This is a genomic window from Cupriavidus sp. H18C1, assembly GCF_049311595.1.
Lineage (GTDB): Bacteria > Pseudomonadota > Gammaproteobacteria > Burkholderiales > Burkholderiaceae > Cupriavidus > Cupriavidus cauae.
The window spans coordinates 173,015-286,659 of the sequence record NZ_CP186009.1; the positions used below are offsets into that span (position 1 = coordinate 173,015).

The 113,645-nt window shown below is 67.7% G+C and carries 90 protein-coding genes and 22 pseudogenes (2 of these 112 running past the window's edge); 41 read left to right on the forward strand and 71 right to left on the reverse strand.

Features of this window, described 5'->3' with window-relative positions; all coding sequences use genetic code 11:
• The 11 genes and pseudogenes from OJJOAM_RS16590 to OJJOAM_RS16640 all read right to left on the reverse strand — a co-directional run.
• Positions 1-516: the 5' portion of a VOC family protein gene (locus OJJOAM_RS16590; RefSeq protein WP_422650438.1), read on the reverse strand. Its footprint begins 459 nt before the window's first position; only the first 516 of its 975 coding nucleotides appear in the window; the start codon lies at positions 514-516; its stop codon lies off the left edge, out of view.
• Between the two features lie 29 nt (positions 517-545).
• A pseudogene (locus tag OJJOAM_RS16595) lies at positions 546-2,022 on the reverse strand (aldehyde dehydrogenase).
• A 22-nt stretch (positions 2,023-2,044) separates the two neighbouring features.
• Positions 2,045-2,851 carry an aspartate dehydrogenase gene (locus OJJOAM_RS16600; RefSeq protein ID WP_422650439.1) on the reverse strand — a complete coding sequence of 269 codons (807 nt, stop codon included), beginning with the start codon at positions 2,849-2,851 and terminating at the stop codon, positions 2,045-2,047.
• Between the two features lie 12 nt (positions 2,852-2,863).
• Positions 2,864-4,613, reverse strand: a pseudogene (locus tag OJJOAM_RS16605) (thiamine pyrophosphate-binding protein).
• Positions 4,606-5,410, reverse strand: a pseudogene (locus tag OJJOAM_RS16610) (SDR family oxidoreductase). Before OJJOAM_RS16610 ends, OJJOAM_RS16605 begins: the two co-directional pseudogenes overlap by 8 nt.
• Positions 5,411-5,451: 41 nt before the next feature.
• Positions 5,452-6,273 carry an IclR family transcriptional regulator gene (locus OJJOAM_RS16615; RefSeq protein ID WP_422650440.1) on the reverse strand — a complete coding sequence of 274 codons (822 nt, stop codon included), beginning with the start codon at positions 6,271-6,273 and terminating at the stop codon, positions 5,452-5,454.
• A 73-nt stretch (positions 6,274-6,346) separates the two neighbouring features.
• The gene (locus tag OJJOAM_RS16620; protein WP_150082231.1) at positions 6,347-6,883 is read right to left on the reverse strand and encodes a cupin domain-containing protein; all 537 of its coding nucleotides are present in this window, start codon (positions 6,881-6,883) and stop codon (positions 6,347-6,349) included.
• An 87-nt stretch (positions 6,884-6,970) separates the two neighbouring features.
• Entirely contained in the window at positions 6,971-7,753 is a 783-nt protein-coding gene (locus OJJOAM_RS16625; RefSeq protein WP_422650441.1) for an SDR family oxidoreductase, read from the reverse strand.
• Positions 7,746-8,813, reverse strand: coding sequence for a Rieske 2Fe-2S domain-containing protein (locus tag OJJOAM_RS16630; RefSeq protein ID WP_422650442.1), 1,068 nt, complete (start codon positions 8,811-8,813; stop codon positions 7,746-7,748). The genes OJJOAM_RS16625 and OJJOAM_RS16630 overlap by 8 nt, the downstream gene beginning before the upstream one ends.
• A gap of 50 nt (positions 8,814-8,863) precedes the next feature.
• Entirely contained in the window at positions 8,864-9,169 is a 306-nt protein-coding gene (locus tag OJJOAM_RS16635) for a recombinase-like helix-turn-helix domain-containing protein (RefSeq protein ID WP_422650443.1), read from the reverse strand.
• 195 nt (positions 9,170-9,364) lie between these two features.
• Positions 9,365-10,249, reverse strand: coding sequence for an alpha/beta fold hydrolase (locus OJJOAM_RS16640; RefSeq protein ID WP_422650444.1), 885 nt, complete (start codon positions 10,247-10,249; stop codon positions 9,365-9,367).
• Between the two features lie 287 nt (positions 10,250-10,536).
• Here OJJOAM_RS16640 and OJJOAM_RS16645 point away from each other — a divergent pair.
• Together OJJOAM_RS16645 and OJJOAM_RS16650 are read left to right on the forward strand one after the other, a co-directional pair.
• Positions 10,537-11,630, forward strand: a pseudogene (locus tag OJJOAM_RS16645) (porin).
• Positions 11,631-11,671: 41 nt separating this feature from the next.
• Positions 11,672-12,659 (forward strand): annotated as a pseudogene (locus tag OJJOAM_RS16650) (Bug family tripartite tricarboxylate transporter substrate binding protein).
• A gap of 87 nt (positions 12,660-12,746) precedes the next feature.
• Here OJJOAM_RS16650 and OJJOAM_RS16655 read toward each other — a convergent pair.
• Complete coding sequence (locus OJJOAM_RS16655; protein WP_422650445.1) at positions 12,747-13,262, reverse strand: DUF4351 domain-containing protein; 516 nt, start codon at positions 13,260-13,262, stop codon at positions 12,747-12,749.
• A 258-nt stretch (positions 13,263-13,520) separates the two neighbouring features.
• Here OJJOAM_RS16655 and OJJOAM_RS16660 point away from each other — a divergent pair, with 258 nt between their 5' ends.
• Positions 13,521-14,249, forward strand: a complete 729-nt coding sequence (locus OJJOAM_RS16660; protein ID WP_149319552.1) for an SDR family oxidoreductase — start codon at positions 13,521-13,523, stop codon at positions 14,247-14,249.
• Between the two features lie 121 nt (positions 14,250-14,370).
• Here the strand turns inward: OJJOAM_RS16660 and OJJOAM_RS16665 are convergent, their stop codons facing one another.
• The 3 genes from OJJOAM_RS16665 to OJJOAM_RS16675 form a co-directional block, all read right to left on the reverse strand.
• Positions 14,371-15,354 carry an NAD(P)H-dependent flavin oxidoreductase gene (locus OJJOAM_RS16665; protein WP_422650446.1) on the reverse strand — a complete coding sequence of 328 codons (984 nt, stop codon included), beginning with the start codon at positions 15,352-15,354 and terminating at the stop codon, positions 14,371-14,373.
• A gap of 41 nt (positions 15,355-15,395) precedes the next feature.
• Positions 15,396-16,013: a 2-hydroxychromene-2-carboxylate isomerase gene (locus OJJOAM_RS16670; protein ID WP_422650447.1), complete on the reverse strand. Its 618-nt coding sequence runs from the start codon at positions 16,011-16,013 to the stop codon at positions 15,396-15,398.
• 144 nt (positions 16,014-16,157) lie between these two features.
• Entirely contained in the window at positions 16,158-16,607 is a 450-nt protein-coding gene (locus tag OJJOAM_RS16675; protein ID WP_422650448.1) for an Lrp/AsnC family transcriptional regulator, read from the reverse strand.
• A 132-nt stretch (positions 16,608-16,739) separates the two neighbouring features.
• Between OJJOAM_RS16675 and OJJOAM_RS16680 the strand changes: the two genes are divergently transcribed.
• Positions 16,740-17,639, forward strand: coding sequence for a DMT family transporter (locus OJJOAM_RS16680; protein WP_422650449.1), 900 nt, complete (start codon positions 16,740-16,742; stop codon positions 17,637-17,639).
• 381 nt (positions 17,640-18,020) lie between these two features.
• Entirely contained in the window at positions 18,021-19,259 is a 1,239-nt protein-coding gene (gene nhaA / locus OJJOAM_RS16685; RefSeq protein WP_422650450.1) for a Na+/H+ antiporter NhaA, read from the forward strand.
• Between the two features lie 5 nt (positions 19,260-19,264).
• Here the strand turns inward: nhaA and OJJOAM_RS16690 are convergent, their stop codons facing one another.
• The 3 genes and pseudogenes from OJJOAM_RS16690 to OJJOAM_RS16700 form a co-directional block, all read right to left on the reverse strand.
• Positions 19,265-19,789 carry a carboxymuconolactone decarboxylase family protein gene (locus OJJOAM_RS16690; protein ID WP_422651073.1) on the reverse strand — a complete coding sequence of 175 codons (525 nt, stop codon included), beginning with the start codon at positions 19,787-19,789 and terminating at the stop codon, positions 19,265-19,267.
• 120 nt (positions 19,790-19,909) lie between these two features.
• Positions 19,910-20,167, reverse strand: a complete 258-nt coding sequence (locus tag OJJOAM_RS16695) for a tripartite tricarboxylate transporter substrate-binding protein (protein WP_422650451.1) — start codon at positions 20,165-20,167, stop codon at positions 19,910-19,912.
• Between the two features lie 85 nt (positions 20,168-20,252).
• Positions 20,253-20,726, reverse strand: a pseudogene (locus tag OJJOAM_RS16700) (Bug family tripartite tricarboxylate transporter substrate binding protein); the annotation flags it as partial.
• Here OJJOAM_RS16700 and OJJOAM_RS16705 point away from each other — a divergent pair.
• Positions 20,674-20,826: a hypothetical protein gene (locus tag OJJOAM_RS16705; RefSeq protein WP_422650452.1), complete on the forward strand. Its 153-nt coding sequence runs from the start codon at positions 20,674-20,676 to the stop codon at positions 20,824-20,826. The pseudogene OJJOAM_RS16700 and the gene OJJOAM_RS16705 sit on opposite strands and share 53 nt — an antisense overlap.
• Before the next feature lie 161 nt (positions 20,827-20,987).
• On the opposite strand, the pseudogene OJJOAM_RS16710 reads toward OJJOAM_RS16705, so the two are convergent.
• Positions 20,988-21,783: pseudogene (locus OJJOAM_RS16710) on the reverse strand (SDR family NAD(P)-dependent oxidoreductase).
• 117 nt (positions 21,784-21,900) lie between these two features.
• On the opposite strand from OJJOAM_RS16710, the gene OJJOAM_RS16715 reads away from it, so the two are divergent.
• Positions 21,901-22,833: a LysR family transcriptional regulator gene (locus tag OJJOAM_RS16715; protein WP_226109287.1), complete on the forward strand. Its 933-nt coding sequence runs from the start codon at positions 21,901-21,903 to the stop codon at positions 22,831-22,833.
• Positions 22,834-22,860: 27 nt separating this feature from the next.
• Here OJJOAM_RS16715 and OJJOAM_RS16720 read toward each other — a convergent pair whose 3' ends face one another.
• From OJJOAM_RS16720 to OJJOAM_RS16745, 6 genes and pseudogenes are all read right to left on the reverse strand, one after another.
• Complete coding sequence (locus OJJOAM_RS16720) at positions 22,861-23,892, reverse strand: asparaginase (protein WP_422651074.1); 1,032 nt, start codon at positions 23,890-23,892, stop codon at positions 22,861-22,863.
• A gap of 212 nt (positions 23,893-24,104) precedes the next feature.
• Positions 24,105-24,680, reverse strand: coding sequence for a thioredoxin family protein (locus OJJOAM_RS16725; RefSeq protein WP_422650453.1), 576 nt, complete (start codon positions 24,678-24,680; stop codon positions 24,105-24,107).
• Between the two features lie 105 nt (positions 24,681-24,785).
• Positions 24,786-25,202, reverse strand: coding sequence for an organic hydroperoxide resistance protein (locus OJJOAM_RS16730; protein WP_422650454.1), 417 nt, complete (start codon positions 25,200-25,202; stop codon positions 24,786-24,788).
• A 70-nt stretch (positions 25,203-25,272) separates the two neighbouring features.
• Positions 25,273-25,632, reverse strand: a pseudogene (locus tag OJJOAM_RS16735) (hydroxyquinol 1,2-dioxygenase); the annotation flags it as partial.
• Between the two features lie 289 nt (positions 25,633-25,921).
• Complete coding sequence (locus tag OJJOAM_RS16740) at positions 25,922-27,223, reverse strand: ATP-binding protein (RefSeq protein WP_422650455.1); 1,302 nt, start codon at positions 27,221-27,223, stop codon at positions 25,922-25,924.
• Positions 27,220-27,963 (reverse strand): response regulator, encoded by a 744-nt coding sequence (locus OJJOAM_RS16745; RefSeq protein WP_422650456.1) that lies wholly within the window; start codon positions 27,961-27,963, stop codon positions 27,220-27,222. The genes OJJOAM_RS16740 and OJJOAM_RS16745 overlap by 4 nt, the downstream gene beginning before the upstream one ends.
• A 223-nt stretch (positions 27,964-28,186) precedes the next feature.
• On the opposite strand from OJJOAM_RS16745, the pseudogene OJJOAM_RS16750 reads away from it, so the two are divergent.
• Positions 28,187-28,897 (forward strand): annotated as a pseudogene (locus OJJOAM_RS16750) (cytochrome c biogenesis CcdA family protein); the annotation flags it as partial.
• Positions 28,898-28,946: 49 nt separating this feature from the next.
• Here OJJOAM_RS16750 and OJJOAM_RS16755 read toward each other — a convergent pair.
• From OJJOAM_RS16755 to OJJOAM_RS16800, 10 genes and pseudogenes are all read right to left on the reverse strand, one after another.
• Positions 28,947-29,660, reverse strand: a complete 714-nt coding sequence (locus OJJOAM_RS16755) for a DUF3299 domain-containing protein (RefSeq protein WP_422650457.1) — start codon at positions 29,658-29,660, stop codon at positions 28,947-28,949.
• Positions 29,661-29,663: 3 nt separating this feature from the next.
• Positions 29,664-30,971 carry an ABC transporter permease gene (locus OJJOAM_RS16760; RefSeq protein ID WP_422650458.1) on the reverse strand — a complete coding sequence of 436 codons (1,308 nt, stop codon included), beginning with the start codon at positions 30,969-30,971 and terminating at the stop codon, positions 29,664-29,666.
• 90 nt (positions 30,972-31,061) lie between these two features.
• Positions 31,062-31,820, reverse strand: coding sequence for an ABC transporter ATP-binding protein (locus OJJOAM_RS16765; protein WP_422650459.1), 759 nt, complete (start codon positions 31,818-31,820; stop codon positions 31,062-31,064).
• Between the two features lie 5 nt (positions 31,821-31,825).
• Positions 31,826-32,422 carry a DUF2796 domain-containing protein gene (locus OJJOAM_RS16770; RefSeq protein ID WP_422650460.1) on the reverse strand — a complete coding sequence of 199 codons (597 nt, stop codon included), beginning with the start codon at positions 32,420-32,422 and terminating at the stop codon, positions 31,826-31,828.
• Positions 32,423-32,582: 160 nt separating this feature from the next.
• Entirely contained in the window at positions 32,583-33,674 is a 1,092-nt protein-coding gene (locus OJJOAM_RS16775; RefSeq protein ID WP_422650461.1) for an alpha-hydroxy acid oxidase, read from the reverse strand.
• A pseudogene (locus OJJOAM_RS16780) lies at positions 33,671-34,358 on the reverse strand (Fe2+-dependent dioxygenase). Before OJJOAM_RS16780 ends, OJJOAM_RS16775 begins: the two are co-directional and overlap by 4 nt.
• Positions 34,359-34,580: 222 nt before the next feature.
• Positions 34,581-36,785: a TonB-dependent receptor gene (locus tag OJJOAM_RS16785; RefSeq protein ID WP_422650462.1), complete on the reverse strand. Its 2,205-nt coding sequence runs from the start codon at positions 36,783-36,785 to the stop codon at positions 34,581-34,583.
• 411 nt (positions 36,786-37,196) lie between these two features.
• Complete coding sequence (locus tag OJJOAM_RS16790; RefSeq protein ID WP_422651075.1) at positions 37,197-37,538, reverse strand: sensor histidine kinase; 342 nt, start codon at positions 37,536-37,538, stop codon at positions 37,197-37,199.
• Between the two features lie 172 nt (positions 37,539-37,710).
• Positions 37,711-38,571: pseudogene (locus OJJOAM_RS16795) on the reverse strand (HAMP domain-containing protein); the annotation flags it as partial.
• A complete protein-coding gene (locus OJJOAM_RS16800; RefSeq protein ID WP_422650463.1) occupies positions 38,568-39,305 on the reverse strand; it encodes a response regulator in 738 nt (245 codons plus the stop codon). The gene OJJOAM_RS16800 and the pseudogene OJJOAM_RS16795, both read right to left, overlap by 4 nt.
• A 291-nt stretch (positions 39,306-39,596) precedes the next feature.
• Here OJJOAM_RS16800 and OJJOAM_RS16805 point away from each other — a divergent pair, with 291 nt between their 5' ends.
• From OJJOAM_RS16805 to OJJOAM_RS16820, 4 genes are all read left to right on the forward strand, one after another.
• Complete coding sequence (locus tag OJJOAM_RS16805; protein ID WP_422650464.1) at positions 39,597-40,193, forward strand: GbsR/MarR family transcriptional regulator; 597 nt, start codon at positions 39,597-39,599, stop codon at positions 40,191-40,193.
• Positions 40,194-40,199: 6 nt separating this feature from the next.
• A complete protein-coding gene (locus OJJOAM_RS16810; protein WP_422650465.1) occupies positions 40,200-41,579 on the forward strand; it encodes a cytochrome ubiquinol oxidase subunit I in 1,380 nt (459 codons plus the stop codon).
• Positions 41,576-42,598: a cytochrome d ubiquinol oxidase subunit II gene (locus OJJOAM_RS16815; protein ID WP_422650466.1), complete on the forward strand. Its 1,023-nt coding sequence runs from the start codon at positions 41,576-41,578 to the stop codon at positions 42,596-42,598. The genes OJJOAM_RS16810 and OJJOAM_RS16815 overlap by 4 nt, the downstream gene beginning before the upstream one ends.
• A 150-nt stretch (positions 42,599-42,748) precedes the next feature.
• On the forward strand, positions 42,749-43,696 hold the full coding sequence (locus OJJOAM_RS16820) for an oxygenase MpaB family protein (RefSeq protein WP_422650467.1): 948 nt from the start codon (positions 42,749-42,751) through the stop codon (positions 43,694-43,696).
• Positions 43,697-43,818: 122 nt separating this feature from the next.
• Here the strand turns inward: OJJOAM_RS16820 and OJJOAM_RS16825 are convergent, their stop codons facing one another.
• The 14 genes and pseudogenes from OJJOAM_RS16825 to OJJOAM_RS16890 form a co-directional block, all read right to left on the reverse strand.
• Positions 43,819-45,042 (reverse strand): PepSY-associated TM helix domain-containing protein, encoded by a 1,224-nt coding sequence (locus OJJOAM_RS16825; RefSeq protein WP_422650468.1) that lies wholly within the window; start codon positions 45,040-45,042, stop codon positions 43,819-43,821.
• 157 nt (positions 45,043-45,199) lie between these two features.
• Positions 45,200-46,843: an aldehyde dehydrogenase gene (locus OJJOAM_RS16830; protein ID WP_422650469.1), complete on the reverse strand. Its 1,644-nt coding sequence runs from the start codon at positions 46,841-46,843 to the stop codon at positions 45,200-45,202.
• Positions 46,750-47,622: pseudogene (locus tag OJJOAM_RS16835) on the reverse strand (DMT family transporter); the annotation flags it as partial. The pseudogene OJJOAM_RS16835 and the gene OJJOAM_RS16830, both read right to left, overlap by 94 nt.
• The gene (locus OJJOAM_RS16840; protein WP_265634775.1) at positions 47,619-48,863 is read right to left on the reverse strand and encodes a Zn-dependent hydrolase; all 1,245 of its coding nucleotides are present in this window, start codon (positions 48,861-48,863) and stop codon (positions 47,619-47,621) included. The gene OJJOAM_RS16840 and the pseudogene OJJOAM_RS16835, both read right to left, overlap by 4 nt.
• A gap of 108 nt (positions 48,864-48,971) precedes the next feature.
• Positions 48,972-49,958 (reverse strand): annotated as a pseudogene (locus OJJOAM_RS16845) (histone deacetylase family protein); the annotation flags it as partial.
• Between the two features lie 60 nt (positions 49,959-50,018).
• Positions 50,019-51,761, reverse strand: coding sequence for a thiamine pyrophosphate-binding protein (locus OJJOAM_RS16850; protein ID WP_422650470.1), 1,743 nt, complete (start codon positions 51,759-51,761; stop codon positions 50,019-50,021).
• Positions 51,758-52,096 carry a cupin domain-containing protein gene (locus OJJOAM_RS16855; protein WP_422650471.1) on the reverse strand — a complete coding sequence of 113 codons (339 nt, stop codon included), beginning with the start codon at positions 52,094-52,096 and terminating at the stop codon, positions 51,758-51,760. The genes OJJOAM_RS16850 and OJJOAM_RS16855 overlap by 4 nt, the downstream gene beginning before the upstream one ends.
• A gap of 95 nt (positions 52,097-52,191) precedes the next feature.
• Positions 52,192-53,650 (reverse strand): annotated as a pseudogene (gabD, locus tag OJJOAM_RS16860) (NADP-dependent succinate-semialdehyde dehydrogenase).
• A 50-nt stretch (positions 53,651-53,700) separates the two neighbouring features.
• Positions 53,701-54,977: pseudogene (locus tag OJJOAM_RS16865) on the reverse strand (4-aminobutyrate--2-oxoglutarate transaminase).
• 59 nt (positions 54,978-55,036) lie between these two features.
• Positions 55,037-56,723: pseudogene (locus OJJOAM_RS16870) on the reverse strand (ABC transporter ATP-binding protein).
• A 26-nt stretch (positions 56,724-56,749) separates the two neighbouring features.
• Positions 56,750-57,589, reverse strand: a complete 840-nt coding sequence (locus OJJOAM_RS16875; protein ID WP_226109320.1) for an ABC transporter permease — start codon at positions 57,587-57,589, stop codon at positions 56,750-56,752.
• The gene (locus tag OJJOAM_RS16880; protein ID WP_226109322.1) at positions 57,586-58,590 is read right to left on the reverse strand and encodes an ABC transporter permease; all 1,005 of its coding nucleotides are present in this window, start codon (positions 58,588-58,590) and stop codon (positions 57,586-57,588) included. Before OJJOAM_RS16880 ends, OJJOAM_RS16875 begins: the two co-directional genes overlap by 4 nt.
• 126 nt (positions 58,591-58,716) lie before the next feature.
• Positions 58,717-60,321, reverse strand: coding sequence for an ABC transporter substrate-binding protein (locus tag OJJOAM_RS16885; RefSeq protein ID WP_265634782.1), 1,605 nt, complete (start codon positions 60,319-60,321; stop codon positions 58,717-58,719).
• A gap of 61 nt (positions 60,322-60,382) precedes the next feature.
• Positions 60,383-61,703: pseudogene (locus OJJOAM_RS16890) on the reverse strand (ArgE/DapE family deacylase).
• 135 nt (positions 61,704-61,838) lie between these two features.
• Here OJJOAM_RS16890 and OJJOAM_RS16895 point away from each other — a divergent pair.
• Together OJJOAM_RS16895 and OJJOAM_RS16900 are read left to right on the forward strand one after the other, a co-directional pair.
• Positions 61,839-63,435, forward strand: a pseudogene (locus tag OJJOAM_RS16895) (PLP-dependent aminotransferase family protein).
• A 185-nt stretch (positions 63,436-63,620) separates the two neighbouring features.
• Positions 63,621-65,079 (forward strand): annotated as a pseudogene (locus OJJOAM_RS16900) (FAD-binding oxidoreductase).
• 127 nt (positions 65,080-65,206) lie between these two features.
• Here OJJOAM_RS16900 and OJJOAM_RS16905 read toward each other — a convergent pair.
• From OJJOAM_RS16905 to OJJOAM_RS16915, 3 genes are all read right to left on the reverse strand, one after another.
• On the reverse strand, positions 65,207-66,691 hold the full coding sequence (locus OJJOAM_RS16905; protein ID WP_422650472.1) for an MDR family MFS transporter: 1,485 nt from the start codon (positions 66,689-66,691) through the stop codon (positions 65,207-65,209).
• A 231-nt stretch (positions 66,692-66,922) separates the two neighbouring features.
• The gene (locus OJJOAM_RS16910) at positions 66,923-67,207 is read right to left on the reverse strand and encodes a helix-turn-helix transcriptional regulator (RefSeq protein ID WP_422650473.1); all 285 of its coding nucleotides are present in this window, start codon (positions 67,205-67,207) and stop codon (positions 66,923-66,925) included.
• 62 nt (positions 67,208-67,269) lie between these two features.
• A complete protein-coding gene (locus OJJOAM_RS16915; protein WP_422650474.1) occupies positions 67,270-69,261 on the reverse strand; it encodes a methyl-accepting chemotaxis protein in 1,992 nt (663 codons plus the stop codon).
• A gap of 838 nt (positions 69,262-70,099) precedes the next feature.
• Here OJJOAM_RS16915 and OJJOAM_RS16920 point away from each other — a divergent pair.
• From OJJOAM_RS16920 to OJJOAM_RS16970, 11 genes are all read left to right on the forward strand, one after another.
• A complete protein-coding gene (locus tag OJJOAM_RS16920; protein WP_422650475.1) occupies positions 70,100-70,609 on the forward strand; it encodes an RNA chaperone Hfq in 510 nt (169 codons plus the stop codon).
• Between the two features lie 10 nt (positions 70,610-70,619).
• The gene (locus OJJOAM_RS16925) at positions 70,620-71,813 is read left to right on the forward strand and encodes a FliC/FljB family flagellin (protein ID WP_422650476.1); all 1,194 of its coding nucleotides are present in this window, start codon (positions 70,620-70,622) and stop codon (positions 71,811-71,813) included.
• Positions 71,814-71,943: 130 nt separating this feature from the next.
• Positions 71,944-72,324: a flagellar protein FlaG gene (locus OJJOAM_RS16930; RefSeq protein ID WP_422650477.1), complete on the forward strand. Its 381-nt coding sequence runs from the start codon at positions 71,944-71,946 to the stop codon at positions 72,322-72,324.
• Between the two features lie 45 nt (positions 72,325-72,369).
• On the forward strand, positions 72,370-73,818 hold the full coding sequence (gene fliD, locus OJJOAM_RS16935; RefSeq protein WP_422650478.1) for a flagellar filament capping protein FliD: 1,449 nt from the start codon (positions 72,370-72,372) through the stop codon (positions 73,816-73,818).
• Between the two features lie 21 nt (positions 73,819-73,839).
• Entirely contained in the window at positions 73,840-74,298 is a 459-nt protein-coding gene (gene fliS / locus OJJOAM_RS16940) for a flagellar export chaperone FliS (protein ID WP_422650479.1), read from the forward strand.
• A gap of 2 nt (positions 74,299-74,300) precedes the next feature.
• Complete coding sequence (locus OJJOAM_RS16945) at positions 74,301-74,633, forward strand: flagellar protein FliT (protein ID WP_422650480.1); 333 nt, start codon at positions 74,301-74,303, stop codon at positions 74,631-74,633.
• A 70-nt stretch (positions 74,634-74,703) separates the two neighbouring features.
• Positions 74,704-76,095 carry a flagellar hook-length control protein FliK gene (locus tag OJJOAM_RS16950; protein ID WP_422650481.1) on the forward strand — a complete coding sequence of 464 codons (1,392 nt, stop codon included), beginning with the start codon at positions 74,704-74,706 and terminating at the stop codon, positions 76,093-76,095.
• Complete coding sequence (locus tag OJJOAM_RS16955) at positions 76,092-76,379, forward strand: EscU/YscU/HrcU family type III secretion system export apparatus switch protein (RefSeq protein WP_149319505.1); 288 nt, start codon at positions 76,092-76,094, stop codon at positions 76,377-76,379. Before OJJOAM_RS16950 ends, OJJOAM_RS16955 begins: the two co-directional genes overlap by 4 nt.
• 203 nt (positions 76,380-76,582) lie before the next feature.
• Positions 76,583-77,050: a hypothetical protein gene (locus OJJOAM_RS16960; RefSeq protein ID WP_422650482.1), complete on the forward strand. Its 468-nt coding sequence runs from the start codon at positions 76,583-76,585 to the stop codon at positions 77,048-77,050.
• An 8-nt stretch (positions 77,051-77,058) separates the two neighbouring features.
• A complete protein-coding gene (locus OJJOAM_RS16965; protein WP_422651076.1) occupies positions 77,059-77,655 on the forward strand; it encodes a Fic family protein in 597 nt (198 codons plus the stop codon).
• Positions 77,652-77,780 carry a hypothetical protein gene (locus tag OJJOAM_RS16970; protein WP_422650483.1) on the forward strand — a complete coding sequence of 43 codons (129 nt, stop codon included), beginning with the start codon at positions 77,652-77,654 and terminating at the stop codon, positions 77,778-77,780. Before OJJOAM_RS16965 ends, OJJOAM_RS16970 begins: the two co-directional genes overlap by 4 nt.
• Before the next feature lie 45 nt (positions 77,781-77,825).
• On the opposite strand, the gene fliE is transcribed toward OJJOAM_RS16970, so the two are convergent.
• Positions 77,826-78,146, reverse strand: coding sequence for a flagellar hook-basal body complex protein FliE (gene fliE / locus OJJOAM_RS16975; protein ID WP_006577184.1), 321 nt, complete (start codon positions 78,144-78,146; stop codon positions 77,826-77,828).
• A 460-nt stretch (positions 78,147-78,606) separates the two neighbouring features.
• Between fliE and fliF the strand changes: the two genes are divergently transcribed.
• From fliF to OJJOAM_RS17020, 9 genes are all read left to right on the forward strand, one after another.
• Positions 78,607-80,322: a flagellar basal-body MS-ring/collar protein FliF gene (gene fliF, locus OJJOAM_RS16980; RefSeq protein WP_422650484.1), complete on the forward strand. Its 1,716-nt coding sequence runs from the start codon at positions 78,607-78,609 to the stop codon at positions 80,320-80,322.
• Positions 80,312-81,304, forward strand: coding sequence for a flagellar motor switch protein FliG (fliG, locus tag OJJOAM_RS16985; RefSeq protein ID WP_023264265.1), 993 nt, complete (start codon positions 80,312-80,314; stop codon positions 81,302-81,304). The genes fliF and fliG overlap by 11 nt, the downstream gene beginning before the upstream one ends.
• Positions 81,297-81,479 carry a hypothetical protein gene (locus OJJOAM_RS16990; RefSeq protein ID WP_422650485.1) on the forward strand — a complete coding sequence of 61 codons (183 nt, stop codon included), beginning with the start codon at positions 81,297-81,299 and terminating at the stop codon, positions 81,477-81,479. Before fliG ends, OJJOAM_RS16990 begins: the two co-directional genes overlap by 8 nt.
• Positions 81,480-81,481: 2 nt before the next feature.
• Positions 81,482-82,246: a flagellar assembly protein FliH gene (gene fliH, locus OJJOAM_RS16995; RefSeq protein WP_422651077.1), complete on the forward strand. Its 765-nt coding sequence runs from the start codon at positions 81,482-81,484 to the stop codon at positions 82,244-82,246.
• A gap of 32 nt (positions 82,247-82,278) precedes the next feature.
• Positions 82,279-83,706 carry a flagellar protein export ATPase FliI gene (gene fliI, locus OJJOAM_RS17000; protein WP_422650486.1) on the forward strand — a complete coding sequence of 476 codons (1,428 nt, stop codon included), beginning with the start codon at positions 82,279-82,281 and terminating at the stop codon, positions 83,704-83,706.
• On the forward strand, positions 83,699-84,157 hold the full coding sequence (fliJ, locus tag OJJOAM_RS17005) for a flagellar export protein FliJ (RefSeq protein ID WP_149319499.1): 459 nt from the start codon (positions 83,699-83,701) through the stop codon (positions 84,155-84,157). Before fliI ends, fliJ begins: the two co-directional genes overlap by 8 nt.
• A gap of 14 nt (positions 84,158-84,171) precedes the next feature.
• Positions 84,172-85,629: a flagellar hook-length control protein FliK gene (locus tag OJJOAM_RS17010; protein WP_422650487.1), complete on the forward strand. Its 1,458-nt coding sequence runs from the start codon at positions 84,172-84,174 to the stop codon at positions 85,627-85,629.
• Between the two features lie 132 nt (positions 85,630-85,761).
• Positions 85,762-86,427: a DNA oxidative demethylase AlkB gene (alkB, locus tag OJJOAM_RS17015; RefSeq protein WP_422650488.1), complete on the forward strand. Its 666-nt coding sequence runs from the start codon at positions 85,762-85,764 to the stop codon at positions 86,425-86,427.
• Positions 86,428-86,732: 305 nt separating this feature from the next.
• Positions 86,733-88,577 (forward strand): PhoX family protein, encoded by a 1,845-nt coding sequence (locus OJJOAM_RS17020; protein ID WP_422650489.1) that lies wholly within the window; start codon positions 86,733-86,735, stop codon positions 88,575-88,577.
• Positions 88,578-88,764: 187 nt separating this feature from the next.
• Here OJJOAM_RS17020 and OJJOAM_RS17025 read toward each other — a convergent pair whose 3' ends face one another.
• The 3 genes from OJJOAM_RS17025 to OJJOAM_RS17035 form a co-directional block, all read right to left on the reverse strand.
• The gene (locus tag OJJOAM_RS17025; RefSeq protein ID WP_422650490.1) at positions 88,765-90,954 is read right to left on the reverse strand and encodes an FUSC family protein; all 2,190 of its coding nucleotides are present in this window, start codon (positions 90,952-90,954) and stop codon (positions 88,765-88,767) included.
• A 480-nt stretch (positions 90,955-91,434) separates the two neighbouring features.
• A complete protein-coding gene (locus OJJOAM_RS17030) occupies positions 91,435-92,139 on the reverse strand; it encodes an aspartate/glutamate racemase family protein (protein WP_422650491.1) in 705 nt (234 codons plus the stop codon).
• An 85-nt stretch (positions 92,140-92,224) separates the two neighbouring features.
• Complete coding sequence (locus OJJOAM_RS17035) at positions 92,225-93,097, reverse strand: LysR family transcriptional regulator (protein ID WP_422650492.1); 873 nt, start codon at positions 93,095-93,097, stop codon at positions 92,225-92,227.
• Between the two features lie 136 nt (positions 93,098-93,233).
• On the opposite strand from OJJOAM_RS17035, the gene argH reads away from it, so the two are divergent.
• Positions 93,234-94,817 (forward strand): argininosuccinate lyase, encoded by a 1,584-nt coding sequence (argH, locus tag OJJOAM_RS17040; RefSeq protein WP_422650493.1) that lies wholly within the window; start codon positions 93,234-93,236, stop codon positions 94,815-94,817.
• Between the two features lie 96 nt (positions 94,818-94,913).
• Here the strand turns inward: argH and OJJOAM_RS17045 are convergent, their stop codons facing one another.
• The 4 genes from OJJOAM_RS17045 to OJJOAM_RS17060 form a co-directional block, all read right to left on the reverse strand.
• A complete protein-coding gene (locus tag OJJOAM_RS17045; protein WP_422650494.1) occupies positions 94,914-95,108 on the reverse strand; it encodes a DUF1059 domain-containing protein in 195 nt (64 codons plus the stop codon).
• Between the two features lie 122 nt (positions 95,109-95,230).
• Complete coding sequence (gene leuD / locus OJJOAM_RS17050; protein ID WP_422650495.1) at positions 95,231-95,881, reverse strand: 3-isopropylmalate dehydratase small subunit; 651 nt, start codon at positions 95,879-95,881, stop codon at positions 95,231-95,233.
• On the reverse strand, positions 95,874-97,292 hold the full coding sequence (leuC, locus tag OJJOAM_RS17055) for a 3-isopropylmalate dehydratase large subunit (protein ID WP_422650496.1): 1,419 nt from the start codon (positions 97,290-97,292) through the stop codon (positions 95,874-95,876). The genes leuD and leuC overlap by 8 nt, the downstream gene beginning before the upstream one ends.
• 72 nt (positions 97,293-97,364) lie before the next feature.
• Positions 97,365-98,339, reverse strand: coding sequence for a tripartite tricarboxylate transporter substrate binding protein (locus OJJOAM_RS17060; protein WP_422650497.1), 975 nt, complete (start codon positions 98,337-98,339; stop codon positions 97,365-97,367).
• A gap of 215 nt (positions 98,340-98,554) precedes the next feature.
• Between OJJOAM_RS17060 and OJJOAM_RS17065 the strand changes: the two genes are divergently transcribed.
• Positions 98,555-99,481: a LysR substrate-binding domain-containing protein gene (locus OJJOAM_RS17065; protein WP_422650498.1), complete on the forward strand. Its 927-nt coding sequence runs from the start codon at positions 98,555-98,557 to the stop codon at positions 99,479-99,481.
• A gap of 63 nt (positions 99,482-99,544) precedes the next feature.
• Here OJJOAM_RS17065 and OJJOAM_RS17070 read toward each other — a convergent pair whose 3' ends face one another.
• The 4 genes and pseudogenes from OJJOAM_RS17070 to OJJOAM_RS17085 all read right to left on the reverse strand — a co-directional run bounded on the left by OJJOAM_RS17070 (position 99,545) and on the right by OJJOAM_RS17085 (position 103,488).
• Complete coding sequence (locus tag OJJOAM_RS17070) at positions 99,545-100,450, reverse strand: MFS transporter (RefSeq protein ID WP_422650499.1); 906 nt, start codon at positions 100,448-100,450, stop codon at positions 99,545-99,547.
• A gap of 70 nt (positions 100,451-100,520) precedes the next feature.
• A pseudogene (locus OJJOAM_RS17075) lies at positions 100,521-101,003 on the reverse strand (MFS transporter); the annotation flags it as partial.
• Positions 101,003-101,866 (reverse strand): ParB-like protein, encoded by an 864-nt coding sequence (locus OJJOAM_RS17080; RefSeq protein WP_422650500.1) that lies wholly within the window; start codon positions 101,864-101,866, stop codon positions 101,003-101,005. The gene OJJOAM_RS17080 and the pseudogene OJJOAM_RS17075, both read right to left, overlap by 1 nt.
• A 230-nt stretch (positions 101,867-102,096) precedes the next feature.
• Positions 102,097-103,488 carry a Fic family protein gene (locus OJJOAM_RS17085; RefSeq protein WP_422650501.1) on the reverse strand — a complete coding sequence of 464 codons (1,392 nt, stop codon included), beginning with the start codon at positions 103,486-103,488 and terminating at the stop codon, positions 102,097-102,099.
• A 153-nt stretch (positions 103,489-103,641) separates the two neighbouring features.
• On the opposite strand from OJJOAM_RS17085, the pseudogene OJJOAM_RS17090 reads away from it, so the two are divergent.
• Positions 103,642-104,302, forward strand: a pseudogene (locus OJJOAM_RS17090) (uracil-DNA glycosylase family protein).
• Here the strand turns inward: OJJOAM_RS17090 and OJJOAM_RS17095 are convergent.
• Entirely contained in the window at positions 104,299-104,496 is a 198-nt protein-coding gene (locus OJJOAM_RS17095) for a hypothetical protein (protein WP_422650502.1), read from the reverse strand. The pseudogene OJJOAM_RS17090 and the gene OJJOAM_RS17095 sit on opposite strands and share 4 nt — an antisense overlap.
• Positions 104,497-104,677: 181 nt before the next feature.
• Here OJJOAM_RS17095 and OJJOAM_RS17100 point away from each other — a divergent pair, with 181 nt between their 5' ends.
• Positions 104,678-105,190, forward strand: coding sequence for a YtxH domain-containing protein (locus tag OJJOAM_RS17100; protein WP_422650503.1), 513 nt, complete (start codon positions 104,678-104,680; stop codon positions 105,188-105,190).
• A 212-nt stretch (positions 105,191-105,402) separates the two neighbouring features.
• Here the strand turns inward: OJJOAM_RS17100 and OJJOAM_RS17105 are convergent, their stop codons facing one another.
• Positions 105,403-106,374, reverse strand: coding sequence for a Bug family tripartite tricarboxylate transporter substrate binding protein (locus OJJOAM_RS17105; protein WP_422650504.1), 972 nt, complete (start codon positions 106,372-106,374; stop codon positions 105,403-105,405).
• 474 nt (positions 106,375-106,848) lie between these two features.
• Here OJJOAM_RS17105 and OJJOAM_RS17110 point away from each other — a divergent pair, with 474 nt between their 5' ends.
• Positions 106,849-108,702: a CocE/NonD family hydrolase gene (locus OJJOAM_RS17110; RefSeq protein WP_422650505.1), complete on the forward strand. Its 1,854-nt coding sequence runs from the start codon at positions 106,849-106,851 to the stop codon at positions 108,700-108,702.
• A 145-nt stretch (positions 108,703-108,847) separates the two neighbouring features.
• The gene (locus OJJOAM_RS17115; protein ID WP_422650506.1) at positions 108,848-109,792 is read left to right on the forward strand and encodes a LysR substrate-binding domain-containing protein; all 945 of its coding nucleotides are present in this window, start codon (positions 108,848-108,850) and stop codon (positions 109,790-109,792) included.
• Positions 109,793-109,796: 4 nt separating this feature from the next.
• On the opposite strand, the gene OJJOAM_RS17120 is transcribed toward OJJOAM_RS17115, so the two are convergent.
• The 3 genes from OJJOAM_RS17120 to OJJOAM_RS17130 are packed head-to-tail and all read right to left on the reverse strand — an operon-like array spanning position 109,797 to position 111,611.
• On the reverse strand, positions 109,797-110,723 hold the full coding sequence (locus tag OJJOAM_RS17120) for an NADP-dependent oxidoreductase (protein ID WP_422650507.1): 927 nt from the start codon (positions 110,721-110,723) through the stop codon (positions 109,797-109,799).
• Positions 110,723-111,151, reverse strand: coding sequence for a nuclear transport factor 2 family protein (locus OJJOAM_RS17125; RefSeq protein ID WP_422650508.1), 429 nt, complete (start codon positions 111,149-111,151; stop codon positions 110,723-110,725). The genes OJJOAM_RS17120 and OJJOAM_RS17125 overlap by 1 nt, the downstream gene beginning before the upstream one ends.
• A gap of 31 nt (positions 111,152-111,182) precedes the next feature.
• The gene (locus OJJOAM_RS17130) at positions 111,183-111,611 is read right to left on the reverse strand and encodes a DoxX family protein (protein ID WP_422650509.1); all 429 of its coding nucleotides are present in this window, start codon (positions 111,609-111,611) and stop codon (positions 111,183-111,185) included.
• A 141-nt stretch (positions 111,612-111,752) separates the two neighbouring features.
• Here OJJOAM_RS17130 and OJJOAM_RS17135 point away from each other — a divergent pair.
• Positions 111,753-112,659: pseudogene (locus tag OJJOAM_RS17135) on the forward strand (LysR family transcriptional regulator).
• Positions 112,660-112,760: 101 nt separating this feature from the next.
• On the opposite strand, the gene OJJOAM_RS17140 reads toward OJJOAM_RS17135, so the two are convergent.
• Positions 112,761-113,342, reverse strand: coding sequence for an alpha/beta hydrolase (locus OJJOAM_RS17140; RefSeq protein ID WP_422650510.1), 582 nt, complete (start codon positions 113,340-113,342; stop codon positions 112,761-112,763).
• 241 nt (positions 113,343-113,583) lie between these two features.
• Positions 113,584-113,645, reverse strand: partial view of a phosphotransferase-like protein gene (locus tag OJJOAM_RS17145; protein ID WP_422650511.1) — the end only. It continues 487 nt past the right edge of the window; only the last 62 of its 549 coding nucleotides appear in the window; its start codon lies beyond the right edge, outside the window; its stop codon occupies positions 113,584-113,586.

The following is a 113,645-nucleotide window of genomic DNA, read 5'->3' on the forward strand; positions in this document are numbered from 1 at the left end:
GCGCTCGGTGGCGGCGACGTCCTTGACGAAGAACACCACGTGTCCGACCTCGATCGGCGTGGCGCGCTCGTAGATCGGCCCGCGCTGGTTCACGCGCGGCTTCGCGCTCCAGGTATTCATCGCCGCGCATTCGACCTCGATGTCGCGCTTGCGGGTGAGCTGAAAGCGCACCGCCAGGCCGTTGGGATCGGTGCAGCCGATGCGCGCCTCGTCACCGCTGCCCTGGCGGACGAAGCCCGCTTCGCCGGCGATCGCCTCGGCGATGCGGTCCAGCGCGGCGGGCGTGTCGACGCCCCAGACCACTTCGCGCAGCGTCGGGCCGGCCTCGATCGCCGGCGGCAGCGCGGGATCGTCGATGCGGCGCACCAGCACGCGGCAGCCGTTCAGCGTCTCGAAGTCCAGCCCCTGCGCGTCGTCGCGCTTCAGGATCAAACCCCAATCGTTGAAGAAGCCGCGGCAGGCGTCGAAATCGTCGGCGCCGTAGACGATCTCGTCGATGCCCAGTACTTGATTCATGTCGGTCTCCAGCGGCCGCCGGCTCAATGTCAGTTGGCCCACGGCAGCGGTTGTTGATGCAGGCCCCAGTACACGCTCTTCTGCTCCATGTACTGCAGGATTCCCAGTCGTCCCTTCTCGCGCCCCAGGCCGCTGTCGCGCCAGCCGCCGAACGGCGTCGAGATCGAGAACTGCTTGTAGGTGTTGATCCAGACGTTGCCCGCCTGCACCGCGCGCGCCACGCGCCAGGCGCGCTTGTAGTCGCGCGTCCAGACGCCGGCCGCCAGCGCGTAGACGCTGTCGTTGGCCTGTGCGATCAGGTCGTCCTCGTCGTCGAACGGCATCGCCACCAGCACCGGCCCGAAGATCTCTTCCTGGCAGATGCGGGCGCGGTTATCCAGCCCCTCGATGATGGTCGGCGTATAGAAGTAGCCGTTCTCCAGGCCGGCCACGCTCGGCCGCATGCCGCCGGTGCGCAGCTGCCCGCCCTCCTCCACGCCCATCGCGACGAACGACTCGATCGAATCGCGATGGCGAGCGGTGATCAGCGGCCCCATCTGGGTGCGCTCGTCGGCCGGGTCGCCGACGCGCAGGCGCGCGGCGCCGGCGGCCAGGCGATCCATGAACGGCTCGTACAGCGAGCGCGCGACGAACAGCCGCGAGCCGGCGATGCACGATTCGCCCGACGAGCTGAAGATGCCGTACAGCACGCCGTTGACCGCATGGTCGAGATCGGCGTCGTCGAACACCATGGTCGGCGACTTGCCGCCCAGTTCCAGCGACACCGGCATCATCTTGTCGGCGGCGATATGCGCGATGTGCTTGCCGGTGGCGGTGCCGCCGGTGAACGACACGCGCCGCACCAGCGGATGCTGCGTGATCGCATCGCCGATCACCGAGCCCTTGCCCGGCAGCACGCTGACCAGGCCCTTGGGCACGCCCGCTTCCTCGCAGATCGCGGCCAGCTCCAGCGCCATCAGCGGCGTGACCTCGGCCGGCTTGACCACCACCGCATTGCCGGCGGCCAGCGCGGGCGCCAGCTTCTGCGCCTCGCTGGCGATCGGCGAGTTCCACGGCGTGATCGCCGCGACCACGCCCATCGGCTCGTGCACGCTCATGGTCAGGGAAGTCGCCGCGCGGCGGTGTCAGCGTTTCCTCCAGCGTCTCGCAGGCGGCAGCAAAGAACTGGAAGGTGCCGGCGGCGCTGGCCACCAGCGCGCGCGTCTCGCTGATCGGCTTGCCGTTGTCCAGCCGCTGGCGTTGGGCCAGCGGCTCGGCGCGGGCACGGATCAGCTCGGCGACGCGATACAGCACCGCGGCGCGCTCGTGCGGCTTGCGCTGGGCCCAGCCGCTGGTCTCGAAGGCGCGCTGCGCGCCCTGCACCGCTTCCTCGACGTCGGCAAGGCTCGCCGCGTGAAGCTCGGCGACCACCTCGCCGGTGGCGGGATAGCGCGTGGCGTAGCGGTCGCCGCCGCCGAGGCGCCATTGGCCGGCGATGCAGATGGGGAGAAGGTCTTGCGTCTTCATGTTTGCGTCTTGCTTCGGCTGTTCAGATCGATACCGCATGCGCGCGGTTGCCCAGCGCGCGCACCACGCTGAACACCGTCAGCGCCGAGGTCTTGGGATTGGCGGCAAGCGGCTTGCCGCGCATGGTCAGCTCGAAGCCGCCGAAGGCGCCGCGCGCTTCCACGTGATGGACGTTTTCTTCGACGCCCGGGTCCGCCAGCAGCTTGACCGCGGTGCGGTCCAGGCCCAGGCCGGCCAGCGACAGCGTCGCCGCGACGTTGGCGTTCTTCGGATAGAGCCGCGCGGCATCGCGCGCGCTGCCCTCGAAGATCACCGTCGGACCGTCCAGCGCATCGAGATCGACGCGCTGCTCGGCCGGCGTGTCCTTCCACGCGCGCGGCGGCTTGCGGCCGGTGTAAACCACTTCATCGAGGCCGCCGACCCGCGCGGCCGCCAGCGCGTCGATCGCACCGATCGCGCCGGACAGCAGCTGCACCTGGGTGCCGCCGCGCCGCGCCGCCGCTTCCAGCCGCTCGGCCAGACCCGGCTCGGACAACGCGCCGACCGACACCACCATGCACGGGATGCCGCGCTCCAGCGCCGGCACGATGTGTTCCTCCAGCGCGCGATGGCCGGCGCATTCGACCAGCAGGTCGGGACGGCCGTCGGCCTCGCTCAAATGCGTGGCGACGCGGGCATGGGGCGCCAGCTCGGACACCGCGCTGCGCGCCTCGTCCATCGTGCCTTCCGGCACGATCACCAGATCGAACACCACGTCGGGATCGGACTTCAGCAACTCCAGCACGCCGCGCCCGATCGCGCCGCAGCCCACCATCGACACATGCAGCATCGCGGTTCTCCTTCAGGCCGTCAGCGTCGCGCGTTCGGCGGCACGCTGGGCCGGTTCCTCCGCCGACTCGGCGGCATTGACCGGCGGGCCGGCGAACGCGGTCTTGAAGCTGCCGATCGACAGCATGTCGATCTCCAGCAGGAACGGACCCGGCTCGACCGTGGCCTGATCGAGCGCGGCACCGATCTCGTCGAGGCGGCTGACGCGGCGATGGCGCAGCGCCAGCGCCTTCGACAGCGCGGCGTAGTCCGGCGTATGCAGGTCGACGTAGTGGCGCCGGCCGCCGTACTGCGCGTCCTGGATGTTCTTGATGACGCCGTAGCCCTTGTCGTTCATCAGCACGATCACCAGGTCCGCGCGCTCCTGCACCGCGGTGGCCAGCTCGCCCAGGTTCAGGATGAAGCCGCCGTCGCCGGCCAGGCAGAAGGTCTTCTTGCCCGAGCCGGTGGCCGCCGCGCCGACCGCGGCGCCGATGCCCATCGCCAGGCCCTGGCCGATGCCGCCGCCCAGCGCATGCACGCCGGCGCGCGAATCGAAGATGCGCAGCTGGCGATTGCCCCAAGTGCTGTTCGACACGGTGACGTCGCGCACCCAGTTGAAGTGGCGGCCGACCGCGCCCTGCAGCGCCTCGACCAGCGCCGAGTACGGGCCGAGGCCGTCGACCAGACCCTTGACGGCGATCTCGTGCGCGCGGCGCAGGTCGCCGGCGAAGGCCGGGTCGATCTGCATGCGGGCTTCCAGACGATCGGCCAGGCCGTCGAGCACCAGCGCGGCGTCTCCGCTGACGAAGTAGTCGCTCTGATAGCAGCGGCCCTCGGCGGCCGGATCGGCGTCGACGCGGAACAGCGGACGCGGCAGCTTCAGTTCGTACTTCAGCGTCTCGTTGCCGCGCAGCCGCGAGCCGACCACGACCATCGCATCGCAGGTCTGGTAGAACTGCTCGACCGGCTTGTGCAGATTGAAGGCGCCCAGCGATCGGGGGATCGTCCTCCGGCACGATGCCGCGGCCCTGCGTGCTGGTGACCACGCCGAAGCCCAGGTCCAGCAGCCGCTTGACCTGCGCGCCGGCATGGCGCGCGCCGCCGCCCAGCCACAGCAGCGGCCGGCGTGCATGGATCAGGCGTTCGGCCAGCGCGTCCAGCGCGTGCGCCGAGGGCACGTGGGTCGGCACCGGCAGCGGGCGCAGGTCGGTCGGCAGCGGAATCAGCGCGGCCTGGATGTCGATCGGGATCTCGACGCTGACGGGGCCCGTCGGCGCGGTCAGCGCGGTCTGCACCGCCAGCTTGATGGTGCTGATCGCGGTATCGGCGCTGCGCACGCGGAAGGCGGCCTTGGACACGGCCTTCAGCATCGTCAGCTGGTCCGGCGCCTCGTGGATGTAGGCCAGGCTCTGGTCCAGATACGGCGTCTCGATCTGGCCGGTGATATGCAGCAGCGGCGTGCCCGCGGTCAGCGCCTCGACCATCGCGCCGGCCGCATTGCCCGCCGCGGTGCCGGTGCTGGTCAGGCAAACGCCCAGGCCGCCGGTGGTGCGCGCGCAGGCATCGGCCATATTGGCGCCGCCGGCCTCGCCGCGCGCCGGCACGAAGCGGATCTTGCCGCGTTCGCCGATCGCGTCGAGGATCGGCATGTTGTGGATCGAGATCACGCCAAACGCCGCCTTGACGCCGCACTGCTCCAGGAAGGCCGCGATGGCCCAGCCGACGGTGACCTGCTGCTCGCGCGCGGCTTGTTGATCTTGTTGGGGTTGTTCGTTACGCATGACGGGAGAGTCCTCCGGAAACATCGATGTGGCTGCCCGTGGTGTACGAAGACAACGGCGAGGCAAGGAACAGGATGGCGCGCGCGGCCTCCTGCGGCAGGCCGAGACGGCCGAGTTGGATATGCTTTTGCTGCGCCAGGCGCGCGGTCCACGCGGCCCAGTCCAGATGGCGGTCGGCGTCGGGACGCGCCTCGAAACGGCGGCGCCATTGGCCCGATTCGACCAGGCCCAGCAGGATGCCGTTGACGCGGATGCCCTTCGGCGCGAACTCGGTGGCGAGCGAGCGCACCAGGTTGTGCACGCCGGCGCGGGCGGCCGAGGTGGCGACCATATGCGGCTCGGGCTGGACCGCCAGCAGGGGAGTTGACGCAGACGATCGACGCGCTGGGCGAGCGTTCGAGCTGCGGCAGGAAGGCGCGGGTGGCGTGGATCACCGAGAAGAACTTCAGCTGCAGTTCTTGCAGCCAGGCCTGGTCCTCGGTATCGGCGAAGGTCGAGACCCGGCCCTGCCCCGCGTTGTTGATCAGCATGTCGGCGGGGCCGAGGTTCGCTTCGACCTCGGCGGCGAAGGCGCGCACCTGCTCCGGCTGCAGCACGTCGCAGGTTGCCGCGTGCAGGCGGCAGCCCGGATGCGCGTCGCGCAGCTGCGCCTCGGCGGTCGCCAGCCGGTCGGCGTCGCGGCCGCACAGCGCCACCGCGGCGCCGGCCTCCAGCAGCAGCTCGACCGTGGCCAGGCCGATGCCGGAGGAGCCGCCGGTCACGACGGCAACCTTGCCGCCGAGTTCAATCATGGACATCTTGCTTGCTCCGTTCACTGCATTGAATGCATTGACTGCGTTCACAGGTTGACCACCTTGCGGCCGAGTTGCGGCCGGTAGTCGAGCAGGCGCGACAGCTCGCCCGCGGTGTTCCTGACCTTGTCGACCATGCCGCCCAGTTCCTCGGGATCGATATGCGAGGCCGGGATGGTCACGCCCATCGCCGCCACCACGCGCGCGCTGCGGTCGCGCACCGGCGCGGCGATCGTCGAGATGCTGGCTTCGTAGAAGCCCTCCTGCAGCACGTAGCCGCGCTCGCGGTCGGTCTGCACCATCTCGAACAGTGCATCGACCGTGCGCGGCGTGCCTTCCGAGAAGGCTTCCAGCTGCGGCTCGGGGTACAGCTCGCGCAGTTCGGCCAGCGTCAGGTCCTCCAGCAGCACGCGCCCCAGCACCGTGGCATGCGCCGGCAGCCGCGTGCCGACGTTGACGCTGCTGGCGAACGGCCGCGGCGCCACCGACTTGGCGACATAGACGATAGAGCGGCCGTCGCGCACGACCAGGTTGCACGGATAGCCGGTCTCGTCGCGCAACCGGTCGAGCAGCGGCGCGCCGAGCTCGGTCAGTTCCAGCGAGGCCAGGTATTCGAAGCCCAGCCGCAGCACCGCCATGCCGAGGCGGTATTCGCGGCCGTTGTCGGTGCGCTCGACGAAGCCCAGCATCTCCAGCGTCGCCAGCAGGCGGAACACGGTCGAGCGCGGTGCCTGCAGGCGCCGGGCCAGTTCGGCCGCGCTCAGCGTGCGTTCGGCGCGGCTGAATTCGCCGAGCAGCCGCAGGCCGCGTTCGAGGCCGGGCACGATGTATTTGTCCTGGACGGTGTCCGGCGGCAGAGATTGGGTCATGGGTATCCGGGGTCGGGCCGGGCGGTCGCTTGTGTCGCGTCGTGATGCTTCGATGAGCGGCCGCCGCGGGAGGTCAGCGCTTGATCTTCGACAGCGGGTGATCGGGCGGATAGGTCGGCGTGATCGGCTTCTTGGCACCGAGCATCACGCACATCAGCGCGTCTTCCTCGCCGATATTGATTTCCTCGCGATAGACGCCCGGGGGCACCGACACCAGGTCGCGATCGGTCAGGATGGTCTCGTAGCGCTCGCCGTCCTTCTCCAGCACCAGCTTGATCTTGCCGCGCAGGATGAAGAACACTTCCTCGACATCGGTGTGCAGGTGCGACGGGCCTTCATGGCCGGCCGGGATGATCATGGTCGAGAAGGTGAAATGCTCCGACGGCACGGTGTTGCTGTCCGCGGCCACGCCGGTGCCGCCGGTGCCCAGATAGCGCATCTGCGCGCGGCGGTACTTGGGGTCGTAGTCGGCCTGGAACTTCAGCGCGTTCCAGTCGTAGCGGCGCGTGGCAAAGCGCGCGACCCGGCCTTCCATCCACTGTTCGAACGAGGCGCCCTCGGGACGGTCCCAGCTGCGCTTGAGGTCTTGTTGTTCGGAGAGATCGCTCATTTGGATTTCCTTCGGTCTTTCGGTGTCTTCAGGGTCGTGAGAGTCTTGCGGGTCTTCGGTGCGTCGGTACGTGAGTACATCCATGCATCAATGCATGACAAAGCCGCCGTTGACCGCCAGGGTCTGGCCGGTCACGAAGCGGGAAAGGTCGGACAGCGCGAACAGCACGGCGCCGCAGACATCCGCCGGCAACTGCTCGCGCGAGATCGCGCGCTGCTCGCGATAGAGTTCGTGCCGCTTCTGCGGGACATACTCGGTGGCCTCGACCAGCGTCAGGCCCGGCGCCACGGCATTGACCGTGATGTTGTCCGGCCCCAGCTCGCGTGCCAGCGAACGTGTGATGCCGATGATGGCGCTCTTGCTGGCCACGTAGGCCAGCAGGTTCGGCGCGCCCCACAGCGGCGTGTCGGAGGCCAGGTTGACGATGGCGCCGCGGCCGCTGTCGCGCAGCGCGGGCAGGCAGGCCGTGGTCATCAGCCAGGTGCCGCGCACATTCACGTTCATCACGCGGTCCCAGGTTTCGATATCGATGGCGCTGGCGTCGCGCCCGCCGGAGTCGGTCACCGCGGCGTTGTTGACCAGGCCGTCGAGTCCGCCGAGCTTGCGCACCGCCTCGGCGGCGCAGGCCTGCACCGAGGCCGGATCGCCGAGATCGAGCGGCAGCGCCACCGCGTGCAAGCCGCGGGACGCCAGCGCATCGGCTTCCTGATGCAGGCGATCGGCCAGGATGTCGGCCATCGCCACCGAGGCGCCGGCTTCGGCGATCGCGGTGGCAAAGGCCAGGCCCAGGCCGCGCGCGGCGCCGGTGACCAGCACCTTGCGGCCGCTCAGCATCGGCAACGCGGCGCCCGGATGCGTGAACTCAGGCATGGCTGGCGACTCCCGTGGCCGGCTGCAGCATCGCCACCGGCGCATCGGCCAGCTCCTGCTCGGCGCGGCGGCGCAGCAGGCGGCGCACGCGCGTGATGCCGACATCGTGCTGGTACAGCATTTCATGGTCGCGGGCATTGGGCGCCATCGACTCGAGCACCACGCGGTCCTGCTCCAGCACGTCCCAGTGCAGCTTTTCCAGCCGGTTGCGGTAGAGGAAGCGCCAGACGTCGCGCTCCCAGCCCTGCACATGGCGGGTGCGCCAGAAGAACACCATGCAGTGGTCCTCGTCGACCGGCGTGGCGACGCCGACGATGCCGAACGGACCGCCGGGGCCGACCTTCGGGCGATACGGGATCGCCAGACGCAGCCACATCGTGCCGGTCTCGCCGAACTCGACCCAGTCAAAGTTGACGCCGCGCTGGCCGGTCTTCTCGAACATCAGGCCGTGCTCGGTCTCGCGCACCGCCATCACCGCCTGCTTCTCGCCGCTTGCCATCGAATGCGAGACCGCATGCAGATAGGCGCCGTGCATCGGGTCCATGACGTTGTCGATCGCGTAGCGGTAGTTGCAATCCCAGTGCGCGACGCACAGGAAGTGGCTGTGCTCCGGGTTCTCCAGCTCTTCGGGCAGGCGCAGCGTGTCGGCGCTGTCGGCGCCCTCGGCCGGAGCGCGGTCGCCGAACCACAGGAAGATCGCGCCGGCCTTCTCCTGGACCGGATAGCTGCGCACGCAGGTCTTGCCTTCGAGCGGGCAGCTCTCGACCGCCGGCACGCTCTTGACCTGGCCATCGCCGCCGACCTCGACGCCGTGATACCAGCAGGCGACGCGATCGCCCAGGTTCCAGCCCATCGACAGGCGCGCGCCGCGGTGCGGGCAGCGGTCTTCCAGCGCATGGACCTGGCCGGCGCCGTCGCGCCACAGCACGATGTTCTGGCTCAGGCGGGTGATGCCGATCGGCGAATGGGTGACCGACCACGACGCGGCCACCGGATACCAGTAGTTGCGCAGGCCGGTATTGAGCCGTTCTTCGATGCGGGCTTGCTTGTTCGATTCCATCGTTGTTCTCTCTTGCGGGACCGCTGGGTGTCGCCGGGGGATCGTCCGGGTCAGGCGCCGAGGCGCTGCATCTCGGCCAGGAAGCGCGCCTCGGTCCAGGGCTGGCCGTCGGCGGTCAGGAAGCCGGCGTGGTTGAACGCGCGCACCACGTCTTCGGGCGTCGTCGCGCCTGCCTCGAAGGCGGCTTCGAGCGCGTCGCCGAGCGCGTTCTCGTAGGCCGTCGGCAGCGCCGAGCGCGTCTGCCAGACGATGTTGGGCACCTTGCCCGGCCGCTCGATATAGCCCTTGCCCGCCACGTTGTTCGGCGCGGGCTTGTCCCAGGGCGCGAGCTGCGGGTTGTAGTCGAGGATTTCCATTGCGCTTGCTCCTTTTTCCGATCGGCCGGTGTCTCGCTGTATGTTTTATATATGGAACAGCGATCCATGTATTGAACACGGTTCAACTATAGACCTCGGCGTTGCGGGATTGGACTGGGGGTTTTACCCGGGAACCGGGTGTTGAAGAGGAAAGAGGTGATGCTGTCGTCCCTGCGTACGCGGGGACGACGCCGTCTAGCGGGCGGGACGCTGGTCCAACGCCGCGCGAATCCATCGCGCGACCGCCGCCGCCTGCTCGATGTAGCAGGCATGGCCCGCATCGGCGATCGGCGTGAACGGCAGAGCGAACCGCTGGGCCAGCGCCTCGGCGCCGATCGGCGGCGTCACCACGTCGAGCGTGCCGCAGCCGATCTCGACGGGCACGCCGTCCGGCCGGCGCGCCAGGTAGGCGTCGATGTCGTCGCCGCACAGCATCGCCACCGCCTGGCGATAGCCATCCGGATTCAGGCGGCTCATGTTCCAGCGCACCCATTCGCGCGCGCCGGCATCGGCGTTCGGGCTCAATAGCCGCGCGGGGCCGCGTTCGGCCAGGCCGGCGACGCCAAGCGTGGTCAGTGCCTCCAGCCGTTGCCGCGCGACCTCCGCCGCCTTCTGTTCCTTGCCGGCGGCGCCATAGCCTTGTGCGGGACTGGCCAGCAGCACACGGGCCGGCCGCCGGTCCGGTTCGGCCTGCGCCAGGTAGGCCGCCGCCATCAATGCCCCGAGCGAATGGCCGACGATCACGGTCGGCCGCAGATCCAGCGCCCGCACCAGGCCCTGCAGGCGGACCGCGTAGTCGGCGGCGCGCGGCGCCTTCCCGGCGAGGGGGCTCGACGCGCCATAGCCCGGCGCGTCCCAGGCGATCACGCGGGCATGCGCGGCGAGCAGGCTGGCGCAAGGCAGCCACGACGCCGCACCGGAGCTGATGCCGTGCAACAGCAACACCACAGGCCCTTGGTCGCCGCCGCTGCGGTAGGCGACCTGCGCTCCGCCGGCATCCACCGTGGCTACGGCTTCCGCAAACGTATCCGCCAGCCCGGCCAGCACGGAGGCCGGATTGGGTCTCGGGGCTTGTTCCATATATGAAACCTACGTCCGTTGGTAAAAACTTCCCGACTATATCGCCCGGAAAACACGCTGAAGAACCGCGTAAAACACCTAGCGCCGCGCTAGGGAATTCCCTGCCCGCCCGAAGCGAAAACCCCCGCTATATTGCGCTTGTCGTTTCCTATGTAATTCATTGTTTTATATATGAAACGCAACGAACAATCAGGACTGCCACCACAACAAGGGGACGGACGCGATCGGCCACAGAGACGACGCGGCCGCCAGGAACCACCACGAGACGGAATCGGGAAGGAATCGCAATGAAATTTGGACGGATCGCACTGGCTATGCTTGCCGCCGCGCCGATGATGGCGGCCGCGCAATCGGTCACGCTGTATGGCGTGGTCGATACCGGCATCGAGTATGTGAACAACGTCGGCCCCGACAAGGACAGCGTCGTCCGCATGCCCAATCTGACGGCGACGGTGCCGTCGCGCTGGGGCATCCGCGGCACCGAGGACCTGGGCGGCGGCCTCAAGGGCCTGTTCGTGCTGGAGTCCGGCTTCGGCCCGGACACCGGCAATGCGAACCAGGGCGGCCGGCTGTTTGGCCGTCAGGCCTGGGTGGGCGTGTCCGGCCCGTGGGGACAGATCTCGCTGGGCCGCCAGTACACGATGCTGTTCTGGGCGATCCTCGATTCGGACATCCTGGGGGGCGAACGTCTACGGCTCCGGCTCGCTGGACAGCTATATCCCCAACACGCGCCATGACAACGCCGTGGTCTACAAGGGCACCTTCGGCGGCCTGACGGTGGGCGCCTCGTACAGCTTCGGCCGCGATGCGGCCAATGCCGGCCCGAGCCCGTCGGGCACCAATTGCGCGGGCGAGAACCCCGCCGATGCGCGCGCCTGCCGGGCATGGTCGGCGCTGGTCCAGTACGCGACCAAGACCTGGGGCGTGCATGCCGCCTACGATTCGCTGCGCGGCGGCCCCGGCGCGTTCGCGGGCCTGACCAGCAGCAGCCTGACCGATGATCGCTTGTCGGTCGGGGGGCTATGTGCTGCTCGATCGCGTCAAGGCCGGGGCCGGTTTGATCCGCCGCGACAACGAGGCCAGCCCGACCCCGCGCAGCGACATGTGGTACGCCGGCCTGGCCTACGACATCACGCCCGCCTTCCAGCTGGCCGGCCAGGTCTACTACCTGAAGTACCGCCACAGCGACAACGACCAGATGCTGTACGCGCTGCGCGGCTCGTATGCCTTCTCGAAGCGGACCATGGTCTATGCGACGGCGGGCTTCATCGACAACGACGGCACGCTGACCACCTCGGTCAGCGGCGGATCGCCGGGCTCGAACACGCGCCCCGGCGGCTCGCAGCTCGGCGCGATGCTGGGCATCAAGCACGTGTTCTGATCGTCGACCATCGCCCCTGAGCGCAGAAAACTGGAGCAACCATGAAGCAGTCCACCACACGCAAATTGATCGCCGCCGTTGCCGTGGCCGGCGCGCTGCTCGGCACGGGCGCCGCGCAGGCCCAGGGCTATCCGAGCAAGCCGATCACGATCGTGGTCGCCTATCCGGCCGGCGGGGACACCGACGTGCTGGCCCGCATGATCGCGGAGAAGCTGGCCATCCGGCTGAACCAGTCGGTCGTCGTCGAGAACCGCACCGGCGCCGCCGGCACGATCGGCAGCGCCTACGTCGCCAAGGCGGCGCCGGACGGCTACACGCTGCTGGCCGCGCCGAACACCGTGGCGCTCGCCCCGCTCGTTCTCAAACCCGGCTCCGGCGCGGCCTATGACGTGCAGCGCGACTTCACGCCGGTGATCCAGACCGGCAGCCAGTCGCTGTTCGTGGTCGTCAACAAGTCGACCGGCATCAGCAAGATGAGCGACCTGGTCGCGCGCGCCAAGGCCGGCACGGTGCAGACCTATGCCTCGCCGGGCAACGGCTCGCCGATGCATATCCTGGGGGGAACTGTTCAACAAGGCGGCCGGCGTGCGGATCGCGCAGGTCCCGTATCGGGGCACCGCCCCGGCGGTGGTCGACGTGCTCGGCGGCCAGGTGCCGATGACCTACTCCACCTATGGCGCGGTGTTCCAGTACGTGACCAACGGTCGATTGCTGCCGATCGCCGTGGCCGACCCGAAGCGCTCGCCGTTCGCGCCCAACGTGCCGACGCTGGCCGAGCTGGGCTACAAGGACGTCGAAGTCGGCGCATGGCAGGCGATCCTCGGCCCGAAGGGCATGCCCGCGGACGTGGTACGCACGCTGAACGGGCATATCAACGAGATCCTGAAGATGCCGGACATCGTCGAGAAGATGGCAACCTTCGGCATCAGCCCGGTCGGCGGCGATGCTTCGAATCTCGGCAAGCTGATTGCGGCCGACGCGAACCGCTACGCGCGGATCGTCAAGGAGTTCGGGATTCAGGCGGATTGATGTTGAGGGAGGTATCGGCGCGGTCGTTCGGGTCGGGTGGACGGCAGCGCCGTGTTGGATGTTGGCGGGTTTGATAAAGCCGGGCGGTCATGCTGGGTCGTCTTCGAACACCTCGGCCAGGGTTTCCGCGCGAAGCAATCGCGTTGACCAGTGATCGAGCTGCTCTTCCGTTGCGGCCTGAATCCTGGCTACCGCATATTCCGGCAACGTTCCGAAGCGAGTGGCAAGTTGCCGCTGCAGTATCCGGGCCTCGCCCTCCAGCCGTCCGGCCGCCTTATATTCATGCGCCCACACCTTGAAGCTCTGACTTAGTTTCATCTTCATCTCCACAAGATCATTGACCACCGGTACGTCCAGCGTGTTGCCACTACGCCGGCCAATGAGCCCCGGCAACACGTTGAGGAAGATTCGCTGCAGCTCCTCGTCGCCTTTCACGATGTCGGCGAGTTTGTCGATCAACTCGCCGACCTCCTGCTGGGTTTCCAGCGAGTCGAAATCCAGCCTGCCGAGCCACGGATCTGGGACGAATCCCGAGACCAGGTTGCGGACCATCGATGGAGAGGAGAACAACTGCTTGTAGCTGGCGTCGTCGGGTTGAACCATGGTGGGAACCGAGAACCGAGGAGTGTCGAGGCCGACAGCATCCTCCGCATGGGTCGTCGGTGCTTCACAGAAGAGCACGCATTTTGCGTTTCATGCCGCTCGGCTGACCGGCGTCGATCAACGCCCGATCGCGCGGCATACCGATGGCCTGCTCGGCAGCCTTTGGCGAAATCGCGGACACTGGCGGCGTTGCGAAAATTCTCAAACGGCTTGCCGCCGGATGACCGGCGAAGCAGCGCCTCATTCGAAGGAGACACCATGAGCCAAAGGAAGGCCATTCTCGTCATCGGTGCCGGCGACGCGACCGGCGGTGCGATCGCGCGGCGCTTTGCGCGCGAGGGCTATATCGCCTGCGTGACCCGGCGCAATGCCGACAAGCTGGCGCCGCTGGTTCAGCAGATCGAAGCCGAGGGCGGCATCGCCCATGCCTTTGGCTCGGACGCGCGCAAGGAAGAGGAAATGACCAGCCTGGTGCAGCGGATCGAGGCCGACATCGCGCCGATCGAGGTGGCGGTGTTCAACATCGGCGCAAACGTCCGTTTCGACGTGCTCGACACGACGGCCCGCGTCTACTTCAAGGTCTGGGAGATGGCCTGCTTCGCGGGCTTCCTGATGGGCCGCGAGACGGCGCGCGTGATGGTGCCGCGCGGACGCGGCTCGATTTTCTTCACGGGAGCCACGGCCAGCCTGCGCGGCCGCGCCGGATTCTCGGCGTTTGCCGGGGCCAAGCACGGCCTGCGCGCGCTGGCGCAGTCGATGGCGAAGGAGCTGGGGCCGCAGGGCATCCACGTCGCCCATCCGATCATCGACGGCGCCATCGACACCGCCTTTATCCGCGAGAACTTCCCCGAGCGCTATGCGCTGAAGGATCGCGACGGGATCCTGAATCCCGAGCATATCGCCGACGCCTACTGGATGCTGCACCAGCAGCCGCGCGACGCGTGGACGCACGAGCTCGATCTGCGGCCGTGGATCGAGGCCTGGTGATCTGACTGCCGGGGCCCGGCCCCGACTCGGGGGCTCCGGGCTCCGGGCTCCGGGCTACCGGGCTACCGGCTACCGGCTTCCGGCATGGGACGAGGCACCGTGCCTCGCCATGCATTACCGCTCAGCGCCGCGCGTCGAACATCCCCGCCAGCCGCTCGAACGTCAGCTGCTCGGCTTCCCTGACGATCCGATCGATCAGCGTCCTGACGCTCGGGATATCGTGGATCAGGCCGGCGACCATGCCGCAGCTCCATGCTCCGGCCTCGACATCGCCTTCGACCATCACCTTCGGATAGATGCCCGCGACCTGGTCGTAGATATCGGCGATCTTCAGGTCGGCGCCCTTCTCGCGTTCGATCTCCAGCAGCCGCTCGACGCCACCATTGTTCAGCACCCGCTCGGTATTGCGCAGCGCCCGCATGATCAGCCGCGTATCGAGCTCGCTCGCGTCGACGATCGCCTGCTTGACGTTGGCATGCACCGGGGCTTCCTCGGTGGCCAGGAAGCGCGTGCCCATGTTGATGCCGTCGGCACCCAGCGCCAGCGCGGCCACCAGGCTGCGCCCGTCCGCCATGCCGCCAGAGGCGACGAACGGAATCTTCAGCGCTTCCGCGGCCCGCGGCAGCAGGATCATGTTCGGCACGTCGTCCTCGCCGGGATGGCCGCCGCATTCGAACCCGTCCACGCTGGCCGCATCGCAGCCGATCTTCTCGGCCTTCAGCGCATGGCGCACCGACGTGCATTTGTGGATCACCTTGATGCCGGCCGCCGTCAGGGCCGGCATGTACTGCTCGGGACTGCGGCCCGCGGTCTCGACGATGCGCACGCCGCCCTCGGCGATCGCGGCGATGTACTCCGCATAGGGCGGCTCCGAGAACGTCGGCAGAAAGGTCAGATTGACGCCGAACGGCTGGTCCGTCATCTCGCGGCAACGCGCGATTTCCTTGGCCAGCAACTCGGGCGTGCGCTGCGTCAGCGCGGTGATGATGCCCAGGCCGCCGGCATTGGAGACGGCCGCCGCCAGATCGGCCAGGCCGACGAAATGCATGCCGCCCTGGATGATCGGATAGCGGATCGCGAACAGTTCAGTGATGCGTGTTTTCATGGGCAGGAAGGCTCCGAACGAGTGGAATGACCGATCGCGAATCAGGCGGCGCGCGCCCGCACGATTTCCTCTTCGACGTCGCGCAGACTGTCCTTGCCGAAGAAGATCTCGTCGCCAACGAAGAAGGTGGGCGCGCCGAATGCCCCGCGCTCGAATGCGCGCTGCGTATTGGCCAGCAGCGTTTCCTTGACGGCCGGCTGATTGATCGCCTCGAGCAGGCGGGCACCATCGAGCCCCGCCTCGTTCAGCGCGGCCTCGATCACGGCCGGATCGTCCATCTTCAATCCGCGCTCCCACATCGCGCCGAAGACCGCATCGACATAACGCGTGAAGCTGCCATCCTGAGTCGCTGCGATCGCGCCTCGCATGATCTGCAGGGTATTGACCGGAAAGTGGGGATTCATTCGAAACGCGGTCAGGCCATGCCGCCTGACGAAGCGTTCCATTTCCAGACGGCCATATTCCGGCTTGTTCTTGATGCCGGCAAACGCCTCCACCGGCGAGCGATTGCCGGTCAGCCGAAACAGGCCGCCGAGCAGAATCGGAACGTATTCGAATGTCACGCCGGTGCGCGCCTCAATGTCCGGAATGACCTTGTGCGCGAGATAGGCGTTGGGACTGCCGAAATCGAACAGGAACTGCGCGTTGACGGTACGCATCGCTTGTCTCCACCTCGGATGGTGATAGTTGCCGGACGGCTTGCCCCGGCTGGTTCTCCGCAACAATGTACCGTCGATCGGATTTTTGGCAAGCCTTTCCGCGCGCGTTCCACGATGCAGTCCAGACCGGCAGGTGACGAGGCGTCAGTCGCCGCTCTCTCCGATCGGCGCGCCGCGCTTGTGCACCACCTTGGCCTTGACCACCGACGTATTGGTTTCCGCCATTTGCGCGACGCGATCGAGCAGGCCATCGAGTTCCTCGATCGATCGCACATACAGGCGGGCAACAAAGCAATCCTCGCCGGTCACCTTGTCGCATTCGCCGATCTCGGGAATGTCGGCAATCAGCTTCTGCACGATATGGAGCTTGCCCGGCAACGGGCGGATGCGAACGATCGCCTGCAGCGGATAGCCGAGCGCGGCCGGATCGATATCGATGGTGAAGGCGCGAATCACCTTGCGTTCTTCCAGGCGTTTGAGCCGTTCGGACGTACTCGGCGAAGACAGGCCGACGCGGGCCGCCAGCTCCTTCAGTGAAATCCGGGCGTCCTCGGCCAGCACGGCAAGAATGCGCCGATCGACATCGTCGAGCATTTTTTGATTCCTTATGGAAGAAGGGATTATGCCTTCCAAATACAGGAAAGGAGGCGATCCAACCTAATAAACGATATAGAATCGGCGCCCTTGTCATGCGATTCTAAACACCATTGCGCCTTCAGGAGAAAGATGGTGAATTCCCTACGCGGCACTGCCGAAATGACGGCGTCGATGGTGTTGTCCGGCACCATCGGCTGGTTCGTGGTCGAGTCCGGACAGCCGATCCGCGACGTGGTGTTCTGGCGCTGCCTGTTCGGCGCACTGACCTTGCTCGCGGTCTGCGGCGCGCTGGGCATGCTGCGGCAGCTGACCTGGCGCACGCTCGGGTTGGCGGCGCTCGGCGGCGTCGCCATCGTGATGAACTGGCTGCTGCTGTTCGCGGCCTATCCGCGGGCGTCCATTTCGATCGCGACGGCGGTCTACAACACGCAGCCCTTCATGCTGGTGGCATTGGGCGCGCTGCTGTTTTCGGAGCGCATCACGCTGACCAAGCTGGCCTGGCTGTTGATCGCGTTCGCGGGCGTGCTGATGATCGTGCAGGCCAAGCCGGATCACGGGCATGGCGCGACCGATTATCTCGGTGGCATCGCGCTGGCGCTCGGTGCGGCGTTCTTCTATGCGGTAGCGGCCATCATCACCAAGCGGCTGTTCGGCGTGCCGCCGCATCTGATCGCGCTGATCCAGGCTTGCGTCGGTATGGCGATGCTCGCGCCGTTCGCGAACCTGTCGGACTTCGCCGCTTATGACGGCTCGTGGCCGATGCTGGTGACGATCGGCGTGGTCCATACCGGCCTGGTTTATATCCTGCTGTATGGCGCGATCCAGAAGCTGTCGACGGCGATGACGGCGGCGCTGTCCTTCATCTATCCGGTAGTGGCGATCGTCGTCGACATGGTGGCCTTCGGGCTGCGCCTGGACTGGGCGCAATGGGCGGGCGCCGCGGCGATCCTGATCGCGGCCGCCGGCATGACGCTCGGATGGCGGCTGCCGTTCGCGCGCCGGTCCGGCGCCGCTGCGACGCGCAGCTGACCACCTCAGCAACGCTCCAGCCTTCCTGCCGCCCCTTTCCGGCAATCCGGCCCCGGCCATTCGGTTCCGGCAATCGGGTTCCGGCAATCGGGTTCCGGCAATCGGGTTCCGGTATACTTCCGCGCGGGTGCTCACCCCACGGGGTGGCAGGATCAGCGTCGGTCGGGCCGCCACGCGGCTTTTCCGCGACCGATGCATGCACCACCCTCATCCAGACCATTTCACTGGTCGACTCTCCGCTTCCACGCGCTGTCACGCAACGCCGCCTTCCGCGCCTCCCGGCCACGGGAGCCGCGGCGCCTGCGCGCGCGCCATTCCATTCGCTTCCATCCCGGTATTTCTGCCGGTGTATCTCCCGGTATAGGTTCCAAGACAGGTCCCATGGCAATCGTACAAAGAAGACTCTCCAATACGTTCCAGCGCTTTTTCGAGTCCGAGAAGGCGGGCGGCATCCTGCTGATCGTCTGCACCGTCATTTCGCTGATGCTGGCCAATTCGCCGATCGGCGACCAGTACCTCCATCTGTGGCATGTGAAGGTCGCCGGCCTTAGCGTCGAGCACTGGATCAATGATGCGCTGATGGCAATCTTCTTCCTGCTGATCGGCCTCGAACTCGAACGCGAGTTGTACAACGGCGAGCTGTCCAGCCTGCGCAATGCGCTGCTGCCCATCGTCGCGGCGGCCGGCGGCATTGCCGTTCCCGCGCTGATCCACTTCGGATTCAACGGCGGCACGCCGACCCAGGCGGGCATCGGCATTCCGATGGCGACGGACATCGCTTTCGCGCTCGGCGTGCTGGCGCTGCTCGGCAGCCGCGTGCCGGCCTCGCTGAAGGTCTTCCTGACCGCGCTTGCCGTGATGGACGATCTCGGCGCCATCATCGTGATCGCGCTGTTCTACACGGCCGAGCTGGCGTTCGTCTATCTGCTCGGCGCCCTCGCGGTATTCGGCGCGCTGCTGTTCCTGAATCGCGTGCTGCGCGTGATGTCGCTGATTCCCTATCTGCTGGGCGGCGTGCTGATGTGGTTCCTGATGCTGAAGTCCGGCGTGCACGCGACGATCGCCGGCGTGCTGCTGGCCTTCGCGATTCCGTTCTCGTCCCGGCAGGACGACGCGGCATCGCCGTCGCATCGGCTCGAGCATGTGTTGCACCGGCCGGTGGCCTTCGTGATCCTGCCGATCTTCGCGCTGGCGAACACCGGCATCGTGATCGGCGGCGACTGGGCACAGGAGCTGGCCTCGTCGAACAGCCTGGGCATCCTGGCCGGGCTGGTGGTCGGCAAACCGCTGGGCATCACGATCCTGAGCTTCTTCGCGGTGGCGATCGGGCTTTGCAAGCTGCCCCTCGACCTGCGCTGGCGCCATGTGTTCGGCGCGGGCCTGCTGGGCGGTATCGGTTTCACGATGTCGATCTTCATCACCAACCTCGCCTTTACCGACGAGCCGGGCGTGGTCAACGCGTCGAAGATGGCAATCCTGCTGGCGTCGCTGAGCGCGGGTGTGCTGGGCTTCGTCTGGCTGAAGCTGTTCGGCAAGCCGGTGCCGTCCGATGTCGATATGGACACGATGGACTTCGAGTCCGACCAGGCACCGCCCGCCGGTGGCACCGCGGTGCGCTGATGGCGCTATCTTGCGTCGTGCGAATGCACCTGCAGGGCCTCGAGAAAGCGCGACACCATGTTGTACGCCGCGATCGTCGCGGTCAGCTCGACCACATGCCGGTGCGAGAAGTGCCGCGCGATCTCGGCGAACACCGCCGGCTCGACGCGAATGTCGCGCGTCATGGCATCGGTGTAGGCGAGGACCGCCCGCTCGACTTCGACGAACAGCGCGCTGTCGCGCCAGGCGGGCAACGCATCGAGCTGGGCCTGCGTCATGCCCTCCTTCAGCGCGATCGGCGCGTGCTGGTCGGCTTCGTACGACGCGCCGTTCAGGATCGCCACGCGCATGATCACCATCTCCCGCAGCGCTCCCGGCAAGGTGGACTTCTGGCGGATGGCGGTCAGATAGGTCAACCAGCCCTCGGCGACGGGCGGCGCGTGCAGCAGCATCTGATAGAGATGCAGCACGCTGCCGCGCTCGGCGGCGATCCGCTCGGCCAGCGGCTGAATGTCGGGCGCCGAAAGATCGGCGTAGGGAATGGCGGCCATGTCGATGTCCGTAGTGGGGTGGATGGTTCGGCGTCTTGATCGGCGAAGGTCGCTTGCCCAAAGATCGCTTGCCAAAGAACGTTCGGCGAAGATCGCCCGATAAGGATCGTCCGCCGGCAATCACTCGGCGACGATCACCTTGCGGCGCACGAGGTCGCCCATGGCCGCCGCGTCCTTGTTGACCCGCGCGGCGAACGCCTCGGGACTGCTGTTGACGATATCGAAGGCATTCTCCGCGAATCGCTTCGAGACTTCCGGATCGTGCATGACCTTGTGGGTTGCCGCCAGCAGCTTGCCGCGGACGTCCGGCGGCAGGCCGTGCGGCGCGACCAGGCCGATCCAGGTCGGATACTCGAAGCCCGGAATCGCTTCGCTCATGGTCGGCACGTCGGGCAGCATCGCGGGAGCGCTTTGGCGAGCTGACGGCCAGCGCGCGGACCTTGCCGGCCTTGATATGCGGCAGCATCACCGACAGGCCGGCAAACGCATACTGGACATGGCCGCCCAGCAGATCGGTCAGCAACGGCGCCGCGCCCTTGTACGGGATGTGGGTCGTCGCCAGCTGCCTGGCGAGCGACAGCTGCGCGCTGTTGACGTGCCCTGCCGACGCCGTCCCGGCCGAGCCATACGAGGTGTTCGGATTCGCCTTCAGATACGTCACCAGCTGATCGAGATTGTTGGCCGGCAGCGCGTTGTTGACCACGAGCACCTGCGGCGTGGTGACCAGCAGGCTCAGGTAGTCGAACGACTTGAAGGTATCGAAGCGCAGGTTCTTGACCGTGTAGTGGTTCACCGCATGCGAATCGAGCGCCAGCATCAGCGTATAGCCATCGGGCTTCGCCCGCGCCAGGTCGGCCGCGCCGAGCGAGCCGCTGGCGCCGGGCTTGTTCTCGATGACGATCGGCTGGCCCAGTTCCCGGCCGAGCGCGCCCGAAATCGTGCGCGCGGTCTGGTCGACCGCGCCGCCGGGCGCGAACGGCACGATCAGGCGGATCGGCTGGCTCGGATACGCCTGGCTCCAGGCGGGCGCGGCGTGAAAAGGGCAGCGGCGGCCAGCGCCGCGGCGCCGAGCAGGCGCCGGGATCGGTTCGTCATCGGTGTCTCCTTGTCGTTGTCGTTGTCGCTGTCGTTATCGATGGCAAGGCCGGGGAGAGCCTTGCCCATGCCATGCGGCAATGCCGCCGCTGTCCCCATTTATCTATCGCGTCGCGGCAACCAGCCCGCCGTCGACCACGATCTCGGTGCCGGTGATATAGCGGCTCTCGTCGGCCGCCAGGAACAGCACCGCGTGCGCGGTGTCCCAGCCATCGCCCATGCGCTGCATCGGCACCTGGCCATGCCGATGGGCGATAAAGGCCTCGGTATCGCCGCCCGCATACTTGGCCGCCAGCCCTTCGATCAGCGGGGTATGCATCAGGCCGGGCACCACGCAGTTCAGGCGGATGTTGTCCGGCGCGTGAATCACCGCGGTGGTCCGCGTGAAATGCATCAGGCCCGCCTTGGCCGCGGCATAGGCGACCTGCGGCTTGCCCACATAACGCAGCCCGGCCACCGAGGCGATATTGACGATGGCACCGCCCCCCTGCGTCTTCATGATCGGCAGCACGTGCTTGCAGGCCAGGAACGCGCCCTTCAGGTTCACCTGCATCTGCGCGTCCCAGACGGCTTCGTCCATCTCGATGGGACCGCCCGGCTGCGACAGGCCGACGTTATTGACCAGGATGTCGATCCGGCCATGGCGCGACAGGCAGGCCTGCACCGCGCGCTCGACCTGCTCGGCGCTGGTGCTATCGCACGCGAGCACATCGGCGTCGAAGCCTTCCGCGGTGATCAGTTCGCGCGTGCGCATCGCATGCGCCAGATGCAGATCCGTGCCGAAGACTCGCGCCCCCCTGCCGCGCCATCAGCATGGCGGTAGCGCGCCCGTTTCCCCACCCTTCGGCGACGGCGCCGCATCCCATGATCAGCGCCACCTTGCCGTTCAGATCCAGCATCTCGTCTCCGTTGTCCAGGTCTGCAAAGAAGTCCCGCAAAAGGTTGCGCGGCCCATTCTAGGGAGACTACATTTATTGCGGAAATTCCCTTTGTCTATAGATTGATAGTCCCGAAGAATGAATATCACGCCCCGGCAACTCCGGATCTTTCTCGCGCTGGCGCAATCGCTTAACTTCAGCCGCACCGCCGAGCAGTTCTTCGTCACGCAACCGTCGTTGAGCAAGGCCGTCAAGGAGATGGAGGAGGAGCTGGGCATCGCGCTGTTCGAACGGTCGACGCGCAGCGTGCGCCTGACGCCGGCGGGCGAGCAGCTGGTGCCGATGGCCCGCCGCATCGTCGGCGAGTTCGATTCCGGCCTGCGGCATCTGCAGAGCCGCGCGGAACAGGAGGCGCAGCGGCTGTCGATCGCCGCGCTGCCGTCGCTGGCCAATGTGTTGTTGCCCGGCGTCTGCGCGGCGCTGGAGAAGCGCTACCCGCATGCCCAGATCGCCGTGCACGACTGCGCGGACCAGGCCGCTGTCCAGCGCGTGATCGACTACCAGGTCGACTTCGCGCTGGCCTCCGCCTCGCCGTCGAACCCCGAGCTGCTGTTCCAGGAGATCCTGCGCGATCGCTTTGTGCTGCTGGCCCCGGCGCAGTGGCGCAAGCCCTTGCGCAAGCGGATGCACATGGACGAACTGGCCGGCCTGCCCCTGATCAGCATGACCGACCGCAGCACCGCGATGAAGTACATGAGCGCCGCGTTCCTGCAGCGCGGCGTGCAGTTCCGGCCGAAGCTGCAGCTGGACCAGATCGGCACCATCGCCGGCTTCGTCAAGGAAGGGCTGGGCATTGCGGTCCTGCCCTATCTCGGCATCATGCCGCTGCTGTCGCTCAAGGGCATGCGCGTGGCCGAGATCGTGGACGGACCGGTGCGGTCCGTCGGCCTGGTCAGCCGCAAGACATCGCCGCCCTCGGAAATCGCGGCGCAGGCCATGGCGGAGGTCGGCATCGTCGCCGACCGGCTGAAGCGGCGGTGGCCGGGCTGGATCTGGCCACCGGCCGCATAGCGTTGCCGCGGTCCTGCCCTGCCCGCGCTAGCGGCTGAACGCGGCCTGCAGGTCGGCCTGGCTGGTCACGCCCCGCTGCAACAGCAGCATCAGCAGGATGCGCGCCTTGGCGGGCTTCAGATCGTCCGCCATCACGGCGCCCGCGTCGAAGCTGGTCTTGCCGCCGCCGACGAAGCCGTAGTTCGGCAGCACGCGCCCGTTGTGCACGCGGGTCGAGATCACGACCGGCACCTTCTTCGACAGCGCGTATTTGACGGCCTCGAACATCGGCTGGTTCATGTTGCCCATGCCGAGCGCCTGCACCACGATGCCCTTGACGCCACGGTCGACCGCGTTGCGCAGCGCGGCGCCGTCCGCCCCGCCGTACATCGCCACGATCTCGACCTCCGGCATCTTGTCGGTCTGGATCGGAATGTGCTGGCGGCGCGATGGCGTGCTGCTGTAGATGATCCGATCCGGATACACCTCGCCGATAAAGCCGAAGTCGCCCGAGTTGAACGTCTCGACATTCGCGGTGTGGGTCTTGGTGACGTAGCGGGCGGCATTGATCTGGTTGTTCATCGCCAGCATCACGCCCTTGCCCTTCGATTGCTCGTCGACGGCGATGCGCGCGGCGTTGAGCAGATTGCGCGGGCCGTCGAAGTCAGGCGACGACGCGTTGCGTTGCGCGCCGATCAGCACGACGGGCTTGTCGGAGCGCACCGTCAGGTCGAGCCAGTACGCGGTTTCTTCCAGCGTATCGGTGCCGTGCGACACGATCACGCCCGCCACGTCGGGCCGATCCAGCGAAGCCTGCACGGCCCGGGTCAGCGCGATCCACCGGGGCGGATCCATATAGTCCGACGGCACGTTGGACAGGTTGTTGACCTGGATGGTCGCGTATTTGCCGATATCGGGCACCGTGGCGAGCAGGTCGTCGCCCGAGATCGCCGGCACCGGCGCATTCTTGACGGGATCGATCTTCATCGCGATGGTGCCGCCCGTGGCGATGAACTGCACCACCGGCTTGCCTTGGGCAAAAGCGGGGGCGGAGGCGGTGGCGGACGCGAACAACAGCATGCTGAGCAGGGCGCGGGTTGGCTTCATTCGAAGTCTCCTGGGATGTGATTATCGGAGCCCGGGTCAGGTCCCTGCCTGGGACCGACGGGTTCGCCTGCATTGGGCCACATCGCGGCGCCGCGCGCCATCCGGGCGACTCCCCGGGTCCGCTGAACGCCCCCCCGCATTCGCCGTGGCGCCGCGCTACGCCCCGGCCGGAGACGGGAGCTGCATTACTTGCGCTGCGCCAGCGCGTTGCGGATCGCCGCCTCCGTTTCCGCGTACTGCCCTTCCCCGAAATGCTGGTAGACGACCTTGCCTTCCGCATCGACCAGATAGAGCGCGGGCCAGTATCGGTTGTGGTAGGCGGACCATGTCGCATAGCGATTGTCCTGCGCGACCGGATAGCGGATATCGAAGCGCTTCAGTGCGGCCTGCACGTTCGCGGTGGACCTTTCGAACGGGAATTCGGGCGTATGCACGCCGACCACCACCAGTCCCTGGTCCTTGTACTTCTCGTGCCACTGCTTGATGTAGGGCAGCGTGTTGATGCAATTAATGCAGGAATAGGTCCAGAAATCGATCAGCACCACCTTGCCGCGCAGCCCCTCCATCGTCAGCGGCTGCGAGTTCAGCCAGCGCTCGATGCCGGCGAATTCGGGCGCCCTGGTTTGATTGGGGATGGCGGAACCGGCAGCGGAACCAGCGGTGGAACCCACGGCGGAACCAACGGCGTTGGCGCCATTGCCGAGGAAACAGACCGCGGCGATGCCGGCGGCGGCCAGGGTGGAGGCGAGAAGGGTGCGCATGATGTGGGGCAGGTCGATTGGAATGATGGGATGCGGGGGATGCGGGCCGCGGACGCGGAGGCTGGCCCTTGCCGGTCGATCGACCGGCGCAGGGCCGCCACACGCTCAGACCAGCACGGTCTCCACGTGGAGGTTGCCGCGCGTTGCCTTCGAGTACGGGCAGATGCCGTGCGCCGCCTCGACCAGTGCGCGAGCCACCTCGTCGTCCACGCCCGGAATATGGACGCGCAGCCGGGCCTGCAGCAGGAAGGCATCGCCGGCCATGGCGAGGTCGACCTCGGCGTCCACCGACGGGGCGGACGGCAGCGAGACGTTCAGCTTGCTGGCTGCCCGGCCCAGCGCGCCGATGTAGCAGGCGGACCAGCCCGCGGCAAACAGCTGCTCCGGATTGGTGCCGGCGCCCTTGCTTCCCGGCGGCGACAGCTTCAGGCTCAGCCGGCCGTCGTCGCTGTGCGCCTCGCCGTCGCGTCCGCCGGTGGTGCGGACCTTGCCCGTGTACAGCACCTTGTCGATCTGGGTCATCTGGATTTCCTCGCTGATTCGTTGAATGGGATGCGTTCGATGATGGTGGTTTCGCTGGCCGGAGCGTCGAGGCGTAGGCGCCGTCGAGATAGGGATCGACGCTGCGCGCGGGCTCGGCCGAGACGCCGGTACGGTCCTGGCCGGCCAGCGTGCGGGCACCGTCGCTGTACGGGTCGAACTGGCGCGCACCATCGTTGAACGGGTCGGTCTGGCGCGCGCCGTCGCTGTAGACGCTGCGCGGTTCCTGGGCCGAGCGGGCGCCGCTGCTGTACGGGTCGCGTGCGTCGGCCACCGAGCGGGCGCCCTCGGTGTACGGGTCGCGTGCGCCGGGCTGGCCGAAGCCGGCGGCGTGCGCGCCTGCGGCAGTCGTGGCGGCAGCGGCGGCGAGCGAGAGGGCAACGACGAAGCGCTTGGCGAATTGGGCGGTCATGATCGGTTTCCTTTAAAGAGAGTTGGTGTTGCCAGGTCTTGGGTAGTTGGGTATTGCGCGGTCCGGATCGCTTCGTTGGTGTTCAGCGCCGGGCCACGGATGCCATTTAAGGAGACCGACGTATCGCGCCCGTAGCGGATGTGGGGCGTTTTTGTCTGGGTGCGTATCGCGGCGGACGCCGGATACAAAGGCATACAAAGCGGGCAAAAAATCGGCCCCGGGGGGCCGATGTCATAAGCAGAAGGGGCGCGGGAAGGGCGCGGGAAGGGGGGCGCGGGAAGGCGCGCAGTCAGCCCAGCCGGACCTCCGCCGCCAGTCCGCCGCCCTCCCGATTGCGCAGCGTCAGCGTGCCGCCGATGGCCGTCGTCAGCTCGTGGGCGATCGCCAGGCCCAGGCCGGTGCCGCCGGTTTCCCGGCTGCGCGACTGCTCCAGGCGCACGAAGGGCTTGAGCACGGCCTCGAGCTGGTCGTCCGGGATGCCGGTGCCGCGATCGAGCACTTCGATCGCCACCACGTCGCGGTCACGGCGCACGCGCAACTCGGCCGATCCGCCGAACTTGATCGCGTTGTCGATCAGGTTGGTCAGCACGCGCCGCAACGCGTGCGGCCGCGTGACAATGGCCCCGCCGGCGTTCTGCAGCACCGTGACGTCCTTGCCGGTGTCCTGGTAGTCGTAGGCCAGGCTCTCGACGAAGGAGCCGAGGTCGACGCGCGACGCCTTCTCGCCATCGCCATGCGCGCTGCGCGCGTACGCCAGCCCCTCCTGGACCAGCGTCTGGATCTCGGACAGGTCGTTCAGCATCTTGCGCTTCTCGTCCGAATCGTCGGCCATTTCGGCCCGCAGCTTCATCCGCGTGATCGGCGTCTGCAGGTCATGCGAAATCGCGGCGAGGATCTGCACCCGTTCCTCGACGAAGCGGGCAATGCGCCCGCGCATCGCATTGAACGCCCGCGCGGCACGGGCCAGCTCGGTGGGACCGGACTCGTCGAGCGGCGCGGACTGGGTGTTGGGATCGAGCGCGTCCGCGGCATCGCCGAGCGCAACCAGCGGCCGGATCGCCAGCCGCACCGCAAACCAGCAGCACAGGATCAGCAACAGCAGCTGCAGGATCAGCACATACGGCAGCCACTGCGCGATCGGCGTCATGCGCGGATGCACGTCGATGGTCAGCGGACTGCCGTCGCTCAGCGTCAGGTGGGCCTGCACGCGCTTGCCGTCGCCGGGAATCGACTCCACCCGCACCGGAAAACGCCCTCCGCTCGCTTCGGTGATCCGTTCGGCGATATCCCTGCCGCGCGCGGTCATCTCGGGCACGCCGGGCAGGCCGGTGCCCAGGATGTACTGGTAATTGCCGCGATTGACGCGCGGCAGCCACTGCGGCCGCTCCGCCGCCGGCAGCCGGTCGAGGATGGCGATCGACGTGGCGACATCGGTTTCCAGCGTGCCGAGCATCACCTGCCGCGCCGACATATAGCGCTCGGAAAACAGCACCGCGAACGACAGGCCATGCGCGACGACGAGGCCCGTCAGCAGGATCAGGAACAGGCGCGAGCGCAGCGTGCGGGGCCAGGCCCAGCCGGGGGCCTTCACTGCCGGGCCTCGCGAATCTCCACCGGCGAGGCGAATACATAGCCCTCGCTGCGCACGGTCTTGATATAGCTGGGCTCGCGCGCATCGTCGTTCAGGCGCTGGCGCAGGCGGCTGACCAGCAGGTCGATCGAGCGCTCGAACATCTCGGCCTCGCGGCCCTGCGTCAGATTGAGCAGCTGGTCGCGATTGAGCACGCGCTGCGGATGGTCGACGAACACGCGCAGCAGCCGGTATTCCGCGCCGCTCAGCGCGACGATGGTGCCCTCGGCATCGATCAGGTGGCGCGCGGTGGTATCGAGCTGCCAGCTGCCGAAGGCGAGGATCTGTCCGGCCTCGGTGATCTGCAGGTTCGGCGGCAGCATGCGGGTACGGCGCAGCACGGCCTTGATGCGGGCCAGCAGTTCGCGCGCGGCGAAGGGCTTGGCCAGGTAGTCGTCGGCGCCCATTTCGAGGCCGATGATGCGGTCGGTCTCGTCGTCGCGCGCGGTCAGCATCAGCACCGGCGTGGCCCTGTGCTTGCCGGCGCGCAGCTCGCGGCACAGCACCAGACCGTCGTCGCCGGGCATCATCACGTCGAGCACGATCAGGTCGACGGTATTGGCTTCCAGAAACGTGCGCATGTGGCGGCCATCGGGCGCCACCGTCACGCGCAGACCGTTCTTGGTCAGATAGGTCGAGACCAGTTCCCGGATTTCCCGGTCGTCATCGACGATGAGGATATGGTCGACGTGGGCGTCCATGGTTGTCACCGGCAGGTTGAAGAAGAGTGAGAGGAGAGCGAGCTCTGAGCGATCTGCCCGCCGCCCCGGCATTGTATGGGGATGGCAAATCCGCGTGTATCGCAATGTATCCGGCCGGGAAGGCCCCACATTGCGGTACAAACTCGCCCCTTCGCGACACATCGCAGCGACGCCGGCCGGGTCTGATCGAGGGCAAGCCAACCCCTTGCCTGGAGACACGATCATGACCTTGCTGATTCTCGCCTACCTCGGCGGCGCCCTGACCATCCTGAGCCCCTGCATCCTGCCGGTGCTGCCCTTCGTGCTGAGCCGTACCGGACAGCCCTTCCTGCGCGGCACGCTGCCGATGCTGGCCGGCATGGCGCTGACCTTTGCCGCCGTCGTGACGCTGGCCTCGGTCGGCGGCGCCTGGGTGGTCCAGGCCAACGAATACGGACGCCTGGCCGCGCTGGTGCTGCTGGCGGTGTTCGGGCTGTCGCTGCTGCTGCCTCGGCTTGCCGATGCGCTGGCCCATCCGCTGGTGGCGCTGGGCAACCGCCTCGCCGACGGGCGCGGCGCCGGCAACGGCACCGTGTGGGGCTCACTCGGCCTGGGCGCGGCCACCGGCATGCTGTGGGCCCCGTGCGCCGGTCCCATTCTCGGGCTGGTGCTGACCGGCGCGGCGCTGAACGGCGCCAGCGTGTCGACATCGCTGGCGCTGCTGGCCTATGCCGCCGGGGCCGCGACCTCGCTGGCGGCGGCGCTGGGCATCGGCGGGCGCGTGCTGGCCGCGATGAAGCGCTCGATGGGCGCGAGCGAATGGCTGCGCCGCGCGCTGGGCGTGGCCGTGCTGGGCGGCGTGCTGGCGATCGCCACGGGCGCCGATACGGGACTGCTCGCCCGCCTGTCGACCAACGGGCCGGCATGGCTGGAGCAGGTGCTGGTCGATGCGGTGGGATTGCCTGCCGTTGCGCACTAGGGCTGAGATGGACCGAGGGCGCCGTTCAGCGCCGCTCGCCCCTCGGTTCCAGATACGGTTCCACCCACGCCTCCCGCATCGCGTAGCCGCTGTCGCCCATCGCGGTCTCGGCGCGCTCGACGCGCAGCACGCCCTCGATCCACACGGTGTCCATCGTGCGGATTCCCTGCAGCGGCGCCTTGGTCTTGACGTGGACGACCTGATTGGCGGGCGGCGGCGGCACGTGGATGCACGCGCCGAAGTACGGCACCAGCAGGAATTCGCGGATCGCCTCGCCCTCGCCGCCCAGCGACACCACGAAGCCCGGCAAGCGCACCGGCGAGCCGTCGAGCGACGGTTCGACCGGCGCCTCCTGCCAGTAGCGCTTTGCCTGCTCCAGCGCGGCCTGCGCGCGCGGATCGCCATCCTCCATCTGCGCCAGATCGAGGCCCTTCAGCGGCGCGAGCGGGTCCCATCCCTTCGGCAGCAAGGCGTCCCATTCGATTTCGCGATAGCTGGTGGGCGCAGCAGCGGCAGCAGGTGCCTGGCGTTCCAGCGTTTCGCCGATCGCGTATTTCGGCCGCGCCGCCGACGATGACCCGGACGCCTCCGCCGAATCGCCGCCGCGGCGGATCCACCAGAGGCCCGCGGCGCTCACGCCCGCCACCACCGCGAAGCCGCCTGCCGCGCGCAGCCACTTGCGGCGCCGCGGGTTGGTTTGCGCCGGGGTTGGCGTTTCGGTTCGCGTTTGCCTTGTCATGCCTTATGTCCTTGGATTGAGCCCGTCCGCCAGGCTCAGACGGTAGGCGCGCCATGCCGGCAGCAGGCTCGCTGCAAACCCGGCCAGCACCAGCGCCGCCAGGATCGGCAGCTCCGCCGCGCTCGGCCAGGATACCGGCAGCGCCACCCCAAGGCGCGCCTCGAGCCAGCCGGCCAGCAGCGCGCTGGTCAGCGACAGCAGCGCCACGCCCGCGGCGACGCCGGTCAGCATCAGCATCATGCCTTCGATGGCGAGCAAGGCCAGGATATCGCGCGGCCGCGCCCCCGCCGCGCGCAGGATCGCCAGTTCGCGCCGCCGCTCGCCGAGCGCGGCCAGGATCGACGAGGCCAGGCCCGCCAGCCCGATCACCGCGACCATCGCCGACACGGCACGCAGCGCGTTTTCGGCGATATCGACGAGGTCCCACAGCGCGTCGAGCGCCACGCCCGGCAGCACCGCCATCAACGGCTCGCGCCTGTCCTGGGCGATCTCCCGCTGCAGCGCGAAGACGCGCGAACGCAGCTTCAGGCCGACCAGCACCGCGGTGACGCTGTCGGGCGTCAGGTCGAACCGCCGCAGATGCTCGGGCGCGATCGCCGCGCCGCGCACGCGCGTGCCGCCCTGGAAATCGAGATGGATGGCCTGCATCGCCTGCAGGCCGATATGGATGGTGCGATCGACGGGCGTACCGGTCGGCGCGAGAATGCCGACCACGGTAAAGGGCTTGTCCTCGTGCTCGAGGCGCAGCGCGCCCGGGGCGGCCACATCGCCATGGGTCAGCACGATCTGTTGTCCGATGCGATAGCCGAGGCGCCGGGCGACCTCGGCGCCGAGCACCGCGTCGAACATGCCGTCAATCTTGCCGTCAACGCTGCCGTCAGTCTTCTCGGCGAAGGGCCGGCCATGCGCCAGCCGCAGCGCGCGGCCGTCGCCATGGCGAAAATGCGCGAAATAGGCGCCCGTGGTCGCCAGCACCGGAAAGCCGCGATGCGAATCGCCGAGCGACAACGGGATCGTCCATGCGACCTGCGGATGGCTGGCGAGGCGTTGCACGCTGTCCCAACCGATGTTGTTGGTCGCGCCGCCGAGCCGGAAGACGGCATACAGCACCAGCTGGATCGGGCTGGTGCGGGCGCCGACGATCAGATCCGTGCCCGACACCGATTGCGCGAAGCTGGCGCGTACCTGATGGCGGACCCGCTCGATGCCGAGCAGCAGCGCCGTCGACAGCGCAATCGCCAGCACCATCCAGACCAGGTTGGCGCGGCGGTTCCAGGCGCTGCGCGCGGCAATCGACGTCAGCGCCGTCATGCCTGTCTCCTCATGCGTATGCCTTCATGCTCGCCGGTCATGCCCATCGGTCATATCCATCGCCATGCGCGCCGCTCATGCCCATCCCCCTCATGCCCATCCCCCCCTCATGCCCTCCGCCGATGCCGATTCCGCTTCCTCGGCGGCCGGCATCGTGAAGCGCCGGTCGAAGCCGGCCGCCAGTCGATCGTCGTGGCTGACCATCACCAGTCCGGCGCCGGAGGCGCGGCACTCCCGCTGCAGCAGCGCCATGAATGCGGCCTGCCGGGCGGCATCGAGAGACGACGTGGGCTCGTCGGCCAGGATCAGCTCGGGCCGCCCCAGCAGCGCGCGCGCCGCGGCCACGCGCTGCTGCTGCCCCACCGAAAGCTGCGCCGCGGGGCGTCGCCACAAGCTGGAAGGCATATCGAGCCGTTCAAGCAGCATGCCGGCCGCCTCGGTCTCGCCACCGGCTTGCTCGCAGGCGCGCGCCTTGCGGCTCGCGGAGAAGCGGCACGGCAGCAGCACGTTGTCCAGCACGGACAGATAGGGCAGCAGGTTCAGCTGCTGGAAGATGATGCCGATATGGTCGGCGCGAAAGCGGTCGCGCCGGGCGGCCGGCAGCGCCGTCAGGTCGGTGCCCGCGACACGGATGGTGCCCTGGCGCGGTGCCACCACGCCGGCCAGCAGCGACAGCAGCGTGGTCTTGCCGCTGCCGCTCGGGCCGGACACGAACAGATGCTCGCCGCGAGCCAGTTCGAACGAATGCAGCGACAGCGCGCCGCCGTCGCGCCCGGGCCAGCGAAAGGCAAGATTCGTGGCGGCGACAAGCGGCTCGCCGCGTTCCATCCGTGGCATCGCGTCCGCCATGGCCCTCACCAGCGCAGGCGCGCCTGTGCCGGCGTCAGCGTCGCGCCCGACTGGCGCTTGTCGGTGGCGAGCTGGGCGGCAATCCGGCTGACGCCGGGGAACGCGCGGAAAACGCGCACCTCCAGCGAGCGCAGCGCCTCGGGGCGCGCGCAGCGGAAGCGGTAGTCCGCATCGAGATCCGCATGCTGGTGCTCGCCCTGCGGCTCCCCGCGCGGCGCTTCACCCTCGCCGGTCAGGCCGTGATGCAGCGCGCCGAAATGAACCTGCGCAGCCTCCAGGCGGCAGTCCGCCTCGGGCGACGGCAGGAACAACGCCGCGCCGTCGCGCAAGCGCGCGATCGCCTGACGGACCTTCGCCCGCTCGGCGTCGGTACGCGGCAGGCGCTCGAAGCCGAACACATTGTCCAGCGGCGAGGCCAGCGCGATGGACAGCACCGGCCCTTCCACCGCGACGTCGAGCGTGGCCTGGCCATGGACATGCGGCTCCGCGGCGTGGGCGGGCGCGGCCATGGCGCTGATGGCGATCGCGGTGACGGTCATCGCGGTGATGGCCATCGCGGCGAAGGCGATGACCGGCAGCGGGCGCGAGAGTAGCGAATACATGTGTCGATCGTCCTTCTGCAACTCCCGTCCGTTCGCGGGCGGGATAAAAGTGCGCACGCCTTTGGGGGGCGCGCGTCGATCGATTAATGATAACTTATTATCAGTAGAGGGCCTGCAGGCCACCCCGCCGCCGGGCCCCGTGGGCCGGCGGGCCACGCCACTATCGCGACGGCGCCAGCACGGACGCATCGATCGCGTCCAGCGTGGGCTTGCCCGTCAGCGCCATCGCGACCTCCAGCTCGGCCTGCAGCAGCGTCAGCATATGCGCGACGCCCGGCATGCCGCCGACCGCCAGGGCATGAAGTACCGGCTGCCCGAGCAGCACCGCGGTCGCGCCCAGCGCGATCGCCTTGACGATATCGGTTCCGCGCCGGATGCCGCCATCCAGCAGGATCGGCACCCTGCCGCCAACCTGCGCCGCGATGGCCGGCAGGCAGTCGATCGTGGCCGGTACGGTGTCCAGCGTGCGCCCGCCATGGTTGGATACGACGATGCCGGCGACCCCGGCGCTCAAGGCCGGCTCGACATCCTGCGGATTCAGCAGCCCCTTGACCAGCACCGGCAGCGAGGTCTGTCGACACAGCGCCTCGATATCGCGCCATGTCGGCGCGTGCTTCAGCATGCCGCGGAACACCGGGCTGCCGGTGCTGGCGCTGACCGGCGTGACCGGCGGATACGCCGCGAGATTGACGGCCGCGACGTCGTCCGGCAGGCGGAAGCCCGCGCGCTGCTCGATATTGCGGACGCCGCTGACGGCGGCGTCGATCGTCACGACGATCGCCTTGTATCCGGCCTGCTCGGCCCGGCGCACCAGGTCGGCCGTATCCTGCGGCCGCGGCTGGACATACAGCTGGAACCACAGCGGCACCGCCGACGCCTTCGCAATCTCCTCGAGCCTCACGCTGGCCTGCGTGGCGACCGTCATCCAGGTGCGCGTCAGCGAGGCCGCCTGAACCGTCGCCAGTTCGCCGTCCGGATGCACCAGCCGATGGAAGGCCGTCGGTGCGAGCAGGACCGGATATTCCAGAATTTCACCGAATAGCGTACGCCGTGCCGACGCCTGCGACATATCGACCAGCGCCCTCGGCATCAGCCGCAGCCGCTCGAAGGCGGCAGCGTTCTCGTGCTGCGTGATGCCGTCCGCCGCGGCGCCCGCGATATAGGCGCGCACGCCCGGCTCCATCCGTTCGTGGAAGCGCCGCTCGTAGTCGCGCAGCGAGACGGTGTCCGGGGGAATCTGCCAGCGCGTCACAGCTCGGCCCAGCGCCGCAGCAGGTTGTGATAGTGATTGACCAGGGCCAGCACGGCGTCCTTGTCATCGCCCAATTGCTTGCGGATCTCGATGATGGCGAGATCGAGTTCGTACAGCATGCGCCGCTGGCCGTCGTCCTTGACCATGGACTGCGCCCAGAAGAACGATGCCCAGCGCGTGCCCCTGGTGACCGGCGTCACCGTGTGCAACGACGAGGCGGGATAGACCACCAGATGCCCGGCCGGCAGCTTGACGGTGTGCGAGCCGTAGAGATCCCGGATCACCAGCTCGCCGCCTTCGTACTCGTCGGGATCGGACAGGAACAGCGTGCTGGAGACATCGGCGCGGATGCGCATGCCGCCCGTTCCCGGCACGGTGCGGATCGCGTTGTCGACATGGGTGCCGAAGGTCATCGCGCTCTCGTAGCGATTGAACATCGGCGGCAGGACGCGCAGCGGCAGCGCGGCCGAATGATAGGTGGGGTTGCGGCCCAGCGCGGTCAGCACCAGCTCGCCGAGCTCGCGCGCCTCGGCGCTGTCGACCGGAATCTGCAGATTGTGCTTGGACTTCGCCGCGAGATCGCCGGCGGTCACGCGCCCGTCGACCCATTGCGAGCGCGCGAGGCGTTCCCGGCAATACCGGACTTCTTCGGGGGGTCAGGACATCGGGGATCTGGACCAGCATGGCAACGTTGGCGGAAGGAAAGAGGCAGCGGGCGGCGGAAAGCCCGATTCTAGCGGCTTCCCCCGAAAGGGCTTCCGGAATAGGGCTTCCCGGATAGGGCTTCCCGGATAGGGCTTTCCCAGCAGCACTCCCTGAAAAAAGCGCTCGCCCAATAGAGGCCCCCGAAGAAGGGCTTCCCAAAAGCCGAAGGGGCCGCAGACTGCCGGCCCCTTTCGTTTCCGCTTAGAACGTCATGCCGACGTTCAGCAGGAACGTCCTGCGCGAGGTCGGCACCGCGCGCACGGCGCCGAACGAGGACTGGTAGTTCAGATGGTCGGTCAGGTTGTAGCCGTTCAGCGAAATCCGGTACTTGCCGACCTTGTACGCGATCATCGCGTCGAGCGAGAAGTTGTCCGGCATCTTCGCGGTGTTCGCCGAATCCGCCCAGTAACCGGTGGCGTACTGCAGGCCGCCGCCGATGGTCAGCTTGCCCGGCACCGGCAGCAGCGTATGCGGGATGTCATAGGCGGTCCACAGCGTGACGTTGTGGCGCGACACGCCCGGCGCCGCATTGCCGACGATCGCGCCATTGGTGGCCGACGTCACCTCGCCGCTCAGGTAGGCATAGGCGACATTGGCGGTCCAGCCGCCGACGATGCGGCCGCTCAGGCCCACTTCCACGCCGCGGATCTTGCGGCCTTCGCCCGAGTCGGAGAAGCCGTTGGTGATATCGCCGGTCACCGGATCGACCGTGTAGGCATTGGCCTTCTTGGTCTGGAAGATCGCGCCGGTCAGGCCCAGGCGCTTGTCGAGGAAGTCGACCTTGGCGCCCACCTCGATAGTGTCCGAACGCTCGGGCTCGTTGCCGACACCGTTCTGCGGCACTTCCGACGCGACGCCGCCGACCGCCACCGCGATATCGGTGCCCACCGGCCGGTAGGTGCGCGAGAACGACGTGTAGAACATCGCGTCCTTGGTCGGCTCCCAGATCGCGCTGATCGACGGGCTCAGCTTCTTCGAGTCGGCCTTGCCGCCCAGCGTCGAGGCGCTGGTCGAGAATTCGCTCTGGAAGTAGTCCCAACGCAGGCTGCCCAGCAGCGAGAACTTGTCGTGCAGCCAGACGCGGTCGTTGACGAACACGCCGACATTGGTCGCATTGGCATCGCGCGTGTTGCCGTACGCCACTGTCGCGTTCGGGCTGTTGTCGAAGACCGGATTGACGACCGTCTGGTTGTTGTTGCGGCCGGTCCAGGTGCCCAGGCTGCGATGGTCGCGCTGGTAGATCGTATCGAGGCCGACCATCGCCTTGTGGCGCAGGCTGCCGGTCATGAACTCGCCCTTGGCGCTCAGCACGTTCTGCACGCCCCAGCCGCGCTGCAGATACGTCATGCCGCCGCCGGCGCCGTACGACAGCGCGACGTTGCCGCCGGACAGCAGCCGCTGCAGGTTGGCGGCATTGATGCCGGCCGGATTGGTCGCCGAGAAATCGCGCTCGTAGTAGCTGAAGCGCGTGTCATTGCTGATGGTGATGCCGTTGTCGAGCTTCGTCTTGAAGTTCGACGACACCACGTGCGCATCGGTCCTGTCGCGGTCGGTGTTGCGGACGTACGAGGTCGACGACGAAATGCCCGGCACGCCGTACTCCGTCAGCGGACGGTAGATGCCGTCGGAACCCTGCGCGACGGGCACACCGAAGTCCGGCGCGCCAGTGCGGCGCAGGTACGAATAGTTCAGGTGCCACTCGGTACTGGTGCCCAGGCCCGTGCCGAAATCGATCGCCAGGCCGCGGCGGTCATCACCGATGTGGTTGCGGTCCGCCACCCGGCCGTTCTGAAACATGCCGTTGATGCGCAGCGCCGAGGTGTCGTTCAGGCGGAAGTTGCTGTCGACCGTGGTGCGATAGGTGTCTTCGGTGGCGAAGCCCTGATCGATGCTGGTGCTGGTATGCAGGTTCGCCTTCTTGGTGGTCTGGTTGATCAGACCCCCGACATTGCCCACGCCGAAGCTTTCGCCCGACGGTCCCTTGATCACCTCGACGCTTTCGGTATTGAACGCATCGCGCTTGTAGGCGCCGAAGTCCCGCAGGCCGTCGACATAGATGTCGCCCTTGGCGGACAGGCCGCGGATGCGGAACTGGTCGCCGTTCTGGCCGCCGTTGCCCTCGCCGGTCGAGATCGTGATGCCCGGCACGTTCTTCAGGATCTGCTCGAGCGAGGTGGCGTGCTGCTGCTCGATGACCTCCTGCGGCACGACGTTGATCGTCTTCGGCGTTTCGCGGACCGTGTCCGGCAGCCGGGAGATGCCGAGCGGCGCGTCATTGGTGTTCTGGATGGCGTCGCCGGAGACCGTGACCCGGGGCAGCACGTTGCCGCCGGTCTTCGCGCGTCCGGCCGAGGTGTCCGCGTCCGCCGCCACCTGGGCATGGGCCGCGAGGGGAATCGTCGACACCGAAATCACCAGACCCGCGGAAGCGCCTGAGACCAGCAGGCGGATGGCGTTCGCTATTTTTCTTTGCTGCACGGAGGACTCCAGAGAAGGACAACGGACATGACGCTGCCGAGCCTCCGCTGGAAACTACTAGCACCCTCCCCGTCAAAGAGGTGAACACCGCATTTCGGCGCTGCCGCTACGGCAGGCATTCAGCAACCGTCAAAATGCGAATGATTACCATTTGATGTTGCCGGCGTTTGTTGATTTGTGGCGAACTATTGCAACAGGGATGCGTTGACACAATTCGCCATAATCGTGGCCGTGCCGGTCCTGCCTGCGTTCCCGCCACCGTTCCCGCCACCGTCCCCGCCACCGTTCCGGCCTCCAGTCCCGCCCGAGTCCGGCCACCGGTGCTTGCCGCTCCGCCGCCTAGTTCGGCAGCTCGATGACGGCCCGCAGGCCGCCCTGCGCCCGGTTGTGCAGCGTGACGTCGCCGCCGTGGGCGCGGATGCAGGAACGGGCGATCGCCAGGCCCAGGCCGAGCCCGCCGGTGTCGGCGCTACGCGCGGAGTCGAGCCGCGTGAACGGCTCGAATACCCGCTCCAGATGCTCGGCATCGATCCCCGGACCCTCGTCGTCGACTTCGATGCGCAGCGTATGCCGGACCTTGTCGGCCACGACACGGATGCCGACCTGCCCGTAGCGCGCGGCGTTGTCGATGATGTTGCTCAGCCCCCGCTTCAGGTGAACGGGGCGGCAACGATAGAACAGCGCCGGGTCGGGCCGCGTGTCGCAGCGGACCTCGCGCCCCCTGGATGGTCTGCTGGTCGACGATCTCCTGGATCAGCTCGTCGAGCCTGACGTCCTGGGTCGGCTCCTGCAGCGCATCGTCGCGCGCGAACTGCAGCGCCCCTTCGACCATCACGCTCATGTCGTCCAGCGTCTTGACCATCGCGTCGCGCAGCTCGGCGTCGTCGATCAGCTCGGCCCGGATGCGCAGCGAGGTCAGCGGGGTGCGCAGGTCATGGCCGATGGCGGCAAACATCTGCGTCCGCCCGTTGACGAAACGGGTCAGGCTCTCCTGCATGTCGTTGAACGCCTGCGTGATCTCGCGCACGCCGCTGAGCCCGTCGGGCGCGGGAAGAATGACGCGCTCGCCGCGGCTGACGCGCTTCGACGCCTCGGTCAGCAGCCGCAGCGGCCGCATGATGCGGCGCCCGAACAGCAGCGCGATGATCGCCGTCGGCAGCATGCCGACCAGCAGCGAAAAGCTCAGGACACGGGACCAGTGCGCGGGGACCATCGTCGGCCAGTGCCGGCTGTGCAGCCAGCGTCCGTTGGGCAACCGGACCTCGACGTCCAGCGCCAGCGCATGCGTCCGGCTGAACGCCCGCTCCAGCCAGTTGCCGCCGCGTTGGCTGCTGCGCTCGGGTTCGGCCTGCTGCAGGCGGACGTGGATCGGCACCTGGTCCGCCACATCGAGCAGGCCGCGCAGCCGCTGCGCCAGCGCGCGCTCCTGCTCGCCCATGCCGTACGGGTCCGGCAACGCGTGCGTGGCGAGCCGGAACGTCGAGTCCGGCAGGCTGATGTCTTCGAGCAAGGCATCGGCATCGGCGGATCGGCCGGCCAGCCGGTAGGCGGACAGGATGCGCGTCTCGATGGTCCGCACCGACAACGGATGGAGCGTGGCATTGTCCGCGCGCCACCACGACAGCGCGACCACGGCGAAGACGTGGGCGGCCAGCATCGCCAGCAGCCACAGGGCCACGAGCTGGCCCGACAGGCTGCGCGGGAACCATTTCATGACGGCAGGACCGAGACCTTGGTCGCGAGCAGATAACCGTCTCCGCGGACGGTCTTCAGCATGCCGGGATGCCGCGGATCGGGTTCCAGCTTCTTGCGCAGGCGGCTGACCTGGCTGTCGATGCTGCGGTCGAACGTCATCGTTCCCGAGCGCTGCGTCATGTCGAGCAGCTGGCTGCGGCTCAGCACGCGGTTGGCGTTCTCGACCAGCGCCCGCAGCAGATGGAACTCGGCGGTGCTGAGCGGCACCTCCTCGTCGCGCGGATTGCGCAGCGCCCGCGTCCTGGTATCGAAGGTCCAGCCGCAGAAGGTGAAGCGGTATTCCCGGGGCGCCGGCACCTCGCCGGGCTCGCGCGCCTCGGGCACGCGGTTGCGGCGCAGCACGCTGCGGATGCGGGCCACCAGCTCCCGCGGATCGAAGGGCTTGACCACATAGTCGGCCGCGCCGATCTCCAGGCCGGCAATCCGGTCGGCCTGCTCGGTCATCGCGGTCAGCAGGATGACCGGCGTTCCCACATGCTCGGACACGTAGCGACACAGCGACAGCCCGTCTTCGCCGGGCAGCATGATGTCCAGGATGATCAGGCTGTAGCGGCGCTCTTCCAGCCGCTGGCGCATCGCCTTGCCGTCGGCCACGGCCTCTACGTCGAAATCGAAGCGCCTGATGTATGTAGACAACGGATCACGTATGTCCTTGTGGTCGTCGACAATCAGGATCCTGGGACGGGGGTCCATTCTGCTCACACTGCTATCAATAAACGAGAATCGTTATCGCATTCTACAGTGAGGAGGGCCACCGCTCGGCCCTGCCTCTCCCGGTCTGCCACTGGCGGTCTGCCACTTCAGCGTCAGGCCGATGCCCAGGGTCGCGCTGCCGGCGGGGACGCTTGAGCGCCGTGCGAGCGCCATGCGAGCGCCGTGCCAGCGACGTGCGACAAGCGGTCGCACACCGGCCACCTCGCTTGCCCCGCCTTGCCATTCCGTTCTAAACTTTCACAAATTCCTGAAAATTCAAAACAGACAAACATGCAACTCTCGCCCCTGATCCAGCGCTTCGTCCTCCATTTCGGCGAAATGGGAAGCCGCTGGGGCATCAACCGTACCGTCGGCCAGATCTACGCGCTGCTGTTCACCGCGCCGCGCCCGCTCAATGCCGACGAGATCGCCGAGTCGCTGGGCTTCTCCCGCTCCAACGTCAGCATCGGGCTGAAGGAACTGGAGTCGTGGAACCTGGTACGGCTTTCGCACCAGCCGGGCGACCGGCGCGAGTATTTCTCGGCGCCGGACGATGTCTGGGCCATTTTCCGGACCCTGGCGGAGGAGCGCCGCCGCCGGGAGATCGACCCCACTTTGTCGATGTTGCGGGAAGTTCAGCTCGAAACGCCGTCCGATCCCGACGACAAGCACGCCCAGCGGCGCATGCAGGAGATGTACGAACTGATCCTGCTGGTGACCGGCTGGTTCAGCGACATGCAGAAGCTGGATGTCGCCACGTTGGAAAAATTGATGCGACTCGGTTCCCGCGTGACTAAGCTGCTGGAAGTGAAGGACAAGCTATCCGGGGCCCTTGGCGGCAAACCCGCCGAAGGCAAGCGCAAGTCGGCTCGCACCAAGAAGGAGTAGTGCCCCATGTTGTCGTCGCTCGACCCGATCGTGCTGGCGCGGATCCAGTTCGCCGCCAATATCACCTTCCACATCCTGTTCCCCACCATCAGCATCGCGCTCGGCTGGGTGCTGCTGTTCTTCAAGCTGCGCTACGGCAAGACCGGCGACGAGCGCTGGATGGCGGCCTACCGCTTCTGGGTCAAGGTATTCGCGCTGACCTTCGCGCTCGGCGTGGTCAGCGGCATCACGATGAGCTTCCAGTTCGGCACCAACTGGCCGGGCTATATGGAGACCGTCGGCAATATCGCCGGGCCGCTGCTGGCGTACGAGGTGCTGACCGCGTTCTTCCTGGAGGCGACCTTCCTCGGCATCATGCTGTTCGGCATGCGCCGGGTCAGCAACCGCACCCATACGATCGCCACGCTGCTGGTGGCCGGCGGCACCACGCTGTCGGCGTTCTGGATCCTGGCGCTGAACTCGTGGATGCAGACGCCGGCCGGCTTCGAGATGATCGACGGCAAGGCCCATGTGGTCAGCTGGCTGCAGGTGATCTTCAACCCGTCGTTCCCGTTCCGCCTGACCCATATGCTGATCGCCTCGGGGCTGACGGTGTCCTTCCTGCTGGCCGGCATCTCCGCCTATCGCTGGCTGCGCAACGACCGCTCGCCGGAGGTCCGCTCGACGATGCGCACCGGCGTGATGGTGGCGGCGGTGCTGATCCCGCTGCAGATCATCGTCGGCGACCTGCACGGCCTCAATACGCTGGAACACCAGCCGGCCAAGATCGCGGCCATGGAGGGCATCTGGACCACGGGCACCAGCGTCCCGGCGGTGCTGTTCGGCTGGCCCAACGCCGTGACGCAGAGCACCGACTGGGAGATCTCGATCCCGAAGCTCGCGTCGTTCTATCTGACCCACACCTTCGACGGCGAGATCAAGGGCATCGACGCTTTTCCCGGCAAGCATCCGCCCGTGGCGCCGGTGTTCTTCGCCTTCCGCATCATGGTCGGCATCGGCATGCTGATGCTGCTGGTCTCCTGGCTGGCGGCCTGGCAATTCAAGCGGCGCGGCGAGCCGTCCCGCGGCGTGGCCCGCATGCTGCTGGCGATGACCTTCTCCGGCTGGATCGCGCTGGTGGCCGGCTGGTATGTCACCGAGATCGGCCGCCAGCCCTACCTGGTCTATGGCGTGCTGACCACCGCCGAGGCGGCCTCGAAGGTGCCGGCGACGATGGTCGCCTCGACCCTGCTGATGTACCTGTCGCTGTATGTGCTGCTGATTGCCGCCTATATCTCGGTGGTGTTCTATCTGGCCCGCCGCGCCGGCACCGATCCGGCCATCGACGAACCGGAAATCGAGACCCCTCAACCCGTCATCGGCGGCAAGCCACGGAGCGCGCAATGACCGACCTGTCCCAACCCGCCGGCTGGATGCCGCTGGTCTTCCTGGCCCTGATGGGGCTGTCGATGCTGATCTACGTGATCCTGGACGGCTACGACCTGGGCGTCGGCGTGCTGCTGCGGCGCGCCGACGACGCCGACAAGGACACGATGATCGCGTCGATCGGCCCCTTCTGGGATGCCAACGAGACCTGGCTGGTGCTCGGCGTCGGCCTGCTGCTGACGGCCTTCCCGATGGCGCACGGCGTGATCCTGACCAATCTGTACCTGCCGGTCGCGCTGATGCTCGCCGGGCTGATCCTGCGCGGCGTCGCCTTCGACTTCCGCGTCAAGGCGCGCGCCCACCACAAGCCGTGGTGGAACTGGGCCTTCTATGGCGGCTCCTTGCTGGCCTCGTTCTCGCAGGGCCTGATGCTGGGCCTCTATATCACCGGCTTCGAATACGGCTGGCTCGACCTGCTGTTCGCGGTGGTGGTGGGCCTGTGCCTGGTGGCCGGCTACTGCCTGCTGGGCGCCAGCTGGCTGATCATGAAGACCACCGGCAGCCTGCAGGCGCGCGCCATCTACTGGGCCCGGCGCAGCCTGTGGCTGACCGGCGTCGGCGTGGCCGCCATCTCGGTGGTGACGCCGCTGGTCAGCGAGCGGATCTTCGACAAGTGGTTCTCGCTGCCGAACATCATCCTGCTGGCGCCGATTCCTCTGATCACGGTGGCACTGTTCGTGATCATCGACCGGCTGCTGCGGCGGATGGGACCGTTGCAGAAGGCGGGCAACGACCGCTGGGCGTGGGTGCCCTTCGTCGGCACCGCGGTGATCTTCCTGATGGCCTTCAACGGCCTGGCCTACAGCCTGTTCCCCTACCTGGTGGTCGACCAGCTCGACATCTGGCAAGCCGCCAGCGCCCCGGAGTCGCTGGCCGTGATCTTGATCGGCGCGGTGATCGTGCTGCCGACCATCCTCGGCTACACGATCTACGCGTACCGCGTGTTCTGGGGCAAGGCCACCGACCTTCGTTACTATTAGGCTGTCTAACCAGCGCCGGAACAGCATTGAAGCGGCATTGAAGCGGCATTGAAACGGCGCTGGAACGGCGCTGGAACGGCGCAGCAGGGGCGCCAGAGCGGCGCTCCCCGGAGCGCCGATCCACTGAAGGCGGCACGAGATCGGGCAGGCATGAAGGGCAGCGAAGGAAGCAGACAGGGGCTGAATGCCGCGGCAACGCGTCCTGGCAGCGTGGTCCGGCGCGTGCGGGAACAGGCCGGCGCGCATGTGCGCGCGCTGACCCGCAGCAACTCCGGCCTGACGCTGGACTACGACAATCCCCCGGGCGACCCGGGCCTGTTCGGGCCCGACGCGGTCTGCTGGCGCGTGCATGGCGACTTTCCGGCGATGCTGGCCGGCGGCGTCAGCGCGCTGCTGATGCAGACCATGCACCCGCTCGCGCTGGCCGGGGTCTGGGACCACTCCAGCTTCCGTACCGATATGCAGGGGCGCCTGGGCCGCACCGCGCAGTTCATCGCCGGCACCACCTATGGCAGCCGCGCCGACGCGATGCGGCTGATCGAACGGGTGCGCCGCATCCACGCCGCCGTGAACGGCACCGCGCCCGACGGCCGGCCTTATGCCGCCAGCGATCCCGCGCTGCTGACCTGGGTCCATGTCGCCGAGGTCTCGAGCTTTCTCGCCGCCTACCTCCGCTATGTCGGCCCGCTGTCCCACGCCGAGCAGGATCGCTATTACGACGAGGTGGCCCTGGTGGCCGAGCTGCTCGGGGCGACCGAGGTGCCGCGCTCGCGCGACCGGATCGCGGCATATCTGGACAGGATGCGTCCGCAATTGCTGGTCACCGAGCGCACCCATGAAGTGGTGCGGCTGGTGATGCAGATGCCGGTGGCCAACCCGCTGCTGGTGCCGGCGGTACGGATCATGGCCGATGCCGGCATCGCACTGCTGCCGGAATGGGTGCGGCGCGAACTGGGGCTGGCCGGGGCGAGCGTCAGCGCGCTGCGGCGCCCGCTGTCGCTGGCCGGCATGCGCGTGCTGGCGCCGACGCTGCGCTGGTCGCTCGGCGGCGGGCTGGCGGCGCGCGCCCGGCGACGGGCCGCCGCGGCGCCGCGCTGAAACCGCCCCTCCCGGATTACGCACCCTACTGCACGGTGGCAATCGATCGCGTTGCCGCGTCCCCCCGCTTACGCCCCTTGCTCCGCCGGGGAATCGATCGCACTTGCCGCATCCCCGCCGACTTACGCTCCCTGCTCCGCGGCAGGAATCGAACGCACTTGCCGCATGTCCGCCGCCACACGCCGGCCCGCCCGCTTGCGGGCCCAGATCACCACGCCCGTCACGCACAGCATGGCCACCACCAGTCCCATCAGCGAAATCAGTACCCGCCCGGGCAGGCCGAGAATGCGGCCGGAATGCAGCGGGAATTGCGCCTGCAGGAACAGATCGCCGGCGCTGCCGGTGCCGGGAAGGCTGCCGCCCGCGGGCGCCAGCGTCTTGCCATCGAAGTACAGCCAGTTGTTGCCCAGGCCCCCGTCGCCATGGTCGTTGCCGGCCTCGAAGAAGCCCACGCCATAGAGGCCGTATGGCGACGAGTAGAAGATGCCGCCGGCCGGTTCGGTCCAGCCGCGGCGCGCGCCTTCCGCGCGGGCCGCGGCGAGGACCTGCTCGCGCGTGACCGCCGGTTCGTGCGGCCGGTCCAGCGGGCGCGGCGTGCGCATGTCGAATTCGTTGGGGCTCAGCGGCGACAGCTTGGCCACCAGCGGCCGCATCACCTGCGTCTCCAGATTCATCGAGATCGACGTCACGGCCAGCAGCAACAGCAGGCCCCACACCCAGACCGCGCCCGAGCGATGCAGGTCGAAGTTCAGCGCATAGCCGCCCTTGCGCCAGCGGAAGGCGAAGGACTTGCGCCATGCGGCACGGCGCGGAAACGACAGCCACAGCGCGATCAGGCAGTCCAGCGCCCACGCCATCGCGATCAGCCCCATGAACCATTTGCCCAGCTCGATGCCCCAGCCGTCGGGGATATGCATCGTGTAGTGCAGCTTGTAGAGGAAGGGCAGCAGGTTCTCGCGCGACAGCGAGACCGCGCCCCACATCCGGCGCGCCTGGATCTCGCCGGTGACCGGGTCGACCGCGATCTGGTTGAAGCCCAGGTCGAAGGGCTTGCCGGTGGCCGGATCGATCCGTCCTTCGACGAACATCGTCAGCGCATGGCCGGGCTCGCGCTCCAGCGGCGTATAGCTGATGCGCAGCCGCGGATCGGCCTGCTCGACGTGGCGCGCCAGCTCCAGCGCCGGCATCGGGGTGCCTTCGGTACGCGCGTGGAACAGCTCGGGATTGAGCCATTCATCGAGTTCGTGATCCCACGAGATGATGGCGCCGGTCACGCCGGAGATGAACAGGAAGATGGCGGCGGCAAGGCCGAACCAGCGGTGCAGCCGGACAAGAAGGGAGCGCATGGGGTCAGAGGGGGGGACATTGTTCCTCTGACATTGACGAACGGCGGCGCGGAACCGGAACCGGGGCCGCAGCCGGAACCGGTTGGACAGGAACCGCGCCCGGGTCCGCCGCCCTGTGCCCCGGGCGCCGTGGACCGCGCGGCGGCGCGGACGAGCACTACGCCAGGCTGATCCAGGTCGTCTTCAGGTCGGTGTACTTGTCCAGCGCATGCAGCGACTTGTCGCGGCCGGAGCCCGACTGCTTGACGCCGCCGAACGGTACCGTGATGTCCCCGTCCATATAGCAGTTGACCCATACCAGCCCCGCCCGCAGCTGCCGGGACACGCGATGCGCGCGCGCCAGGTTCGCGGTCCACAGGCCCGAGCCGAGACCATAGGGTGAGTCGTTGGCCATGCGCAGTGCTTCCTCCTCGGTATCGAACACGGTCACGGCCAGCACCGGCCCGAAGATTTCCTCGCGCACGATCGACAGCGATTGCGCGGGACATTCGAAGATGGTCGGCTGCAGGAAGTAGCCGCCGCTGTCGGCCCGGACACGCTGGCCACCGAGCCGCAGCCGCGCGCCTTCGCGCTGGCCGGCTGCCACATAGGACATCACGCGGTCGAGCTGGCGCGCGTCGACGATCGCGCCCATCGCGGAGGCCGGATCGAGCGGATCGCCGGGCTGCATGTTGGCGGCGCAGGCCTCGAGCTTGGCCATGAAGGCGTCGTAGATGCCGCGCTGCACGTACAGCCGCGAGCCCGCGATGCAGATCTCCCCCTGGTTGTTGAAGATGCCGATCGCCGCGGCCTGCGCGGCGCGGTCCAGGTCGGGGCAATCGTCGAACACGATATGCGGTGACTTGCCGCCGCATTCGAGCCAGACCCGCTTCAGGTTCGACTGCCCCGCATATTCCAGAAAGCGTTTGCCGGTCGCGGTCGAGCCGGTGAAGGCGATGCAGTCCACGTCGGAATGCCGGCCCAGCGCCTGCCCCGCCTGCGCGCCGATCCCCGGCACGACGTTGAACACGCCGGCCGGAATGCCGGCCTCCTCGGCGAGCGCGGCCAGGCGCAGCGCGCTCAAGGGCGACTGCTCCGCCGGCTTGAGCACCACGCTGTTGCCGACCGCCAGCGCGGGGGCGACCTTCCAGCTCGCCATCAGCAGCGGATAGTTCCACGGCACCACGGCCGCCACCACGCCCAGCGGTTCGCGCGTGATGGTCGCCAGCACGTTGGCATCGGTCGGCGCGATCTCGTCGTAGATCTTGTCGATCGCCTCGGCGTACCACGCGTAGGTGCGCGCCGACTCGGGGATGTCGTACAGCAGCGTGTCGGCGATCGGCTTGCCCATGTCCAGCGTTTCGAGCAGTGCCAGTTCCTCGCGATGCTGCTCGATCAGCGCCGCCAGCCGCAGCAGCGTGGCCTTGCGCTCGCGGCGCGGCATGGCCGCCCACACGCCCTGCTCGAATGCCCTGCGCGCGGCGGCGACGGCGCGATCCACGTCGGCCTCGCCGCAGGCGGCCACCTTCGCCAGCACGGTGCCGGTGGCCGGATCGATGCTGTCGAAGGTGGCGCCGTCGGCCGCGTCGGTCCATTTGCCGTCGATATAGGCCTGTCCGCGCAGGCTCGGGACGATCGACTGCGCGCGTTGGCGCCAATAGACCAAGTCGTGAAGCTCACTCGCGAGGGTTGCCTCGAATCCAGGGTAGAAGAAGAAACCGCTGATGCCGCGCGTCCGGGCAGCGTCAGCGACAGCCCGGCGCCGACGATCAGCGCGATGCCGCCCATCGCCAGCGCATCCGGCCAGCGGCCGAACCACCATGCGCTGTAGACCAGCGCCAGCAGCAGATGGCAGTAGTTCAGCGGCGCCAGCGTCGAAGCCGGCGCCCGCTGCAGGGCCAGGATCAGCAGCACCTGCGCCAGCGCGCTCATGAAGCCCATCGCGAGGATCGTCAGCCAGTCGACCAGATCCGGCCACACCACCGGCAGGAAGAACGGCGCCGGCAGGCCGGTGGCGATCATGCAGATGACCGCCGCGAAGCCGTACTGCACGGTTCCATCGACCTTGCCGGCCATGCGCCGGGTCAGCAGCTGCAGCAGCGCGTAGCCGAGCATGGCCGCCACCATCAGCGCCGTGCCGATCCACGACAACTGGCCGCCGGGGCGCACGATCAACAGCATGCCGGCGAATCCCGTTGCCACCGCCAGCCACTGGCGCGCCCCGACGCGCTCGGCCAGCAGCCACGGCGACAGCGCCACCACGACCAGCGGCGCCATGAAATAGATCGCGGTGGCTTCGGCCAGCGGCATCCACAACAGCGCGGTCATGAAGCAGGTGCCCATGACTGCCAGCATCAGCCCGCGCAACACCAGCAGGCCGCGATGGGGCGTGCGCCAGAAGCGCAGCCGGCCCGCGTTCGCCAGCATCGCGATGGCGACGGTGCAGGTGGCGGCATAACGCACCGCATTGAGGAAGGGCGCCGGATAGCGCCCCACCAGATGCTTGGCGGTCGCGTCGACCGTGGCGAACAGCATCACCACGCACAGGAACAGCAGGCCCCCGCGCCACCAGCCGCTGTCGCGGCCCAGGGCGGCGTTCACGTGCCGGCCCGCGCCACCATCGCGCCGAGCAGCACGTTGGCGCCGGCTTCAAGATGCTCGGGCTTGGCGTCCTCGATCTCGTTATGGCTGATGCCGTCCTTGCAGGGCACGAAGATCATCGCGGTGGGCGCGACGCCGGCCATGTAGACCGCGTCGTGGCCGGCGCCGGTGACGATGTCCTGATGCCGGTAGCCGCGCGCCTGCGCTTCATTGCGCACGTGGGCGATCAGCTCCGGGTCGAACGGCGTCGGCGCGAAATACTGCACGTCGCGCACATCGACCTCCAGCGGCGTGCCGGTGGTGGTACCGGCGGCCAGCGCGGCGCAGGCCGCGCGAAAGCGTGCGTCCATCTCGGCGAGGCGCGCCGCGTCCTCGTGGCGCAGGTCCACGGTGAAGGTCACGGCGCCGGGAATCACGTTGCGCGAGGCCGGATGGGCATTGACCACGCCGACGGTGCCGCGACCATGCGGCGCGAAATCGTTGGCGATGCGCACCACCTCCTGCATCAGGAAGGTGGCGCCATACAGCGCATCGCGCCGCAGCGGCATCGGCGTGGGTCCCGCATGGGCCTCCATGCCGGTCACGGTCACGTCGTACCAACGCAGGCCCAGCGAGCCGGTCACCACGCCGATCACGTTGTCGGCGGCTTCGAGGATCGGGCCCTGTTCGATATGGGCCTCGAAATAGGCTCCGACCTGGCGCCCGCCGACCTCCGCGGTGCCGGCATAGCCGATCGCCCGCAGTTCGTCCTCGACGCGCTTGCCGTCGCGATCGGTGGCGTCCAGCGCGGTCTTCAACGGGAAGATGCCGGCGAACACGCCCGAGCCCATCATCACCGGCACGAAGCGCGTGCCTTCCTCGTTGGTCCAGATCGCGACCTCGATCGGCGCCTCGGTCTGGATGCCGCGATCGTTGAGGGTACGCACCACCTCCAGCCCGGCCAGCACGCCGAAGCAGCCGTCGAACTTGCCGCCGGTCGGCTGCGTGTCGATATGGCTGCCGGTCATCACCGGCGGCAGCGCGTCGTTGCGGCCGGCGCGCCGGCCGAAGATATTGCCGACCTTGTCCACCGTCACCGTCAGGCCGGCCTCGCGCATCCAGCCGGTCACCAGGTCGCGCCCCTGCCCGTCCAGTGCGGTCAGCGCCAGCCGCGCGTTGCCGCCCTTGGGCGTCGCGCCGATGCGCGCCAGCGCCATCAGCGATTCCCACAGCCGCTGGCCGTCGATCTTCAGTGTCGTCATCGTGCTCTCCTTGGAAGCGGGGCTCAGGCCATCGCGGGGGGCGAAGCCCGACAGGAAGGCGTCCAGCGCGTGGCCGATGGCGTCGACCTCGTAGCCGCCCTCCTGCACCACGACCGTCGGCACGCCCAGCGCGTGGATGCGCTCGCCGATGCCGCGGTAGCCGTCCATGCCGACGGCCAGCACGCTGATGGGGTCGTCCACATAGGTATCGAAGCCCAGCGACAGCACCAGCGCCTGCGGCCGGTAGTCGCGCAGCGCGTCGAGCGCGCTGTCGAGCGCCGCCAGGAAGCCGGCGTCGCCCGTGCCGTGCGGCAGCGGGAAGTTCAGGTTGTAGCCGTAGCCCGCGCCGTAGCCGCGTTCGTTGGCATAGCCGGTATAGAAGGGGTAGTAGCCCGCGGGATCGGCATGCAGCGAGATCGTCATCACGTCCGAGCGCTGGTAGAAGATCTGCTGCGTGCCGTCGCCGTGATGCGCGTCGACGTCGAGCACCGCCACCTTGCCGAAGCGCTTGAGCAGACCCTGCGCGGCGATCGCGGCGTTGTTGACGTAGCAGAAGCCGCCGGCGCGGTCGCTGTGCGCGTGATGACCGGAGGGCCGGCACAGCGCGTAGGCCATGCCGCCATCCCCGTGCTCGCAGACGTAGTCCGCCGCGGCCACCGCGCTGTGGGCCGAACGCAGGATCGACCGCCAGCTGTGCGGGCCGAGCGGGCAGCTCAGGTCGCCGAGGTAATAGCCGGCCTGCGCGATCACCGAGTCGGTGGGGCAATCGGGCCGGCGGCTCTGGTCGAGCTTGCCGTTGTGGTACGGCGACAGGTTGGGCAGCACCTCGATGCCCGGTTCGAAGCCAGGGCGCGCCAGCGCCTGCCAGCGTTCGTAGGCCTCGCACAGGAAATCGAGATAGGCCGCGCTGTGTACCGTTTCCAGCGGCGCACGGCCGTAGTCCGGCGCGACGGCCAGATCGATGCCGCGCGCGGCGAGCGTGGCCTGCAGCGCGGCGGCGCGTGCGGGCACGTCGGTCGGCTCGCACAGCCTGCCCGCGCGCATGAACTGGCGCGGCTGATGGAGCAACTGGTCATCCGAGAAGAAGGCACGCATATCGTAGGGTGTAGGTTTTCGGGCGGCGGTCGTGGGTTGGCGCCTGCCGGCGCGGCGCGTTCAGGAGCCGGCCTGTGCCTGGCGCGCCAGCGCCGCCGCGCGAATCTGCGACAGCGTGATGCCGGGCCCCACGCCGTCCGGGTCGTAGCGCAGCTCGATCAGCGCGGGCAGCCGCTGCGTGTGGGCGAATTCCAGCGCGCGCGCAAACGCCGGGCCGAATTCGGCGTCACTGCTCACCACTTCGCCGTGGCCGCGATAGGCACGCACCAGTTCGCTGAAGTCCGGGTTGTCGAAGGTCAGCGCGATGGTGCGGCCGGGAAACTCGCGCTCCTGATGGGCGCGGATGGTGCCCCACATGCCGTTGTTGAAGACCAGCACGACGATGCCGAGCCGGTACTGCATCGCCACGCCCAGCTCCTGCAGGTTCATCTGGAAGCAGCCGTCGCCGGCATAGCAGACCACGGTGCGATCGGGGTATTCCAGCTTGGCGGAGATCGCCGCCGGCAGCCCATACCCCATCGAGCCCACGGTCGGCGTCAGGCTGGTGCCGACGCCCTGGAAGCGGTGGTAGGCGTGCGCGAACAGCGCGTAGTTGCCGGCGCCCACGGTGATGCAGGCGTCAGGGGGCACGTGGTCGCGCACATGGCAGGCCACGGCATTCACATTCAGCGGGCCGGGCGCGGGTGCCGGCTCCTGCTGCGCCAGGTAGTCGCCTCGCGCGGCTCGGGTCTGGCCCGCCCACGCCGGTTCGGCCGCGGGCCGCAGCGTGTCGACGGCCTGCGCGAACGAGACCACGTCGGCGGCGATCGGCAGCGTGGACCGGAACACGCGGCCCAGCTCGTTGGCATCCGGATAGACGTGCACCAGCCGCTGGCGCGGCAGCGGGCTTTCCACCAGCGTGTAGCCCTCGGTGGTCGCCTCGCCCATGCGCGTGCCGATCGCGATCAGCAGGTCGGCATCGCGGATGCGCGCGCGCAGCGCCTCGCCCATGCCCCAGCCGACATGGCCGGCGAAATTCGGATGATGGTTGTCGAAGCATTCCAGCCGGCGCCAGGCCGCGCCCACCGGCAGCGCGAAGCGCTCGGCGAAGCCCTCGATCTGGCGCATCGACTGCGGCGTCCAGCCGGAGCCGCCGACCAGCAGGAAGGGCCGCTGCGCCTGCGCCAGCAGCGTGCCCAGCGACGCCATTGCCGCCGGCGTGGGCGCCGCATGTGCACGCTGGTAACGCGGCAGATCGGGCACCGCGGCCTTGCCCCACAGCGTGTCCTCCGGCAGCGCCAGCACCACCGGCCCGGGCCGGCCGCTGGTCGCCACCGCGAAGGCGCGCGCGACGAACTCGGGTATGCGATCGGTGCGGTCGATCTGCGCGACCCACTTCGCCATCTCGCCGAACATGCGGCGATAGTCGATCTCCTGGAACGCCTCGCGCTCGATGAAGTCGTTGCCGACCTGGCCGACGAACAGGATCATCGGCGTGGAGTCCTGATAGGCGGTGTGCACCGCAATGCTGGCATTGGTCGCGCCGGGTCCTCGGGTCACGAAGCAGATGCCGGGTTCGCCGGTCAGCTTGCCGTAGGCCTCGGCCATATAGCCGGCGCCGCTCTCCTGGCGGCAGACCACCGGCTGGATCGCGTCCTGATGGTCGTAGAGCGCGTCGATGCACGGCAGATAGCTTTCGCCGGGCACCAGGAACACGCGCTTGACGCCATGGATGCGCAGTTGCTGGACCAGGATCTGGCCTCCATTGCGCTCGCGCAGCGATTGGGCGTCTCGGGCCCGGTCCTGGATGGATGCTGTTGTCATCGATTGGCTCCGTGGGCGGCCGCGCACGACGGCGATGCCGTGCCCGCCGCCGTCTTGATTTCGATCTCCACGAACACGCATTCCCCTTCGTGCGCGTTGATCACGTTGTGCTCGACGCCGGCCGGCCGCGAGTACGCGCGTCCCGCCACCAGCTGGCTGGTGACCTCGCCCTGCGGCGTCTGCAGCAGCAGCGCGCCGGTCGTCATCGGCACCACCACGTAGTCGTAGCCATGCCGATGAAAACCGGTCTCCGCGCCGGGCGCGAAGCGCCATTCGGTGACGATCACACGCTCGTTGTCGACCTGCACGGTCGGCACTGCCTGGGGTCTGCTCATGTTGTTCGGGCTCGGATTCGGTTCGGTGGGGACCGGTGGGTCGGTGGTGCCGCGCCGCGGACGGCGCCGCGGCGGCGGAGGTGGCAAACGCCAGGTCAGCGGTCGATGCCGCCCATGCACAGGTACTTGATCTCGAGATAGTCCTCGATGCCGTATCGGGAGCCCTCGCGGCCCAGCCCCGATTGCTTGACCCCGCCGAACGGCGCCACCTCGTTCGAGATCAGGCCGGTGTTGATGCCGACCATGCCGTACTCCAGCGCCTCGGCCACGCGCCAGATGCGGCCGATATCGCGGCTGTAGAAGTACGACGCCAGCCCGAACTCGGTGTCGTTGGCCATGCCGACCACCTCGTCGTCGGTATGGAAGCGGAACAGCGGCGCCAGCGGGCCGAAGGTCTCTTCCTTCGCCACCCGCATCGCCGGTGTCACGTCGGCCAGCACGGTCGGCTCGAAGAAGGTGCCGCCCATCGGATGGCGCTTGCCGCCGGCCAGCACGCGCGCGCCCTTGTCAAGCGCGTCGGCGATATGCAGCTCGACCTTGGCGACCGCGTCCTCGTTGATCAGCGGCCCCTGCAGCACGCCGGGTTCGACGCCATGGCCGACCTTGAGCTTCGCCACCGCGTCGACCAGCTTGCTGGCGAAGCGCGTCGTAGACCTTGTCGTGGACGTAGAGCCGGTTCGCGCAGACGCAGGTCTGGCCGGCATTGCGGTACTTCGACGCGATGGCGCCCTCCACCGCCGCATCGAGGTCGGCATCGTCGAACACGATGAACGGTGCGTTGCCGCCCAGCTCCAGCGACAGCTTCTTGATGGTGTCGGCGGACTGGCGCATCAGGATGCGGCCGACCTCGGTCGAGCCGGTGAACGTCAGCTTGCGCACCACCGGATTGGCGGTCAGCTCGCCGCCGATCGCCACCGCGTCGCCGGTCACCACGCTGAACACGCCCGCCGGCACGCCGGCGCGCTCGGCGAGCACGGCGAGGGCCAGCGCCGACAGCGGCGTGTCCTCGGCGGGCTTGAGCACCATTGTGCAGCCGGCCGCCAGCGCGGGCGCGACCTTGCGCGTGATCATCGCCAGCGGGAAATTCCACGGCGTGATGGCCGCGCAAACGCCGACCGGTTCCTTGACCACCACCAGCCGACGGTCCGCCGTCGGGGACGCCAGCACATCGCCGCAGACGCGCTTGCCTTCCTCGGCGAACCATTCGAGGAACGATGCGGCGTAGACCACCTCGCCCTTGGCCTCGGCCAGCGGCTTGCCCTGCTCGGTGGTCATCAGCAGCGCGAGGTCGTCGGCGTTCGCCAGCATCAGTTCATGCCACTTGCGCAGGATCTGGCTGCGCTCGCGCGCGGTGCGGCGGCGCCAGTCGATCTGGGCCACGCGCGCGGCCTCGATGGCGCGCCGCGTCTCTGCCGCGCCCATCATCGGCACCCTGCCGATCGGCGCACCGGTGGCGGGATTCGTGACGGCGAAGGACTCGCCGCGGTCGGCGTCGACCCACGCGCCGCCGACCAGGGCCTGCGCACGCAGCAGGCCGGTATCGTTCAATTGCATCAAAAGCTCCGGGGGAATGGGGCGTCGGTATTGCTCAGCGGATCGGCGGATCAGCGGACCAGCACGTCGGCGAGGATGTCCAGCCCTTCGTCCATCACCGCATCGGGGATGGTCAGCGGGAACAGGAAGCGGATCACGTTGCCGTGCACGCCGCACGACAGCAGCAGCAGACCCTTCTGCAGCGCGCGGTTCTGCACCTCGCGCGTGAACTCCGCATCGGGGCTACCGTCTGCCTGCTGAAATTCCACCGCGACCATCGCGCCGAGACCGCGCACTTCCGCGATCTGCGGCACGCGCGGGCGCAGGCTGTGCAGCCGGTCCATCAGCCGTTCGCCGAGCGCGGCGCCGCGCGCGATCAGGTTTTCTTCTTCCAGCACCTCCAGCACCGCCAGCGCGGGAAGCCACCGCGAGCGGATTGCCGGCATAGGTGCCACCGAGCCCGCCCGGGGCCGGTGCGTCCATGATCTCGGCGCGGCCGCATACCGCCGACAGCGGCATGCCGCCGGCCAGGCTCTTGGCCATGGTGGTCAGGTCCGGTGCCACGCCGTAATGCTCCATCGCGAACAGCTTGCCGGTGCGGCCGAAACCGGTCTGCACCTCGTCGGCGATCAGCAGGATGCCGTGCTCGTCGCAGAGCGCGCGCAGCGCCTTGACGAAGGCGGCGGGCGCGACATTGAAGCCGCCCTCGCCCTGCACCGGCTCGAAGATGATCGCCGCGACGCGCTTCGGATCGACGTCCGCCTTGAACAGGACCTGCAGCGCCTTCAGCGAGTCGTCGACCGACACGCCATGCAGCTCGCACGGATACGGCGCGTGATAGACCTCGCCGGGGGAAGGGACCGAAGCCGACCTTGTAGGGCACGACCTTGCCGGTCAGCGCCATGCCCATCATCGTGCGGCCGTGGAAGCCGCCGGAGAACGCGATCACCGCGGGCCGCCCGGTGGCGGCGCGGGCGATCTTGATGGCGTTCTCGACCGCCTCGGCGCCGGTGGTGAAGAACGCGGTCTTCTTGGCCCACTGGCCCGGCGCGCGCTGGTTGATCTTCTCGGCCAGCTCGATATAGCTGGCGTAGGGCACGATCTGATAGGCCGTATGCGTGAAGCGCTCCAGCTGCTTCTGCACGGCGGCGACCAGGCGCGGATGCCGGTGGCCGGTGTTCAGCACGGCGATGCCGGCGGCGAAGTCGATATAGCGGCGGCCTTCGACGTCCCAGATCTCCGAATTCTCGGCCCGTTCGGCGTAGAAATTGCACATCACGCCCACGCCACGGGGCGTGGCGGCATCCTTGCGGCGGACCAGTTCGGCGTTCTTCATCGTCTTCTCCATGGTGCTTCGGGTTGGGCGCGCGGACGGCATACGGGCCGGCCGTCCGGGCCAATGCGTTGTCATGCGGCGGCGCGGATCGCCTTCGGATCCCACTCCTTGCCGGGGATCGCCGCGATCAGGCGCTGCGTGTAGTCGTGGCGCGGCGCGTCGAAGATCTGGGCCGGCGGCCCGGATTCGACGACCTTGCCCTTGTGCATCACGATCACGTGGTGGCAGATCTGCGCCGCCACGCGCAGGTCGTGCGTGATGAAGATCAGGCCGATATCGAGCCGCTTCTGCAGCGTGGCCAGCAGCTCCAGCACCTGCGCCTGCACCGAGACGTCGAGCGCGGACACCGATTCGTCGGCCACCAGCAGCTTCGGCTCGAGCGCCAGTGCGCGGGCGATGCCGATGCGCTGGCGCTGCCCGCCGGAGAACTGGTTCGGATAGCGGTCGAAGGCCGAGTCCTCCAGCCCCACCAGCTGCAGCAGTTCGCGCGCCCTGGCCTCCGCCTGCTGGCGCGGCACGCCGCTCGCGACCGGCCCGTCGCTGATGATCCGGCCCACGGTATGGCGCGGGTTGAGCGAGGCGAACGGGTCCTGGAAGATCATCTGCACGTCCTTGCGCAGCGGCCGGAAGCGCCGCTCCGGCAGCTTCGCGATGTCCTGGCCCTGGAACAGCAGCGTGCCACCATCGATGTCCGTCAGCCGCAGCAGGCATTTGCCGATGGTGGATTTGCCCGAGCCCGACTCGCCGACGATGCCCAGCGTCTCGCCGCGCCGCACGGTGAAGCTGACGCCGTCGACCGCATGCACCACGCGCTTGCGCGAGAACAGGCCGCCGCCGGACACATAGGTCTTGCGCAGGTCGCGCACCTCCAACACCGTCTCCGCGGCCTGGCCGTCCGCTTCGCCGCAGCGCCCGTGCGGCACCGCGCCGATCAGCCGGCGCGTATAGGGATGCTGCGGGTGGTTCAGCACCTGCTGCGCGGTCCCCCATCTCGACCAGCACGCCTTTCTCCATCACGGCGACCCGGTCGGCAATTTCCGCCACCACACCGAAATCGTGGGTGACGAACATCACGCCCATGCCCTTCTCGGCCTGGATGCGCTTGATCAGCGCCAGGATCTGCGCCTGCGTGGTGACGTCGAGCGCGGTGGTCGGCTCGTCGGCGATCAGCAGCGCGGGCTCGAGCGCCAGCGCCATCGCGATCACCACGCGCTGCCGCTGGCCGCCCGAGAGCCGGAACGGATAGCTGTGCACCAGCGTCGCCGGATCGGGCAGGCCGACGAAGTCGAGCAGCTCCAGCACGCGGCGCATGCGCGCCTCGCCCGGATAGGCGTGGTGCACGCGCATGACCTCGGCGATCTGGTCGCCGACGGTCATCACCGGATTCAGCGCGGACAGCGGCTCCTGGAACACCATCGCCATGTCCTTGCCGCGCATCGCCAGCAAGGTGGCTTCGTCCTGCGCCAGCAGGTCCTTGCCGCGGAACAGGATGCGGCCGCCCTGCGGCTTCAGGTAGGACGGCAGCAACCCCATGATGGCGTTGGCGCTCATCGACTTGCCGGAGCCCGATTCGCCGACGATGCACAGGATCTCTCCGGCATGCAGGTCGTAGGAGATGTCGCGCACCGCGTAAGGGCGGTCGCCGCCCTTGGGCAGCGCGATGGTCAGGTCGCGGATCGACAGCAGCGGCGCGGAAACCTGCGCCGCGTGGGCGCCGTGGGCGCCGTGGGCGCCGTGGGAACCTTGATGAGGATGCATCGGTTGGACAGGCATGGCTGGCTCCCTCATTCGCCGCGGCGGCGCAGCTGCGGATTCATGGCGTCGTTCAAGCCTTCTCCGATCAGGTTGATGGACAGCACCGTCAGCAGGATCGCCACGCCGGGCCACACGCTCATCCACCATGCCTCGCGGATCATCGTGCGGGCCGCGCCGATCATGAAGCCCCAGCTCATCATGTTGCGGTCGCCCAGGCCCAGGAAGGACAGCGCGGACTCCGTCAGGATCGCGGTGGCGACCATGAACGAGGCCGACACGATGATCGGCGACATCGCATTGGGCAGGATCTGCGTGGCGATGATCCGCAGCGGCTTCTGGCCGATCACCACCGCGGCCTGCACGAACTCGCGCTGCTTCAGCGACAGGAATTCGCTGCGCACCAGGCGCGCGACCGGCGGCCAGGACACCACCGAAATCGCACCGACGATCGAATAGATTGACGGATTGAAGATCGCGACGATCACCACCGCCATCGCCAGCTGCGGGATGGTCTGGAAGAACTCGGTAAAGCGCATCAGCGCGTCGTCGATGCGGCCGCCGCAATAGCCGGCCACCGCGCCGATCAGGATGCCGAACAGCAGCGCGACCGCGGTGGAGATCACACCGACCAGCAGCGATACCCGCGCGCCGTACAGCATGCCGGCGGTGATGTCGCGGCCCAGCATGTCGGTGCCGAACGGATAGGCCGGATCGGCGAACGGGTGCACCAGCGGATCGGCCACCATCAGCCACGGCGAATCCTCGTAGAGCACCGGGGCGAACAGCGCGAAGGCGATCACGGCGAGCAGCACCAGCGCGCCGATGACCGCGCCGTAGTTGCGGCAATAGCGTTGCAGGAAGGCTTTCATGCGGTGGCTCCCTTGCCGCCGACCGAGATGCGCGGATCGATGAAGCGATAGAGCACGTCGGTCAGCAGGTTGAAGAAGACGACGAGGGCCGACGTCACGAAGAAGATGCCCAGCAGCAGCTGGTAGTCGCGCTGCAGCAGCGCATCGAACATCAGGCGCCCGATACCGGGCCAGGAGAACACCGTCTCGGTCAGCACCGCGCCGCCGGCCATCTGGCCGAGCTGGATGCCGGCGAAGGTGATCACGGGCAGCAGCGCGTTGCGCAGCACGTGCACGCGGATCACGCGGTTGGCGGGAACGCCCTTGGCGCGCGCGGTCTTCACGTAGTCCATGCCCATCACCTCCAGCATTGAGGCGCGGGTCAGCCGCACATAGACGGCCATGAAGAAGCAGCCGAGCGAGATCGTCGGCAGGATCATGTGCAGCGCCACGTCCTTGACGCGCGCCATGCCGGTGTAGCCGGCGCCGATGGTCTCCATGCCGAACGCCGGCAGCCAGCCGAGCACCACCGAAAACAGGATGATCGCCATCAGCGACAGCCAGAACAGCGGCGTCGCATACAGCAGCAGCGCGCCGGACATCACCGCGCTGTCGATCCAGCGGCGGCGATTCTCGTAGCGGGTACGTGCGGCGATCACGCCGAGCAGCACACCCAGCACGATCGAGAAGACGAAGGCGCCGCTCATCAGCAGGAAGGTCGCCGGCAGGCGGTCGAGGATCAGGTCCAGCACCGGCAGATGGTTGCGGTACGAATAGCCCAGGTCCAGCTGGGCCACGCCCTTCAGATAAATGCCGAGTTGCGTCAGCAGCGGCTTGTCGAGGCCGAACTGCTCGCGCAGCTGGCCGACGAAGGCGGCATCGCCGGCGCCGGCCTCGCCCGCCATCACGGTGGCCGGATCGCCGGGCGCCAGGCGGATCAGGAAGAAATTGATGATGACGACGCCGAGCACGACCACGATGGCCTTGCCAAGACGCGAGATCAGAAAGGAAAGGAAATTCACGGCAGGCTCCACGCGGGCGATCGGCGGCGGACAGCACTTCGTTGGGGCGGTCACCCTCACCCTGCCCCTCTCCCGCTGGCGGGAGAGGGGAGAACACCGGGGGCGCTTCGGATGGCGCTACAGCGCTCAGTTCTTCTCGATCGAGACGTTGTCGAACGACTCGTTCAGGCCGATCGCCGTGGTCACCAGGTTCTTCACGTTCTTGCGATAGAGCGTGGGGAACTCCAGCTCGAACAGGTTGGCGTTGGCGACGTCGTTGACGAGGATCCGCTGCACCTCGCTATAGAGCTTCTGGCGCTCGGCCGGGTCCATGGTGGCGCCCGCCTTGGCCCACAGTTCGTCGGCCTTCGGGTTGTTGTAGCCCTGCACGTTGGCGAACGGCGTGCCCTTGACGATATTGCGCGCCACGTACAGCCGCTCCACGCCCAGCGCGGGATCGCCGTACTGGTAGGTGTAGGTGGTGGTCAGGTCGAAGTCCCAGTTGCTGACGCGCGCGGCCCAGGTGCCGGCGTCCGCCGATTCGATGCTGACCTTGAAGCCGAGCTGCTCGAGCATCTGCTTGGCGTACTCGTCGAGCCGGTCCCAGTTGGCGCCGTACGAGGTGGCCAGGATCTTGATCGGATACTGGCCGACGTTGACGCCCGATTCCTTGATCAGATCGCGCGCCTTCTTCAGGTTGAAGTCCATCGCCGGCATGTTCTTGTCGAAGAACAGCGTGGTGGACGCGAACGGGCTGACCGCCGGCTTGCCCATGCCGAAGAAGATGTTGTTGACGATCATCTTGCGGTTCAGCGCATGCATGACCGCCTGGCGCACCTTGACGTTGTCGAACGGCGGCTTGCGCTGGTTCATCAGCATGCTCGCCATCGGCGAGAACAGCTCCCAGCCCTTGGTGGTGTATTCGACGTTGGGCAGCGCGCGCAGGCGCTTGACGTCGACGTTGTCGACATCGCCGCCGCGCAGCACCTGCACGTCGCCCTTTTCGAACGCCACCGCGCGCGAGGCCGAATCGGGGATCACGTAGAAAACCAGCTCGTCCAGGTACGGCTTGCCCTTCTTCCAGTAGTTCGGGTTCTTCGCCAGCTTGATATAGGCGCCCTTCTTCCACTCCTTGAACATGAAGGGGCCGGTGCCGACCGGCTTCTGGTTGGCCGGGTTGTTGCGGTAGTCGGTACCCTCGTACAGATGCTTCGGCATCATCGGCATGGTGCCGGTCTCGAACATCGAGATGAACGGCGGGAACGGCTCCTTGAGCTTGATCTCGACGGTGGTGTCGTTGACCGCGCGGATCGACGCCATGTATTTGTTTAGTACGGCCCGCGTGCGCACATGGACCTCGCGCAGCAGCTTGTCGATCGAGAACACCACGTCGGCCGAGGTGAACGGCTTGCCGTCGTGCCACTTGACGCCGCTCTGCAGCTCGAAGGTGTAGGTCAGGCCGTCGGGCGAGATCTTCCACGACTTGGCCAGCTCCGGCTGCGGCTTCAGGTCCGGCGTGTAGGTCAGCAGGCCCTGATAGATCTTGCCGGCGATGTATTGCGTCGGCGCCTGCGAATTGAGCGCGCTGACCAGGATCGGCGGCTCGGGCTGCACGATGCCGGACAGCGTGCCGCCGGTGGTCTGTGCGGCGGCGTTGCCGGCGGGCAGCGCCAGCGGCAACAGGGACAGGCCTGCCGCCGCGATCGCCAGCGAAGCCAGGCGCTGTTGAAAGCGCGTCGTAACTCGTTTCATCGGCTCGTTTCCTTGTCGTTGTGAACAGCGGGTACTGAGGGCACTGCTTGCACTTGGATCGTCATGCCGTGGCAATCGGCTCCACACCGCACCAGTCGTGCAGGAACTGCGCCAACGTGGTGGTCACCCGCACCATGCTGTCGAGCGACACGGATTCGTCGATGCCGTGGATGTTGCGGGCGACCGGCCCGTAGCACGTCACCGGGGGTATCGAGCATCAGGCGGAAATGGCGCGCATCGGTGGTGGCGGTGGTCGCCTCGCGCTTGACCGGTTCGCCGTGGACCTTGCGATGGGCCTCGGCCAGCGCCTGCATGCTTGGTACGTCGAGATCGAACTCGCAGCCCGGCGCATGGAAGCCCTCGTAGCGGATAACGAGTTCCAGATTGCTGGCCAGCCGCGCGACGGTGGCACGGATGCGCGCCTCGACGATGGCCTTGGTCTCGTCGATGTCCATATGCGGATAGAAGCCGATGCGCACGCCGAGCGTGCAGGTGCACGGCACCGACGAATTCCATTCGCCGCCGTGGATCTGCCCGAGATTGAAGTTGATCGGGTGCGCGTGGTCGCGATACACCGGCGGGCGGTTCTCGGGCCGGTTCCATTCGGCCTCGAGCTCGCGCAGGTCCTCCATCACGGCCACGCCCGCCTCGACCGGATTGACGCCGGAGGTCATGTAGGCCGCGTGGGCCGGTTTTCCGGTCAGCTCGATGAACATCCAGTAGACGCCGACCTGCGCGCTCATCAGCCCCTCGCCCAGCGGCTCGGGAATGATCACGGTATCGAAGGCGGCCAGCTTGCCGGCGCCGACCGCGCTGCGCAGCGCCGCCACGGTGGCTAGCGCGCCGTTGCCGGTGTTCTCTTCTTCGAGCACCGCGTTGAAGCCCACCGCGCCGGCCGGCTGCACGCCGAGCGCGCGCAGCGCCTTGAACGCGGCCAGCGTGCAGACGATGCCCGCCTTCATGTCGCCGGCGCCGCGGCCGTAGAGCCAGCCGTCCTCGACCACCGGCGTGTACGGCGGATTGCGCCACATCGATTCGGGACCGGTGGGCACCACGTCGAGATGGCCGTTGAACAGCACCGAACGTCCGCCCTTCGCGGCGGGCCGGTGCGTGGCCAGCAGGTTGTAGCGGCCGCCATCGGGACAGCACGGCGGCGAGAACAGCGGCAGATGGCGGATGGCATCGGCGCGCAGATGGATGCGCTCCGATTCGAGTCCCAGATCGCGCAAGGCCTGCTCGATGAATTCCGCCGCGGGTTGCTCCTGCCCCGAAGGGCTGGCGGCGGCGACAAAGCCCGACAGCGTCTGGACCATATAGGGCAACAGCGCGCGCACGGCGCCGGCGATGTCAGAGGTACTGAGTGGGCTTGCCGAATCTTGCATGGGGGCTCCTTGGAACGCCGTGCTGCGAGGCTCGCCGATGTGAAAACTGCTTGCACCGGCACGCGATGGGTGGGAAATTAGCGCACAGTTGGCACCATAGATAGGTCCATATTTGCCGTTTTTGCTGGAGCCATTTTGAAAGAGTCCATTCTGTCCGAGCTGCTGCTGCAACGGCTGGAACGGCCGGCCGACGGCAGCGCCGACAAGGCCGGCACGCATATGAACCGGCAGGTCTATCAGATCATTCGCCAGGAAATCCTTGCCGGTACGATCCCCGCGGGGTGCAAGCTGCCCGCTTCGCGGATGCTGGCCAAGGAGGTCGGGGTCTCGCGCAACACCGTGCTCTACGCCTACGAGCAGCTGTTGGCCGAGGGCTACGTCACGGCATCGACCGGAAGTGGCACCTTTGTGTCGCACACCTTTCCCGACCATAGTGCATTGCACAAGGTTGGCGCCGCGAATGGCACCATCACCGTGCCTGCAGCGCAGCAAAACCCGAACCGCTTTGCGCTGTCACGGCGCGGCCAGCATCTGGTATCGCATGCCGGTGCGTCCGATCGCCAATGGGGTGCGTTCATGGCCGGCGTGCCCGACGTCTCGCTGTTTCCCCCGCGCGGTGTGGAACCGCCTGCTGAACAAGCATTGGCGCGAGCCGCGTCCCGAGCTGCTGACCTATGCGCACAACGGCGGCTATCTGCCGCTGCGCCGCGTCCTCGCGGAGCATCTGCGCCTGGCGCGCGGCGTACGGTGCGATCCCGAACAGATCATCATGACGACGGGCATCCATCAGGCGATCGACCTGATCGCGCGCCTGCTCGCGGACCCCGGCGACAAGGCCTGGATGGAAGACCCCGGCTACTGGGGCACGCGCAGCCTGCTATCGAACTCCGGCGTGGAGCCGATTCCCGTGCCGGTCGACGGCGAGGGCATCGCGCCGGACGCGGCCACGCTGCAGAACCCGCCGCGCTTCATCTTCGCCACGCCGTCGCACCAGTACCCGCTCGGCACCGTGATGAGCCTGTCGCGCCGGCGCATGCTGCTCGAGTACGCGCGCCAGCGCGGGGTCTGGATCGTCGAGGACGACTACGACAGCGAATTCCGCTTCGAGGGCCGCCCGCTCGCGTCGCTGCAGGGGCTCGACGAGCACGATCGCGTGATCTACATGGGCACGTTTTCCAAGACGCTGTTTCCCGGCATCCGCATGGGCTTCATGGTGTTGCCCAAGCCGCTGGCCCCGCATTTCGCCATCGGCCTGTCGGAGCTGTTCCGCGAGGGGCAGCTGATCCAGCAGGCGGTGCTGGCGGACTTCATCGAGGAGGGGCACTACGCCACCCACATCCGGCGCGTGCGGCTGCGTTATGCGCAGCGGCAGAGCCTGCTGCGCGAGGCCATTGCGGAACGCTTCGGCGCGGACTGGCCCACCTCCACGCACGAGGCCGGACTGCACCTGGTGATGCATCTCCCGCCCGGCGCCGACGATCTGGGCATCAGCATGGCGGCACGCACGCAGGGCCTGAGTGCGCGGCCGCTGTCGCGCTACTACAGCGACGAGACACAGGCGCGGCAGGGCCTGCTGATGGGCTATGCCTGCGTGCCCGAGGAAGAGATCGGGCCATCGTTCCGCAAGCTCGCCGAGGTCATCGAACCGGCGATGGAGCATCTGGCTCGCACGCAGGCGCCGCGGCGCGAATCGCCGGTCAAGATCAACCGCGAGGCGTGGAGCGGTGCGTGAGCGCGCCGCCGCGTGCCGAGCCGAGCCGAATGCCGAGCCGAATGCCGAGCCGAATGCCGAGCCGAATGCCGAGCCGAGTGCCGGGCCGAGTGCGAAGCCGAGTGCCGGGCCGAGTGCGAAGCCGAACGCCGAGCCGAATATCGCCGTTTCCCCTTATCCAACCGATCCCGCTACCAGACCCGTTCATGGCCACCTCGATCACTCAAACTCTTTCCACGGCCGCGCACCGTGACGCCCTGTTGTCCGAACTGGCCGCCGTGCTCGACCCCGCCGGGCTGCAGACCGGCGACGCCATCGAGACGCGCTTTCGCAAGGACTGGTACGCGCCGCTCGATCCGGTGCCGCCGATCGCGGTGGCGCGGCCGCGCAATACCGCCGAGGTGTCCGCGGTGCTGGCGATCTGCCATCGCCATCGGCAAGCGGTGGTGCCGCAAGGTGGCTTGACCGGACTGGCCGGCGCCGCGACGCCCGCCGGCGGCGAACTGGTGCTGTCGCTGGAACGGATGCGCGGCGTCGAGGAGATCGACGATCAGGCCGGCACGATGACCGTGATGGCCGGCACCACGCTGCAGGCCGCGCAGGAGGCGGCGCGCGCCGCGGACTGGCTGCTGCCGGTGGACCTGGGCGCGCGCGGCAGCTGCCAGATCGGCGGCAATATCGCCACCAATGCCGGCGGCAATCGCGTGATCCGCTACGGCATGATGCGCGACCAGGTGCTGGGACTCGAAGCGGTGCTGGCCGACGGCACCGTGCTGACGTCGCTGAACAAGATGCTGAAGAACAATGCGGGCTACGACCTGCGCCAGCTGTTCATCGGCAGCGAAGGCACGCTCGGCGTGATCACGCGCGCGGTACTGAAGCTGGCGCCGCTGCCGGCCAGCACGCAGACCGCGCTGTGCGCGCTGTCCCGCTACGAGGACGTGGTGCAGCTGCTGCGCCATGCGCAGCGCAAGCTGGCGGGCCGGCTGTCCGCGTTCGAGGTGATGTGGGCCGACTTCTACGAGCTGGTGACCACGCGCGTGTCGGGCGTCCGTGCGCCGCTGCCCGCGGGCCATCCCTTCTACGTGTTGCTGGACCTGCAGGGCGACGACGCCGGCCAGGACGCGCCCGCCTTCGAGTCGATGCTGGAGACGGCGATGGATGCGGGCCTGATCCAGGACGCGGCGGTCGCGACCAGCGACAAGGAGGCGCAGAGCTTCTGGCAGTTGCGCGACGCGGTGGCCGAGTTTCCGGTGATGTGGGCGCCCAACGCCGCCTTCGACGTCAGCCTGCCGATCGGCCGGATCGGCGAGTTCGCGCAGGCCCTGCGCGCGGCCGTGCTGGACCGGTGGTCGACCGCCGAACTGGTGAACTTCGGGCACGTCGGCGACAGCAATCTGCATGTCAGCGTCTATCTGCCCGGGGGTCGCGCTGCCGGACTTTCCGGAGCACGCGATCAGCGAAGTGGTCTATCGCGTGGTGCAGGAGTTCGGCGGCAGCATTTCCGCCGAGCACGGGATCGGCACGCACAAGAAGCCGTTCCTGGGATGCTCGCGCACGCCCGAGGAACTGCCCGTGATGCGCCTGCTGAAGCGGACGCTCGACCCGCACCATATCCTGTGCCCGGGCCGGGTCGTCGATCTGGAGGTTGTCGATCTGGACTGATCGAGCGGGATCGGGTGGGATGGGACGCCGATTGAGTGCAATTGAGCGCGCGTGAGCGGGATTGAGCGAGATGGGCCATCGAGGTGCGCCGCCTGGAATGACGCGGCGCGCCCCGATGATTCGGCCGCTATTCGACGCTCGCCGCCGCCTTGACCGGACTGCCGCGCAGCGTCGCCTCGCGCAGCCGCACAACCAGCAGCGGCGCGAGCAGCGATACCGCCGCGCTGGCGAGGAACAGCGCGCGGAAGGACCGTTCCGCGGTTTGCCGCACCAGCGCCGCCTCGGCGCCATCGCCCAGCGACAACACCTCGCGGAACAGATGCATCAGCACGTCCTCGCCGCCGGGCAACGGGCTGACCGCCATGCCGCTGTGGCGCAGCAGCGCGATCAGCACGGTGGTCAGCACCGCGACGCCGACCGCGCCGCCGAGCATCCGCGAGAACGCCGTCAGCGCGGTGGCCACGCCGACCTGCTGCGGCGGCACCGCGTTCTGCGTCGCCACCAGCGCACTCGGTAGTTGCAGGCCGATCGCCAGGCCCAGCGCCACCATCACGATCGCGGTCAGCACCACCGCACCCGGATCGACGAAGGCCAGCGCCGCGATCACCAGCGGTGCCGCGGCCGACCCGATCAGCTGCAAGGGCTTGTAGCGGCCGCTCCAGGTCATCAGCCGGCCGGCGATGAAGGCGCCGAACGGAATCGCCAGCGTCAGCGGCACCAGCCGCAGCGCCGCGCTGTCGGCTTGCGCGCCGCCGACCACCTGGAAGCGCAGCGGCAGCAGCACCGACATCGCGATCAACTGGAAGAAGCACAGGAACAGCGTGATGCAGCAGATCGCCACCGTCGGCACGCGCAGCATCGCCAACGGAATCACCGGATCGGCCGCGCGGCGCTCCTGCCAGACGAACAGCAGCAGCGCCGCCACGCCGCCGCCGAGCAGGCCCAGCGAGTCGGCGCGCCAGACATCGTGCCCCTGGCCCAGGCGCGTCAGGAACACCAGCACGCCCGTCAGCCCACCGCCGAACAGCAGCGCGCCGAGATAGTCGATCCGATGCTTGCGGCCGCCGCCGGCCGGCAGATGGCGCAGCGCGCGGCGCACCGTCACCAGCGCCAGCAGGGCCAGCGGCAGGTTGATCCAGAAGATCCAGCGCCACGACAGATAGTGCGCGAGGTAGCCGCCGATCACCGGTCCCGCCATGCTGGCGACCGCCCACACGCCGCTGACATAGCCCTGATAGCGGCCGCGCTCGCGCAGCGGCACCACGTCGGCGATGGCGGCCTGCGATACCGAGATCAGCCCGCCGCCGCCGAGCCCCTGCAGGATGCGCGCGACGATCAGCTGCGGCATGGTCTGCGCCAGCGCGCAGGCGATCGAGGCGAGCAGGAACAGCACGATCGCGAACGACAGCACCGAGCGCCGGCCGAGCACATCGGAGAGCTTGCCGTAGATCGGCGTGGCGACCGTCGACGCAATCAGGTAGGCCGACACGACCCAGGCCATCACGTCGAACCCGTTCAGGCGCAGGGCGATCTCGGGCAGCACCACGGCGACGATCGACTGCTCGAGCGCCCCGAGCAGGATCGCCAGCATCAGGCCGAAGATGACCTGCATCACCGGGACCGGTGGAGACCCGGTCGGCTCGCCGGGGTGAAGAGGCCTTGGCGGGAGGGATGACGCCGCAGGCGACGTCGGAGAATCTGCGGAGGCCGCAATGGAGGCAGCCGCGCCGACAAGGCGCAGACCAGAACGAGCGGGAGCGATCATCGGGCGGGCAAGGAGAAACAACATAGCCGGTGCACGACCCCACTGGTCGGACCGGCTTTTCTAATGAAGGACAGGAGGCTATTGTAGGCGCTTGCTTAAAAGTGTGCGTTTCTGCACGCTTTCGCTACCCTCTGAACTCCGCAAGGGCCCGATGGCCCTCGGATGAATCTCCGCAACCTGTAGCGTTAGCCCCAGGATATCGCCCAAGCGACCAAGCATATCGAGCGTGAAGTTGATACGGCCATGCTCGATGCCGCTCACGGTCTGTCGAGAGATGTCGGCCATCCTGGCCAGCATCTGCTGCGTCAAGCCAAGCGCCATTCGTTTCTGGCGAATGGCATTGCCTATTAAAGCGCGATTCATTTCTGGCCTCCTTTGCTTGTCGATTGTGCGCGACAAACGGAGGATCGCAGTGGCCCTGGGAGCTATGGGCTATGCCATCGGCCTGCTTTCGCCTGGCGAGATATGTTCAGAAACTCTGCCAGTCGTCGGCCCCAGCACCGGAAGCTTCCGTCGCCAAGGCGGACGGCCGTAGCGCCGCGGGTCGGGCCTTCCCAGGCGTTGCGGCGGCACTGCCGGCTCTGGATTCGCGGTGGCGCCTGTCGGCAGCGGGCTCGCTCCCGCGCCGCGGTCGACATGGCCCCTTGCGCCGACGACTTCCCCAACGGCGCCGCCATGGCGAGCGCCCGTTCCCGGGCCGGTTCCGCGGCACGCGGCAATGCGGCCGGGGAAGCCTCGACGCGGAACTTGGCCGCGTCCTGCACCAGCCCGGCGGCCTGCTGTTGCAGGCTCTCGGCGGCCGCCGCGGCCTGTTCGACCAGCGCGGCATTCTGCTGCGTCACGCTTTCCATCTGCGCGATCGCGCGGTTGACCTGCTCGATGCCGGTCGACTGCTCGGCGCTGGCGGCGGAGATCTCGCCCATGATGTCGGTCACGCGGCGAACGGCTTCCACGATGCCGTCCATGGTGCCGCCGGCCTGCTCGACCTGGCGGGCGCCGACTTCCACCTGCTCCACCGAGCGGTTGATCAGTTCGCCGATCTCCTTGGCCGCCGCGGCGCTGCGCTGCGCGAGGCTGCGCACCTCGGCCGCCACCACGCTGAAGCCGCGCCCCTGCTCGCCGGCGCGCGCGGCCTCGACCGCGGCGTTCAGCGCCAGGATATTGGTCTGGAAGGCAATGCCCTCGATCACGCCGATGATCTCGGCCACCTTGGTCGACGACTGCGAGATGCCCTGCATCGTCTCGACCACGCTGCGCACCGTGCGTCCGCCCTCGGCGGCCACGGCCGAGGCGTTGACGGCCAGCTGGTTGGCCTGGCGGGCGTTGTCGGCGTTCTGGCGCACGGTCGAGGTCAGCTGCTCCATCGAGGCCGCGGTCTGCTGCAGCGAGGCCGCCTGTTCCTCGGTACGTTGCGACAGGTCGGTGTTGCCCTTGGCGATCTCGCGCGTGGCGCCGTCGATCGCGCCCGAGGCGCCCTGGATGCCGCGCACCAGCACGGACAGTTCCGCGAAGGCGCGCTGCATGGCCTTCAGCATCCGCCCCATCTCGTCGTCGCCCTTGGCGCGGACGGCGAAGGCCAGGTCGCCCTGTGCCAGCGCCTCGGCAGCGGCCAGCGCCTGCCGCGCCGGTCCGGCGATCGAGCGCGTGATCGCCACGGCCAGGCCGACGGCCAACAGGGCGGACACCGCGCCCAGCGCGAGCAGCAGATTGCGCGTGAACAGATAGTCGGCCTGGGCCTGCTCCACCGCGTCGACGGCCATCTTGCGGCCCGAGGCGATCAGCGTGTCGAGGCGCTCGAAGTACGCCGCCTGCGCGGCGGGCAGCGTGACAATCAGGCCCGCTCGCGCAGCGACGAACTCGCCCGCCTGCAACTGGGTCAGCAACTGGTCGAGCTGGGTGTTATACGCGGCGCGGTGCTTGCCGAGCTCGTCGAAGACCTTCTTGAGGCCGGCGTTATCCGTGGCGGCAATCAGCTTGGCAAGCTCGTCGAGCGTGGTGCTCATCTGCTTGCGGCGCTCGTTGACGCGGCCGACGTTCTGCTGGACCACGGCCGGATCCTCGGTCAGCACCGCGTCCCGCACCATGATGCCGATGGCCTGCGCGCCCTCCTTGACGCCATCGAGTTCCATCACCTTCAGCAGACGCTGCTCGACGGTCGTCCGCATCGACGCGTTCATGTCGCCGAGCGCGATCAGGCCGAAGCCGGCCACCACGGCCAGCAGCGCCACCATCGCGGCAAAGGCCGCCGCCAGGCGCGCGCCAATGCCGAAATGCTTCCATCCTCCCATACCGCCCCCTTTTCTCTCGTAGTCGACGTCGCGCGCGCATGCGCGACGGTGCATCGCTAACGGCAGGAGGGAGCGCTTTCTTGATGGGGAACCGGTACGGCCGGAATATGGCCGGGTGTCGGGCGTCACCGGGAGGTGTCAGGAAAACCAACGCCAGGCACAGGCGCCGTAGGCAAAGGGAATGCAAACGGAAAACAAGGGGCAAAACTCCCGTCAACTCCACCGATCGCTCGAGACGGGACAGGTGTCCAATTGACGCCGAGCATCCGGTATTCCGCCTGAGGCGGCGAAGACGTCCGGCATTGCACAGGACGCGGGCAAAAAAAGAAGCCCACGCGCGGGGTGCTCGTAGGCTTTCCAGGACTGCTAGAGCCGATTGGCTCGTGGCCGACTATAGCGGTGCTTAGATGAGGTGTAAATAGAGTTTCCATCAGGGTAAATGCCGATAGTGACACTTACTTTGTTTTACAAATAAAACAGGGACAGACCGTCGGGCGACACGCCCAAAAGCGCCGAGGTGAGTACCTACTCGGAGGGAAACCGGCTTTCCATGCACCCATCCCTACCAGCGCGACTCTAAAAGCACTTCAGGCAGTGCACCGGCTCGTATATCGACAGATGTATGCAAGTATTTAATTAGAGGTTTACCTCTAGACGGTTGACCGAGCCCCTTCGATCCCCGAGTTGTAAAAATTTGTTACTCTCCGGGCCGAAGTATTCCCCTTCTCTTCTGGCAGCACCGCCAGTCCGACCGTCGAGGCAGAACATCCGCGAACAACAAGCGCCACGGCCGCAAGGACACGCGATGGCTTCCCCCGCGCCGGTACCGAGAGCGAATGTTTCATCCCTCGCCATGATCAGGCTCTCGCCAATACGGATACCGTCACGCCGCATCCGCGCCGGCTCGTGCCTGATCCCCGTACCGTTGTCTGCCGACAGAACCCTATCGGGCTCGACCGGAGAAGTCGTGAAGTATCAGGAAATCAGAAGTATTCGCCCGGGCCGTCAGCTGCAGGACCGACAACTGGCTTTTCACCGCGCCAGCCGGCATCCGGTGGTGCTGCACCTGACCAGCGGCGTGCGCCTGCACGGGGTCGTGGTCGGCGCCGACGCCTATATGGTGTTGCTGGCGACCGCCCCGGGCGACCCGGCGCCCCAGATCGTCTACAAGCATGCGATCGCGGCAATCACCCCCGACAGCGCCGACGGGCAGCCGATCCAGCTGCCCCAGGACGAGGTCCCGCCCGAGTTCGTCCGCCTGTTTACTCCCCCGCACGCGCTCCAGGCGGCGCGCCTGAGCCCCGCGCGGAGCCGCCCGCAGCCTCGCAATGACAGCTTTCCGCACCGCCGCCGAAAGATCACTCTAAACCTTTCGGCAGCCCGGTCGATAACCTTGGCAACGGAGGCACTTCACGCCCTGCAGTGCAGGCAGCCAACGTTACGGCACCCGCCGGAATGCGTAAAACATTGCAAATAGGAGTCGTACCATGGCGCAAGTCATTAATACCAACTCGTTGTCTCTGATGACTCAGAACAACCTGAACACGTCGCAATCGGCGCTGAACACCGCGATCCAGCGCCTGTCCTCGGGCCTGCGTATCAACAGCGCCAAGGACGACGCGGCTGGTCAAGCGATTGCCAACCGCTTCACCGCCAACATCAAGGGCCTGACCCAGGCTCAGCGCAACGCCAACGACGGCATCTCGCTGGCTCAGACGACCGAAGGCGCGCTGACGGAAGTCAACAACAACCTGCAGCGTATCCGTGAACTGTCGGTGCAAGCCGCGACCGGCTCGAACTCGGCTTCGGACCTGCAGTCGATCCAGGACGAAATCAAGCAGCGTCTGGAAGAAATCAACCGTGTCTCGGAACAGACCCAGTTCAACGGCGTCAAGGTTCTGGCCAAGGACACCAAGATGAACATCCAGGTCGGCGCGAACGACGGCGAAATCATCGCCATCGACCTGAAGGAAATCACCGCCAAGACCCTGGGTCTGGACGGCTTCAACGTGTCGGGCCCGAAGGGCACGCCGGCCGCTCTGGTCGCCGCCGACTACCAGGCCGCCTACGGCACCACGACCAACGTGACGACCACCGCCGTGACGGAATCGAACGCTGGCGACCTGGCTTCGCGCCTGGGCGTCGCCGCCGGCAGCGTTGTTCTGGCTGGTACGGCCGAGAAGGACGACAACGGCAACTGGTACGCCACCGTGACGATCACGGCCGCCGACGCGACCGAAGTCAGCACGCTGAAGGCCAAGGGCTTCGAAGTCGAAGCGACCGTTGCGAAGGAGTTCTACGTCGCTCTGGATCCGCAATCGGCCGACGTGACCACCACCGCCGGTACCGCCGCTTTCGCGATCGACACCGCCAACATCCAACTGGCCAGCATCACCTCGGGCGCGAGCTCGAACCCGCTGGCCAAGCTGGACAAAGCCCTGTCGGACGTCGACACCCTGCGCAGCTCGCTGGGTGCGGTGCAAAACCGTTTCGACTCGGTGATCTCGAACCTGGGCACCACGGTGACCAACCTGTCGGCTTCGCGTTCGCGCATCCAGGACGCTGACTACGCAACGGAAGTGTCGAACATGACCCGCGCGCAGATCCTGCAACAAGCTGGTACCTCGGTGCTGGCCCAAGCCAACCAGACCACGCAAAACGTGCTGTCGCTGCTGCGTTAATTCGCAACGGCGCGGAAGGCCGGGCCGCAAGGCCCGGTTTTCCGCTGGGAATGCTTTGCAGGCAGTTCGCTGCCTGCAAAGCGTTTCTTCGGAAGCGCCCAGATCGAACCGAACCGAAGCGGAATCGACCATGGCACCTCCCTCCGTCTCGCCCGTCGCCACGCCCTCCGGCGTGGCCCTGCCAGCCGTGCCGCAGAGCACGGCGGCCGCATTGCCGCCGCTCGCCGGCGGCGCGGACCCGGCCATCGCGCCGATCTCGCCGACCGTTCACGGCGAGGCCGGAGAGGCAGCGGTCGACATCCGCCGCGCGATCGGCGAGCTGACGGAGGTGCTGCGTACCACGTCGATCGGCCTGCGCTTCGAGATCGACGAAGTGACCAACCGCGTCGTGACCAAGGTCATCGACAAGGAAACCGGCGAACTGATCCGTCAGATGCCGACCGAGGAAGTGCTGCGGTTCGCCCGCGCGCTGGACAGGCTGCAGGGCGTGTTCGTCCGCCAGGCGGCATGACGCCCCGCCCATCGTAGACAAGCTGAACAACAAAGGCAGAAGACCATGGCTACCATCTCCAACATCGGTATCGGCTCCGGACTCGAACTCGGCCCGCTGCTCGAAAAGCTCGAGGCCGCGGAAAAGGCGCCGCTGAAGCTGCTCGAGACCCAGGCCTCCAGCTACCAGGCCAAGCTTTCCGCCTACGGCACCCTCAGCAGCGTACTGTCGGCCTACCAGAGCGCCGCGAAGAAGCTGTCCGATGCGGCCACCTTCGGCGCCGCCAAGGCGGTGGCCGGTTCCAGCGACATCATGACGGCCGCGGCGGGCTCCAACGCCGTGCCGGGCACCTACTCGGTCAACGTCACCAGCCTCGCGCAGGCGCAATCGCTGGTCGGCACCAACGTCGCCAGCCAGACCACCGCGATCGGCACCGGCAAGATCACCTTCGAATTCGGCGAGCGCCAGGGCTACAACGAAGGCACCGGCGGCTATACCGATCCGCTGGGCTTCACCGCCGACGCCGCGCGCACCAAGACCGTCGAGATCAAGCCGGGCCAGAACACGCTGCAAGGCATTCGCGACGCAATCAACCAGGCCAACGTCGGCGTGACGGCCAGCATCGTCAACGACGGCAGCGGCACGCCCTACCGCCTGGTGCTGACGTCCAACACCACCGGCGAAAAGTCCAGCATGCGGATTACCGCGGACAGCCCCGAACTGAGCAATCTGGTCGGCTTCGATCCGACCCAGGCGGTGCAGCCGAGCGGCATGCAGGAAACGGTGCGGGCGACCAACGCCAAGCTGAAGATCAACGGCATCGACGTCGTCAGCCAGAGCAATACCGTGACCGACGCGGCCCAGGGCGTGACGCTGACGCTGAACAAGACCGGCACCACCAGCCTGACCGTGACGCGCGACACCGACGCGATCAAGGCCGCGATCCAGGGCTTCGTCACCGCGTACAACAACATCCAGAGCACGGCCAAGTCGCTGACCGCGTTCGACACGACCACCGGCAGCAGCGCCGCGCTGAACGGCGACAGCACGCTGCGCTCGATCCAGACCAGCCTGCGCAGCATGCTGAACGTGCCGCAGCCGGACGGCAAGGGCGGCACCATCACGCTGTCGGAAATCGGCGTCGCGTTCACCAAGGACGGCACGCTGCAGGTCGACGACAAGAAGCTGACCAAGGCGATCAGCGAGAACCTCGGCGGCGTGACCTCGATGTTCTCGCACACCACCGGCACCGGCGGCTACGGCAAGCAGATCACCGACGCGATCGACGACCTGAATGAAACCAACGGTGCGATCAAGGTCGCCACCGATGGCTTGACCGAAAGCCTGAAGGACCTGGAAGACCGCTACACGCAGGTCGAGGACCGCGTCAACACGACCATCGAGCGCTACCGCTCGCAGTTCACGCAGCTCGATCTGCTGGTCAGCAAGCTGAACCAGACCAGCAGCTATCTGAACCAGCAATTCGCCGCGCTGGCCAACCAGACCAAGAAGTAACCAACGGCAAGGATCGCCATCATGTATGCGCGCCAAGCAATCAACGCTTATGCCCGGGTCGGCGTGCAGACCGGGGCCATGAGCGCCAGCCCGCACAAGCTGATCGCCATGCTGTACGACGGCGCGCGCTCGGCCATCGCGCGGGCCAAGTTCCATCTCGATGCGGGCGACGTGCAGGCGCGCGGCCAGGCCATCTCGAAGGCGATCGACATCGTCGACAACGGCCTGCGCGCGGTGCTGGACCACGGCACCGGCGGCGAGATCGCCGCCAATCTCGAAGCGCTGTACGACTACATGACCCGCCGCCTGCTGCTGGCCAATGTGCGCAGCGATGTCACGCTGCTCAACGAGGTCGACGCGCTGCTGGAAAACCTCGCCACCGCCTGGGCGCAGATCGGCGAGCCGGAAGCCGGCGAGAACGCCGGGCAACCGGCGGCCTCCGCCCAGTCCGAAGTCCTCGCCGAAGCGCAGGAGAACTGATCATGCGTACCGTTTCTCCCACCGTGCTGAACTACGAGGAACTGCTGGTGCTGTCCGAGCAGATGCTCGAAGCGGCCGAGGCGGAAAACTGGACGGCCTTCAACGACGTGCAGATCGTCTATCTGGCCGTCGTGGACCGCCTGCGCGAGATCGAGCACAACGTTCCGGTCTCGGCCGAAGAACGGATGCGCCGCCACGCGCTGCTCGACCGGATCCTGGCGTACGACGCCCGCATCCGCGACCTGATGCTGCCGCACCTGGCGCGTCTGGGCCAACTGCTGGGCGACTCGCGCCGCCGCCAGAATCTTTCGCACGCCTACGGCAGCCCTGCCTGATCCCATGCCGGGTCCCGCTGGCCGTCGCCGGCAAGCCGGTGACCCAGCGGACCATCCGGAACCCTCCCCCATGACCGCGATCCATCTGCCGCCCGGTTCGCCGTCAGGGCAAGGCCTCGATGCCAACACGCTGCGCGCGCAGGTGTCGGCCAACAAGCTGGCCGCGCTGATTCCAACCGCCAGCCCCGGCGGCGCCACGGTCCGGCAATCCGACGGCACCGCCCCCGGCACGGTCGAACTGCCGGTGCGGCCCGGTGCAACGGGCCAGGCCGCGGCCACCCCGCCGGCCGGCTCCACCCGCGAAACCCTCAGCTTCGCCGCCCGCACCATCCTTACCCTGCTCGCCCAGGGCTCGGCCGCGCCGCTGCGCAGCGCCGGCCCGCTGCTGGCCGTGCCGCCCACGCGCCTGCCCGAGGGCACCACGCAGGTACGGCAGGCCCTGATGCATCTGGTGCAGGACAGCGGGCTGTTCTATGAATCGCATCTCGCGCAATGGATCGCCGGCGAACGTGGGTTGGCCAGTCTGGCCCGCGAGCCGCAGGCCGGAATCGGCCGACATCCCTATCCCGGCGCGGGCGCCGGCGGGGCACCGCAGGGGAGCGCCGCCTTGGGCCAAGGGTCCGCGACGGGCGCCTACGGACAGCGGCCCGGTGCGCCGATGCAACCTTCGAGCACCGCGCCCTTTCCGAACCTGCTTCCCGCCTCGCCTACCGACGCCCAGGCCCTGAGCAGCGCGATCCAGGCACTGGCTGCCGCCGAACCGTCGCAGGCGGTGCTCGACGCGGCGTTGAACGCGGCCCGCTCGGCCGCGAGCGGGGGACCCGAAGCCAGCGCCGACGATCCCGCCGCGACTGCGGGCGACACCGGCGCGCGCGGCGCAGATGCCCCGCGCGGCCACGAAACCCCGCGCTTGCTGCAGGCGGCCGCGCAGGCCTACCAGGCCGCCGCCAACGACGCCGCCCGTCAGGCCGGCGCGCAGACCCTGCTGAGCGTGACCACCGACGACGCACTGGCACGGCCCGACGCAACGTCCAACATGGCGAAAGCCGAAGCCGCGCCCGCCATCCATCCGAATACCGAAGGCATCGTGCGCCAGCAGCTCGAACTGCTGGCCACCCAGCAGTTCCGCTGGGCCGGCGAGGCGTGGCCGGGCACGCCGATGCAATGGGACATCGCCGAGCGGCAGCAGGAGCAGGGCTCGTCCGGCGAGCACGGCGACGGGGCGGGCGAGCGCACCTGGTCCAGCCGCCTGGTGCTGGAGCTGCCTCAGCTGGGAACAGTGGAAGCGCGCCTGACGCTGACGCCGAACGGTGTGGAAACCCGGCTGGCGGTGCAGGAAGAGCGCATCGTGCGGATGCTCGATAGCGCGCAGGGCCGGCTGCGCGAGAACCTCGGCGCGCGCGGCATCGAGCTGCTGCATTTCTCGATCCGCCGGGACACCGACGCGGAGGGCGCCGCATGAGCCAGCAGGACTCGCCCCGCGGCGCCGCGGTCGCGCTGTCGTACCGCCAGAACGATGCCGCCCCGCGGGTGGTGGCCAAGGGCTACGGCCTGATCGCCGACTCGATCATCGCGCAGGCCCGCGAGGCCGGCGTCTATGTCCACGACTCCCCGACGCTGGTCAACCTGCTGATGCAGGTCGACCTCGACAGCCAGATCCCGCCGCAGCTCTATACGGCGGTGGCCGAACTGCTGGCTTGGCTGCATCGGCTGGAAGTCGATACCGGAATCGTGCGGATCGAATAACGCCGATAGGCGTTTTTCAGAGCCGTCTCATCGACCGGGCCACCAAGGGGCGGCAAGCTATCGGCTGCTCTCGCACCATCCACCCCTACTACGATCTCTACAGACATTTAAGGAAATTCCTTTCCTTTCAATGACTTGTAGGATATAAAACCCCACAATCATCGCTCCGACCATACGCTCAATCGCCGTTTCCCTTGCGCACCATGCTCGACATTTCGTCGTTTCAGCCGCTTTTTCCCGAGGAACATGTGCTTGCTGAGCCACGAGAGCGGACCAGTACTCTTCTACAGAAGGTCCAGGCTCTCTCGGCATACCAGAAGACGCCTGTCGGACAAGCGGTGGCACCGTTATTGCGGAGCATGAACTCCTACTACTCGAACAAGATTGAAGGGCAGCACACCACACCCGCCAACATCGAGCAGGCATTGCAACGGCAGTATTCAACCGACAGCGACGAGAAAACCAAGCAACTGCTTGCCATTGCGCACATCCGTACCGAGGAGACGTTGGAGCAGCGGTTGGTCGGCATGCAGATCGAAGATTTGTTCGACCCTCTCTTTGTCCAGCATATCCACCGCTTGTTCTTTGACGCCATGCCGGCCGAATACCGGCAAAGCGAGCAAGGCGAAAACGTAATACCGGGCCAATATCGTGGAAAGTCGGTTCGCTAGGAAAACACATCGCGCCCGAGCCGGCTGTCATTCCGCGCTTGATGAGGGAATGGAGCGGATGCTACCGGCGCATACGGGGAATGGAGAGCATCCTGATCGCCACGGCTTGCTCCCACCACCGGCTCGCGTGGGTTCATCCATTTATTGATGGCAACGGACGGGTATGTCGGCTGCATACCCATTTGATACTCCACCGCATTGGATTGACGCAGGGACTATGGTCGCCTCTGCGGGCCTTCGCGCGAAGCCAGGAAACATATTACGCGAGACTCGCCAATGCCGACCTCCAGCGCCGGAATGACCTGGACGGCCGCGGGAATCTGTCTCAGGAAGAATTGGTCAACTTCGTGCTGTATTTCCTGGACTGCTGCCTGGATCAAATCGACTTCATGTTGGGCATGATGGATTTTGCGGGCCTGCGATCCAGGTTGCATCATTTGCTGGCCTATCTGCATGCCAACCCATGGCAAATCGGCTCGGAAAAATCGCTGATCCGACCCGAAAAAACCCTGCTGGCCCTCGAGACTGCGGCGCTGATGCGCCCGCTGAGCCGAGGCGAGTCGCTCAGATTCTCGGCGAAAGCGCAGCCACGACACGCCGCGTGACGCGCTCCCTGATCGACTTCGGCATCCTGCGATCGGGATCGCACCGCGATGATCTGCACTTCGCACTGCCGCTACAAGGCCTTCGTTTCGTCTTTCCGCGGCTGTGGCCAGAGGCGGAAGTCTGAGCGGAACAAGAGTGACGCGGCGCTATCGCTCGCCGCCCTTCACGCTTACACCGCCATATTCATCACTTCCTGATACGCCATCGCCAGCCGGTTGCGCACCTGCACACCCGTCTGGAACGAAATGCTGGCCTTCTGCATTTCGATCATCACGTCGTTCAGCGCGACGCCCGGCTTGCCGAGCTCGAACGCCTCGGCCAGGCCGTAGGCGCGTTCCTGGGCGCCGCTGATCTTCTGCAGCGAGCGCTGCAGCTCGCCGGCGAAGCCAGAGGCGGCGGCCGGGGCGGTCTGGGAAGTCGTGCCCGACGCGCTCTGCGCCAGGCCGCGCAGCTGCTGCAGCATGCCTTCGATGGATGCAATCGAACTCATCGGTCTGTCTTTTCCGTGATTGGCGAGGCGCCGAAACGAGGCCGGCACCCCTGAATGGGTCGATCGGAAGGGCTTGGGAACGCCAAACGCGGGCCCCGCCCAATCCAGCAGCCGAAGCGTACCTGCCGCGTCCGGCCCGGCATAGGCCGAAATCGAACCGAAAAGCCGTCCTATTCCCCGGATTGTCTGTGCGCCCGGTAACCGATCATCGCTACCGTGCCGGGTCTGGCGGGCTGTCGCCTTGCCGCTCCCTACCCGCATCCCTGGTTTGCTGCCAGCGAATGCATTAACGACACCGGCGCCCCTTTGTTTAACTATCGCGGAGAGTACGCGTGTTTTGTCTGCTGCGTGATCTGAGCCATGCCGACATCGGCCACCGCCAGGGCGGCGCATTGCGCCCCCGGCAAGGTTCGCCCCTGCCCGGCCGGCTCGGCGGGTCGGCCAACACGGAGGCCCGCGCATGAATGCCGCGGCCGTGCTGGGCAACCGCTCGGAATTGATCGAGCGCTTCAAGGGCAATCCGCGCCTGCCGCTGATGCTGGGCGGGGCCGCGCTGGCCGCCGCGATCGCGGTCGGCGTGCTGTGGTCGCGCAGCCCTGACTACAAGGTGCTGTACAGCAACCTGTCCGAACGCGACGGCGGCGCGGTGATCGCGTCGCTGCAGCAGATGAACATCCCGTACAAGTTCGCCGAGGGCGGCGGTGCGGTGATGGTGCCAGCCGACAAGGTCCATGAGATGCGGCTGCGACTCGCCTCGCAGGGTCTGCCCAAGAGCGGCAACGCCGGCATGGAGCTGATGGACAACCAGAAGTTCGGCATCAGCCAGTTCGCCGAACAGGTCAATTACCAGCGCGGGCTCGAAGGCGAGCTCGCGCGCTCGATCGAATCGATCGCCGCGGTGCAGTCCGCCCGCGTGCATCTGGCCATTCCGAAGCCCACGCTGTTTGTGCGCGAGCGCCAGAAGCCGACTGCCTCGATCGTGCTGACGCTGCATCCGGGCCGCGCCATCGACGAAGGCCAGGTGGCGGCGATCAGCCATCTGGTGTCGTCCAGCGTGCCGGAGCTGACGCCCAAGTCGATCTCGATCGTCGACCAGCACGGCAACCTGCTGTCGGGCAACGGCAGCAACGAGCGCATGCTCGATGCCACGCAGCTCAAGTATGTGCAGACGCTCGAGCGCACCTATGTGCAGCGCGTCGAGTCGATCCTCGCGCCGATCGTCGGCCAGGGCAATGTGAAGGCCCAGGTCACCGCCGACGTCGACTTCAGCATCGTCGAGCACACCGACGAGTCGTTCAAGCCGAACCAGGACCCGACCCGCGCGGCGATCCGCAGCCAGCAGACCAGCGAGTCGAACCAGCAAGGCGGCTCGCCGGTCGGCGGCGTGCCGGGCGCGCTGTCGAACCAGCCGCCGCTGCAGGCCGCCGCACCGGTGGTCACGCAGCAGCCTGGGCAACAAGGGCAGCCGGGCCAGCCAGGCCAGGCCGGCCAGCAGGCCCAGGGGCAGCAGGCCGGCACCGCCAACACGCAGGCCGCGCTCGCCGGCGCCCAGTCCGGCCCTAGCAGCGCCCGCCGCGACTCGACGACCAACTACGAGCTGGACCGCACCGTGCGCCACGTGCAGCAGGCACCGGGCGGCATCCGCCGCCTGTCGGTGGCGGTGGTGGTCAACCATCGCCAGGTGGCCGGCGCGAACGGCAAGATCACCAGCGAACCGCTGACCGCCGCGCAACTGGCGCAGATCGAGAACCTGGCCAAGGAGGCGATGGGCTTTTCGCCGGCGCGCGGCGACTCGCTCAATGTGGTGAACAGCCCGTTCACTTCCGGCGAGGAGATCAAACCCGAACTGCCGCTGTGGAAGCAACCCGAAATGATCGAGCTGGCCAAGACCGCCGCGCAATACCTGTTGCTGGCACTGCTGGCCCTGTTCGTGTGGTTCAAGGTGGCACGGCCGATCCTGCGCAAGTACACCGCGCCGCCGCTGCCGCCGCCTGCCGAGGCCAACGCGGCCGAATCGGTGCTGCTGCCGGTCGAGGAACAGCAGCCGGATCCGGAAGTGCTGCGCCTGACCGCCAAATACGAAAGCGATCTCGCCCTGGTGCGCGACGCCGCGCAACGCGACCCGCGTCTGGTCGCCAGTGTGATCAAGAACTGGATGTCTAGCGATGAACGGTGAGGGCTTGCAGAAGAGCGCCATCCTGATGATGTCGCTCGGTGAGGATGCGGCGGCCGAGGTGTTCAAGCACCTGTCGCCGCGCGAAGTGCAGACGCTGGGCTCGGCCATGGCGTCGCTGAACGCCGTCACGCGAGAAGAAATGGCGGCCGTGCTGGCCGAGTTCCGCAGCGAGACCGAGCAGTTCCTGGCGCTGTCGGTGGATTCGAGCACGTTCATCAAGAGCGTCCTGAACAAGGCGCTGGGCGAGGAACGCGCGCTGTCGGTGATCGAGGACATCCTGGAATCGCGCGACCCGGGCAGCGGCATCGACTCGCTGAACTGGATGGACGCGACCTCGGTGGCCGAGCTGATCCGCGACGAGCATCCGCAGATCATCGCCACCATCCTGATCCACCTGGACCGCCAGAAGTCCTCGGAGGTGCTGGCGCTGTTCACCGACCGCCTGCGCAACGACGTGGTGCTGCGGATCGCGACGTTCGGCGGCGTGCAGCCGGGCGCGCTGCAGGAACTGACCGACGTGCTGACCAAGCTGCTGGCCGGCCAGAGCCTGAAGCGCAGCCGCATGGGCGGCATCCGCACCGCGGCCGAGATCATCAACCTGATGAACACCACGCACGAGGAGGCGGTGATCGCCGGCGTGCGCCAGCACGACAGCGACCTCGCGCAGAAGATCATCGACGAGATGTTCCTGTTCGAGAACCTGCTGGAAGTGGACGATCGCGGCATCCAGCGCGTGCTGAAGGAAATCGCCACCGAGTCGCTGATCGTCGCGCTCAAGGGCGCGCCGCAGGAACTGCGCGACAAGTTCATCCGCAACATGTCGACCCGTGCGGGCGAGATGCTGCGCGAGGACCTGGAAGCGCTGGGCCCGGTGCGCGTGTCGCAGGTCGAGGCCGAGCAGAAGAGCATCCTGCAGGTGGTAAGACGCCTGGCCGACGCCGGCGAAATCCAGATCGGAGCCGGCGACGATGCCTATGTCTAATCCCTACGCGCGGCAGGCGCTGGGCCACCACCTCGGCGGCTCGCTCGACGACGATCGCGACGACGGCTTCGGCGCGCGCTACGAGCCGCGCGCCCAGGCCCGACCCGCCGTGCCGTCGGCCTCCGCCGCTTCGTCGGGCCCCTCCGCCCCCCTCGGCCCCCCTCCGCGGGCTTGAACATGCGCGGCGGCCGCGACAGCGCGGGTTTCGAGAGCTTCGACGCCTTCGGCGCCGACGCGCCGCAGCCCGGCGGCAAGCAGGCCGGCCGAGGCAACGACAGCAACGGCTGGCGTCGCTGGAAGATGTCATCCTTCGACGCGCCGCCGCCTCCGCCGCCGAAGTTCGAAGCCGAACCCGAGGAACCCGCGCCGCCGCCGATCGACTTCGCCGCGCTCGACGCGATGCGCGAGGGCGCCCGCAAGGAAGGCTATGCCCAGGGCTACACGCAGGGCCAGACCCAGGGCTACGGCGACGGCCATCGCGAAGGCTACGCGCGCGGCCTCGAGACCGCGCGCCAGGAGGCCGCCCGCCTGCAGGAACTGGCCGGCACCTTCGCCGGCGCGCTGCGCCGCATCGACGACGAGGTCGGCCAGACCCTGATCGCGCTGGCGCTCGACGTCGCGCGCAAGCTGGTGCACGACACCGTCGCGCACAACCCCGCCGTGCTGCTGCCTGCCGTGCGCGAGCTGCTGGCCAACGAGCCGGCGCTGTCCGGCGCGCCCTGCCTGCTGCTCAATCCCGACGATATCGAGCTGGTGCAGACGCACCTGGCCGGCGAGCTGGAAGCGGCCGGCTGGTCGGTGCGCGCGGATGCGACGGTGGCGCGCGGCGGCTGCATCGCCAGCGCCGCCAGCGGCGAGCTGGACGCGACGCTGGCGACCCGCTGGAGCCGCGTGGTCAAGGCCCTCGGCCGCAACGATCCCTGGGAAGCGCCCGATGCGTGAGCCCGCTGCCGCCCCCCTCGGCGAACCAGGTCGTGACCAGCGCGCCGGAGTTGCATGGCCAGCGCTGGCGCGATGCGCTGGCCGGCGCGGCCGCCAACGTGGCCGAGCTGGACAGCAAGCGCAGCTGCGGGCGGCTGACGCGCGCCGCCGGGTTGGTGCTGGAGGCCGTCGGCCTGCGCATGCCGGTCGGCAGCGACTGCCTGATCGAAATCCCCGGCCATGCCGGCGCGACCGGCCAGGGGCCGCGCATGGCCGAGGCCGAAGTGGTCGGCTTCGGCGCGGACCGTCTCTACCTGATGCCGCAATCGGACGTGCTGGGCCTGGTGCCGGGCGCGCGCGTCTATCCGCTCGAACCGTCGCCGCTGCCCAGCGGCGACAGCGCGCCGCGCGAACCCGGCTCCAAGCGCCTGCCGGTCGGCGAAGGGCTGCTCGGCCGCGTGCTCGACGCCGCGGGCCGGCCGCTGGACGGCCTCGGCCCCTTGCAGGCCGCGCGCGAAGTGCCGCTGGCCGGCTCGCAGATCAATCCGCTGTCGCGCGCCCCGATCGATACCGTGCTCGACGTTGGCGTGCGCGCGATCAACGGCATGCTGACGGTCGGCCGCGGCCAGCGCATGGGCCTGTTCGCGGGCTCCGGCGTCGGCAAGAGCGTGCTGCTCGGCATGATGGCGCGCTATACCAGCGCCGAGGTGATCGTGGTCGGCCTGATCGGCGAACGCGGCCGCGAAGTGAAGGACTTCATCGAGAACATCCTCGGCGAGGAAGGCCGTGCCCGTTCCGTGGTGGTCGCCGCGCCGGCCGACACCTCGCCGCTGCTGCGCATGCAGGGCGCCGCCTACGCGACGCGCCTGGCCGAGTATTTCCGCGACCAGGGCCGCCATGTGCTGCTGATCATGGATTCGCTGACGCGCTATGCGATGGCCCAGCGGGAGATCGCGCTGGCCATCGGCGAGCCGCCGGCAACCAAGGGTTACCCCCCTTCGGTGTTCGCCAAGCTGCCGACGCTGGTGGAGCGCGCCGGCAACGGCGCCGAGGGCGGCGGCTCGATCACTGCCTTCTATACCGTGCTGGCCGAAGGCGACGACCAGCAGGATCCGATCGCCGATTCGGCGCGCGCGATCCTCGACGGCCATATCGTGCTGTCGCGTAGCCTGGCCGAGGCCGGCCACTATCCGGCGATCGACGTCGAGGCCTCGATCAGCCGCGCGATGACCGCCTTGATCTCGCCGGAGCAATTCGGCTCGGTGCGCCGCTTCAAGCAATTGATGTCGCGCTACCAGCGCAACCGCGACCTGATCAGCGTCGGCGCCTACGTGCCGGGCGCCGATCCCGAACTGGATCTGGCGATCCGCCTGCATCCGCGCATGGAAGCCTTCCTGCAGCAGGACATTCACGAGCGCGCGGGCTACGGCGAATCGATCGACCAACTGCATCTGCTCTTCGACAGGAGCGCAAATGGCTAAGACCTCTCCGCTGAACACGCTGGCCGACCTGGCCCAGAACGACACCGACACCGCCGCGCGCGAGCTCGGGCGGTTGCAGGGCCAGCGCACGCAGGCCGAGCAGCAGCTCGCCGCGCTGACGCAGTACCGGCAGGAATACCGCGCCCGCATGCAGGCCCTGATGCAGAACGGCATGCCGTCGGCGCGCTGGCATGACTTCTCGCAGTTCCTCGATTCGCTCGACGCCGCAATCCGCCAGCAGACCGAGGCGCTCGCCAAGGCCGAGTCGCAACTGCTGGCCGGCCGCGCCAACTGGCAGAAGCAGAAGCAGCGCCTGAACTCCTTCGACACGCTGATCGCGCGTGCCGAATCCCGCGAGCAGCAGATCGCCGCGCGCCGCGAGCAGCGGGCCACCGATGAGTACGCCGCGCGCCTGTCCCGACAGCAGGTCGGCAGCGGACACAACCAATAAGCCAGCAAGCACCGATGATCGACATCACCCAAATCGTCAGCGGCGGCGCCGCACCCGCCAATGCACCGCGCAACCCGCAGCCCGCCTCGGGCCCCGGCGAGTTCGGCGATGCGCTCTCTCGCGCGCGCCAGACGCAGGCCGGCGAAGCGAGCGCGGCCAGCCAGCAGCAGCAGGCGGCCAAGAGCGGCAAGGCGGCCGACGGCGCGAGCAAGCACGCTGCAGAGACCGGCAAGAAGACAGAACCCACCAGTGCCGATGCCGATGCCGGCAAGACGCAGGCGAGCACCGGCAAGGCCGAGGGCGCCACCGACGGCCGGAAGGACAGCACCGATCTGGCCGACGACGAGACCGGCATCAACGACAACGCTGGAGGCGCGGCTGCCGCGGCACTGCTGGCGGCGATGCTGCCGGCCGCGCCCGCTGCTGCTGCGGGCGCAGCCGTCGCTGCCGGAGCCGCCGGCACGGGCCCGGCGGTTGGCACGGCCATGCCTGCCGCGGCGAACGCCGCCATCGCCGGCCAGTTGCCGGCTGCGGCGAACGCACCGGAAGCTGCAGCGTCGCTGGCAGAGGACACCCTGAACACCATCGCGTCGCAACGCGCGGCGCTGGCAACGACCACCGCCGCGCCGGACGCGGCCGCGGCCAAGCCCGCCACGCCGGCCGATGCGGATGCCGGCAAGCCCGCCGTGTCGTTCGACGCGGCTGCCAGGTCCGCGCTGAGCGCTGCGCAAGGGCAGGCATCCGCCGACACCGGCGGCAAGCATGACGGCGCTGCCGGCGGCCGCGACGGCGCCGCCAGCCAGTTCGCCGCCCCTGCTCAGCCCGCTGCGGCGGCGAACAGCACCACGGTATCGCCGACGGCCGCGTTGCAGGCCGCCCTGCAGGCCGCTTCGTCCGCAGCCAAGGCGCCGGGCGAAGACAACGGCGCGATCGCCGCGCCGATCGAGGGCGCCACGCCGCTGGCGCAAGGCACCGCCACCACGCTGGGCGCGCAATCCGGCACGCAGGCTCCGGTCACGCTGCCGCTGGCCCCGCGCGTCAACGATCCGCAGTGGCCGCAGGCCCTGGGCCAGCAGATGGTCCGCCTGACCACGCAGGGCAACCACACCGCCGAGCTGCAACTGAACCCGCCCGACCTCGGTCCGCTGAAGGTCGTGCTCAATGTGGTCAACGACCAGGCCCAGGCGCAGTTCGTCTCGCCGCACGCCAGCGTGCGCGCGGCCGTCGAAGCCGCCCTGCCCCAACTGCGCCATGCGATGGCCGACAGCGGCATCCAGCTCGGCCAGACTTCGGTCGGCGCCGAGCAGTTTGCCGGCCAACCGGGCCAGGGACAACATCAGGCCCCGCAGCACCGCGGACAGGGCTTCGCGCAGGGCGTAACGGAGTTCCAGCAGCCTGGCGCGGCCCAGACCGCGACGGCGCCGGCCGCGCCGCGCCGCGTGCCGCTGGGTGAGGTGGATACGTTCGCCTGAGCGGGCGGATAGTCCGAGTCAGCTTCCGGTGTTCTCCCTCTCCCGTGCGCGGGAGCGGGGAGCCAACCTGCCGGCTACTACGCCCCACCGGCGTATCATTCCCCTCCCAGTGAATCGATACGCGCCGTCCCCATGACCTTCGACCTGTTCGACAACCTGCCCGAGCCCGACAGCCGCGGCGGGGAACACAGCGAAGCGATCGGGCCCGGTGCCGTCGTGCTACGCGGCTTCGCGCTGTCGCGTGCGCCGGCGCTGCGCGAGGCGATCGAGCAGGTCCACGCCCAAGCTCCCTTCCGTCATCTGGTCACGCCCGGCGGCTTTCGCATGTCGGTGGCGATGACCAATTGCGGCACGCTCGGCTGGGTGTCGGACGAGCGCGGCTATCGCTATGACCCCATCGATCCGGACAGCGGCCGGCCCTGGCCCGCGATGCCCGCGGTCTTCACCGAACTGGCACGCGAGGCCGCCGCGGCGGCCGGCTATCCCGGATTTGCGCCCGACGCCTGCCTGATCAACCGCTATACGCCCGGCACGCGGCTGTCGCTGCATCAGGACCGCAACGAGCGCGATCTGCGCGCGCCGATCGTCTCGGTCTCGCTGGGACTGCCTGCCGTATTCCTGTTCGGCGGCGCGCAACGCGCCGACCGTCCCGCGCGCATCCGCGTGGCGCACGGCGATATCGTCGTCTGGGGCGGGCCGAGCCGGCTCTTCTATCACGGCATCGCGCCGCTGGCCGACGGCGACCATCCGCTGCTCGGGGCGCTTCGCCTGAACCTGACCTTCCGCAAGGCCGGCTGAAACACGCCGGCATGACGACGTGATGACACGTCGATGAAGTCTCGATGAAGCTTCGTAGTGAAGACCGCGGGCCGCGCCTTCCCCCGCACTTGATGCCATTGCATCAGACATCTTTTCATCGCGACGTCACGGACCGCCCCTAGCATCCACCTCGCCGTCAATTTGCACTTGCCGCTGCATTCATCGCATTGGCACGATGCGGCCGCGAAATGTCTTCGATTGCCTTCGATATGGCGTCGAACAGCCTTCGATAGAGCCGCGATGCGATGCCCGGCATTCAATCCAACAAAGGGAGGTCCCCCGTCATGTCTTACATCACCGATAAGGCGCGCGAGCCGCGCCGTGCGGCTGAAGGCTACATCACCGTTCCCGGCCAGACGCTCGAAGAGATCGTCGCCGCCAACCCGGCCCGTCGCAAGGTCCTGCGCGGCGGCCTGAGCCTGTCGCTGCTGTCGGTCTTCGGTTCCACCGGCCTGCTGGCCGCCTGCGGTGGCGACGACGATCCCGCGCCGGCCCCGGCTCCGGCCCCCGGCCCGACACCGACCCAGCCGCTGGACTACAGCATCGGCTTCAACCCGGTCGCCGACAAGGTCACCGCCGACACCGTGACGCTGCCCGAGAACTACTCGTACGAGGTGCTGTTCTCCGCCGGCGATCCGGTCGAAATCGGCTCGGTCGGCTATAGCGGCTCGTTCCAGAGCTCGGCGGAAACCGAGCGCCAGGCCGGCGGCAACCACGACGGCATGCACTTCTTCGAGATCCCCGGCGTCGACCCGCAGAAGGGCGGCCTGCTGGCGATCAACCACGAAGCGATGGATTCGGCCATCCTGTTCCCGACCAGCTACGACGAAGCCACGGCCACGGCCGAGCAGAAGCGCATCGCGCTGTCGTCGGTCGGCGTGTCGATCATCGAAATCGAATTCGTCGACGGCAAGTGGCGCGTCAAGCGCGACTCGCGCTACAACAAGCGCTATACCGGCAACACCATCTACAAGGTCGGCGGCCCGGCCGCCGGCGCGCTCGGCGGCAGCGTGGTCGGCACGCTGAACAACTGCTCGAGCGGCGCCACGCCGTGGGGCACGTACCTGACCTGCGAAGAAACCACCGACAACTACCTCGACCAGTCGAATCCGGAAGAGGGTTACGGCTGGGTGGTCGAGATCGACCCGCTGAACCAGCTGGGCGCGCCGACCAAGCGCACCGCGATGGGCCGCTTCGACCACGAGAACACCGCGTACATGACGGACGCCAGCAACCGCGTCGCGTTCTACATGGGCGACGACGGCACCCCGGGCTGCATCTACAAGTTCATCCCGAGCAATGCCTTCGATCCGAACAACCGCGCCGCCAACGCCAACCTGCTCGACCAGGGCACGCTGTACGTGGCCAAGTTCAACGCCGACGGCTCGGGCCAGTGGGTCGAGCTGACCCAGGGCAAGAACGGCCTGGTCACCGGTGCCAGCGATCCGGGCAACTACACCCAGTCGACCACGCCGCCGGCGCCGACCACGGTGGACTTCAACACCCAGGCCGACGTGCTGATCAAGACCAAGGCCGCGGCCCGCGTCGCCGGCGGCACGCTGATGGATCGTCCGGAATGGATCACGGTGGGCCTGGACAAGACCGTCTACTGCACGCTGACCAACAACGGCGGCCGCCGCGTCACCGATGCGGCCAACCCGCGCGCCACCAACCCGCACGGCCACATCATCCGCTGGAAGGAACAGGGCGACTCGCCGCTGGCGACCACCTTCACCTGGGAAATCTTCCTGCTTGCCGGCGACCCGTCGCTGGCTGCGGATAACCTGAAGGGCAACATCGTCGGCGACACCTTCTCGAGCCCGGACGGCATCCGCGTCGATCCGAAGGGCCGCCTGTGGGTGCAGACCGATGCCGGCACCGGCAGCAGCACGACCGACATCTTCGGTGCCAACTCGATGCACTACGTCGACCAGCAGACCCGCGAGTGCAAGCGCTTCCTGGTGGGCCCGCACGGCTGCGAGATCACCGGTATCGCCTACACGCCGGACTTGACGACGTTCTTCATCAACATCCAGCACCCGAACGGCGCATGGCCCAGCGCCAGCCTGCCGGCGCGCTCGTCGACCATCGTGGTTCGCCACAAGGACGGCAAGCCGATCGGCGCGTAAGCGTAAGCCTTGGCGTCCGATGCCGGCCCCGCGCCGGCAATCCCCGAAGCCCGACGGCGACCTGCCGTCGGGCTTTTTTGCTTGATGGCGAGAAGGCGGTCGGCAACCGGTCGATGCCGGCCAGAAGGCAGGTCGATGCCAGCCAGAAAGCAGGTCGATGCCGGCCCGAAAGCAATTCAGGAGCCGTTCAGCCGGCCGCCAGGACGCGACGCCAGCGGCCGCCGCGCGCGGGGACCATCGTGGCAATCGCCGCCACGCCGGCGTGCGCCTGCGCGGCATAGCGGCGGGCGAGCATTGCCTGTTCGAGCAGGAAGCGGTCGCGCCATTGCGGCGCGGCCTGATGGGTGACGTCGTGCTTCGTGTCTTCGCTCTTCACGGCGATGTCGGTTGCTGCGCCCTCTCCCGGCCGCGCCGCGAGCGTCGCCAGTTCGTCTTGTACTTGCGCAAGCCAACCCCGCGTGTCGGCGCCCGCGGGCACCGGCGCTTCGCTGCCGACCGCTTCCGCGCGGATCACGCCGGCCAGTGCCGCCATCCTGCGCACGGTCACATGCAGCCGCGCGAATTCCGCGACGATGGTCGGGCCCAGCTCGGCGCCGGCCTGCTCGAGCGCTTGCTCCGCGCGCACCGATGCCCGGCCCGCGGCCACGCGCAGCGCTTCCAGCCGCGTCTCGGACGGTTCCAGTTCGGCATCGGACAGTGCCTGCGCAAAGGCCGCGCGCAGATAGATCGCATGGATGGCCACCGCTTCCCGCGCTCGCCGGCGGGCCCGCGACAGTTCGGCGCGCGGGGCGAGCACCAGATAGCTCGCCAGCGCGATCAGGCAGCCGAACGCGGTATCGGCGCCGCGCAGCATCGCGACATGGCTGCTGTCGGACGCGGGTTCGCCGATCCACGAGAACAGGATCACCGCCGGCGTCAGCATCAGCGCGAACAGGCCCGGGCTGCCGGCAAGGCGGGCCACATAGGCGGCGGACAGCGACACCGCGCTGATCGCCAGCGCGACTGGGTCGGCGGGATGCAGCAGCCCCACCAGGCAGGCCAGCAGCGCGCCGCCCAGCGAGCCGGCGAAGCGCTGCAGCGAAATACGGCGCGTGGTCTGCAACTGTGGGCTCAGCACCATGATCACGGTCACCGCAACCCAGTAGCCGTGATCGAGCTGCCAGACCAGACCGGGCAGCAGGCTGAGGCCGCCGGCCAGCGCCAGCCGCGCCGCGTGGCGCGTCACGCGCGCATCGCGCGCACCGAGCTCGGCCAGCGTCGTTCCCCACGCGCGCAGGCCGATCCATAGCGAGCGGCGCGGCCAATGGAAAGACGCGCGCCATGCGGCAAAGTCGGGAAAGCGCGCCAGCGATGCCAGCGCGGCGTGATACAGCGGCGGCGCGCCGGCATTGGCGACCTGGCCGTGCAGGCGCTTGAGCTGCAAATACATCGACCGCGCCAGCGCCGGCAGATCGGCCGCATGGCGCGCCAGACCCTGCTCGATCTGCTCGCGCAGGTCGTCGAGGCAGCGATGCAGGTGGCGCAGCGGCAGCCGTTCATGGCCGCGCCTGCCGCGCAGATCGGAAGCGACGATCAGCAGGCCGAACACCGCCTCGGCCATCGCGATCAGATAGCGGTAATGCAGCAACGTGGCCGGATCGAACCAGCTACGCTGCGTCGCGATCAGGTCGCGCGCCTGCTCGATCCGTTCGCGAACGCGTCGCTTGGCGATATCGGTCTGCCCGTCTGCCTGCATCCCCACCTGCCCTTCCTCCTGCGCCCGCACGTGCCCATCGGCCTGCGCCCCCACCTGCGCGTTCGTGTCGCGGTCGCCGGCAAGCGCGGCGGCTTCGGCCAGCGCGCGCGCCAGCACCTCCAGCGCGGCGAACACCGCCACCATCTGCGGCCGCGGCCGCGTATCGCGCGCCGACGGCAGCAGCCCCAGGGAGACCACGCAGGCAAACACGCCGCCAAGCAGGTAGTTCCGCCCCAGCTCCAGGGCCCATACGGCGGCGTTCGCCTCGCCGACCGGTTGCAGGCAGGCGGCGATCAACACCACGTACAGCAACTTGGCCGACAACGCAGCGGCCGTGCCGCGCAGTTCGACCATGCCGGCGGCGAGGCCGGCCGACAGCACCACCAGCACAGCCGCCACGGGACTGCCGGCCAATGCCCCGCCCATCGCACTGGCGAGCGCGCCGCCGACGCCTACCGCCGCAAGCGGAGGCAGGCGGTCGCGCGCGGTGCCGCCAGGATCGGCGAGGCAGGTCCAGATCGACGCGGTGGCCGACCATAGCAGGCCCTGGTCCGAGCCCAACCAACCCATCGTGGCCAGGGCGAGAAAGGAGGCGCCATAGACCGCGCCGCGGCGGCACAGGCCGGCGTCGCGGGCTTTCATTGCCGTCTCGCGAACAGTGGCGAGGATAGCGGCGGCAACGGTGGAAACAGGGCGGCTCAGAGCAGATACAACGCGCATCGGGTAGCGGAAATCGACGTTTCAGCCACTCTATGAGATTCGATGTTGCGACGCAATAAATTGGCGACCGGGACCGTGTATTCGCCGGGGTGGTGCGGGCTTGCCGCGCGATGGTGCGGGCGGATCGCCGGTGTGGTGCAGCGTGACGCCCGCAAGCCGCCATTCTCGCGGCGCGTCTTACGATATGCGGAAATCGCCGGGAAAACCGACCCTGCCGGGCACGCCTGGCCGCCCTCGTACGGGCGAAAAAAACCGCGCGAAGTTTCGCGCGGCTGGAATCCACCGAGGTGGTGGAGGAGACAGACGTCACTATATACCATCTGCTGCGACGCAACAAGTTTGCCGCAATACCCCCCACGGTCGGAGGCCAGATTTGTGGCAGGAGCGCCACAACGTTAGGCTTCATCGGTCCGGCTCCACCGCCACCGCCAGCCGCAGGGCCGCGCGGGCCAACAGCCGCGTCGAGTCGAGCGTTGGCAGCGGCGAATTGGCATCGCTGATGATCAGCGGAATCTCGGTGCAGCCGAGCACCACCGCATCGCAGCCCTGTGCCTTCAGGCCGGCAATCACGCTCTGGAAGTACGCAGTGGTTTCCGTTCGCAGCACGCCGCGGACCAGCTCGTCCATGATCAGGCGCCCGATCTCCGCGCGCTCCTGCAAACCCGGCCGCACCGCCTCGATGCCGCGTGCCGCCAGTTTTTCGGGATAGACCTCGCTGTCGACCAGCCACCGGGTACCGGTCACGCCAAGCTTGCGATAGCCGCGCCGAGCCGCCTCGTCGGCGACTACCTCGGCGATATGCAGCCAGGGCAGCGGAGAATGCGGCGCGACATGCTCGAACGCCTGATGGATCGTGTTGTCCGGACAGATCAGGAAATCGGCGCCGGCCCGGGCCAGCCTGTTGGCGGAATCGAGCATCAGATCGCCGACACCGCGCAGGTCGCCGCGATCCAGGCAGGCAACATAGTCGGCCAGCGAAGGCGTATGCATCGAGATCTCGGGATGCCCGTGCGGCCCGAGAAACTGCGCGCCTTCGGCGCAAATGGTCCGATAGCACAGCGCGGCGCCCTCGGCGGAGCAGCCGACGATGCCGATATGTTTTGGCATGGCGTGATTCCCTTTTGTTGGTCAGATGGCAGTCGGATAACCGTGGGTCATTGTAGCCACGGTTATCCGACTGCCCATCTCGCGCTCAGCCGATCGCCCGCCGCAGGCAATCGAGAAACGCCCGCGCCAGCACCGGCTCCGGATGCTGCCGGGCGCGCAATACATAGCTGTTGAACGTGATCGCCGGCGCGAACGGCAGCGCCTTGACGCCGGCAATCCGCAGGGTGCGGATCACCATCGGGTTCACCACGCTGACGCCCAACCCCATACTGACCATCGTGCAGATGGTCGCGGCGTATGGCGTCTCCAGCGTCAGCTTGCGGCGATCGGGCGCGAACGCGGCGTCGATGGCGGCGCGCGTGCCGTCGCCGTGGGTCAGCGAGATAAAGGTTTCGCCATCGAGATCGCTGGCCACGATGCGCCGCTTGCGCGCGAGGCGGTGATCGGCAGGCACGATGCAGACGCCCTGCACATCGCGCAGCGAAGTCGCCTCGACGCCCGCTGTATCGACCACGTAGGACACCAGTCCGAAATCGCAGAACTGCGTCGCGGTCCATTTGGCGACCGTTGGCGAATCGCTGGTATGGACGGAGATTGCGACGTCGGGATGCCGCTTGCGAAATTCGCGGATCGCGGGCGACATCACGCTCATCGCGATCGACGGCACCGCGCCGATGCGCAGCGTGCCGGTGCCCAGTTGCCGGATCGCGCGGGCCGAATCGCGCAACGTATCCAGGCCGACGAAGGCGCGTTCGACATCGCGGAACAGCGCCTCGCCCTCGACCGTCGGCACCAGTCGGCCCGCGATGCGCTCGAACAGGCGAAAGCCGGCCTCGCGTTCGAGCTGCGCGATCACGCGGCTGACATTCGGTTGGGAGGTATGCAGTTGCTCCGCGGCAATGGTCATCGAGCGCGACAGCATCACCGCGCGGAAGGTTTCGATCTGCTTGAAGTTCATCGTGTCGTCGTGGAGAAAGCGCGGGGCGATGGTATATCAAATCAGTATGCGACGACCGTATATTCTGATTTGACGATATGGGGGACGATTTCCATACTGGCCCACAACGCAATGCCACTTCCCCCTCCCAGGCCATATGGACACGAACGCAATCGACACCACCCACGGCGCCAACAGCGCCAACAGCGCCACCAACAGCACCGCAAACCACACCGCTTCCAAAGTCAGCCGCCGCCTGCAGCAGGCCACCGCTCCCGAAGTGTGCGAACTGATCTATCTGCCACGGCTGAACCGCGATTTCGCCAGCGGTTTCCCTTATCTCACCGACATCAACCAGGCCCATCTGCTGATGCTGCATGCCGCGGGGCTGGTGCCGCGCGCGATGGCGGCGCGGATCGCGCGGGCCTTGGAGGAAATGGAACTCGCGGGCCCCGACGCGGTGCCGCTCGATCCGGCGCGCGAAGACGCCTACTTCAACTACGAAGCGCAGCTGATGCAGACCGCGGGCGCCGACGCCGGCGGCCGGCTCCATGTGGCACGCAGCCGCAACGACATCCTCGCCACGCATGATCGGCTGCGCGCCCGCGATGCCGGGCTGGCGCTGCTCGAGGCGATCCAGGCCTTGCGCGCGACCACGCTGGCGATGGCGCGGCAGCACGCCGACACGGTGATGCCGGGCTACACGCATCTGCAGGCGGCGCAGCCGATCACCTACGGCTACTACCTCGTGGGGCTGGCCGACGCCTTCGCCCGCGATGCCGAGCGGCTGCTGCGCGCGCTCGATGCGCTCGATGCCTGCCCGCTCGGTGCCTGCGCGCTGGCGGGTACCGCATTCCCGATCCAGCGCGAGGAAACGGCACGGTTGCTGGGCTTTTCGCGCTGCGTCCCCAATGGGCTCGACGCCGTGGCATCGCGCGATTTCGCCTGGGAGATGATGTCGGCGATGACGATCGCCGCCGTCGGCTGGAGCCGCATCGCCCAGGACTATTTCGTCTGGGCCACGCCGGAATTCGGCCTGATCGACTTCCCCGACAGCGTGGCCGGGACGTCGAGCATCATGCCGCAGAAGAAGAATCCGGTCGTGCTCGAATACCTGAAGGGCAAGGGTGCGCATCTGACCGGCCTGCTGACCGCCGCGTTGTCGACGGTCAAGGGCACCCACTTCTCGCATACCGGCGACGGCAACCGCGAGAGCATGCGCAGCTTCTGGGAATGCGCCGACGAATGCGTGCGCAGCGCCAGGCTGCTGACGCTGGTGATCGGCTCGGCCACACCGCTGCGCGACAACATGCTGCTGCGCGCGCGCCGGGATTTCTCCGCGGCCACCGATCTTGCCGATGCGCTGGTGCGCGAGGCCGACCTGTCGTTCCGCGAGGCGCACCACATCGTCGGCGCCGTGGTGCGCCAGGCGCTGGACGCGCAGCTGCCGGCCGACGGCATCACCAGCGAGATGGTGGACATCGCCGCCCGCCAGCAGATCGGCCGCGCGATCGGCCTGAGCGAAGAGGCGGTGCAGCGCTGCCTGGACCCGGTGCACGGTGTCCGCGCACGCATGGCGTCCGGCGGTCCGTCGCCCACGCTGGTGCGCACGCGTCTCGTCGCGATGCAAACGGAGCTGGAAGGGGCCGGCGCCGATCTTGCGGCGCGGCGGCGCGCCGTCGCCAGCGCCCGCGAAACGCTCAAGCGCGAAAACGCCGCGCTCGCCGCGACGCCGGTCTGAGGGGCCAGCCGCGAGCAACGTCGCGCCGGCAGAAACGAAACCGCCGGCTCGAAGCCGGCGGGTCATCGCGATCGCCATCCGCGCTGCCGGCTGCAATCATGCCGGCGGCGCGCCTTCCTTGAAGGCGGCCTTCAGCTGCTCGCGCAGCTGCGGCGAATCGTCATGATGATGTACCTCCACCGCATGCTGCACCGCGGCCTCCAGCAGTTCCTCCTCGCTGTCGGCGCTGATCGCCACCGTGCACCTGGTGTCGCTGGGAATTTCCCGGCAATCGATATATTTGCGTCCCATCGCTGCCTCCTGACGCTGCCTGCACGAAATGGCGGAACAAGTCCGCCCAGGCGCCGCCGGCGCGACACCGGTCAAGGCCGGCGGGCTGCATTGAGTATAGGCAGGCAGCAGGCAATCGATGCTTACCCGGCGCTATCGCCGAGCCGTCGGCGCGTCGCCGCGGCGATGTCGCGCGTCCATGGTTCGGCGGCCCAGCGCCGTTCGGCGAAGGCCTCGATCTGCTGCCGATACGCCAGCGACCGGCCGATGATGTCCAGCCCCTGCAGGAACATCTCGCGATGGCGCGCCGACAGCGTAAAGCCGGCATCGAAGCCCTCGGCGTGCACCCGCATCGCTTCGATGTCGATGCCGACCGGACCACCGTCGCTGGCCTCGACGATCTCCATCAGCGCGGCGACCTGCTCCGGCGGCAGCATCACCAGCAGCAGCCGGTTGTTCATCGCGTTCGAATAGAAGATCTCGCCGAAGCTCGGCGCGATTACCGCGCGGATGCCGTACTGCTGCAAACCCCAGACCGCATGCTCGCGGCTCGAGCCGCAACCGAAGTTGGAGCCGCCGATCAGGATCGACGTGCCGGCGTATTGCGGGCGATTCAGCACGAACTCGGCGCGCGGCGCGCCCCTGGCATCGAAACGCAGGTCGTACAGCAGCCCCTGCGCCAGCCCGGATTTGTCGATGCCGCGCAGGAACTGCTTCGGCATGATTTGATCGGTGTCCAGGTTCTCGATGCGGATCGCCGCGGCCTTGCCGTCGATACGAAGCGGTTCAGTCATGGTGGCGCTCCAGTGCGCGTACATCGGTGATGCGGCCGGTCACGGCGGCGGCGGCTGCCATCGCCGGGCTCATCAGATGGGTGATCGCTCCCCTGCCCTGCCGGCCTTCGAAATTGCGGTTGGTGGTCGAGGCGCAGCGCACGCCGGCCTCCAGCACGTCGTCGTTCATCGCCAGGCACATCGAACAGCCCGGCTGCCGCCATTCGAAGCCCGCGTCGATCAGCAGCGCGGCGATGCCCTCGGCCTCGGCCTGCGCCTTGACCGCGCCCGAACCGGGCACCACCATCGCTCGCACCCCGTCCGCCACGCGCCGGCCGCGCACCACCTGGGCCACCGCGCGCAGGTCCTCGATGCGGGCGTTGGTGCAGGAGCCGATGAATACATGCTGGATCGGCGTGCCTTCAATCGGCGCGCGCGGTTCCAGGCGCGTATAGGACAGCGCCTGTTCGGTGCTGCGGCGTGCGGGACCCTCCGGTTGTTCCAGCGGATCGGGGATCCGTCCGCCCACCGGCACGACCTGATCCGGGCTGGTGCCCCAGGTGACATGCGGGGCCACGTCGCTGGCATCAAAACGGTGTTCGACGTCGAAGGCCGCGTCGGCATCGCTGCGCAGCGCGCGCCAGGCGGCGAGCGCCTGCGGCCGCAGTTCCTCATCGATATCCGGCGCGCGTTGCAGCACGTAATCGATGGCCGTCGCGTCGGGCGCGATCAGCGCGCCGCGCGCGCCGGCCTCGACCGCCATATTGCACAGCGTGAAGCGCGCCTCGACGCTGAGCGATGCGATCGCGCTGCCGCAGAACTCGACCACATAGCCGCGGGCGCCCTGCGCGCCGATCCGGCCGATGATCATCAGCACCAGGTCCTTGGCCGTGGTGCCGGCCGGCAGCGTGCCGTCGACGCGAATCCGCATGTCCTTTGCGAGCCGGTAGACCAGCGTCTGCGTCGCCAGCACGTGCTCGACCTCCGAGGTGCCGATGCCGAAGCCGAGCGCACCCAGCGCGCCATAGGTGGTGGTATGGCTGTCGCCGCAGATCACCACCATGCCGGGCCGGATCATGCCGTGCTCGGGCGCGACCACATGCTCGATGCCCTGCAGCCGGTCGTTGGTATCGAACAGCGCAATCCCGTGCCGGTCGCAATTGGCCTTGAGGTTGCTGGCCTGCAGGGCCGAGGCGGGGTCGGCAATCACGCGGATCGCGCCGGGGTGCGTCGGGATGATATGGCTGACCACGGCGACGTTCTGCCCCGGCATCAGCACCGGCCGGCCCTGCTCGTGCAGGCCGGCGAAGGCCTGCGGGCTGGTGTACTCGTTCATCAGATGCAGATCGCAGAACAGCAGGACGTTGTCGTCGTCGAGCCGCGCGACCGTATGCGAATCGACCAGCTTGCGATATAGCGTGCGGGGAATCATGCAGGGTTCCGAATGAGGCGATATGTCATGCCGCGATGTTCCGCGGCGCCTGTCGCGGGCAATGTGTCCGGCTTACTCCGCCGAGATGCCGCGCTCCTTGATCAGCCTGGCCCACAGCGGCATTTCCTTGGCCAAGCGGGCGCGGGCCTGCTCCGGCGTGGACGGCATCGGATCGAAGCCCTCGCGCACCATGCGGGCCTTCAGTGCCGGCGCGTTCAACGCGGTATTGAGCGCGGCGTTCAGCTTGGCAATCACCGGCTGCGGCGTGCCGGCCGGGGCGAACACCATGAACCACGTCTCGAAGGCATAGCCCGGCAAACCCGCCTCGGCGATGGTCGGCACGTCCGGCATCAGCGGCGAACGCTTGGGGCCCGTCACGCCGATCGCGCGCAGCTTGCCGGCCTGCACCTGCTGCTGCGCGGCCGACAGCACCGGGAAGCTCATGTTGACCTGGCCGGCGATGGTGTCCATCAGCGCCGGACCGCCACCCCGATACGGGATATGTTCGATCGGCACATTGGCCACGCTCTTGAACAGCTCGGCCGCCATATGGAAGGTGCTACCCGGGCCCGCCGATCCATAGGTGTACTTGCCGGGCTGCGCCTTCAGCATCGACAGCAGCGCCTTCAGGTCCTTGGCCGGCAGTTGGTTGTTGACCACCAGCACGTGCTGGGAGCTCGCCACCATGCCGATCGGCGCCAGGTCCTTCTGCGTGTCGTACGGCATCTTGGCGAACAGCGACGGATTGATCGCCAGCGACACCGTCTGCAGGCCGATCGTGTAGCCGTCCCCGGGCGCCTTGGCCACCGCGTCGACGCCGATATTGCCGCCGGCGCCGCCCTTGTTCTCGATCACGATGGTGCCGCCGAGCGCCTTGGCCCATTCGTCGGCGACGAGCCGCGCCGCGATGTCGGCGCTGCCGCCCGGCGCGTAGGGCACCACCAGCTTGATCGGCCGCTCGGGATAGCCCTGGGCGTACGCGCCCGCGGCGCCGACCGTGCTACCGAAAGCCAGCGTCAGGCCGGCGCAAAGGAGTTGCAGTTTCATCGTTGTCTCCATCCACTCGGGGGGTTGGTGATGATTGGTTTCGTTATTGGTCTGGTTATTGGTCTTGTTGTGGAAGGCATCGTATCATTGATGAAAACCAGCATAATTTCCGCTCGGCACATGCTTGATTAACCGCAATTCATGAATCCACCATTCATGAATCGACGCTGCGCTCACCTGCACCATCGCCTGTACCTTCCCTGCACCAGACCTTCATGGACGGCTTTTCCGATCTCGCCTTCTTCGCCACCGTCAACAAGCACGGCAGCCTCGCCGCCGCCGCGCAGCAACTCGGCGTGACGCCCCCCGCGGTCAGCAAGCGCCTGGCCGCGCTCGAGCGGCGCCTCGGCGTGCGTCTGCTGCAACGGACCACGCGGCGGCTCAGCCTCACGCCCGAGGGCGAGACCTATCTGGTTGAAGGCGCGCGCGTGCTCGCCGAACTCGAGGCGCTGGAGCGCACCGTGGCGGGAAGCGGCGCGACGCCGCACGGCCTGCTGCGGATCAGCGCGACGCTGGGCTTCGGCCGGCGATATATCGCGCCGGCGCTGTCCGCCTTTGCGCGGCTGCATCCGCGCGTCGAGGTGCAGCTGCATCTGAGCGACCGCCCCGTGAACCTGGTCGAACAGGGCTTCGATGCGTCGATCCGCTTCGGCGAGTTGCCCGACGCGCGGCTGACCGCCCGGCTGCTGGCCAACAATCGCCGCCTGCTGTGCGCGACCCCGGCGTATCTGAAGGCCGCCGGCACACCCGCCACGCCGCAGGACCTGACGCGGCATCAATGCATCTTCATTCGCGAGAGCGACGAGACGTTCGGCACCTGGCATCTGCGCAGCGGCACGCGGCAGGAGACCGTCAAGGTGCGCGGCCCGCTGAGCACCAACGACGGCGAATCGGCGCTTGGCTGGGCGCGCGAAGGGCATGGCATCCTGGTGCGTTCCGAATGGGACGTGGCGCCGCTATTGCGCAGCGGAGAGCTGCAGCCGGTGCTGAAGGAATGGAGCCTGCCGAACGCCGATATCTACATCGTGTTCCCGACGCGCAGCCATCTGTCGGCGAAGACCCGTGCGCTGGTCGATTTCCTGCTGCAACGCTTTGCCGCGCACCGGCGCGTGGACAGCGGCGCGGCGCACAGCGGCTGGTGAGGGTGTCGGCGGCGTGCCGGCGCGTTTAGTCGTGCTCAGTTGTGCTAAGTCGCGCTTAGTCGCTCAGTCGCGATACGGGCGCAGCGGCGCGGCCACCGCCTCCAGCGGCTTGCGTTCGGCATCGACCGCGTATCGCCACGCCAGCAGCCCGGCGACGATCACCAGCGCCGCGCCGATCGCATAACCGATCGCCACCGCCTCCCGGCTGCCCGTTTCGACCAGCATGCCGAACAGCGCCGGCGCCGCGAATCCACCGGCGCCGGTGCCGATCGCAAAGAAGATCGAGATGGCCAGCGCGCGGATTTCCAGCGGGAACACCTCGCTGACCGTCAGATAGGCGGAGCTGGCCGCGGCCGACGCAAGGAAGAACACCGCCGACCAGCACAGCGCCAAGCCGCGCGCCTCGACCCAGCCCTGCACGAAGGCCCAGCCCGTCAGCGCCAGCCCCACGCCGGACAGGCAATAGGTCAGGCCGATCATCCTGCGCCGGCCCACCTGGTCGAACAGCGGGCCGAGGATCAAGGGGCCGAGCACGTTGCCGAGCGCGAAGGGAAACAGATAGAGCGCCACGCGGCCATCGGGCACCGCGTAGAAGCGCGTCAGCACCAGCGCGTAGGTGAAGAAGATCGCGTTGTAGAAGAAGGCCTGCGAGATCATCAGCGCCAGCGCGACCACGGTGCGTCTCCGATAGCGATGCAGCATCACGTCGGCGACCTCGCGCCACGGCGTCGCCTGTCCCGCGGTGCGCGGCATTTTTCGCAGCACGGTGTCGTCGCGGGCGGTATGCGCCGAATGCCCGTAGACCTCGGCCTCGATCCGCTCGACGATCCGCAGCGCCTCTTCCGGGCGGCCATGCGTCAGCAGCCAGCGCGGGCTCTCCGGCACATCGCGCCGCACCAGCAGGATCGCCACGGCCAGGATCGCACCGAGCGCGAAGCCCGCGCGCCAGCCCAGCTCCGGACCCAGCACGCGGGGGGTCGAGCAGCACCAGACTCAGGCCCGCGCCGAGCGCCGCGCCCAGCCAGAAGCTGCCATTGATCGCCAGGCTGACGCGCCCACGCACGCGAGCCGGCACCAGTTCGTCGATCGCCGAATTGATCGCCGCGTATTCGCCGCCGATACCCAGGCCGGTGACGAAGCGGCATAGCGCAAAGACCGCGAAATTCGGCGAGAAGGCGGTCGCCAGCGTCGCGCCCATATAGACCGCCAGCGTCAGCAGGAACAGCCGCTTGCGGCCAAGTCGATCGGTCAGGCGGCCGAAGATCAGCGCACCGAGCACCGCGCCGGCGATATAGATTGAACCCGACCAGCCGAATTGCGAGGCCGACAGCCCAAGCGTATCGGGCCGCTGCAACACGCCGCCGAGTGAGCCGACCAGCGTGACCTCCAGACCGTCGAGCACCCATGCCACGCCGAGCGCGATCACCACGCGCCAGTGCCAGCGCGACCAAGGCAGCCCGTCGAGCCGCTCGGGCAGTGCGGCGGCCGGCGCGATCGTGCTCGCCTGCGCGCGCGCCGTCATCACGCCTTTCCGTCGGACTTGCCGGACTTGGCGGAGCCGCCGGACTTGCTGGACTTGGTGCCCTTGTCCTTGCCGATGGAACCGAGCTTCGCCTTGCCGCCAGCCTTGCCGCCAGCCTTGCCGCGAGTCTTGCCATCCTCCCGGTCATCGAGATGACCCGGCAAGCCGCGCGCCTTGCTGCTGCGCGCCAGCTTGACGGCATGCGCGAGCGCCAGCGCGAAACCGGGCACCGTGTCGAGGCGCCCGTCGATATGGCGGCGAAAGAAATCGGCCCAGCGGAAATCGGGATAGGCCTGCTTGACCTTGTCGTAGCCGCCGGCCAATTGGGCGAAGGCCTCCAGGCTGCGGTACGGATCGTCGCGCATCTCGGCCAGCGAATGCGGCAGGGCGGCGAGCCCCTGCCGCTCGCCGTATTGATCGTAGGGATGGACCAGATGCCGCGCCTCCATCTCGAGCCAGAAGCGATCGGGCGGCAGCGCGCTCCAGTTGTGCTTGATCACCACCGGCACGCTTTCGATGCCGAGCTCATACCATGCGCGCGCCCAGTGATGGTGGTCGATGACGTAGAAGGCCGGGCCGGGGCCGATCACGACATGGATGCGATGCCGCTCCATCAGCTCGATCTGCTTGCGGCCCTGATGGCGCAGGGTCACGTCCATCTTGCTCTGGACGTGATACAGGCCAACCGTCATTTGCGTGGGCCGCAATTGCCTGACGGGCAACGTGACACGCGCACCCTTGCGCCAGACCTCGCCGGTCAGCGCTTCGGCCGGCGGCACCGGCACGGCCCCGCTGGCCGCCGTCCTGTCGTCGGCCGATTCCAGAGTGTCGCGCAACCGGGCGGTCTCGCCGATGCGTTTCATTGCCTTGCCTCCCTTGCGACCGTCTTGCCGTGGCTTCATGCGGGCCTTTTGGTGGTTCGCTGATGACGGGGGCGGGGCAAGAAGCATGCCGTCGCTGGAAGCCTGTTACGTCGGGAATCATCGCGGCCACTCGATATCGCGGATTGTAAAAGCTGCAATATCGGGTTGCCGGAAACTGCCCGGAAAACTGCTCGCGAATTGCTCGGGAATTGCCTGAGCCGCGCGTTATTTCACTGCCAGACTTCGGCCCATTTCTCGAATTCGCTCGGCCGCAGGCGGAACCGCGCAATGCTGCCCAGATGCAAGGTCATCAATTGCGTTTCGACGACCTCGACAAAACGCGAGCGATCTTGCTCCGCCAACTGCTCGGCGCGGTTACGAATAAACGCCACGGCCTGGACCTTGTTCATCCGCATGCGCACCACCTGCGCGACGGTCTCGCCGATCTGGATTCGATATCGCATGCGGAACGGGTCCGGCTCTCCCACCGACTGCCGGACAGCGGAGTAGCGCGCGCACGATCGCTGGTAAGCCCATACGAACACGTCGCGCAGCAACTCGACTCGATTCAATTCATAGACGGCCAGCATGGCCCTGATATAGACCTGCTGCGGAACGTCGACGAAGGAGAGCGGACACAGGTTCTGCCGGATCAGCGGAATATTGGCGGCCAGCCGCGAGACCCGTTTATTGACGTCCTCGAACGGCTGCAAATAAGGCAGATGGACCATGGCGAAAAACGCCTGCTCGAACGGGTCCTCGATGGCAGCCGCCGTCAGCAGCACGCGGTCGAAGCATTCTGCTATCCGCTGCGGGCCGTCCAACGGCGTGAACGACGTTTGCCCGATGCCGACGGCAATGGTGCGCAGCCGCCCGCTCGCCGCCGGATCCGGCAACAGGTTCTCGGAAAGCAGCGCGTGCAGATTCTGGATCGTATAGCGGTTGAACTGGATTTCTTCGGCGCCCGCCAACAGGAACTCGATGGCCTCCTTGTGGTTCAGGATCATCTGCGCTTCGAGCGCGTCCTTGCCTTCCGCGGCTTCGCCGACGGACAGCAGATGCTCGGTCTCCAGCAACGAATACGTGTTGCCTTCCAGGCGACTGGAGTTCCACGACAGGTCGATCAGCAAGCGGCTCGCGATTTGCCGCGCGTAAGTGCCGGCAGGCTCATGGGCGTCGATCACGCTGCCCTGCGCCTTCAGCTCCGCGCGTACCGACTCGGGAAGGTAGAACGTTCGATTGGGACGGTAGGCGTCGAGAAACGCCGGGTTGTAGCCGACCGGATTGCGTTGCGACAGCGGCTGCAGTACATGGGCCTGGACCGATTCCGTCTCGGCCGTCAGGGGCACCCGAAGACAGCCCCGTCCGGTGGTCCTCACCTCCAGCTTGACGCTGCCCGCAGCGGTGATCAGCGTCGCGAGCCGATACCGCGTCGCACGGCCGGCCCGCTCGCGGCGCAGGTATCCTTGCGAGATCAGGTCGTTCAACCAACGCTGCAGGGTCCGCTTGGTCGCAACCTCGTGCAGGCTCGCATCGATCTGCTCAATGCCGACGCCTTCGGGGTGGCGCGCCACCACGTCCAGGACCACTTCGTATTGCCGGGTTGGGATGGGTCTTGGCATCGCTTAATGTCGGGATTGGGTAAATCGCGACATTAAAGGCAGGCTTAGTGTCGCGAAAACCGATTATCGCGACATTGATAGTGTCGCGCAACCAGGCTGGATGGCCCGAAGCCACCGCCTCTACGGCAACTACCGCCGCGCAGCTTCCTTGATATGAAGGCACAACGCATCACCAATCTGGACACACTGCTCTCCGAGGTCCGGGCCTGCAGGGCCTGCGAACCCAATTTGCCGCTCGGCGCCCGCCCCGTCCTGCAGGCCTCGCCGCAATCGCGCATCCTGATCGTCGGCCAGGCGCCGGGGACGAAGGTCCACCAGACCGGCATCCCGTGGAACGACGCCAGCGGCAAGCGGCTGCGCGAGTGGCTGGGCGTCGATGCCGAAACGTTCTACGACCCGACCCGGTTCGCCATCGTGCCGATGGGCCTCTGCTATCCCGGCCGCGCTGCCAGTGGCGACAAGCCGCCGCGGCCGGAGTGCGCGCCGATGTGGATGGACCGGATTCTGGCCGGGCTGAAGCACATCGAGCTGACGCTGCTAGTCGGCCTCCATGCACAGCGGTATTTTCTCGGCGCCGCGAACAAGCCGTCGCTGACCGAGACGGTGATGGCGTGGGCGGAATATGGGCCGGGATTTGTTCCGCTGCCGCATCCCCTCGCCGCGCAATGTGGCGTGGTTTCAGCGGAACCCGTGGTTCGGTGAAGAGGTGGTGCCGATGTTGAAGACGCGCGTGGCCGAGGTATTGGAGAACGACGGGGTCAATGAGGCGGACAAGGCGGCACCACGTCGAATCGCGGCGAAGTCCCGTTCCTAAAGCCTCTCTGCAAGTCCTTCTGCCAGCCACTTCTGCCAGCCCTTCTGCCAGCCTTCCGCCAGCCTTCCGCCAGCCTTCCGCCAGCCTTCTGCCAGTCCTTCTGCCAGTCCTTCTGCCAGTCCTTCTGCAGGCCCCTCTGCAGGCGTCTCTGCAGGCGTCTCTGCAACACTGATTTCCCCATCGGTAAATTTCACCTCCCCGCCGGGGCGCCGGATCGCTTTATCCGGGACCTCGCACGCCGCTTTCGTCCCACCACGCCGGCTCTCCTTCCACACCGTCGAACTGGCACACCTGATGCTCCCCGCTTCTAGCGGGTCCCGCCGCCGGGCGGGGCGTGAACCCATTGTTCGCAAGGAGGCGCAAATGAACGACGGAATGCACGAGGATCGGCGGGAAGGCAGGCAGCGCGAAACGCACGGCAACACGCCGGGCCTGTTGCCGTTTGCGGTCGCGGCGGCGGTTGGCGCGGCGATCATGTACCTGTTCGATCCGCAGTCTGGCCGCCGGCGCCGCGCGGAACTGCGCGACAAGGCCGAGGCAAGCCGCCACGACATGCAGGATCTCGCGGAGAAGCAGGCAAAACGGATCACCGACCGGATGCAGGGCATCGCGGCAAAGGTACGTAGCGCGACCGGCCTGGGCAAGCACGCGGCCGATGACAACACCATCGCCGAGCGCGTTCGCGCGGAGATGGGCCGTCTCGTGGGCCATCCCGGCGCGATCGACGTGGCCGTGGTCGGCGGGCGAGTCTGGTTGAGCGGACACATCCTGTCGGCGGAGCACGAGGCACTGATCGCTGCGGTGCGGGGCATCGCCGGCGTACAGGATGTCGACGATCGCCTGACCGTGCACGAGGAAGCCGGCAACGTGCCGGAGTTGCAGAGTTAGCGGTATCGCGCTGCCGCCCGACGGGCCGGTCTTCCCCCCGCCATGCGGGAGTTCGGCGGTGTGCAAAGTCAGGCCACCGGGCCCCCGCGTGCGGGGGGCGACAGCGACCTTATTCGACGCCGCCGGGCTGCGGGCTCAAATAACCCCTCGAATAGCCCCTCGAAATGCCCTTCGAATGGCCCTTGCATGGCCGCCCTTGAGCTGTCCGACCGTCACGAGTTCTGAATCCCCCGCCGCTTGATGAACTCGCCCCACACCTTGGCGTCGGTCACGGCGCGCTGCTTGATCGCCTCGGCCGACCCTGCCAGCGGCTCCAGATAGAGCGACGCCAGCTTGCTCTTGACCTGCGGATCGGACAGGAAGGCCTGCACGGACGCATTCAGCCGAGCCACCACCTTGGCATCCATATTGGCCGGCCCGAGCAAGGCGTACCAGCCAGGCATCACGGGCACGTCCAGACCCGCTTCCTTGACCGTCGGCACATTGGGCAACTCCTTGGCGCGCTTCTGCCCGACGATCGCCACCGGCACCACGTTGCCGCCCGTGATCTGCGGCAGCGCCGAACCCACCACGCTGACCATCGCATCGACTTCGCCGGCGATCACGCCGGTCAGCGCCGGACCCGAGCCCTTGTAGGCGGCATGCGTGAGCTTGATGCCGGCCTTGTCGGCCAGCATCTCCATCGCCAGATGCGTGGAATTGCCGACGCCGGCGCTGCCGAAGGTCAGTCCGCCCGGCTTGGCCTTCGCCTTCTCGATGAACTGGGCCATCGACGTGATGCCGCTGGCCTTGCTGGTCACCAGCACGAACGGCGTATCGACCACGGGAGCAATGAAGGTGAAGTCCTTCTGCGGATCGTAGGGCAGCGACTTGTACAGATGCTGGTTGAAGCTGACCTGCGACACACCGGTCAGCAGCAGCGTGTAGCCGTCGGCGGGCTGCTTGGCCACGAAGGACGTGCCGATGATGCCGTTGGCGCCGGCGCGATTGTCGACCACCACGGACTGTCCCAGCTCCTGGCTCAGCTTGTCGCCCAGCATCCGCGCGACCACGTCGCCGCCCGAGCCCGCCGACTGCGGCACGATCAGCCGGACAGGACGGTTGGGATAGGCATCCTGGGCCATCGCGGCGCCGGACAGCGTCATCAGGGCCGCCATCGCGGCGCCCATCAAGGAACGGTACATCTGCAGTTCTCCCCAATCATGTGAATTGAAATGGTCTCGACGGCTGCGTTTTGCTGGCTGCGACTCGTTGGCTCAGTTCGCTGGCTGCGTTTCGCCGGCTGCATTCGCACCGGCACGCCACGCGACCTCCATCGGCGCAATGCGCCGCCATCGATCCGGCTTGTAGAGCGATGGTAAGAATTCGCGCGAATGCCAACCAATACGGAATCTCGATGTCGCCATAGGTGGAGCCTATGGCGGATTGCCGGCTGCCCCGCCTAGCGGCATGGGGCATCGCCGCGGTGCATGTCCTGCGTTTTGAATCGGCATTCGGCCCTGCTTTGGCGCATCTCGATGCACCGGCGGCCGATTTTGCGCGCCGCGGCGCAGCATGCCATAGGCCAGCCCTATATCCATATCGGCATTTCGTCTTTCCGCGGCTCGGGGGGCGCTGCTTACCATTGCCGCAAGCCAACCGACCCCAACGCAAGATTCATGTCCGATATCGATCTCCGCAGCAATGCCTGGAAAACGCCGGCCAGCGCCTATCTCGAAACGCGTCCCTCTCGCTTTGCCGTTCCTGACGCGCCGCTGTCCTGTTATGTGACGATGCGCGACGGATGCCGGCTCGCGGTCGATGTCTTCGTGCCGCAGCCGCTGGAGGCCGAAGGGCCGGTCCGCGACAACGATGCACCGGCGCGCTATCCGACCATCGTCATCTTCACGCCCTATTTCCGCCGTTTCCGGCTGCGCGAGCCCGGTGCGGAACCGAGCCCGAATACCGCGAAATACCGCGACGCCTTCGTACCGAAGGGCTATGCGGTGGTGGTGGTCGACGTACGCGGCACCGGCGCCAGCTTCGGCACGCGCGACGCGCTGCGCTCGCCGACCGAGCGCGACGACTATTTCGAGATCGCGGACTGGATCGTGGCGCAGCCCTGGTCCAATGGCCGCATCGGCTCGACCGGCATCTCCTATCTGGGCGCGGCCGCCTGTTTCCTGGCCAGCACGGGCCATCCCGCGGTCAAGGCGATCGCCCCGCTGTTCGCGGTCTCCGACATCTACAGCGAGCAGCTATACCCGGGCGGCCTGCTGTCCAAGGTCTGGGTGCAGGCCTATGACGAACTGATGGTCGCGCTCGATCAGGACGATCGCGCGCTGCTGGCCCGCTATCCCTACTTCAACGATCCGCGCTTCGATGGACCGGAGCGGGTCGACACCGACACCGACGGCAGCCTGGTACAAGCGGCTATCGAACAGCACCGCAACAACTTCGCGCTGGCCGATCTGGCGCCGGAGTTCGCCTTCCGCGATGGCGCCACGCAGCACGATCCGGCGCTCGATTCGGGCAGCTGCAGCCCCTATCGCTATCTCGACGGCATTGCGCAGGATGTCGCGGTGTATTCGATTTCGGGCTGGTACGACGGCGGCGGCTATGCGAATGGCGCGATCACGCGCTTCCTGTCGCTGCCCGATCACGATAGCCGACTGCTGCTGGGCCCCTGGGACCACGGCGCTCGCACCAATATCTCGCCGTGGCGCAACCACGCCGCCTCCGACTTCCCGCTGCTGGCCGAGGTGCTGCGCTTCTTCGATCATCATCTGATGCAATTGCCGACCGGGCTCGAGCAGGAAGCCCGCGTCCACTACTACAGCGTGCACGACGAGCAATGGCATGCGGCCGCGATGTGGCCGCCGGTGCAGGACACGCAGCGGCTGTATCTGTCTGAGGATGCGGAAAGCCTGTCGCCGGCATGTCCCGCGGCGGAATCGGACCGCGACACGATGGCCGACTTCAACTGGTCCACCGGCCGCCAAACCCGCTATGAGCGGCTCGGCGCGGCCAATATCGAGGACTACTACCCGGACTGGAGCGAACGGCAGCTGGATCTGCTGTCCTTCGATGGCGCGGTGCTGACGGCGCCGCTGTCGATCGCCGGCCATGTCGTGCTGAACATTGGCCTCGCCAGCTCGCAGCCCGACGCCGCGCTGCATGTCTTCCTGTCCGAGGTCGAGGCGTCCGGGCAAGTGCGCTACATCACCGAAGGCATGCTGCGCGCGCTGCATCGCAAGACCGCGCCGTGCCCGCCGGAATACCGGACCACGTGGCCCTACCGCACGTTCGCGAAGGCCGACGCGGCGCGTCTGGTGCCGGGGCAGACCGAGCACCTGCACTTTGCGATGCTGCCCGTCGCCTGGACGTTGGCCGCCGGAAGCCGGCTGCGTCTGTCGATCGCCGGCGCGGACCGTGGGCACTTCCCGCAGGTGCCACATGGCCGTCCGCCGCGGCTGTCGATCCGGCTCGGCGGCGAGCTGGCTTCGTATCTCGATCTGCCGATTCGCCGCTAGTCCCGCGGCTGGTCCTGTGGCGGGCCCCGCTGCGGAACGCGCAGCGGGGCGCCGGCGGATGCTACATTGCCGGCGTGCCCCGCCACCGATCCGGCCGTATTCGCGACCGATTGGCGTGGGCCACCATGCCACCGCCTCGCCGAATATGGACCTGAAGCAGCTGCGCTATTTCGCGCGCATCGTCGAACTGGAGAGCATCACCGCCGCGGCCGATGCGCTCCATATCGCCCAGCCCTCGCTGAGCCAGCACGTCGCCAACCTCGAAGCCGAACTCGACGCCAGATTGCTGGTGCGCGGCCCCTCGGGCACCAGACCCACCGACACCGGCCTTATCCTCTACCGCCACGCCAAGATGGTGCTGCGGCAGATGGAAGAGGCCAAGGCCGCGGTACAGCACGGCCGCGACGTGCCGTGCGGCCACGTCAGCGTGGGATTGCCGACCAGCACCTCCCGCGTGCTGGCCCTGCCGCTGCTGCGGCATGTGACCGAGCACTTCCCCGATATCACGCTGGAGATCGTCGAAGGCTCCAGCGCCGATCTGGCCGAATCGTTGGCGCTGCAGAAGCTCGATCTCGCCGTGGCAATGGACGTGCAGCAGCGCCCCAACATGCAATCGACTCCGCTGCTCGACGAACAGCTGATGCTGGTCGGCCGGCCGATTCCAGGACGTCCGGGACATCCGGGACATCCCCACGCCATCACGCTGGCGCAGGCCGCGGCGTTGCCGCTGCTGTTGCCGAGCTTTCCCAATTCGGTCCGCGTGCTTTGCGATCGCGCGCTGGTCAGTGCCGGCCTGCAATGCCGCCTGGTCGCGGAGACCAGCGCGGTATCGGTGCTGCTGTCCGCGGTGCGCGAGGGACTGGGATGGACCATCCTGCCGTGGTCCGCGCTGGCCGGCGACGAAGACGATGCGCTTGCGGCGATGTCGATTACCGACGCGACGCTGGAGCGGCGCGTCAGCCTGTGCCTGTCGTCGTCGGCAAGCCTGAGCCTGGCGTGCCGCAGCGTCGAGGCCGCGCTGCAGACCATCGTGTCCGAGATGGTCGCGAGCGGGCAGTGGAAGGGGGTCAGGCTGGTCAGCCCGACATAGGTCACTAATCGGCCGTGCGGATCACGACCTTGCCGCGCACATGTTGCGTCATGCTTTTGCGCATCGCGTCGCCGGCGTCGGCAAGGGCGAATATCGAATCGATCCGGTTCGACAGCCGTCCGGCTTCGTACAGCGCGACAATGTCCGACAGCAACCGGCCATCGGAACGCGCGCTGAAGCGCATTCCCTCCCCACCGATCTCGCGCGCTCGCATGGCATCCGGCTGGCTGACAGTGGAAACCATGCGCCCGCCCCGCCGCAGCACCGACCACGACCGGTCCTGCGTGTCGCCACCCACCAGGTCCAGCACAAGGTCGGCATCCGATACCTGCTTGGTGAAGTCCCCGGCGTTGTAGTCGATCACGTCTTCCGCACCCAGGTGCAGCACATGGTCGCGGTTGCGCGCCGAGGCCGTACCGATGACCCGGGCGCCGGCGAGCGCAGCCATTTGCACGGCGGCGCTGCCCACGCCCCCGGCCGCCGCGTGAATCAGGACCTTATCCCCCTGCTGCACGCGTCCGTGCTCATGCAGCGCCTGCCAGGCGGTCAACGCCGCGGCCGGAATGCTGGCGGCCGTGTCGAAGTCGATGCTTGCCGGCTTGCGGGCGAGCTTGTCCGCCGCCACCACGGCGTGCGTGGCATAAGCACCCACGATCCCGATGAAGCCGCGTACCTCGTCACCGGCCCTGAGCGTGGTGACATTGCGCCCCACCTCCACCACGACACCGGCCGCGTCGACGCCGGGAGTGAACGGCAGCGGCAACGGTATGAAACGCTGCATCGCCCCGGTGACGATCTTCCAATCGATCGGATTGACGGCCGAAGCCTTGATCTCGATCAGCACTTCATCGTCGCCCGGGACAGGGATGTCCACGTCCCGCAGTTGCATGACGCCGGGATCGCCATAGGCGGCAACACGAATGGCTTTCATCAGATGCTCCTTGCAGCGACACCGACGATCGGTGCATCGAGCGCCAGTGCAGCGCGCACGGGGTCGAAGTACTCGCGCAGATGGACGATTGCGCCATCGCGAGCGGTGAGAAACACCACGTATTCCTGTTCGTAAGTCCGGCCGGTGGCGTCGATGCGTCCTTCGGCCCGGACACGCCCCACGGCCTGCTCGTGGCCCGCGGCCGAGAGGATCTCCAGATCGGCGAAGCGGAAACCGGATACGGCGCTTGCAAACCACGCGGCATGGCGGCTGACCGCTTCGCGGCCTTCCAGTTTCGCCGGGTGCCCCAGGCTCGGGGCGTACGGCAATTCCCAGACGATGTCTTCGGCAAGCAGCGCCTGCCACTGCACGGGGTTGTCGACCAGGGTCTCGATATGTTGCTGCAACAGTTGTGCGGCGTTCTTCATGATGTGCTCCGAATGGTGTGCGAACGGGTGGTCACTGCGCGGCGGCCATGCCGGCCTTGCTGCCGCGGCGGGCATCGAGGCTGTATGCACCCGCCCCGAACGCCACCACTTGCATCAGGCCACCGGCCATGGCCAGGTTCTTCAGAAAGTGGAACATCTGATTCTGGTCGGCCAGTGCATGGTGGAAGAGCACCGCCGTGACGACCGCGTAAAGCGCCAGCAGTCCAGCCACCGCCCTGGTGCGATAACCGGCGATCAGCATGACGCCGGCCAACAGCTCCAGACCGAGCGCACCGGCGTAACCCAACGCCGGCGCAGGCAGCCCGAGCGAGCCGATGTAGGCAATCGTCGCCCCCGGGGCCATCAGCTTTCCGAGACCGCTGATCAGGAAAATGGTGGCCACCCCGATGCGGCCAACAAGGGGAAGGAAGGTCTGCGAGTTGAATTGAGTCGAGTTCATGATGAATGGATTCCTGTGTGGTGTACCTGTGTTTTCGTGACATCGCGGTGAAGTCGCGATGGCATGACCCGAAGATTAGGGACTTGACACCCATTCAGGAAGACTATATTTCTGGATGCTATCCATCTACGGATTAGATATATGCTCGATGGCGTCTCGCTGGATCAGCTACGCACCTTCATCGCTGCCGCCGACGAAGGCAGCTTCTCCGCAGCGGGCCGCAAGCTGCGGCGCGCGCAGTCCGTGGTCAGCCACACGCTGGCGAATCTGGAAGGGCAGATCAATGTCCGTCTGTTCGACCGGTCAGGCCGCTATCCGCGCCTGACGGAACAGGGAGCGGCGCTGCTGGCACAGGCACGGGTCGTCGTCGGCGGCATGGACGGGTTCAAGTCCAAGGCAAGGGCCATGGCGGACGGGCTGGAACCCGAGCTGTCCGTCGTGGTGGACGTGATGTACCCGATGGAGTCGCTGACCTCGGCTGTAGGCGAGTTCCGCGAAGCGTTCCCGCATACCCCGCTGCGTCTGTATGTCGAGGCATTGGGCGCGGTCATGCGCCCGGTGCTCGAGCGCGTCTGCCGGCTTGGCATCAGCGGTTCCATGCCATCGGTACCGGAAACGCTGGAGGGAGAAAAGCTGCTCGACGTACCGATGGTGACCGTCGTCGCGCCCGATCATCCATTGGCATCGCGAAAACGCCTGATTCGCAGCAGCGAGTTGGCCGAGCATGTGCAACTGGTCCTGACCGATCGCACGACGCTCACCGATGGGGCGACGTTCGGGGTGTTTTCGCCGCTCACCTGGCGCCTGGCCGACCTGGGCGCCAAACACGCCTTCCTGCGCGCCGGCTTCGGCTGGGGGCACATGCCTGCGGCAATGGTGCAGGAGGATCTCGCGCAGGGCCGCCTGATTGCCCTACGGCTGCAGAGCTTTCAACCGCGCACGCCGCCGATTGCCATGTTCGCGGTCTACCGAAAGGACATGCCTCCCGGGCCCGCGGGGGAGATGGTTCCTCGATCGGCTCAAGGGCGACACAAAGACAAAGGCGTGATTGCGCAGCGCGGCGGCCGTCATGGTCAGCGCCGGATGGCGATACCGCTGGGAGCTGTCGCACGAAAGGCGCAGCGGGGGATGCGGTAGCGGCCTACCCGTTCAAGCCTCCGCGGAAGAGACCGGGCGCTCCAGATAGCTGGCGACCTGGCGCCTGAGCACCGGCAGCTTGCCGGTGAAGAAGTGGTCCGCGCCGGGCACCACCACGACCGGCAACTGCTGCGGGCGGGCCCAATCGAAGATGGCCGACAGCGCGACGCGCTCGTCGTTCTCCCCATGAATCACCAGGGCATTGGCCGCGACCGGCGGCGTATCGTAGCTGCGGTGATTCGCAACGGGGCCGGACGGCATGCCAGTCAGAATCAGATGATCGATCGCGACGCCGCGTTGCGTAAGCTGGACCGATGCCAGCGCCGCAACGAAGGCGCCGAACGAGAATCCCGCCAGCGCCAGCGGCAGACCCGGGTACTGCTCGCGCAGATGGTCGACCACCGCCAGCATGTCGTTCGTCTCGCCGACACCGGCATCGTGCTCGCCCTGCGTCGCACCGACGCCGCGGAAATTCGGCCGCACCGCGAGAAAGCCATGCGCGCTCAATTCACGGGCCAGTTGGTGCGGCACCTTGTGGTCGGCAGTGCCGCCCTGCATCGGATGAGGATGGCCGACCACGGCAATGCCCCGCACCGCGTCTTTCGGCGAGTCGATCAGCAGTTCGATATCGCCAGCCTCGCCGCGAATCAGCGTGCGGGTCGTCGTTCCGGGGGGTGATTGTCAGTGCCATGGCTTGTCTTAGATCGTTTGGACGCGGAGCCCGTGCTGGTCCGCTGTCCAATGATCGAATGGTAAGGCAATTGGTTGATGAGGGCCTTTGTTGGGATGCGGCCCGATGGGATTGATTGCGACGACGGTGGTCGCGTCCCGCACTCTACTGTTCGCCAGCCCTGGTTGCCTCTGCATGGCGCAATACGAAGTGGGCCGTTTCGTCCA

What these genes read in the sequence shown, in the direction of transcription:
- OJJOAM_RS16925 (WP_422650476.1), top strand. Translation starts at nt 70,620, where the DNA reads ATGGCGCAAGTCATTAATACCAACTCGTTGTCTCTGATGACTCAGAAC.
- fliJ (WP_149319499.1), top strand. Translation starts at nt 83,699, where the DNA reads ATGGCTAAGACCTCTCCGCTGAACACGCTGGCCGACCTGGCCCAGAAC.
- OJJOAM_RS16765 (WP_422650459.1), bottom strand. Translation starts at nt 31,820, where the DNA reads ATGGCGGACGCGATGCCACGGATGGAACGCGGCGAGCCGCTTGTCGCC.
- OJJOAM_RS16600 (WP_422650439.1), bottom strand. Translation starts at nt 2,851, where the DNA reads ATGCTGCATGTGTCGATGGTGGGCTGCGGCGCGATCGGGCGCGGCGTG.
- OJJOAM_RS17030 (WP_422650491.1), bottom strand. Translation starts at nt 92,139, where the DNA reads ATGCCAAAACATATCGGCATCGTCGGCTGCTCCGCCGAGGGCGCCGCG.
- OJJOAM_RS16665 (WP_422650446.1), bottom strand. Translation starts at nt 15,354, where the DNA reads ATGAAAACACGCATCACTGAACTGTTCGCGATCCGCTATCCGATCATC.
- OJJOAM_RS16960 (WP_422650482.1), top strand. Translation starts at nt 76,583, where the DNA reads ATGCTCGACATTTCGTCGTTTCAGCCGCTTTTTCCCGAGGAACATGTG.
- fliF (WP_422650484.1), top strand. Translation starts at nt 78,607, where the DNA reads ATGAATGCCGCGGCCGTGCTGGGCAACCGCTCGGAATTGATCGAGCGC.
- OJJOAM_RS17120 (WP_422650507.1), bottom strand. Translation starts at nt 110,723, where the DNA reads ATGAAAGCCATTCGTGTTGCCGCCTATGGCGATCCCGGCGTCATGCAA.
- fliS (WP_422650479.1), top strand. Translation starts at nt 73,840, where the DNA reads ATGTATGCGCGCCAAGCAATCAACGCTTATGCCCGGGTCGGCGTGCAG.
- OJJOAM_RS17115 (WP_422650506.1), top strand. Translation starts at nt 108,848, where the DNA reads ATGGACCTGAAGCAGCTGCGCTATTTCGCGCGCATCGTCGAACTGGAG.
- OJJOAM_RS16930 (WP_422650477.1), top strand. Translation starts at nt 71,944, where the DNA reads ATGGCACCTCCCTCCGTCTCGCCCGTCGCCACGCCCTCCGGCGTGGCC.
- leuD (WP_422650495.1), bottom strand. Translation starts at nt 95,881, where the DNA reads ATGACTGAACCGCTTCGTATCGACGGCAAGGCCGCGGCGATCCGCATC.
- OJJOAM_RS16945 (WP_422650480.1), top strand. Translation starts at nt 74,301, where the DNA reads ATGCGTACCGTTTCTCCCACCGTGCTGAACTACGAGGAACTGCTGGTG.
- OJJOAM_RS17035 (WP_422650492.1), bottom strand. Translation starts at nt 93,097, where the DNA reads ATGAACTTCAAGCAGATCGAAACCTTCCGCGCGGTGATGCTGTCGCGC.
- OJJOAM_RS16840 (WP_265634775.1), bottom strand. Translation starts at nt 48,863, where the DNA reads ATGACGACACTGAAGATCGACGGCCAGCGGCTGTGGGAATCGCTGATG.
- OJJOAM_RS16660 (WP_149319552.1), top strand. Translation starts at nt 13,521, where the DNA reads ATGAGCCAAAGGAAGGCCATTCTCGTCATCGGTGCCGGCGACGCGACC.
- OJJOAM_RS16680 (WP_422650449.1), top strand. Translation starts at nt 16,740, where the DNA reads ATGGTGAATTCCCTACGCGGCACTGCCGAAATGACGGCGTCGATGGTG.
- fliH (WP_422651077.1), top strand. Translation starts at nt 81,482, where the DNA reads ATGCGCGGCGGCCGCGACAGCGCGGGTTTCGAGAGCTTCGACGCCTTC.
- OJJOAM_RS16770 (WP_422650460.1), bottom strand. Translation starts at nt 32,422, where the DNA reads ATGTATTCGCTACTCTCGCGCCCGCTGCCGGTCATCGCCTTCGCCGCG.
- argH (WP_422650493.1), top strand. Translation starts at nt 93,234, where the DNA reads ATGGACACGAACGCAATCGACACCACCCACGGCGCCAACAGCGCCAAC.
- OJJOAM_RS16850 (WP_422650470.1), bottom strand. Translation starts at nt 51,761, where the DNA reads ATGACAACAGCATCCATCCAGGACCGGGCCCGAGACGCCCAATCGCTG.
- OJJOAM_RS17100 (WP_422650503.1), top strand. Translation starts at nt 104,678, where the DNA reads ATGCACGAGGATCGGCGGGAAGGCAGGCAGCGCGAAACGCACGGCAAC.
- OJJOAM_RS16910 (WP_422650473.1), bottom strand. Translation starts at nt 67,207, where the DNA reads ATGAATCGCGCTTTAATAGGCAATGCCATTCGCCAGAAACGAATGGCG.
- OJJOAM_RS17085 (WP_422650501.1), bottom strand. Translation starts at nt 103,488, where the DNA reads ATGCCAAGACCCATCCCAACCCGGCAATACGAAGTGGTCCTGGACGTG.
- OJJOAM_RS17105 (WP_422650504.1), bottom strand. Translation starts at nt 106,374, where the DNA reads ATGTACCGTTCCTTGATGGGCGCCGCGATGGCGGCCCTGATGACGCTG.
- leuC (WP_422650496.1), bottom strand. Translation starts at nt 97,292, where the DNA reads ATGATTCCCCGCACGCTATATCGCAAGCTGGTCGATTCGCATACGGTC.
- OJJOAM_RS16950 (WP_422650481.1), top strand. Translation starts at nt 74,704, where the DNA reads ATGACCGCGATCCATCTGCCGCCCGGTTCGCCGTCAGGGCAAGGCCTC.
- OJJOAM_RS16825 (WP_422650468.1), bottom strand. Translation starts at nt 45,042, where the DNA reads ATGCGCTCCCTTCTTGTCCGGCTGCACCGCTGGTTCGGCCTTGCCGCC.
- OJJOAM_RS17010 (WP_422650487.1), top strand. Translation starts at nt 84,172, where the DNA reads ATGATCGACATCACCCAAATCGTCAGCGGCGGCGCCGCACCCGCCAAT.
- OJJOAM_RS16690 (WP_422651073.1), bottom strand. Translation starts at nt 19,789, where the DNA reads ATGGCCGCCATTCCCTACGCCGATCTTTCGGCGCCCGACATTCAGCCG.
- OJJOAM_RS16625 (WP_422650441.1), bottom strand. Translation starts at nt 7,753, where the DNA reads ATGCCTGAGTTCACGCATCCGGGCGCCGCGTTGCCGATGCTGAGCGGC.
- OJJOAM_RS17045 (WP_422650494.1), bottom strand. Translation starts at nt 95,108, where the DNA reads ATGGGACGCAAATATATCGATTGCCGGGAAATTCCCAGCGACACCAGG.
- OJJOAM_RS17060 (WP_422650497.1), bottom strand. Translation starts at nt 98,339, where the DNA reads ATGAAACTGCAACTCCTTTGCGCCGGCCTGACGCTGGCTTTCGGTAGC.
- OJJOAM_RS16630 (WP_422650442.1), bottom strand. Translation starts at nt 8,813, where the DNA reads ATGGAATCGAACAAGCAAGCCCGCATCGAAGAACGGCTCAATACCGGC.
- OJJOAM_RS16695 (WP_422650451.1), bottom strand. Translation starts at nt 20,167, where the DNA reads ATGAGCGAAGCGATTCCGGGCTTCGAGTATCCGACCTGGATCGGCCTG.
- OJJOAM_RS16655 (WP_422650445.1), bottom strand. Translation starts at nt 13,262, where the DNA reads ATGGTTCAACCCGACGACGCCAGCTACAAGCAGTTGTTCTCCTCTCCA.
- OJJOAM_RS16720 (WP_422651074.1), bottom strand. Translation starts at nt 23,892, where the DNA reads ATGCTGTTGTTCGCGTCCGCCACCGCCTCCGCCCCCGCTTTTGCCCAA.
- OJJOAM_RS16715 (WP_226109287.1), top strand. Translation starts at nt 21,901, where the DNA reads ATGAATATCACGCCCCGGCAACTCCGGATCTTTCTCGCGCTGGCGCAA.
- OJJOAM_RS17020 (WP_422650489.1), top strand. Translation starts at nt 86,733, where the DNA reads ATGTCTTACATCACCGATAAGGCGCGCGAGCCGCGCCGTGCGGCTGAA.
- OJJOAM_RS16805 (WP_422650464.1), top strand. Translation starts at nt 39,597, where the DNA reads ATGCAACTCTCGCCCCTGATCCAGCGCTTCGTCCTCCATTTCGGCGAA.
- OJJOAM_RS16990 (WP_422650485.1), top strand. Translation starts at nt 81,297, where the DNA reads ATGTCTAATCCCTACGCGCGGCAGGCGCTGGGCCACCACCTCGGCGGC.
- fliE (WP_006577184.1), bottom strand. Translation starts at nt 78,146, where the DNA reads ATGAGTTCGATTGCATCCATCGAAGGCATGCTGCAGCAGCTGCGCGGC.
- fliD (WP_422650478.1), top strand. Translation starts at nt 72,370, where the DNA reads ATGGCTACCATCTCCAACATCGGTATCGGCTCCGGACTCGAACTCGGC.
- OJJOAM_RS16730 (WP_422650454.1), bottom strand. Translation starts at nt 25,202, where the DNA reads ATGACCCAGATCGACAAGGTGCTGTACACGGGCAAGGTCCGCACCACC.
- OJJOAM_RS16955 (WP_149319505.1), top strand. Translation starts at nt 76,092, where the DNA reads ATGAGCCAGCAGGACTCGCCCCGCGGCGCCGCGGTCGCGCTGTCGTAC.
- OJJOAM_RS16760 (WP_422650458.1), bottom strand. Translation starts at nt 30,971, where the DNA reads ATGACGGCGCTGACGTCGATTGCCGCGCGCAGCGCCTGGAACCGCCGC.
- OJJOAM_RS17125 (WP_422650508.1), bottom strand. Translation starts at nt 111,151, where the DNA reads ATGAAGAACGCCGCACAACTGTTGCAGCAACATATCGAGACCCTGGTC.
- OJJOAM_RS16830 (WP_422650469.1), bottom strand. Translation starts at nt 46,843, where the DNA reads ATGGTGGTTCGGCCGCTGGCCGGATGCGCTGGCGATGGGCGGCATCGC.
- OJJOAM_RS17065 (WP_422650498.1), top strand. Translation starts at nt 98,555, where the DNA reads ATGGACGGCTTTTCCGATCTCGCCTTCTTCGCCACCGTCAACAAGCAC.
- nhaA (WP_422650450.1), top strand. Translation starts at nt 18,021, where the DNA reads ATGGCAATCGTACAAAGAAGACTCTCCAATACGTTCCAGCGCTTTTTC.
- OJJOAM_RS17130 (WP_422650509.1), bottom strand. Translation starts at nt 111,611, where the DNA reads ATGAACTCGACTCAATTCAACTCGCAGACCTTCCTTCCCCTTGTTGGC.
- alkB (WP_422650488.1), top strand. Translation starts at nt 85,762, where the DNA reads ATGACCTTCGACCTGTTCGACAACCTGCCCGAGCCCGACAGCCGCGGC.
- OJJOAM_RS16855 (WP_422650471.1), bottom strand. Translation starts at nt 52,096, where the DNA reads ATGAGCAGACCCCAGGCAGTGCCGACCGTGCAGGTCGACAACGAGCGT.
- OJJOAM_RS16810 (WP_422650465.1), top strand. Translation starts at nt 40,200, where the DNA reads ATGTTGTCGTCGCTCGACCCGATCGTGCTGGCGCGGATCCAGTTCGCC.
- OJJOAM_RS16725 (WP_422650453.1), bottom strand. Translation starts at nt 24,680, where the DNA reads ATGCGCACCCTTCTCGCCTCCACCCTGGCCGCCGCCGGCATCGCCGCG.
- OJJOAM_RS16905 (WP_422650472.1), bottom strand. Translation starts at nt 66,691, where the DNA reads ATGCAGGTCATCTTCGGCCTGATGCTGGCGATCCTGCTCGGGGCGCTC.
- OJJOAM_RS16815 (WP_422650466.1), top strand. Translation starts at nt 41,576, where the DNA reads ATGACCGACCTGTCCCAACCCGCCGGCTGGATGCCGCTGGTCTTCCTG.
- OJJOAM_RS17080 (WP_422650500.1), bottom strand. Translation starts at nt 101,866, where the DNA reads ATGAAACGCATCGGCGAGACCGCCCGGTTGCGCGACACTCTGGAATCG.
- OJJOAM_RS16640 (WP_422650444.1), bottom strand. Translation starts at nt 10,249, where the DNA reads ATGGAACAAGCCCCGAGACCCAATCCGGCCTCCGTGCTGGCCGGGCTG.
- OJJOAM_RS16800 (WP_422650463.1), bottom strand. Translation starts at nt 39,305, where the DNA reads ATGGACCCCCGTCCCAGGATCCTGATTGTCGACGACCACAAGGACATA.
- OJJOAM_RS16755 (WP_422650457.1), bottom strand. Translation starts at nt 29,660, where the DNA reads ATGACAAGGCAAACGCGAACCGAAACGCCAACCCCGGCGCAAACCAAC.
- OJJOAM_RS17025 (WP_422650490.1), bottom strand. Translation starts at nt 90,954, where the DNA reads ATGAAAGCCCGCGACGCCGGCCTGTGCCGCCGCGGCGCGGTCTATGGC.
- OJJOAM_RS16875 (WP_226109320.1), bottom strand. Translation starts at nt 57,589, where the DNA reads ATGAAAGCCTTCCTGCAACGCTATTGCCGCAACTACGGCGCGGTCATC.
- OJJOAM_RS16745 (WP_422650456.1), bottom strand. Translation starts at nt 27,963, where the DNA reads ATGGACGCCCACGTCGACCATATCCTCATCGTCGATGACGACCGGGAA.
- fliG (WP_023264265.1), top strand. Translation starts at nt 80,312, where the DNA reads ATGAACGGTGAGGGCTTGCAGAAGAGCGCCATCCTGATGATGTCGCTC.
- OJJOAM_RS16885 (WP_265634782.1), bottom strand. Translation starts at nt 60,321, where the DNA reads ATGAAACGAGTTACGACGCGCTTTCAACAGCGCCTGGCTTCGCTGGCG.
- OJJOAM_RS16635 (WP_422650443.1), bottom strand. Translation starts at nt 9,169, where the DNA reads ATGGAAATCCTCGACTACAACCCGCAGCTCGCGCCCTGGGACAAGCCC.
- OJJOAM_RS16620 (WP_150082231.1), bottom strand. Translation starts at nt 6,883, where the DNA reads ATGAGCGATCTCTCCGAACAACAAGACCTCAAGCGCAGCTGGGACCGT.
- OJJOAM_RS16820 (WP_422650467.1), top strand. Translation starts at nt 42,749, where the DNA reads ATGAAGGGCAGCGAAGGAAGCAGACAGGGGCTGAATGCCGCGGCAACG.
- OJJOAM_RS16670 (WP_422650447.1), bottom strand. Translation starts at nt 16,013, where the DNA reads ATGCGTACCGTCAACGCGCAGTTCCTGTTCGATTTCGGCAGTCCCAAC.
- OJJOAM_RS16615 (WP_422650440.1), bottom strand. Translation starts at nt 6,273, where the DNA reads ATGACCCAATCTCTGCCGCCGGACACCGTCCAGGACAAATACATCGTG.
- OJJOAM_RS16675 (WP_422650448.1), bottom strand. Translation starts at nt 16,607, where the DNA reads ATGCTCGACGATGTCGATCGGCGCATTCTTGCCGTGCTGGCCGAGGAC.
- OJJOAM_RS17110 (WP_422650505.1), top strand. Translation starts at nt 106,849, where the DNA reads ATGTCCGATATCGATCTCCGCAGCAATGCCTGGAAAACGCCGGCCAGC.